Genomic DNA, 115,343 nt, shown 5'->3' on the forward strand with positions numbered 1-115,343 from the left:
GTTTTCCGGAAAGGCCGGAGGAAAGGCTGGACTTACCTCGGGACGGCCCTCGGCACCCGCCCGAATGCCGTACCTTTCCCCGCCGGGTCCCCACCCGAGCCGTCGGCGCCGTCGGGACGACGCCGGCCTCAGGCGGGCTCAGGGGTGGAGAACGACCAGATCGTCCCGGTGCACGACCTCGCGCTCGTACTCGGGCCCGAGCTCCCGGGCCAGGTCCCGGGTGGAGCGGCCGAGCAGCCGCGGGATCTCCCCCGCGTCGTAGGTCACCAGCCCGCGGGCCACCGCGCGGCCCGCGCCGTCCCGCAGCTCGACCGGGTCGCCCGCGCTGAACTCGCCCTCGACGGCCGCGATGCCCGCCGGCAGCAGCGAACCGGTGCCCTGGACCACCGCGCGCACCGCGCCGTCGTCCAGGGTGAGCGCGCCGCGCGGGGTGGAGGCGTGCGCCAGCCACAGCAGACGGTCGGCGGAGCGGCGGCCGGTGCGGTGGAAGAGGGTGCCGGTGGGGCGGCCGAGGAGGGCGTCGGCGGCGCGGCTGGCGGAGGTGAGGACGACCGGGATGCCCGCGGCGGCGGCGATCCGGGCGGCCTCGACCTTGGTCACCATGCCGCCGGTGCCGACACCGGCCTTGCCGGCGCTGCCGATGGAGACGCCTTCCAGGTCGGCGGGTCCCGTGACCTCGGCGATCCGCGAGGTGCCCGGGGTGCTGGGGTCGCCGTCGTAGAGGCCGTCCACGTCGGAGAGGAGGACGAGCAGGTCGGCGCGGACGAGGTGGGCGACGAGGGCGGCGAGCCGGTCGTTGTCGCCGAACCGGATCTCGTCCGTGGCCACCGTGTCGTTCTCGTTGACGACCGGGACCGCGCCCATGGCCAGCAGCTGGTCCAGGGTGCGCCGGGCGTTCCGGTAGTGCGCGCGGCGGCTGGTGTCGTCGGTGGTCAGCAGCACCTGCCCGACCCGGCGGCCGTAGCGGGCGAAGGACGCGGTGTAGCGGGCGACCAGGAGCCCCTGGCCGACGCTGGCGGCGGCCTGCTGGCGGGCGAGGTCCTTCGGCCGCCGGTCGAGGCCGAGCGGCGCGAGACCGGCGGCGATGGCGCCGGACGAGACGAGGACGATCTCCTTCGCGGCCGCGGAATCGTCCAGCACCCGGGCCAGGACGTCGACGAGCGCGTCAACCCGGTCGGCGTCCAGTCCCCCGCCCGCGGTGGTGAGAGAGGACGAGCCCACCTTGACCACGATCCTGCGGGCGCCGGTGACCTCCGGCCGGATCCCTCCGTCCACTCCGGTCACCGTTTCCTCCGACGTCCCTGCCCGCACCGTGCTCCGCACCTCTGCTCTCGCCCGCCGACGCCGTGCCGGCGCGGCCCGTCTCCCACTGGGAGCGGCCAATCTACCGTCTGGCGATTGTGGTCGTTCGACCCTATTTTGTGACGGTTGCCGTGACCGAAGATTGCTCCTGGCCCAGCGGCCGTCATACGGTCGGTTGCGGCCGTTGTCCCGACCGTTGTCCCATGACGTGTCCGACCCGGTCCATCCCGATCCTTCAGTTCTCCTGCCAGGAGCCCGCCCAGTGCCTGCCGGAACAGTCCCCCGCCGAGCCGTACAGGCCGCGGCGCTACTCACGATGCTGGTGTCGTTCGTACTCCAGCTCGTGGGCGCGCTGCTGCCCAACGTGCCGCTCTTGATCGCCACCTCGGCGGCGGGCCTCGCGCTCGATCTCTATCTGCAGCACCGCGACCCCGGTCTGCTCGCCCTGCTCGGCAAGGTCCGGTTCGACGTCATGGTGCGGCAGCTGCTGCGCGACATGGTGATCATGCTGGGGCTGCTGCGGCTGCACGACGACGGCTCGCTGCGCGACTACGCGCCGGTCTTCGTCGGCGTCGTCCTCTTCTACGCGGCCCACCTCGGCTGCCAGGCCGTCGCGATCCTGGTCCGCCGCTCGCGCACCCTGCCGTTCGTGACGCGCAACATCGACGCGTCCGGTCTGCACCTGACCGCCGCCCCGCCGCGCATCCTGGCCCGCCAGCACGGCCGCCGCCTGGTCCGCTTCGCCGTCCCGGCGACGCTCGGCCTGCTGGTCACCGTGGGCACCGGCAAGGCCGCCGGTGCCATGGCCGGCGTCGGCCTGGCCCTGGTCCTGGCCGCCGGCGGGCTGCTGTACCTGGCGAGCTGGCTGCGTCCGGCCAAGCGGATCGCCACCGACGAGCAGGCCATAGAGTGGCTCGACCGCTGGCTGGCCGAGTACCGGCCGACCGTCGGCATGTACTTCTCCGGCGGCACCAGCTCCGCCTACCAGGCGAACATGTGGCTCTCCACGCTCGCCCAGCTCGACGGCAAGCCGATCATCGTGCTGCGCGAGCGCTTCATGGTGAAGAAGATCGACGCGACCGACATCCCGATCGTCTGCATCCCCAAGGTCCACCACCTGATGGCCCTGGAGCAGTCGACCCTGAAGGTGCTGCTGCACCCGTCGAACTCCGGCAAGACCTCGCAGGTCCTGCGGATGCCGTCGATCAAGCACGCGTTCATCAACCACGGCGAGAGCGACAAGCTCTCCAGCTGCAACCCGTACTCCAAGGCGTACGACGAGATCTGGGTCGCCGGCCCGGCCGCGCGCGAGCGCTACCAGCTCGCCGACATCGGCGTCGACGACCGGGACGTCGTCGAGGTCGGCCGCCCGCAGCTCGCCCCGATCCAGCCGTACGCGGGCGCCCCGACGCGCCCGTTCACCACCGTGCTGTACGCCCCCACCTGGGAGGGCTGGGACGGCAACCCGGGCAACACCTCGGTCATGCTGGCCGGCGAGAACATCGTCCGCGAGCTGCTCGCCGACCCCGCCGTCCGGCTGCTCTACAAGCCGCACCCGATGACCGGCTCCGTCGACCCCCGCGCGGGCGAGGCGAACCGCCGCATCAAGGACATGATCCGCGAGGCCAACGAGCGGCGTCAGGGCCCGCGCCCCGGCCCGGAGGCCGCCGCCGAGCTGGAGCGGCTCACCGCCGAACTCCAGGCGCTCACCACCAGCACCTTCCGCCCCAGCGTGGACGAGGCCGAGCGGATGCTCGTCCAGACCGCCCCCGAGCCGGGCCGGTCCGCGGCGGTCGAGGCCGCCACGGCCGCCTGGGAGGCGGCGTACTGGGCCTCGCTGCCCGAGTGGGAGCACCAGATCGTCACCGGCCCGCGGCCGGCGCTGTACAGCTGCTTCAACCAGGCCGACGTGCTGATCAGCGACGTCTCCAGCGTCGTCTCCGACTACCTGATCAGCGAGAAGCCGTACGCGGTGGCCAACACCAGCGGCATGAGCGAGGAGGAGTTCCTCGCGAACTTCCCGACCGTCACCGCGGCCACCATCCTGACGCCCGACGCGTCCGGGGTCCGCGCGCTGCTCGCCGCGGTCCGCGACCCGCGCCTGGACCGCCTCGCCGAGGCCCGCGCCCAGCTCAAGGTCCAGCTCCTGGGCCCGTCCGACCCGCCGTCCCTGGTCCGCTTCAACCAGGCGGCCCTGGACCTGGCCCGCGCGGCGGACGAGCGCGCCGCGCGGGTCGCCGCTCGGGCGGCGGCGTCGGAGATCCCGGGCCAGCGGGAGGCGGCAGGCGCCGCTCTGCCGGACGACGGCGCGGCCCCCGCCGCTCCGGGTGGGGGCGACTGGTTCAGTCCCGCACAGGGGCGCTGACGCGGTTTCCGCGCGAAGCGCGGAGGGCGGGTTCGGGGTTTGTGCCCCGGGCCCGCCCTTTCGCCGTTTCTGCGGGGAGTGCCCCGCGCCCCCGAAACCACGCTCCGCGCGGTTGTCCTCAAACTCCCCCAGAGGGGGCACCCCCAACGGGCTGAATTCAGCCCGTTGGGGGTGCCCCCTCTGGGGGAGTTTGAGGACGAGCGGCGAAGCCGCGACAGCGGGGTCTGGGGCGGCAGCCCCAGGAAACGGCGAAGGGGCGGGACCGGGGCACCACACCCCAGTCCCGCCCCCGCGCAGGGCGCCCCTACGCGAACGGGTCGAACCCCCGATACTCCTGCTCCGCCTCGTCCCGCTCGGCCTGCCGGTCCCGCCGCCGCTGCGCCGCCGGCCGCGGCGCCTCCATCCGGTGGTCCTCGCCACGCCGACCGAGCATCTCCGCACCGGCCGCCATCGTCGGCTCCCAGTCGAAGACGACCGCGTCGTCCTCGGAGCCGATGGCGACGCCGTCGCCCGCGCGGGCACCGGCCTTCATCAGCTCCTCCTCGACGCCGAGGCGGTTGAGGCGATCGGCCAGGTAGCCGACGGCCTCGTCGTTGTTGAAGTCGGTCTGCCGCACCCAGCGCTCCGGCTTCTCGCCGCGCACCCGGTAGATGCCGTCGTCCTCCAGCGTGACGGTGAAGCCCGCGTCGTCCACGGCCTTGGGCCGGATGACGATGCGCGTCGCCTCCTCCTTCGGCTTGGCGGCGCGCGCCTCGGCGACGATGCCGGCGAGCGCGAAGGACAGCTCCTTCAGGCCCTGCCGGGAGACGGCCGACACCTCGAAGACGCGCAGGCCGCGGGCCTCCAGGTCGGGGCGGATCATGTCGGCGAGGTCCTGGCCGTCGGGGATGTCGACCTTGTTGAGGACGACGATCCGCGGCCGGTTCTCCAGACCGCCGTACTCCTTGAGCTCCGCCTCGATGACGTCGAGGTCGCTCAGCGGGTCGCGCTCGGACTCCAGCGTCGCCGTGTCCAGCACATGCACAAGCACCGAGCAGCGCTCGACGTGCCGCAGGAACTCCAGGCCCAGCCCCTTGCCCTGGCTGGCGCCGGGGATGAGACCGGGGACGTCGGCGATGGTGTAGACGGTCGAGCCGGCCGTCACGACGCCGAGGTTGGGGACGAGCGTGGTGAACGGGTAGTCGGCGATCTTGGGCTTCGCGGCGGAGAGCACCGAGATCAGCGAGGACTTGCCGGCGCTCGGGTAGCCGACGAGGGCCACGTCGGCGACGGTCTTCAGCTCCAGGACGATGTCCTGCGCGTCACCGGGCTCGCCGAGCAGCGCGAAGCCGGGCGCCTTGCGGCGGGCCGAGGCGAGCGCCGCGTTGCCGAGGCCGCCGCGGCCGCCCTGGGCGGCGATGAAGGTGGTGCCCTGGCCGACGAGGTCCGCGAGCACGTTCCCGCGCTTGTCGAGCACGACGGTGCCGTCCGGCACCGCCAGGACCAGGTCCTGGCCGTCCTTGCCGGAGCGGTTGCCGCCCTCGCCGGGCTTGCCGTTGGTGGCCTTGCGGTGCGGGCTGTGGTGGTAGTCCAGCAGCGTGGTGACGGACTGGTCGACGACCAGGATCACGTCGCCGCCGCGACCGCCGTTGCCGCCGTCCGGGCCGCCGAGCGGCTTGAACTTCTCACGGTGCACGGAGGCGCAGCCATGGCCTCCGTTACCCGCGGCGACATGCAGCTCGACGCGGTCCACGAAGGTGGTCATAGCGGGGTGCCTCCGATACGTAGGTGGGGATTTGTCTGTTGTAACGCAGCGAGGGCGGACCCGCTTCCCCGCAGGGGAAGGGAGGTCCGCCCTCGCTGTATCGCTCTACGGAAACCGTGATCGGAAGATCAGGCGACCGGAACGATGTTGACGACCTTGCGGCCACGGTGCGTGCCGAACTGCACCGCACCGGCGTTCAGCGCGAACAGGGTGTCGTCGCCACCGCGACCGACACCGGCACCCGGGTGGAAGTGGGTGCCGCGCTGGCGGACCAGGATCTCACCGGCGCTGACGACCTGACCGCCGAAGCGCTTCACGCCGAGCCGCTGAGCGTTGGAGTCGCGACCGTTCCGGGTGGACGATGCGCCCTTCTTGTGTGCCATGTCTCCTCAGTCCCTTACTTCGCGGCCGTCGGGATGCCGGTGATCTTCAGCGCGGTGTACTGCTGGCGGTGACCAATCCGCTTGCGGTAACCGGTCTTGTTCTTGTACTTCAGGATGTCGATCTTGGCACCCTTGTGGTGGTCCACGATCTCGGCCTGAACCTTGATGCCCGCCAGGACCCACGGGTCGCTGGTGACGGACTCGCCGTCGACGACGAGCAGCGTCGAGAGCTCGACCTGGTCGCCCACCTTGCCGTCGGAAATCTTGTCAACCTCGACGATGTCGCCGACAGCAACCTTGTGCTGACGACCACCGCTACGCACGACTGCGTACACGCGGATCTCACTCTCGCTAGTAATCGGGACCTCTGATGCCAGCCGCTCAGACGGGCGGAGCCCGTGCTGTCCGAGTGGACGAGCGGCCTCTCCCGGCGGACCGGGAGGGATTTGCTCAGGGGTAGGCGTACAGACGCCGAATGGCAAGGTTACGGGCCCCCGGGCAAGGGGTCAAACCGGGCCCCACTCAGCCGGTTCGGCGCTTGAGGACAACCGCGCGGAGCGCGGTTTCGGGGGCGCGGGGGCAGAGCCCCTGCGAGAAACGGCGAAAGGGCGGGACAGGGGCAACCCCCATCCCGCCCTTCCAGGGCGAACCCTTACTCCTCCGAAGCCTCCGAGGCCGCGGCCTTCTTGGCCGGCGCCTTCTTCGCGGCGGTCTTCTTCGTGGCCGCCTTCTTCGTCGTAGCCGCCTTCTTCGCGGTAGTCGACTTGGCAGCAGTCTTCTTGGCCACAGCCTTCTTGGCAGTGGTCGTCTTCTTCGCGGCGGCCGCCTTCTTGGTGGTGGCCTTCTTGGCGGCCGTCTTACGGGCCGTCTTCTTGACCGGAGCCGCCTCGGGCTCCTCCACCACCGTCTCGTCGGCCGCCTCCGGCGTCTCCGGCGTCACCAGAGCCTCGGCGGTCTCGGCCACCGCGGACGGCTGGACGGCCTCCGGAGCGGTCTCGACCGCCGCGGGGGCGGTGACGACGACCACGGCCGCCTCCTCGGCACCCGCGGGCGGCCCCGCCGGAGCGGTGACCTTCCGGGTGGCACGACGGCGCGGACGGGCCGGAGCGGGCTCCGGCTCGACGACGGGCTCGACGACGGGCTCGACGACGGGCTCGGCGACCGGCTCCGCCACCGGCTCGGCGGCGACCTCAGCGACCGGCTCGGCAGCGGCCTCCGCCACCGGCTCCACGACCGGCTCGGCGACCGGCTCCACGACGACCTCCGCCTCGGCCCGCTCGGCCTCCGCGGCCCGCTCCGCACGCGCGGCCCGCTTCGGCGCTCCCGCCGGCGCGGACGCCTTGCGGGTCGCCCGGCGACGGCCACGGCCGCCTCGGGACGCCGCCGCGGCCTCCGCCTCGGCCGGGCTGGAGAACCACTCGTCCTCGCCGCCGCCGACCGACGGCACCAGCTCCGCCTCGGTCACCGGGGCCGGCTCCAGCTCGGGCGCGGAAGGCGCCTCAAGCGTCTCCTCGGCGGACTCGGCGGGCTCAATGGGCTCAGCGGACTCGGCGGTCTCCACCGACTCCACGGCCTCCGGAGCCCCAGCGCCCTTGCCGCCGCCCCGCTTCTTGCCGCGCTTGCCGCCGCCCCCGCCGCCGACCGACGTCGGCTGGTCCATGTGGACGATCACGCCACGGCCGTTGCAGTGGACACACGACTCGGAGAAGGACTCCAGCAGCCCCTGCCCGACCCGCTTGCGGGTCATCTGCACCAGGCCCAGCGAGGTCACCTCGGCGACCTGGTGCTTCGTCCGGTCCCGGCCCAGGCACTCCAGCAGGCGCCGCAGCACCAGGTCCCGGTTGGACTCCAGCACCATGTCGATGAAGTCGATCACGATGATGCCGCCGAGGTCGCGCAGCCGCAGCTGGCGCACGATCTCCTCGGCCGCCTCCAGGTTGTTCCTGGTGACCGTCTCCTCCAGGTTGCCGCCCTGGCCGGTGAACTTGCCGGTGTTGACGTCGACGACGACCATCGCCTCGGTCCGGTCGATGACGAGCGAACCGCCGCTCGGCAGCCACACCTTGCGGTCCAGCGCCTTCATCAGCTGCTCGTCGATCCGGTACGTGGCGAAGACGTCGACGTCCGACGTCCACTTCTGCAGCCGGTCCACCAGGTCGGGCGCGACGTGCGAGACGTACCCGTGGATGGTCTCCCAGGCGCCCTCGCCGCTGACGATGACCTTGGAGAAGTCCTCGTTGAAGATGTCGCGGACCACCCGGACGGTCATGTCCGGCTCGCCGTACAGCAGGCTCGGCGAGCTGGTGGAGATCATCTTGGACTTCTTCTGGATGTCCTCCCACTGCGCCTGCAGCCGCTCGACGTCCCGGCGCAGCTCGTCCTCGCTCGCGCCCTCGGCCGCGGTGCGCACGATGACGCCGGCGTCCTCGGGGACGATCTTCTTGAGGATCTGCTTCAGGCGCGCCCGCTCGGTGTCGGGCAGCTTCCGGCTGATGCCGGTCATCGAGCCCTCGGGCACGTACACCAGGTAGCGGCCGGGCAGCGAGACCTGGCTGGTCAGGCGGGCGCCCTTGTGGCCGATCGGGTCCTTGGTGACCTGGACGAGCACGGACTGGCCGGACTTCAGCGCGGACTCGATGCGGCGCGGGCCGTTGCCCATGCCGAGCGCGTCGAAGTTGACCTCGCCCGCGTAGAGCACGGCGTTGCGGCCCTTGCCGATGTCGACGAACGCGGCCTCCATCGACGGCAGCACGTTCTGGACCTTGCCCAGGTAGACGTTGCCGACGTAGCTGGTGGCCTGCTCCTTGTTGACGAAGTGCTCGACGAGGACGTTGTCCTCCAGCACGCCGATCTGCGTCCGATCGCCGTTCTGGCGGACGACCATGACGCGCTCGACGGCCTCGCGGCGCGCCAGGAACTCGGCCTCGGTGATGATCGGCACCCGGCGGCGGCCCTGCTCGCGGCCCTCGCGGCGGCGCTGCTTCTTGGCCTCCATACGGGTCGAGCCCTTGATGGACTGGACCTCGTCGAAGCCGGTGCCGCCCTCCTTGAGGCGGTCGCGCGGCTCACGGACCTTGACGACGGTGCGCTCCGGGTCGTCGGTGCCGTTCGCCTCCTCCATCGCCTCGCCGGACCGGCGGCGGCGACGGCGGCGACGCCGGCTGCCCGCGGTCGCGGAACCGCCGGGCTCGGCACCGGACTCCTCGGCCTCGGCGCCCTCGTCGTCGGCCTGCTCGGCCCCCTCGGCCTCCTCGGCCTCTTCCGGCTCCTCGCCCTCGGTCTCGACGTCCGCGGCCTCGCCGCGGCGACGGCGACGGCCGCCCCGGCGACGACGGCGCGAGGGACGCTCGCCCTGCTCCTCGTCCTCGGCAGCGCCCTCGGCGGCCTCGATCTCCTCGGCCTCCGTGGCCTCGGGCTCACCGGCGGTCACGACGGCCTGGGCGACCTCGGGGGCCTCGGCGGGCTCGCCCCGACGGCGCCGGCGGCGACGGCCGGACGTCGCGGGCTCCGCCTGCTCCGTCTCCTCCGCCGCGGGCTCCTCGACGGTCCGCTCCTCGGCCGCGTACGCGGCGGCGGCGGACTCCGGCGTCTGGAACATCGGCTCGGTGAAGACCGGGGCCTGGAACACGGCGGTCGGCGGACGCACCGCGCGGCGCCGCGTACGGCCCGGGGCGGCCTCCTCGACCGGCGCGGCGGCCTCGGCGGCGGCCTGCTGCTCGGTCTCGGCGCTCACGGCACGGCGGCGCGTACGGCGGGCCCGCGGCTCCTCCTCGGCGGCGGCCGACTCGACGGCGGGCGCCTCCGCGCCCTCGACGGCACCGGCCCGACGGCGGGAGCGGCGGGCCCGCGGCTCCTCGGCCACGGGCTCGGCGGCCTCGGCGACCGGCTCCGGCGCGGCCTCGGCGGCGGCGCTGCCGGCCGCACGGGTCACCCGGCGACGGGACCGCGCCGGACGCGCCGGCTCGACGGGCGCCTCGACGGCCTCCGCCGGCTCCTCGGCCTCGACTGCTTCTTCGGCCTCTTCCGGCTCTTCCAGCTCTTCCGACTCCTCGACCTCGTCCTCGACCGGGGCGGCGGGCGCGGCGACCGGACGGACCGCGCGGCGGCGCGCACGCGGCGGCGCGGCGGGCGCGGCCTCCTCAACGGACCCGACGGACTCGACGGCCTCGGCGGCGGGCGCGGCGGCCGGGTCGGCGATCACGCCGGCCTCGGCCGCGGCACGCGGCGGACCCGCCGGAGCGCCGGCCCGACGGACCGCGCGACGACGCGGACGCGCCGGGGCCTCCGCCTCGGCGGCGGGCGCGGGCGCTGCCTCGGGCTCGGCGGTCGGCTCGGCCGCCGTGGACGCCTCGCCCGTGCTCACGACGGGGCTGGTGGCCTTGCGGACGGCACGCCGGCGCGGACGCGCGGGAGCGGCGGGCGCCTCGGCGGCGGTCTCGGCGGGGGTACCCGCGTCGGCACTCGCTTCGGCGGCGGGCTGCTGGGCGGCGCCCTCGGCCGGGCCCCCGGACTTGCGGACGGCACGGCGGCGCGGGCGCGCCGGAGTGGCGGGCGCCTCGGTGGGAGCGGTGGTCTCGGCCGCCGCCTCGGCGGGCGGCGTGGAGGTGGCGCGGGCCGCGCGGCGGCGGGAGCGCGCCGGAGCGGCCGCCTCAGGGGCCTCGGGCGCGTCATGCGCCTCGGACGCCGGGGAGGCGTCGGCGGTGGCCCCGGTCACCGGCGGGCCGGCCGGGCGGGAGGCCACCCGGCGACGGCGGCGCGGCGGCAGCGTGTCGCTGGGGCTCCCGGTCGCGCCGGCGGCGGCCGGCGCGGGGGTGGTGTCGTTCCCGGGCGCGTCGTGCGCGTTCCCGGATTCCATGGGCTCAGTGGGTTCGAGCATGCGGGCGGTTCTCCCGTCACGCTCCCGGGCGCCGCGCCGGATTCCGGCCCGCCGGCCCGCGTGATGTGCGCGGTACCGCCGTCCGGGGCGCGGTCGCCGCACGGGAGCTGTCGTCTCGCTCGCCGGGTCCGATCTGCGGCACCGGCGAAAGTCTCCTGGTCAATGCGCCGTACCGGACCGGGGAGGCTCCCTGGTGCACCGGCGGCGCGCGACGCGTCCTTACGCTGGTCCGCCCGCCGCCGTCGCCGCGCCGGCGGCCGGTGATGAAACGGCCGTGGCAGCGTCGCGATCGGGCGCGAGCGGATCGGTCACCGTTCCGGTCTCATCGTCGAGCGGCCCCTGCGCCAGCCTGGTCACCGCAGCGGGGACCGGCGGCGCCAGGTCGGCCGTGGCGCGGAGCCCGGACAGGACGTCGTCGGGTCGAACGGCGGGTGTCGAATGCCGAACAACCAGCCGCAGTATCGCACAGGCACCGGTACCGGGCCTATCGGCCGGAGCGGCCACGGCCTCGAGTCGGCACACGGCACCCCGCGCGTCGAAGGTGCGCATCCCGTTCTTGGTGCGGCGCGCGACCTCCACGGTCTCCGCCGCGAGGAACGCCGCCACGGCCCGTTCGGCGTCGGCGACCTCCACCCCGTCCAGCCGCAGCTCCCAGAGGGAGCCCTCCAGCCGGTCGGCGAAGGAGGACGTCCGTGCCTCCACCGCGTCGACGATGTCGAGCCCGGCGGGCAGCGACTCGTCGAGCAGCTCCCTCAGCAGCGCGGGGTCGCGCGCCTCGGCGAGCTGGATCTCCAGGTACTCGGCCTCACTGCCCGTGCCGGTGGGTGCGGCATTGGCGTACGACACCTTGGGGTGCGGCGTGAAGCCGGCCGAATACGCCATGGGCACCTCGGCCCGGCGCAGCGCCCGCTCGAAGGCGCGCTGGAAGTCACGGTGGCTGGTGAACCGGAGGCGGCCGCGCTTGGTGTAGCGGAGGCGGATGCGCTGCACCGCGGGTGCGGGCGGCGGGCCTTCGGGCTGTCGCTTGCCCAGTGGTCTGTCCTTCGTGAGAGCGGTCGTACTGCTACCTAGAGTACGTGCTACAGGGGCCCCGCAAACCCGCCAGGGCCCCTTCTCGTACTCACGTCCTATTTCAGCGACGCTCAAACGAGACGTCTTCCCCGAACTCGCCCGTTGACGCCGTCGGCCCCGTCCGAGCTGGACGGGGCCGACGGGGCGAGAAGCACTACCGAGGGAAGTCCTACTGATTGACGACCGAGAGCGGCAGCAGCTTCTTGCCCGTCGGACCGATCTGAATGCTGGTGTCCATCTGCGGGCACACGCCGCAGTCGAAGCACGGCGTCCAGCGGCAGTCGTCGACCTCGGTCTCGTCGAGGGCGTCCTGCCAGTCCTCCCAGAGCCAGTCCTTGTCGAGGCCGGAGTCCAGGTGGTCCCAGGGCAGGACCTCCTCGTAGGTGCGCTCGCGGGTGGTGTACCAGTCGACGTCGACGCCCTGCGGGGGCAGGGTCTCCTCGGCGCACTTCATCCACTGGTCGTAGCTGAAGTGCTCGCGCCAGCCGTCGAAGCGGCCGCCGGACTCGTAGACCGCGCGGATGACCGCGCCGACGCGGCGGTCGCCGCGCGAGAGCAGGCCCTCGACGATGCCGGGCTTGCCGTCGTGGTAGCGGAAACCGATCGAGCGGCCGTACTTCTTGTCACCGCGGATCTTGTCGCGCAGCTTCTCCAGGCGGGCGTCGGTCTCCTCGGCGGAGAGCTGCGGCGCCCACTGGAACGGGGTGTGCGGCTTGGGCACGAAGCCGCCGATGGACACCGTGCAGCGGATGTCGTTGGAGCCGGAGACCTCGCGGCCCTTGGCGATGACGTTGACCGCCATGTCGCCGATCTGCAGGACGTCCTCGTCGGTCTCCGTCGGCAGGCCGCACATGAAGTACAGCTTCACCTGGCGCCAGCCGTTGCCGTACGCGGTGGCGACGGTCCGGATCAGGTCCTCTTCCGAGACCATCTTGTTGATGACCTTGCGCATGCGCTCGGAGCCGCCCTCGGGGGCGAAGGTCAGACCGGAGCGGCGGCCGTTGCGGGTCAGCTCGTTGGCGAGGTCGACGTTGAACGCGTCCACGCGGGTCGACGGCAGCGAGAGGCCGATCTTGTCCTCTTCGTAGCGGTCGGCGAGGCCCTTGGCGATGTCGCCGATCTCCGTGTGGTCGGCGGAGGACAGCGACAGCAGGCCGACCTCCTCGAAGCCGGTCGCCTTCAGACCCTTGTCGACCATCTCGCCGATGCCCGTGATCGAGCGCTCCCGCACCGGGCGGGTGATCATGCCCGCCTGGCAGAAGCGGCAGCCGCGGGTGCAGCCGCGGAAGATCTCGACGGACATCCGCTCGTGCACCGTCTCCGCCAGCGGGACCAGCGGCTGCTTGGGGTACGGCCACTCGTCGAGGTCCATGACGGTGTGCTTGGACACGCGCCACGGCACGCCGGAGCGGTTGGGGACGACGCGGGCGATCCGGCCGTCGGGCAGGTACTCGACGTCGTAGAACCGCGGAACGTAGACGCCGCCGGTCTTCGCCAGGCGGAACAGCACCTCGTCGCGTCCGCCCGGCCGGCCCTCCGCCTTCCAGGCCCGGACGATCTCCGTCATCTCCAGGACGGCCTGCTCGCCGTCGCCGATGACCGCGCAGTCGATGAAGTCGGCGATCGGCTCCGGGTTGAACGCCGCGTGCCCGCCCGCGACGACGATCGGGTCGTCCAGCGTGCGCTCGCTCGCGTCCAGCGGGATGCCCGCCAGGTCCAGCGCGGTGAGCATGTTGGTGTAGCCGAGCTCGGTGGAGAAGCTGAGGCCGAAGAGGTCGAACTCCTTGACCGGCCGGTGGGCGTCCACCGTGAACTGCGGCACGCCGTGCTCGCGCATCAGCGCTTCCAGGTCGGGCCAGACGCTGTAGGTGCGCTCGGCGAGGACGCCCTCGCGCTCGTTGAGGACCTCGTACAGGATCATGACGCCCTGGTTGGGCAGCCCGACCTCGTAGGCGTCGGGGTACATGAGCGCCCAGCGGACGTCACACTCGTCCCAGTTCTTGACGGTGGAGTTGAGCTCTCCGCCGACGTACTGGATGGGCTTCTGGACGTGCGGGAGAAGCGCTTCCAGGCGCGGGAAGACCGACTCGACAGGCATCACGATGTCTCTCATGAGCGGGCAGGGGTGACCCTCAAGAGTAACGTGCCCGGCGGGACCGCGGCCCGGACCGGCCGTCACGCTCCGTGGCCGGGGCTACGGCGTCGCCTTCGCGGCCTCCTCCCACACCCCTGCCAGCTGCCGCTCCCCCTCCGCCGCCCGTGCCTCCTCGCGCCCGTACAGCAGCCCGTAGGTGAAGGTCGCCTCCCCCGCCACCGCGGCCTGGGTGCTGATCTGACGCAGGACGTTCCGGGTGAGGACGCTGTCCTGGTGGTCGCCGAGGACGGTCTGGACGGCCTTGAGCCGTTTGGCGAGGCGCTTGGCGTCCTTGCCGAGTGCCGGAGCCGCCGCCTCCGCCGCGTAGCGGGCCCGCTTGGCGGCCTTGCGGGCCTCGTGGAGGGCCGCGTCGCGGGCCGGGCCCGGGTCGGTGGCGAGGGCGTGCGCGATCCGCGCCGCGAGCCGCTCGTGGTCCCGGCGCACCGCCTTGACCAGGGCCTTCTCCGAGGCTTCGGCGGCGCCCTGGCGCAGCGGCGGGTCGGTGACGAGGGCGTCGAGCCGGCCCAGCAGGGCCAGGTGGCGCTCGCTGTCGAGGGCGTCGGTGACCCGGCGGCGGGTCTCGGCGCGGCTGCGGTTCGACCAGATGCGCAGGCGGGCGCGGACCGGGCCGCGGACGAGGGGGCGCGGGAGGTCGTCCAGGTGGTGCCGGAGGCGTTCCACGACCACCTCGCGGTCGCGGTCCGCCCCCAACTCGACGGCGAGCCAGCGGAGTTCGGTTCCCAGTGGGCCGGTGACGCGGGGGTCGAGGAGTCTGCCGTAGGTGCGGAGGGCGCTGCGCAGCCGCCGGGTGGCGACGCGCATCTGGTGGACGGCGTCCTCGGTGCCGAGCCGGGCGCCGGGATCGAGGGCGACGACGGCCTCGGCCTGCTCGCGGAGGTGGGCGAGGACGACGCGGGCGGCGTCGCCCGCGGCGGGTGCCTCCCCGCCTTCTTCGGCGGGGTCATCTCCGCCGAGCTGGTCTCCGGCGAGGGCCCGCGCGAGTTTGCTGCCGGAGCGCGACGGGCGCAACCCGGCCTCGCGCAGGCGCGGTTCGAGGACGTCGAAGAGGCCGGGGTCGGCGCCGGGGCCGAGTTCCACCTCGATCTCGGTCCAGGCGGCCATCGCCCCGGGGTCCTCCCCCGCCGGCCGTCCGGCGCTGACGGAGTCGGTGCTGACCTCGGCGAGGAGGCTGCCGCGCGCGTCGAGGAGGTGCCGGACGTCGCGGCGGGAGACGACGCGCGCCAGCGGGGCGAGCGGGGCGCCCCGGGTGCGGGCTCGGACGAGGGCGGCGAGCCGGCGCGGGATGACGTCCGTGAGCGGGGCGCGCACCTCGTCGCGCACCCCGGGGGCGACGGGCAGCTTGAGGTGCCATCCGGCGTCGCCCCCGGTACGGCGGCGCAGGGTGATGCCGGCGGCGAGGAGGCGGCGGTCGGCGGTGTCGTAGTAGACGGCGTCGAGGACGTCCGTCCCCCGGTCGACGACGCGGGCGACGGGTCCGGCCCCGCCGAGGTCGGGCAGCCGTACCGGGGACGTTCCGTCGTCGGCCTCGTACTTCCGCTCGATCTCCCGCGCTGTCGCGCTCCGGACCCGGTCCATGCCGTCGAATCTAGTCGCCGGACGCGCCCGGCGGCAGGCCGATCTCGGACACCGCGGGGCCAGGGCCCCGGACCCGGCACGGCCGCCGCCCCGCCGGGCACCCCCGGCCTAGGCCGACGCCAACGGCCGCTGCACCTTGATCGACTGGAGGAGACCGACGGCGATCCAGGCGGCGAACATCGACGAGCCGCCGTACGAGACGAACGGCAGCGGCAGCCCGGTCACGGGCATGATCCCCAGGGTCATGCCGATGTTCTCGAAGGACTGGAAGGCGAACCAGGCGATGATCCCCGCGGCCACGACCGTCCCGTACAGCTCGGTCGTCTCACGGGCGATGCGGCAGGCGCGCCAGAGGATGACGCCGATCAGGAAGATGATCGTGCCCGCCCCGACGAAGCCCAGCTCCTCGCCCGCGACGGTGAAGATGAAGTCCGTCTGCTGCTCGGGAACGAACTGCCCGGTGGTCTGGGAGCCGTGGAAGAGGCCGGAACCGGTGAGGCCGCCGGAACCGATGGCGATCCGGGCCTGCTTGGTGTTGTAGCCGACGCCGGCCGGGTCGAAGGCGGGGTTGGCGAACGCGGCGAAGCGGTTGATCTGGTACTCGTCCAGTATCCCGAGCTGCCAGATCAGTACGCAGCCGAGCACGCCCGCCCCCAGCAGCCCGGCGATCCACCGGTTGGACGCGCCGGAGGCCAGCAGCACGGCGAGCACGATGACGACGAGGACCATCACCGAGCCCAGGTCGGGCATCAGCAGGATGACGAGGATGGGCACGGCGGCGATGCCGAGCGCCTGCAGGACGGTGCGGTGGTCGGGGTGCGGCCGGTCGCCGGCGTCCACGGCCTGGGCCAGCAGCATGGCCATGCCCAGGGTGATGGTGATCTTCGTGAACTCGGAGGGCTGGATGGAGAACCCGCCGCCGAGCTGGATCCACGACCGGGCGCCGTTGATCGTCGCGCCCAGCGGGGTGAGCACGGAGAGGCAGCCGAGCACGGAGACCACGTAGAGCACGGGGACCGCGCCGCGCAGCGTCCGGTGGCCGGCCCAGACGGCGCCGGCGGCGAGGGCGAGCCCTATGCCGATGTTGAGGAGGTTGCGCAGCAGGAAGTAGTAGGGGTCGCCGTGGGTCAGCTCGGTGCGGCCGCGGGTGGCGGAGTAGACGAGCAGGGTGCTGAAGCCGGACAGGACGAGCGCGGCGAGGAGCATCACCCAGTCGAGGCGGCGGACCACGGAGTCGCGGTCGGTGAGCCGGGCCCAGGCTGAGCGCTGCGGGGCGAAGCGGCGGATGCGGAAGCCGTCGGCGCTCATACCGCTCATGTCGTACCGCTCATGTCGCTCACTCTTCCTGCTTCTCTTCCTTGCGGGCGGGCTCGGACGGCGGCGGGTCGATGTGCGCGGCGACGATGCTGCCGTCCTTGTCGATCTTCGGCAGACCGGCCTCGGGCCGGGGCAGCAGCGCCTTCTTGGCGTCGATCTTCCCCTGTTCGTCCACCCCGTACAGGGCGTTGTAGATCTTCCGGACGGCCGGTCCCGAGGCGCCGGAGCCGGTGCCGCCCTGGGAGATCGTCATGACGATGGTGAAGTCCTTGGTGTACGTGGCGAACCAGGACGTCGTCTGCTTGCCGGCGACCTCGGCGGTGCCGGTCTTGGCGTGCATCGGGATCTCCTTCTGCGGCCAGCCCTGGAAGCGCCAGGCGGCGCTGCCCTGGGTGGCGACGCCGGCCAGCGCGGCGTCGAGCTGGTCGCGGGTCTTCCCGTCGAAGGGCAGCTTCCCGTGCGCCTTCGGCCGGATCTCGCGGATCCGCTTGCCGTCGGGGCTGATGATCGCCTTGCCGACGGTGGGGTCGTGGAGGGTGCCGCCGTTGCTGATGGCCGCGTAGATGGTGGCCATCTGGATGGGGGTGACGAGGGTGTCGCCCTGTCCGATGGAGTAGTTGACGGAGTCGCCGGCGCGCATGCGGGCGAACGACTCGCAGTTCTCCTTGGCGATCTCGGCCGCGTAGTCGCCCTTCCCGGCCCCCCGGCCCTGCTTGCACCAGGCGTCCTTGTTGGCCTCCCAGTACCGCTTCTTCCAGTCGCGGTCCGGGACCCGGCCGCGGACCTCGTTGGGCAGGTCGATGCCGGTGGGCTTGCCGAGGCCGAACTCGTGGGCGGTCCGGTAGAACCAGTCCTTGGGGTGCTTGGGGTTGTTGCCGCCGTCCTTCTGCCACTGCCGGTAGGCCAGGTCGTAGAAGACGGTGTCGCAGGAGACCTCCAGCGCCCGGCCGAGGTCGATCGGGCCGTACCCCTTGGACTCGAAGTTCTTGAAGACCTGGTGACCGATGTTGTACGAGCTCGAGCAGTTGTATTTGTCGGTGAACGGATAGCCCGCGTTGACGGCCGCCGTGGCGGAGATGACCTTGAACACCGAGCCGGGCGCGGACTGGCCCTGGATGGCCCGGTTGAGCAGCGGGTAGTCGGAGTCCTTGCCGGTCAGGGCCTGGTAGTCCTTGGCGGAGATGCCGCCCACCCAGGCGTTGGGGTCGTAGGTGGGGTTGGAGGCCATGGCCACCACCCGGCCGGTCTTGGACTCCATGACGACGACGGCGCCCGCGTCGGCCTTGTAGGTGGTGCCGGTGTTGCGGTCCATCTCCTGCCGGGCGTCCTTCATCGCCTGGTCGAGCTCGCGTTCCGCTATGGCCTGCACGCGTGCGTCGATGCTGGTGACGACGTTGGAGCCGGGCTCGGCCCGGTCGCTTCTGGCCTTGCCGATGACGCGGCCGAGGTTGTCGACCTCGTACCGGGTGACGCCGGCCCGGCCGCGCAGCTCCGCGTCGTACTGCCGCTCCAGCCCGTTGCGGCCGATCTCGTCGGAGCGCATCAGCGGGGTGCGGGAGTCCTTCGCCTGGGTGATCTCGTCGTCGGTCACCGGCGACAGATAACCCAGCACCTGCGCGGTGTTGGAGCCGCCGGGGCCGGGGTAGCGGCGGACGGCCATCGGCTCGGCGGTGATGCCGGGGAAGTCCTCGGCGCGCTCGCGGATCTGCAGGGCCTGCTGGGTGGTGGCCTCGTCGGTGATCGGGATCGGCTGGTAGGGCGAGCCGGCCCAGCAGGGCTTGGGCGTCTTGGCGTCGCACAGCCGCACCTTGGCCGCCACGTCCTCCGGCTTCAGGCCGAGCACCCCGGCGAGCCGGGTGAGGACGCCCTTGCCCTTGTCCCGCATCTTCATCAGGTCGGTGCGGTCGGCCGAGACGACCAGCCGCGTCTGGTTGTCGGCGAGCGGGATGCCGCGCGCGTCCAGGATCGAGCCGCGGGTCGCGGGCACGATGACCTGCTGGATGTGGTTGCTGGCCGCCTCGGCGGTGTACTCGTCGCCGTTGCGGATCTGCAGGTACCAGAGGCGTCCGCCCAGCGTGAGCAGGAGCGAGACGACGAGGATCTGGATGACCACCAGCCGGATGGTGATCCGGGAGGTCCGGCCGGTCTCGGGGATGTTGCTCACCGGGCGGCTCCCGGGACCGAGGGGCGCGCGATCGGTTGGACTGTCACAGGTGCTTGCCGCCCTTCCACTTGCTCCGCGTCCCCCGGGTCCCCCGTGACAGCCGCGTTCTGCGGACCTGCAGGCCGCCGAGCCCCTTGCCGCGCCCGCGCCCGCCGAGACCGGACAGCCGGCCGTACGCGCCCTCGCCGGCCGCGACGGCGGTGGCGCCCTCGGCGGTGAGCGGGTCGTTCTCGGCCCGCCTCGCCAGCGCCATGATCAGCGGCACGGTGAACGGCGCCAGCAGCAGGTCGTAGAGGGCGGCGGTGAGCAGCAGCCCGGTGAGGCCGACGTGCCGGGCGGCGGTGTCCCCGACCAGGGCGCCCACCCCCGCGTACAGCAGGGTGGAGACGACGGCCGCGCCGAGGACGACGAGCAGCGGCACGGTGGCCGAGCGCAGCCGCCCGGTCTCCGGCCGGGCGAGCCCGACCAGGTAGCCGACGACGCACAGCACCAGCGCGTAGCGGCCGGTCGCGTGGTCGGCGGGCGGGGCGAGGTCGGCGAGCAGGCCCGCGCCGAAGCCGACCAGGGCGCCGCCGGTGTGCCCGTAGACCAGGCCGAGGGCGACGACGACGAGGAGCAGCAGGTCGGGGACGGCGCCGGGCAGGTGGAGCCGGGCGAAGACGCTCACCTGGAGGACGAGGGCCACCACCACCAGCGCGGTCGAGAGCAGGATCCGGTTCAGGCGCATGGGCATGGGGTCAGTCCCTGGGTTCGGCGCTCGGCGTCGGGGTGGCCGTGACGGTCACCGTGGGCGTGGGCTTGGGGGCCTCGGGCTTGGGCGGCAGCACGCTGTCGCGCGGGTCGGCCTTGGGCGGTTCGACGACGACGCCGACCAGGTCGAGCTTGCTGAAGCCGACGAAGGGCCGCACCTGGAGGGTGCGGGTGAGCCGGCCGCCGGAGGGCTCGACGCGGACGACCTCGCCGACCGGGACGCCGGGGACGAAGGGCTTGTCCTTGCTGGAGCCGAAGGTGACCAGGCGGTCGCCGGGCCGGACGGCGGCCTTGCCGTTGAGCAGCTCCACGCGCAGGCTGCTGTCCCCCTGCCCGCCCGCGAAACCGATCTCGCCGCTCTTCTCCAGCCGGGTGCCGACGGTGAACTTGGGGTCGGTGACCAGGAGGACGGTCGAGGTGGACGGGCCGACGGTGGTGACGCGGCCGACGAGCCCGTCCCCGTTGAGGACGGTCATGTCGCGCTTGACGCCGTCGTTGCTGCCGAGGTCGATGGTGACGGTCCAGGAGAAGCCCTGGGCCGCTCCTATGGCGATGACCTGGGCGCCCTTGATGCCGTACTGGCCGCGTCCGGCGGTGCCGAGCATCTTGTCGAGCTCGCGGACCCGGGCGTTGTTGCGGTCGTCGCTGCCGAGCCGCTGCTTGAGGGCGGTGTTCTCGCGCTCCAGCCGGGTGATCCGGTCGCTGCGGTCGCCCGAGTCGCGGACGGCGGCGACCGCGTCGGCGACCGGGTCGACGATCCCCGCGACGCCCTTCTCCACCGGCCCGAAGGCGGTGGCGGCGGCGCGCCGGGCGCCGTCGAGCGGGGACCGGTCGCCGCCCCGGATATCGACCGTGATCAGCGCGAACGCGACGGCGATCAGCAGCACCAACAGCAGCCGGCTCTCTCGTGTGTCCCTCACGTGCGGCGGCATGCCCTTCTCGTCGGGTCTCCTCTGACCGGCGGGCCGGGTGGACGCCGGTCACCGGCAGCAGCGTTCTGCCTGTATATCAGGTTGTTTCCGCCGGGCGGCGGTGCCGGTGGCGGGTCACCTGCGGGGCTGCGCGTCCAGCACCTGCTGGAGGGCCTCGAACTCCTCCACGCACTTGCCGGAGCCGAGGGCGACGGAGTCCAGCGGGTCCTCGGCGATGTGGATCGGCATGCCGGTCTCGCGGCGCAGCCGCTCGTCGAGGCCGCGCAGCAGGGCGCCGCCGCCGGTGAGCACGATGCCGCGGTCCATGACGTCGCCGGAGAGCTCGGGCGGGCACTTGTCGAGGGTCGTCTTGACCGCGTCGACGATGGAGTTGACCGGCTCCTCGATGGCCTTGCGGACCTCGGCGGCGGAGATCACGACCGTCTTGGGCAGCCCGCTGACCAGGTCCCGGCCGCGGATCTCGGTGTGCTCGTCCTGCTCCAGGTCGTAGGCCGACCCGATGGTGATCTTGATCTGTTCTGCGGTGCGCTCGCCCAGCAGGAGGCTGTACTCCTTCTTGATGTGCTGGATGATCGCGTTGTCCAGCTCGTCGCCCGCGACGCGGATGGACTGGGCGGTGACGATGCCGCCGAGGGAGATCACGGCGACCTCGGTGGTGCCGCCGCCGATGTCGACGACCATGTTGCCGGTGGCCTCGTGGACCGGGAGGCCCGAGCCGATCGCGGCGGCCATGGGCTCCTCGATGATGTGCACCTGGCGGGCGCCGGCCTGGGTGCTGGCCTCGATCACCGCGCGCCGCTCGACACCGGTGATGCCGGAGGGGACGCAGACGACCACGCGGGGGCGGGCCATCCAGCGGCGCTTGTGGATTTTGAGGATGAAGTAGCGGAGCATCCGCTCGGTGATCTCGAAGTCGGCGATGACGCCGTCCTTCAGGGGGCGGACCGCCACGATGTTGCCGGGCGTCCGCCCGATCATCTTCTTCGCCTCGGCGCCGACCGCGAGGATGCCGCCCGTGTTCGTATTGATGGCGACGACGGACGGTTCGTTGAGGACGATCCCGCGGCCTCTGACGTACACCAGCGTGTTGGCGGTCCCGAGGTCGACAGCCATGTCACGGCCGATGAACGACATGTTGTTCCCCATGAGGATACGTCTGGCCTTCCCAGCTGGAGCGATTGCTTACTTGAGGTCGGCAGGTGGTGCGCTGCGGGGCGCGGAAGCTCTCATCGTAGTCTCGCCGACGGAAAGCGACGCGACAGCTGCTCCGCCATTGTCGGCGGAACGCGAGCCCGCCCCGGTAATGGTGACGTCGTGTCGGAGTGAGAGGTTCCCCCGATCGCCACGCATATGTCAGAGGGCGACCGAAAAGAAATCGGTCGCCCCTGATCAGAATGGGAGCCGGCCTGATCCGGTATCAGCCGTGGTCGGGAAAGAAAATCTTGATTTCCCGCTCCGCGGACTCCACCGAGTCCGAGGCATGGATGAGGTTCTCGCGCGTGATGGTGCCGAAGTCACCACGGATGGAACCCGGGGCGGCCGAAATCGGGTCGGTCGGGCCCGCCAGCGCCCGGACGCCCTCGATCACGCGCTCGCCCTCGACGACCATGGCGACGACCGGACCGGACGACATGAACGCCATCAGCGGCTCGTAGAAGTCGCGGCCGACGTGCTCGGCGTAGTGCTGTTCGAGGACGGCACGGTCCAGGGTGCGCAGCTCCAGCGCGCTGATCGTCCAGTTCGCCTTCCGCTCGATGCGGGCGATGATCTCGCCCACGAGCTTGCGGGCGACCGCGTCGGGCTTGAGGAGGACGAGGGTGCGCTGGCTCATACTGCGGCTCCTTGCGGATGATCGTGTGTGTGGGGCCAGAGGGTACAGGGGCGCCGGGGGCCGGCCGTCACCCGGTACGGGCCGGGCGCCCCGCGCGGGCGCGCGCCGCTACGACGCCTCGGCCTCCGCCGCGAACCGCGCCTTCGCCGCGTCGATCTTCCGGCCGAAGTGCACCGACGCCCACCACAGGGCGCCGAAGATCACTCCCAGGGCGAACATCAGCGGCACCACGAAACCACTCGCGACCAGCCCGATCTGGAGCAGCCAGCCGAGCTGCACCCCGCCGGGACGGGTGATCATCCCGCACAGCACCACGCTGAGCAGCATCGCCGTCCCACTGACCGCCCAGACCGTCCCGGTGGACAGATCCTCGTCCTTCATGGCCACCAGCCCGGCGAAGCCGATGATGAAGAATTCACCGATCAGGGTGCTCGCGCACAGCGTCCGCATGGTCAGTCCCTTCCGCGCAGCAGCAGGCGGGCGTCGCCCACCGTGAAGACCGAGCCGGTCACCAGGACGCCGGCGCCGGCGTACTCGCCCTCCTCCTCGGCGAGGGTGATCGCCGCCTCCAGGGCGTCGTCCAGCCGCGGCTCCACCTGGACCCGCTCCTCGCCGAAGACCTCGACGGCGAGCGCGGCCAGCTCGTCGACGTCCATCGTGCGGTCGGTGGAGTTGCGGGTGACGACGATCTCGGCGAAGACCGGCTCGAACGCCTCCAGCACCCCGCGCACGTCCTTGTCCGCGCTGGTGGCCACGACGCCGACCAGCCGGCTGAAGCCGAACGCCTCGGTGACCGCCTCGGCCGCCGCCCGGGCGCCCGCCGGGTTGTGGGCGGCGTCCAGGACGACCGTGGGGCTGCGGCGGACGACCTCCAGCCGGCCCGGCGAGGTGACGGAGGCGAAGGCGCGGCGGACCACGTCGAGGTCCAGGGTGCGGGCGTGCTGCGAGCCGATGCCGAAGAACGCCTCGACCGCCGCCAGCGCCACGGCGGCGTTGTGCGCCTGGTGGGCGCCGTACAGCGGGAGGAAGACCTCGGGGTACTCGCCGCCGAGGCCGCGCAGGGTGAGGAGCTGGCCGCCGACCGCGACCTCGCGGGCGACGACGCCGAACTCCATGCCCTCGCGGGCGACCGTGGCGTCCACCTCGACGGCGCGCTTGAGCAGCGCCTGCGCGGCGTCCACCGGCTGCTGGGCGAGGACGACGGTGGCGTCCTGCTTGATGATCCCGGCCTTCTCCAGGGCGATCTCCCCGGGCGTCGAGCCGAGCCGGTCGGTGTGGTCGAGGCTTATCGGCGTGACCACGGCGACCGTGCCGTCCACGACGTTGGTCGCGTCCCAGGTACCGCCCATGCCGACCTCGACCACCGCGACGTCCACCGGGGCGTCGGCGAAGGCGGCGAAGGCCATGCCGGTGAGTACCTCGAAGAACGAGAGGCGGAATTCCTCGCGCTCGTCGACCATCCGCACATAGGGCTCGATGTCCCGGTACGTCTCGACGAACCGCTCGGCGCTGATCGGCGCGCCGTCCAGGCTGATCCGCTCCAGGTACGTCTGCACGTGCGGGCTGGTGTAACGGCCGGTGCGCAGGTCGAAGGCGCTCAGCAGGGCCTCGATCATGCGGGCGGTGCTGGTCTTGCCGTTGGTGCCGGTGATGTGGATGGACGGGTACGCGTGCTGGGGCTGGCCCAGGACGTCCATCAGCTTCCGGATGCGCTCCAGCGACGGGTCGAGCTTGGTCTCCCCCCAGCGGCCCGCCAGCTCGGCCTCCACCTCGCGCAGCGCCCGCTCGACCTCGGGGTCAACGGGGCGGGCGGGGATGCCGTCGCCCTGCGGCGGTCCGGCCTGGGCGCGCAGGGTGCGGCTGCCGGCCTCGATCACCGCCAGGTCGGGGTCACGGGTGGTCTCGGTGTCGACGATCTCGTCGAAACGGTCGGCACCGTCGGGGCCGCCGGATCTCTTGTCGCCGAGGTCGTCGTGGTCGTCGTTCTGGGGGCGCTCGCTCACGCCGCCCAGTCTACGGAGCCGGGGCGGCGCTCCGGGGCAGGGGCCGGGGGGCGGGTGGCGCTGCGGGAGCGTTATGTTCCGCTTTGCCCTACGGTTTTAGTGCGGATTTCGTTTGATTGCGGAGGGATTCGCCGGAGACGTCCGTGGGAGCGGGTGAGAGAGATGGCCTCCGAGGACCGCGACGAGGACCGCGACCTGCTCCAGGCCGTCCTGGAGGCCCTGCCCGCCGGCGCCCTGCTGCAGAGCCCCGCCGACGAGATCCTGGCCGTCAACCGCCGCTTCGCCCGCATGTTCGACCTGGAAGGGCGGGTGGACCTCTCCCGCGGCGCCCCGATGCGCCCGGTCGTCCCCCTCGTCCGTGCCCGTTTCGCCCCCGGCTACACCGCCCCCGGCAGCCCCGGCGAGATCCTGGCCCGCCGGCCCGTCCACCGGGAGGCCGAGATCCCGCTCGCCGACGGGCGCGTCGTCCGCCGCGAGGTGGAACCCCTGCGCCACGGCGGCACCTACCTCGGCGCCCTGTGGTTCTTCACCGACATCACCGACCGCAAACGCCGCGAGCACGACCTGGAACGGGACAACGTCGCCCTCACCGAGCTGGCCCGGCAGCGCAACGCCTTCACCGCCGCCGCCTCCCACGAGCTGCGCACCCCGCTCACCACCGTCATCAGCTTCGGCGAACTCCTCGTCGACCCGGCGTTCGGCACCCTCACCGACCAGCAGCGGGCCTTCGTGGACGCCATCCGCCGCAACGGCGAGCGGATGCAGCGCGTCATCGCCGACCTGCTGTTCACCACCCGGATGCGGGCCACCGGACCCGAGCTGGAGTTCGGCCGGGTGGACGTGCCGGACATGCTGCGCGACGCCGTCCTGGAGTCCCTCTGCGTCCCGGCCGGCGCCCCCGGCCCGGTCTTCACCGTCCTGCGCTGCTCCCCGGGGCCGCCCCTGCGCGGCGACCGCCACCGGCTCCAGCACGTCCTGGGGAACCTGCTGGAGAACGCCGCCAAGTTCACCCCGCCCGACGGCCGGATCACCGTCACCGCCGCCCCGCGCGGCGAGCACTGGGAGATCGAGGTCGCCGACACCGGCATCGGCATACCCGAGGCCGCCCGCGAGGAGATCTTCACCGGCTTCGTCCGCGCCGCCAACGCCCGCTCCGGCGGCTACCCCGGCACCGGCCTCGGCCTGGCCATCGGCCGCACCCTCGTCGAACTGCACGGCGGCACGCTGACCGCGGGCGGTACGGAGGGCGAGGGCGCGGTCTTCCGCGTCCTGCTGCCGGTGGCAGGCCCCCCGGGGGCGGCCGAGGAGGACGTCCCATGACCCGCATCCTCGTCGTCGAGGACGACGCCGACCTGGCCCTCGCCCTGCGCGTCCTGCTGGAACGCGCCGGTCACACCGTGATCCCCGCCGACGACGGCCGCGAGGCGCTGCGGCTCCTCTTCGCCGAGCGCCCCGCCCTGGTGATCCTCGACATCGGGCTCCCCGAGCTCGACGGCTGGGAGGTCCTGGAACGCACCCGCGACCTCAGCGACCTCCCCGTCCTCCTGCTCACCGCACGCGGCGCCGAGACCGACCGCGTACGCGGCCTGCGCTCCGGCGCCGACGACTACCTGCCCAAGCCCTTCGGCAACGAGGAGCTCCTCGCCCGCGTCGAGGCCCTGCTCCGCCGCGCCGCCCCCGCCCGCTGGGCCGGCGAGTCCTTCGACGACGGCCTCCGCCTCGTCCCCGAGCGCCGCTCCGCCGTCTGGCAGGGCCAGGAGGCCCGCCTCAGCGACATCGAGTACCGACTCCTCCAGATCCTCGTCCGCAACCGCGGCCGCGTCATCACCACCGAGCAGCTCCTCGACCGCGTCTGGGACGACCACGCCGCCACCGGCCGCGAACGCGTCAAATTCGCCGTCCTCCGCCTGCGCCGCAAGCTGCGGCAGGCGGCGGGGGACGAGGCGGCGGATCCGGTGGAGGCGGTACGGGGGCTGGGGTACCGGTACCGGACGTAGTCCGGGGGGTGTGCCCCGGTCCCGCCCCTTCGCCGCTTCCTGGGGCTGCGCCCCAGACCCCGTGATCGCGGCTTCGCCGCTCGTCCTCAAACGCCGGACAGGCTGAAAATCAGCCTGTCCGACGTTTGAGGACAGCGCGCGCAGCGCACTTCGGGGGTGCGGGGGCTCGCCCCCGCAAGAAACTGGGGGCACCTCCCAGCGGTAGCTGGGGGAGAAAGGGCGGGACCGGGGCACACCCCCACCCGGGACGAAAGTCCCGATCCGAACCCGCAACCGTCGAGCAACCGGCGCTCATCCGGGGCAGCAACCCAAGACCCGCAACCTCGTCGCTGTCCGCACCCCAGACAGCGACAGGAAGCCCCGTGACCATGACCCTGCCCACCCGCAGCATCGCCATAGTCCTCGGCACCCGCCCCGAACTCGTCAAGCTCACGGACCTCGTCCGCCTCCTCGGCCCCGCCGCCCACCTGATCCACACCGGTCAGCACTACGACGAGGACCTTTCGGGCCGCTTCCTGACGGAACTGGGCCTCCCGGAGCCCACCCTCCTCACCGGCGTCGGCGGCAAGCCCCGCGCCGTGCAGATCTCCGCCGCCCTGGAGCAGCTCGACGAGCTGTTCACCGCCGAGCCGCCGCTCGCCGTCGTCGTCCAGGGCGACACCAACGCCGCCCTGGCCGGCGCGCTGGCCGCCAACGCCCGGGGCATCCCGCTGGTGCACGTCGAGGCCGGCCTGCGCAGCCACGACCGGAACATGCCCGAGGAGCACAACCGCGTCCTCATCGACCGCGTCGCTGACGTGCTCTGCGCGGCCACCGAGGACAACCGCGCCAACCTCCTCGCCGAGGGCCTGGAGGACGCCCGGATCGCCGTCACCGGCAACACCGTCGTCGAGGCCGTCCGCAACCAGCTCCCCTCCGCCGCCGAGCGCGCCGCGCTGCTGGACGCGCGAGGGCTGACCGCCGACGGCTACGTCCTCGCCACCGCGCACCGCCCGGAGAACACCGACGACCCGGCCGCCCTGCGCGCGATCCTCACCGAGCTCGCCGCGCTGGTCGCCGACGACCGCCCGGTCCTGCTGCCGCTGCACCCCCGTACCCGCGCCCGGATCGAGGCGGCCGGCCTCGCCGCCCTCCTCGCGCCGCTGACGGTGACCGCGCCGCTCGGCTACTCCGAGTTCCTGGCCCTGGCCCGGCACGCGGCCCTGCTCGTGTCCGACTCCGGCGGCATCCAGGAGGAGTGCACGGTCCTCGGCCGTCCGCTGGTGGTCGTCCGGCGCTCCACGGAGCGGCCGGAGGCGATGACCGACTTCGCGGAGCTCGTCGCCCCGGGCCCGGCGATCGGCGCCGCCGCGCGCCGGCGGCTCGCCGAGGGCCCGGAGGGCCTGGCCCGCCTGGCCGCGCTGCCCAGCCCGTTCGGCGACGGCCTCGCCTCGGAGCGGATCACGGCCCTGCTGGCCGGCATCGCCACACCGGTGCGCCTGGCGGCGTAAGGGCGGCAGCCCCAGCCCGGACCGACCGCCCGCTCCCCCGCCCCACCAGGACTCCTCGTGTTCCAGAGCCCCTTCTTCCTCATATTCCCCTTCTTCCTCCTCGCCTGCTTCCTCCTCTACTGGGCCGGCGCCCGCCACGCCTACACGCGGCGCCCGATCGCCGAGCACGGCGACCCCGCCGCCTTCGACTGGCACTTCTTCGTCCCCTGCCGGGACGAGGAGGCCGTCGTCGCGACGACCGTCGGCCGGCTGCGCGCCGACCACCCCCGCGCGCACGTCTGGGTCATCGACGACGACAGCGACGACCGCACCGGCGCGATCGTCGCCGAACTCGCCGAGCGCGACCGCCGCGTCCACCTGGTGCGCCGGCACCGCCCGGAGGCCCGGCAGGGCAAGGGCGCGGCGCTCAACGCCGCGTACGACGAGCTGAACCAGTTCCTCTCCCGGGACACCGACCGCGAGCGGGTCGTCGTCTGCGTCGTCGACGCCGACGGGCAGCTGGACCCCAACGCGCTGAACGTCGTCAGCGGCCCGCAGGGCTTCGGCGACCCGGAGACCGGCGGCGTCCAGGTCAGCGTCCGGATGCGGAACACCGGGGACGAGCGCCCGCTGCCCGACCGCGGCCGGGCGCGGAACGCCTTCGCGCGGCTGCTGGTGCGCATGCAGGACATGGAGTTCTCCGTCTCCAACGCCGGCATGCAGCTGCTCCGGGCCCGCACCGGCTCCGTCGGCCTGGGCGGCAACGGGCAGTTCACCCGCCTCGCCTCGCTCGACCGGATAGCCGCGGCCGAGCGGCGGCCCTGGAAGCGCGGCGCCCTGCTGGAGGACTACGAGCTGGGCCTGCACATGATCCTCACCGGTGACCGGATCAACCACATCACCGACACCTGGGTCTCCCAGGAGGGGCTGCCGCACGGCCGCCGGTTCCTCACCCAGCGCACCCGCTGGGCGCAGGGCAACCTCCAGTGCGTCCGCTACGCGCCGCGCATCATCTCCTCGCGCCACTACGGCGGCCGGGGCGTCCTGGAGACCCTCTACACCTTCCTCCAGCCCGTCGCCCACCTGGTGACGCTCGCGCTGTGCGCCGTCATGTTCGCGCTGCTGGGCCTGACCGCCGCCGAGGACGGCGCCGGGGCGGCGTTCGGCGGCATGCTGGCGCTGTGGCCGCTGGTCCTCGCGCTGGCCGTCGTCTCGGTGCTGCCGTTCGTGCTGTGGGGCCCGGTCTACCGCCGCGACCGCGCCGACGACCGCTCGCTGCTCACCGCCCTGCTGTGGGGCCTGGCCCTGTGGCTGTACGCCTACCACCTCTTCCCGGCGTCGGCCCGCGGCTTCCTGCGGATGCTGCGCGGCCGCAACGGCTGGGCCAAGACCCGCCGCAACGCCGAGGCTACGGACTCCGGCCCGGTCGCCATCGAGGTCTGAGTCGGGACCACGCTCGGAACAAAGTGTTCCGCTGCTCACATCCGCCGCCCGGAGAGCAACCTCCGGGCGGCTTCCGCCATCTGACCGCCGGTGACAGTTGTGCCCGGACCCGACGGTGGCCGGGTGGCGGAACGGGAGCGTTGTGCGGATACCGGAACTCAGCACGCGGATGCACTTGCTGCTGCTCACCGCGTGGGCCGCGCTCTGGTTCGTGGTCGTGGAACCGAGCGGCGGCTTCTCCTGGCACTACCTGCGCACGGGCGGCGAGCTGATCTACCACGGCTCGTCGGGCGACGGCGGCCTCAACCTCTACGCCCGCCACCCCGAACTCCAGATGGGGCCCATCAGCTTCCTGGTGGCCGGGCTGTTCAACCCCTTCCCCGCCGAGGTCGGGCAGGTGCTCGCCGAGGCGTTCATGTCGGTGCTCGGCCTGGTGGTCCTGGTGCTCACCGGGCGCAGCGCCGCCCGGCACTTCCTGGGCACCGGCACCAACCACCAGCGGCTGCGGCGGCGCGTCCTCATCGCCGGACTGGCCTTCATCCCGATGTGGATCGAGGTCTCGGTCCGCTTCGCCCATCTCGACGACGTGCTGGCGCTGTTCTTCACCGCCCTGGCCGTCCGCTCCATGACGCGCTGCGACGCGGCGGCCACCGGCATCTGGATGGCCCTCGCCCTGGACTCCAAGCCCACCGCGCTGGCCTTCCTCCCGCTGCTGCTGGCGCTGCCGAAGGAACGCTGGCTGCGGGCCGGGCTCTGGTGCGCCGGTCTCGTCGCCGTCGCCTGGGTGCCGTTCTTCCTCGTCGACACGCACTCCTTCGCCGCCGCCGAGTTCACCATCCCCAACAACCCGGCGTCCGCGCTGCGCTGGCTGGGCGCCAACGACCCCGAGACCCCGAGCTGGGCCCGCCCGGCCCAGGCCGCCCTCGGCCTCTTCCTCGGCACGGTCGCCGTCTGGCGCGGCCGCTGGGCGGCGGTCGTCCTGCTGGGCGCCAACGCGCGCATCGTCCTCGACCCGAGCGTCTACACGTACTACACGGCGTCCGTGCTGCTCGGCACGCTCCTGTGGGACGTGTGCGGGCAGCGGCGGCTGGTGCCGCTGTGGAGCTGGCTGGCGCTGGTCGCCTTGTACGGGAGCGTGTTCGTCGTCCACGACGATGCGGCGCGGGGCTTGATCCGGTTGGCGTTCGTCGTCGTCTCGACGGCGTACGTCCTGTTCGCACCGGTGCGCGACCGGCGCCAGCGGGTCCGTGACCGCGCGGAGTTGCACGACGAGCCCGTCGACGGGCCGTGGGGGCCGATGTGGGACCCGGGACGCTCGCGACCGTGGTCGCGGTGAGGGTGCCCCGGTCCCGCCCTTTCTCCGTTTCTTGCAGGGGCTGCGCCCCCGCACCCCCGAAGCGCCCTTCGGGCGCTGTCCTCAAACTCCCCCAGAGGGGGCACCCCCAACGGGCTGATTTCAGCCCGTCCGGCGCTTGAGGACGAGCGGCGAAGCCGCGAAAAGGGGGGTCTGGGGGCACAGCCCCCAGGAAACGGCGAAGGGGCGGGACAGGGGCAACCCCCACCCCGCCCCCAGCCAGGGGCGAGCCCTAACGCCTACGCACCCGGCAGCGCTGCCAACTGAGCACTGATCCGCTCGATGTCGGCCTCAGCCTTCGCGAGCCGCGTACGAATCTTCTCGACGGCCGCCTCGGCCGCCTTCGCCAGGAACGCCTCGTTCCCCAGCTTGGCCGTCGCCTGGGACTTCTCCTTCTCCGCCGCCGCCAACGCCTTGGCAAGCCGCTTCCGCTCCGCCTCGACGTCGATCGTCCCGGACAGGTCCAGGGCGACCGTCGCCCCACCGATGGTGAGGTTCGCCGTCGCCTGGAACCCCTCGCCCTCCGGCTGGAGCCGCAGCAGCTGCCGGATCGCACCCTCGTGCGCGGCGAGGGCGGTACCGGACAGTCCGAGCCGCGCCGGCACCCGCTGCCCCGGCTGGAGCCCTTGGTCCGCGCGGAACCGCCGGACCTCGGTGATCACCTGCTGGAGGTTCTCGATCTCCGCCTCGGCCGCCGCGTCGCGGAACCCACTGTCGGCCGGCCAGTCGGCGACGACGAGCGACTCCTTGCCGGTGAGCGTCGTCCACAGCGCCTCGGTGACGAAGGGGACGATCGGGTGGAGCAGCTTGAGGGTGACGTCCAGGACCTCGCCGAGGACGCGCGCCGACACCTTCGCCTGCTCGCCGCCGCCCATGAACGTGGTCTTGGACAGCTCGACGTACCAGTCGAAGACCTCGTCCCACGCGAAGTGGTAGAGGGCGTCCGAGAGCTTGGCGAACTGGTAGTCCTCGTAGTACGCGTCCACCTCGGCGACGGTCGCGTTCAGCCGGGAGAGGATCCACCGGTCGGTGGCCGAGAGCTTCTCGGCCGCCGGGAGTTCGCCCTCCACGGTCGCGCCGTTCATCAGCGCGAACCGCGTCGCGTTCCAGATCTTGTTGGCAAAGTTGCGGGACGCCTGGACCCAGTCCTCGCCGATCGGCACGTCCGTACCGGGATTGGCGCCCTTGGCCAGGGTGAAGCGGACGGCGTCGGAGCCGTACGCGTCCATCCAGTCCAGCGGATCGACCACGTTCCCGAAGGACTTGGACATCTTCTTGCCGCGCTCGTCGCGCACCAGGCCGGTGAGGGCGATGGTGTGGAACGGCGCGACGCCGTCCATCGCGTAGAGGCCGAACATCATCATCCGGGCGACCCAGAAGAAGATGATGTCGTGGCCGGTGAGCAGGACGTCGGTGGCGTAGAACTTCGCCAGGTCCGGCGTCTTCTCCGGCCAGCCGAGCGTGGAGAACGGCCACAGGCCGGAGGAGAACCAGGTGTCGAGGACGTCGGTGTCCTGGTGCCAGCCCTCGCCGGACGGCGGCTCCTCGTCCGGGCCGACGCAGACGACCTGGCCCTCGGGGCCGTACCAGACCGGGATGCGGTGGCCCCACCACAGCTGGCGCGAGATGCACCAGTCGTGCATGTTGTCGACCCAGTCGAAGTAGCGCTTCGACATGTCCTCCGGGTGGATCTTCACCCGGCCGTCGCGGACCGCGTCGCCGGCGGCCTGCGCCAGCGGGCCGACCTTGACCCACCACTGCATGGACAGCCGCGGCTCGACGGTCGTGCTGCAACGCGAGCAGTGGCCGACGGAGTGGACGTACGGGCGCTTCTCGGCGACGATCCGGCCCTGCTCGCGCAGCGCGGCGACGATCGCCGAGCGCGCCTCGAAGCGGTCCAGGCCGAGGAACGGGCCGTGCACGGTGATGACGCCGTGCTCGTCCATGACCGTCATCGACGGCAGGCCGTGGCGCTGGCCGATGGCGAAGTCGTTGGGGTCGTGCGCCGGGGTCACCTTGACGGCGCCGGTGCCGAACTCCGGGTCGACGTGCGTGTCGGCGACGACGGGGATCGTGCGGTCCGTCAGCGGCAGCTTGATCTGCTTGCCGACGAGGTGCGCGTACCGCTCGTCCTCCGGGTGGACGGCGACGGCCGTGTCACCCAGCATCGTCTCGGCGCGGGTGGTGGCGACGACCAGCGAGTCCTCGCCCTCCCCGTACCGGATGGAGACCAGCTCGCCGGCGTCCTCCTGGTACTCCACCTCGATGTCAGAGATGGCCGTGAGGCAGCGGGGGCACCAGTTGATGATGCGCTCGGCCCGGTAGATCAGCTCGTCGTCGTAGAGCTTCTTGAAGATCGTCTGGACGGCCTTGGACAGGCCCTCGTCCATGGTGAAGCGCTCGCGCGACCAGTCGACGCCGTCGCCGAGCCGGCGCATCTGGCCGAGGATCTTCCCGCCGTACTCCTCCTTCCACTGCCAGACGCGGTCGACGAACGCCTCCCGGCCGAGGTCGTGGCGGGACTTGCCCTCCTCGGCGAGCTGCTGCTCGACCTTGTTCTGCGTGGCGATGCCGGCGTGGTCCATGCCCGGCAGCCACAGCGCCTCGTAACCCTGCATCCGCTTGCGGCGGGTCAGGGCGTCCATCAGCGTGTGCTGGAAGGCGTGGCCCAGGTGGAGCGAGCCGGTGACATTGGGCGGGGGGATGACGATCGTGTACGGCTTCTTGTCGCTCGTCGCGTCGGCCGTGAAGTAGCCCCGCTCTACCCAGCGCTCGTACAGCGGCCCCTCTACTTCGGCCGGCGCGTACTGGGTCGGCAGTTCGGGGACGCTGTCGTGTTGCTGCTGAGTGTTCTCGGTCACGGGGGAAATTCTACGGGGCCCGGGCGGCCCGCCACGAACCCGTTTGCCCCTGACATGACCCGGAACCGAACCCTGAGGTGACGGCCCTCGACGGCCTGCCGCCCGACGGCCGGGACGCCCGGGGCGCCACCGGCGAGGTGACGTCGGCCGAGGAGCTGTCCGAGGCGACGGCTAAGGTGCGGGACGACGCGCGCAGCGAGAAGTAGCGACCGCGGGGAGCGGTCGTGACGGGGGGAGAGAACGCGATGAGTCGCATCCGGTTGCCCGGATCCGGGCGCCCGCACCGGTGTGCCGCGGCCGGCTCGCACCCTCGGCCGACGCTCCCGGCTGTGCCGAAACCGTTGCCGACCCGAGGTAAAGCCGGGATAAGGCATCGGAAAGGATGACGCGGAACGCCGCCCCTGTCCCCCCACACGTCAAGAGAGAACACCCACACACCATGAGCTTCAACCAGCCGGGCCCCTACGGCCAGCCGCCCCAGCCGCCCCAGCCTCATCAGGGCCCCAACCCCTACGGCCAGGGCGGCGCGCCCGGCCAGCCCGGTTACGGCTACCCCCCGCCGCCGCAGCAGCCCGGCCCGTACGGCGCTCCCCCGCCCCAGCCGGGCCCCTACGGCCAGCCCCCACAGCACCCGTACGGCCAGCAGCCGGGCATGCCGGGCCCGTACCCGCCGCCGATCCCCCCGCAGGGCGGCGGCAAGGGCAAGACGATCGCCATCGTCCTCGGCATCGTCCTGGTGATCGGCGCCCTCGCGGGCGGCGGCTACATGCTCCTGGGCAAGGGCGGCGACGGCGGCGACGTGAAGCCGTACACGATCGTCCTGCCGGAGAAACTGCTGGACGGCAAGTTCACGAAGAACACGACGACGGGCACCGAGAAGTCCGAGGACCTCGCCAACGACGCCGAGACCAAGAAGCAGGGCATCGAAAACGGCAAGGGCGTACGAGCGCTGTACGACAACCCGGAGAAGCAGAAACTCTCCGTTGTCGGCGTCTCCGGCAACCTCGCCAGCCCCGGCCGGACGGTCGACGCCGTGGTCGCGGACATGGAAGAGAAGCAGAAGAAGAACCAGGACAACCCCCTCGCCCGGCAGGCGAAGGTGGAAACGGTCACGCCGTGGACCGACTTCAGCCCGAGCGGGTTCGACGGCAAGGTCATGAAGTGCCGGCAGCAGAAGGCGACCGTCACCATGAGCACCGTCACCAGTGAGAACAACGTGAGCACCTGCATCTGGGGGGACTCAAGCGCCGTTGGCATCGTGCAGCACAGCGTCGCCACGAGTAGTTCGTCGTTCGCGACGTCCAACGCCACCGGCACGGTGATGCCCGCCAAGGAACTGGCCGAGGCCACCGCGAAGATCCGCAACGAGGTCCGCAAGGACAAGTAACAAGCGCCGTAAGGCGATCCGTCCCGAAGGGAAAGCCATGAGCACAGACCAGCCCAACCCGTACGGCCAGCAGCCCCCGCCCGACCCCTACGGGCAGGGCGCCGGTGTGCCAGGCGGGCAGCCGGGCTACGGCTACCCTCCGGGACAACCGCCTTACCAGCAGCCGAACCCGTACGGGCAGCCGCCGCAGCAGCCCCCGGTGAACCCGTACGGGCAGCCTCCGCAGGCCGGGGCGCCGTACGGGCCGTACGGGCAGCAGCCCGGCATGCCCGGCCCGTACGGGCCGTACCCGCCGCCCATACCCCCGCAGCGCTCCGGCAAGGGCAAGGCGATCGGGATCACCGTCGGTGTGCTGGCCGTCGTGGGCGCGCTCGTCGGCGGTCTGATGCTCTTCAGCAAGGGCAGCGGCGGCGGTTCCGTGCCCGACGACGGGAAGCGGTACAAGCTGACGGCACCGGCCACGGTGCTCGGGGACTTCAAGAAGGACCCCAGCGAGACCACCAAGGGCTTCGGGCCCGACGGCAAGGAGAAGGCCGCGGCGTTGGGCGTCGCCGACGCGGAGAAGACGGGCGCCGGCTACGAGTCCGGCGAGGGCTTCTCCCAGAAGTACCTCTTCTTCAACGGCGTCTACGGGAAGATCAAGAACCCGGAGAAGACCCTCGACCACCTCTTCGGCCTGATGGGCGAATCGCTCGAGAAGAACTCCGAGGGCGACAAGGGCGACAAGGGCGAGCTCGTGGGCAGCCCGGAGAAGGTCACCCCGCAGGGGCTCGGCAACGCCGTGATGAAGTGCCAGTACGTGAAGACCGCCGGTACCGGCGACTCCTCCGGCGGGGCCCCCGCGAACTTCAAGGCCCCCCTCTGCGCCTGGGCCGACCACAGCACCACCGCCGTCGTCATGCACGTCGACGTCGCGTCCGCCATGGGCGGCGGCAGCGTGACGCTCCAGCAGGCGGCCGAGCAGGCCGTGAGGTTCCGTGACGAGGTCCGCGTCGAGGCGGGTGTCTGACGCGGGCGGGTAGCGTGGCCGGTGATCCACGAGCACTTCCAAGGAGCCCCCATGCCGGCCCCCGCCCCGTCGTCCCCCCGCCCCCGCGTCCTCTACGTCACCGACCTCGCCTACGAGGCCAGGGGGCGCCGGTACTGCGACGAGGACGTCTTCCTCACCTCCCGGCTCCGCGCGTGGTTCGACATCGCGCTCTGCCACCCGCTGGACGCCGTCGCGCTGATGGACGGCTTCGACCTCGTCGTCGTCCGCAACAGCGGCCCGGTGCTCAACTACCAGGCCGCGTACGACTGTTTCCGCGCCGAGGCCGTCCGCCGGGGCACCCGTGTGCACAACAGGCTCACCGGCAAGGGCGACATGGCGGGCAAGCAGTACCTCCTCGACCTCACCGCCGCCGGCTACCCGGTCATCCCGACCGTGGACCGGGCGGCGGACGTCGGCCGGCTCCCGGCCGTCGACGAGTACGCGGTCAAGCCCAAGCTGGGCGCCGACTCGATAGGTCTGGAGTTCGTGGACCGCGAGCGGCTCGCGGGGATCGCGGACGGCGAGGTCCTCGTCCAGCCGCGGATCCACTTCGCGTACGAGGTGTCCTTCTACTTCGTCGACGACGCCTTCCAGTACGCGCTGTACGCCCCCGACCCGGCCCGCCGCTGGGACCTGGAGCCCTACGAGGCCACCGCCGCCGACCTCGCGTTCGCCCGGCGCTTCGTCGAGTGGAACGGCACCGACCACGGCATCCAGCGCGTCGACGCCTGCCGCACGCCGGAGGGCGGGCTGCTCCTCGTCGAGCTGGAGGACCTCAACCCGTACCTCTCCCTGGACCTGCTGCCGGCCGCCACTCGCGACGCGTTCGTCGACGCCTTGGCCGCTTCCCTCCGCAGGGCGCTCTGAGGGCATAAGACAAGGCGCCCGGCCGCCGGTTCGAGGAACCGGCGGCCGGGCGCCCGCGAGAAAGCTACGCGCTCTTCTCGTGCCGCTCCCCCGAGCCCGGCTCGCTGCCCCGAGTGCGCGGCACCAGGGTGGGGTTGACGTTCGACTGCACGACGTCCGCCGTGATGACGACCCGTGCGACGTCCTTCCGGGACGGCACCTCGTACATCACCGACTGGAGGACCTCCTCCATGATGGCGCGCAGGCCCCGCGCGCCGGTGCCGCGCAGGATCGCCTGGTCGGCGATGGCCTCCAGCGCCGGGCGGTCGAAGTCCAGCTCCACGCCGTCGAGTTCGAAGAGGCGCTGGTACTGCTTGACCAGGGCGTTGCGCGGCTCGACGAGGATCTTCAGCAGGGCCGCGCGGTCCAGGTTGTGGACGCTGGTGATCACCGGCAGCCGGCCGATGAACTCGGGGATCATGCCGAACTTGACCAGGTCCTCCGGCATGACCTCCTGGAACTGGTCGCTCGCCTCGATCTCCCGCTTGGAGCGGATCGTCGCACCGAAGCCGATGCCCTTGGCGCCCGCCCGCGACTCGATGATCTTCTCCAGGCCGGAGAACGCGCCGCCCACGATGAACAGCACGTTCGTCGTGTCGATCTGGATGAACTCCTGGTGCGGGTGCTTCCGGCCGCCCTGCGGGGGGACCGAGGCCGTGGTGCCCTCCAGGATCTTCAGCAGGGCCTGCTGCACACCCTCGCCGGAGACGTCCCGAGTGATCGACGGATTTTCGCTCTTTCGGGCGACCTTGTCGATCTCGTCGATGTAGATGATGCCGGTCTCGGCCTTCTTGACGTCGTAGTCGGCGGCCTGGATCAGCTTCAGCAGGATGTTCTCGACGTCCTCGCCGACGTAGCCCGCCTCGGTCAGCGCCGTGGCGTCAGCGATGGCGAACGGGACGTTCAGCATGCGGGCGAGCGTCTGCGCCAGCAGCGTCTTGCCGGACCCGGTGGGGCCGAGCAGCAGGATGTTGGACTTGGACAGCTCGATGGCGTCATCACGGTCGCGCCCGCCGGCCTCGCCGGCCTGGACGCGCTTGTAGTGGTTGTAGACGGCCACCGAGAGGGCCTTCTTGGCGGCCTCCTGGCCGACGACGTACCCCTCGAGGAACTCGTAGATCTCCCGGGGCTTGGGCAGTTCCTCCCAGCGCACCTCGGAGGTCTCCGCGAGCTCTTCCTCGATGATCTCGTTGCAGAGGTCGATGCACTCGTCGCAGATGTACACACCAGGACCCGCGATGAGCTTCTTCACCTGCTTCTGGCTCTTCCCGCAGAACGAGCACTTGAGCAGGTCGCCGCCGTCACCGATGCGTGCCACGAGGTGCTTCCCCTTCGCCTGGGATCCGCCTTGCTCTGCGAACCCGAGTGCTTGCCTATCGACGGTACCTTGCCGGGCCCCCCGTGCGGGCCCCCCTCGCACCTACTCGGCCAAGGGGGGTACCGGCGGCACGGCGTCCGGGAGGTCCGGGAGCCCGCTCCCGGCCGGTTCCCGGACCGTCACGTCAGAACGTCAGACCGCGACGGACGACTTGCGCGTCGAGACGATCTGGTCCACGAGACCGTACGCCAGCGCGTCCTCGGCCGTGAGGATCTTGTCGCGCTCGATGTCGTCGCGGATCTTCTCGATCGGCGTGGTGGAGTGCTTGGCCAGCATCTCCTCCAGCTGCGTCCGCATCCGCATGATCTCGTTCGCCGCGATCTCCAGGTCGGAGAGCTGCTCTCGGCCCGTCTGGCTGGACGGCTGGTGGATCAGGACACGGGCGTTGGGGAGCGCCATGCGCTTGCCCGGGGTGCCGGCGGCCAGCAGGATCGCCGCGGCGGAGGCGGCCTGGCCCATGCAGACCGTCTGGATGTCCGGCTTCACGAACTGCATCGTGTCGTAGATGGCGGTCAGCGCGGTGAACGAGCCGCCGGGCGAGTTGATGTAGATCGAGATGTCCCGGTCGGGGTCCATCGACTCCAGGCACAGCAGCTGTGCCATCACGTCGTTGGCGGAGGCGTCGTCGATTTGCACGCCGAGGAAGATCACGCGCTCCTCGAAGAGCTTCGCGTACGGGTCGTACTCGCGGACGCCCTGGGAGGTGCGCTCGACGAAGCGGGGGACGACGTAACGACTCTCGGCGGGCAGGCCGGAGAACTGTGCCTGCGGGCCCGTGTAGAGGCCGCTGCCGGGGAAGTTGTTCATGCGGGTGTTCACCATCCTGATGGCGGTCGTTGGCTGGGAATCGACGGTCGGGCGGTACTCCCGGGGGCCGGCCCCGGGGCTCCGGGGAGCAGACCCCGGACTCCGGGGCTCAGGCCCCGGTGCCGCCGCCGCCCGGAACGCCGGAGGCGTGCGTGATGATCTCGTCGATGATCCCGTACGCCTTCGCCTCCTCCGCGCTGAACCAGCGGTCGCGGTCGCCGTCGCGGATGATCGTCTCGACGGTCTGGCCGGTGTGGTGGGCGGTGATCTCCGCCATCCGCTTCTTGGTGCGGAGCAGCTGCTCGGCCTGGATCTTGATGTCCGATGCGGTACCGCCGAGACCCGCGGAGCCCTGGTGCATCAGGATGTCGGTGTTGGGCAGCGCGAAGCGCTTGCCCGGGGTGCCACCGGTCAGCAGGAACTGGCCCATCGAGGCCGCGAGGCCCATGCCGATGGTGACCACGTCGTTCGGGATGTACTGCATGGTGTCGTAGACCGCCATGCCGGCCGTCACCGAGCCACCGGGGCTGTTGATGTAGAGGTAGATGTCCTTGTCGGGGTCGGCGGCAAGGAGCAGCAGCTGAGCCGTGATCTTGTTGGCGATGTCGTCGTCGACCTGCTGGCCCAGGAAGATGATCCGCTCGTCGAGCAGTCGGCTGTAGACCTGGTCGCCGAGGCCACCACCGATGGAAGGACCGCCGGCGGCGGAAGGCATCAGATTCGTCACGTGATCCACCTGCTCGTCTCTGACGGCAACGGGCCGTCTCCGCGTCTTCTCTCGGGGCCGGGGGGCTTCGGGCCGGTACGGTCCGGCGCGCTCAAAGTCTCCCCTGCCCTCGTATCTACGGACCCTAACGCGCTGGTCGGCGGGCGCCATCCCGCATGAGGAACTGTTCGCTCTGAGCGCATGTTCCGGCCGGTACGCCCCTGTGGGGCCACCGCCCACGGCGCCCGGAACGCCGGGCGCGCCCCCGGCGCGCACCGGTCGTCGGGTCAGGGCGCCCGGAGCCAGGACGGGCCCGGACACGGCCCGCGCCGGCCGGCGGCGGGGTCATGTCCGGGCCCGTCCCGGAAGGCCGTCCCCGCGACCGCCGCACCCGGGGGCACGGCGGTCGCGGAGCGCGGCCGGTGGGCGTTCGGGGGCTCAGCCCTCGTTCTTCGCCTCGGCGGCCTCGGCGGTCTCAGTGGCCTCGGTGGCCTCCGCCTCGTCCTCGCCGTCCTCCAGGTCGACGACCTCGCCGTTGGAGTCCTTGACCGTGGCGGCCTCGACGACGGTCGCGAGGGCCTTGCCGCGGGCGACCTCACCGACGAGCATCGGGACCTGGCCCTGCTCGACGACGGCCTGGGCGAACTGGTCGGGGCTCATGCCGGAGGACTGGGCACGGCGCATCAGGTGCTCGGTGAGCTCGTCCTGGCCGACCGACAGCTTCTCCTTGTTGACGATCTCGTCGAGGACGAACTGGGTACGGATGCCCTTCTCGGCCTGCTCCTTGAGCTCGGCGTCGAACTCCTCGGCGGTCTTGCCCTGGATCTCCAGGTACTTCGCCAGGGTGAGGCCCATCTGGCCGAGCTGGTGGTGCTCCAGGTTGTGCTTCCGGGTGTTGATCTCGTCCTCGAGCAGCTTCTCCGGCATCGGGACCTCGACCAGCTTCAGGAGCTCCTCGAGCACCTTCTCCTGGGCCTGGGTGGCCTGGTCGAACTTCTTCATCCGGGCGAGGCGCTCACGGCTGTCGGCCTTGAGCTCCTCCAGCGTGTCGAACTCGCTCGCGAGCTGGGCGAACTCGTCGTCCAGGGCGGGCAGTTCGCGCGACTTCACCGCGGTGACGTCGACCTTGACCTCGGCCTCCTTGCCCTCGGCGCTGCCACCCTTGAGCTCGGAGGTGAAGGTGGCGGTGCCGCCGGCCTCCAGGCCGGTGACGGCCTCGTCGATGCCGTCGAGCAGCTGGCCGGAGCCGATGGTGTAGTCGACGCCCTTGGCGACGCCGTCCTCCAGCACCTCGCCGTCGACCTTGGCCTCCAGGTCCAGGGTGACGATGTCGCCCTCGGCGGCGGCGCGCTCGACCGGGGAGGTGGTGGCGAAGCGCTCGCGGAGCTGCTCGACCGACTTCTCCACGTCCTCGTCGGTGACCTCGACGGCGTCGACGGTGACCTCGATGCCGGAGTAGTCCGGGATCTCCAGGGCGGGACGGATGTCGACCTCGGCGGTGAAGGTCAGCAGCTCGCCGTCCTTCAGCTCCGTGATGTCCACCTCGGGCTGGCCCAGCGGGTTCAGCTCACCCTCGTTGACGGCCTCGGTGTAGAACTTCGGGAGGGCGTCGTTGACGGCCTCCTCCAGCACCGCACCGCGGCCGAAGCGCTGGTCGATGACCCGGGCCGGGATCTTGCCCTTCCGGAAGCCAGGCACCGAGACCTGCTGGTTGATCTTCTTGTACGCCGCGTCGAGGCTGGGCTTGAGCTCCTCGAAGGGCACCTCGACAGTGAGCCGAACCCGGGTCGGGTTCAGGGTCTCCACGGCGCTCTTCACGGTTCGGTCTCCTTGGGGCTGACTTCGGGTTTTTCTGCCGAGGTTCTGCTGAGCCTCAGCCGATCGCGCCCGGTAGTAGAGACACAGACGCGCAACCTGCATAGTAACCGCACGCTGGATGAGCCCCACAAGGCGATCTTGCTGGTCGGGGTGGCCGGATTCGAACCGACGACCTTCCGCTCCCAAAGCGGACGCGCTACCAAGCTGCGCCACACCCCGTCGGTGCGACACGTAGGGTACATGCCCACGAGAGCGGCGGCCGACCTTTGACCGCGCCGTGACCGTGCGGATGCCTGGCCATGACCATGGCGGTGACCACGAGGGTTGCCCGAGGGGCAAACGAGTCGGAGGGGGCGGAGACGTACGTCCGCGGGCCCCGCGAGGCGGGACGGGCACCGGGGTGTGCGGCGAGGGGGCCGGACCCGCTACGATGCACGTCAGTGCCGCACCCCCGGTGGGGTGGCAGCGGCACGCGCGGGCGTAGCTCAATGGTAGAGCCCCAGTCTTCCAAACTGGCTACGCGGGTTCGATTCCCGTCGCCCGCTCGGACGACGCCCCCGGCCACCGGCCGGGGGCGTTTCTCGTGCGCGCCGCGTCGCCCTTCGGGGAATCCGCTCCGGAGGGCGACGGGGTCAGAGCTTGATGTTGCTGATCGTCTGGGCGAGCGAGTTGAGGAACCGGTGGATCGACGGGGCCATGCCCGACGACGCCAGGAAGAACCCGAACAGGGCCGCGACGGTGGCCGCCCCGGCTTTGATCTTCCCGCTGCGGATCATCATCACCAGGATGATCGCCAAGAGCAGCACCGCAGACACCGATATGGCCACAACAGATCACACCCTCGGTCGAAGAACCTGGCCCGGCCCCCGGAGCACCACCTCGTCGGGCTCCACCGCACCATCGTGCCATCAACTTGCGCTCCGTGGAGGTGATGTGACGATTCATCGACGATTTGACCGGCTCCGTCAGGGGTCGCTTTCCGGCCGCGGTGGCCGGTCACCGGATGACGCGGCCGTCGGAGCGCCTCCGGGAGCCGAACGGAAGGATTGCCACCGCTTTGCCGGACCCCGCTAGTCTGCGTCGAATGTCCCGCACCGCCACGTCCCCGGCGCGTACCGCGGCCCCCGCTCCCGGCCCGCCCCCGGCCGGTTCCGCCGCCGTACCGCGCGACCCGTTCTTCGACAACGCGAAGTACCTGGCCATCGTGCTCGTCGTGCTCGGCCACGCCTGGGAGCCGCTCACCCACAGCAGCCGGGCCGCGACGGCGCTGTACCTGACCGTCTACACGTTCCACATGCCGGCGTTCATCCTGATCTCCGGCTACTTCTCACGGGGCTTCGACCTGAGCCCGCCGAAGGTCAAGCGCCTGATCACCAGCGTCCTGGTGCCGTACCTGATCTTCCAGCTGGCCTTCGTGGAGTTCCAGCACCTGGCCGAGGACGGCGCCGACCCGGAGCCGTTCACCCTGCTGGAACCGTGGTACCTCAACTGGTTCCTGGCCGCCCTCTTCCTGTGGCGGCTGACGACGCCGGTGTGGCGGGCGGTGCGCTGGCCCGTCCCGCTGTCCTTCGCCGTCGCGATCACGGCGATGCTCTCCCCGGAGGTGGGGAGCGAGTTCGATGTGATGCGGGTGATGCAGTTCCTGCCGTTCTTCGTGATCGGCCTGCATCTGAAGCCCGCCCACTTCGAGCTGGTGCGGCGGCGCTGGGTGCGGATCGCGGCGGTGCCGCTGTTCGCCTGCGCGGTGGTCACCGCGTACCTGCTGGCCCCGCGGCTGGACACCGGCTGGTTCTACCGCAACTCCACCATCCGGGACCTGCGCGAACCCGCCTGGACGGCGCCCGTGATGACCTTCGCCCTGTTCCTGTGCGCCGCCGCGCTGACGGTGGGCTTCCTGGCCTGGGTACCGCGCCGGCGGACCTGGTTCACGGCGCTCGGGACGGGGACGATGTACGGCTTCCTGCTGCACGGCTTCGTGATCAAGCTGTCGCGTTGGTGGGAGTGGTACGACCTGTACGAGTGGATCCGGCGGCCGGCGGGCGAGGTCCTGGTGTCGGTCCTCGCCGTCGCCCTGGTCACCGTGTTGTGCACGGCTCCCGTGCGGCGGGTGTTCCGCCCGGTGGTCGAACCGCGGATGGACTGGGCCTTCCGCGTGCCGCCCCGGCCCGCCGCGGGCGCGGCGGCCGGTACGGCAGCGGGTCCGGTCGCGGCAGCGGGTCCGGTCGCGGATGCGGGTCCGGTCACGGATGCGGGTCCGGTCACGGATGCGGCTGCAGATGCGGGTGCGGCTACAGGTGCAGCACAATCTGCGCCGCCAGCACCACCCACCATCCCACCGGCCCGATCAGACCGATCGCTCCAGGGCGGCTGAACAGCGGCGCCCCCGGGTCGGGCTGCGGCCCGTGGCTTCCGGGGGCCGGGGGCGTCAGCTTCTTGAGCTTCGCGTGCACGCTCAGGTTCCAGAGCAGGGTCAGCGGCGTGAAGATGATCAGCGAGAACGGGCTCCACCACTGCCAGCAGGTCTTCGCGGTCATCTCGCGGAGCAGCGCGGTGCCGCAGGTCCGGCAGAACCGGCCCTTCTGGGAGTAGAACCGCATCAGGAAGACGAGGCCCTGATGGCGGCGGATGGTCGTCTGGACGGCCGGGAAGCCGCCGCATATCTGGCAGCCGCCGTGTGCGCCGGGCTGCGGATGGGGCTGCTGGTGCGGCGCGGCGCCGTAGGGGCCGGGCTGTTGCGGAACGCCGGCGTACGGGCCGCCGGGGCCGGGCTGCTGCGGCGGGGCCGCGTAGGGGCCGGGGGCGCCGTACGGGTTCCCCTGCGGGGCGGCGGTCCCGTACGGATGGGCCTGCGGGGCGGCGGTCCCGTAGGGGTTCGACTGCGGCGGGGCGCCGTACGGATTCCCTTGCGGCGGGGCGCCGTACGGATTCCCCTGGGGCGCGGCGGGCGGAGCCTGGTACGGGCCCTGGTACGGGCCGGGCTGCTGCGGATATCCGTAGGGCGCCTGGGGCTGTTGAGGTGGCTGAGGCGTGGTCATGAGAATCCCCCGTGGAAAGTCGTGAACGCGATGAGCACGATGCACGTGATGCGCCTGACGCGCCGCCGACGCGGCGGGACAGCATGACGCGGCGGAAATGCCGGCGGCCCCAGGGCGGCATACACATCCGCCGCCGTGCGCGGCGGACGGACATGTCTATCAACGCGCCTGCGAAAACCGCAACGCGGTGACGGCGCAATGCCGCGGCGCTCGTATGACGTCAAAGCGGACACCGCGCGATCGAACGCGGGAAATCACGGGGTCGGAAATGCGGTCGCACGCGAGCCGGAACGAAGGCGCGCGCTCCCGGAATTCACCGCGCCCGTCCCGGGCGCGTCGCTCAGTCGCGCCGGTCGCGGCAGATCAGCAGCAGCGCCCGGTCGTCGTTGACGTCTTTGGCCACGGCTTCGATCAAGTGCCAGGCGGCGCCCGCGAATCCGGTGGTGACGTACCGGTCGGCCTCGCCGGTCAGCCGGTCCATGCCCTCGGTCAGCTCGCGTTCGGAGGTCTCCACCAGGCCGTCGGTGAACAGCATCAGGACGTCGCCGGGGCGCAGCCGCCCCTTGACGGAGTCGAACTCGGCGCCGTCGTAGACGCCGAGCAGCGGCCCCTCCGCGGCCTTCTCCTCCCAGCGGCCGGACCCGGCGCTGAGCTGGAGCGCGGGCACATGCCCGGCGGAGAAGAGCTCGTAGTCGCCGCTGTCCAGGTCCAGGACGAGGTGCACCGAGGTGGCGAAGCCCTCGTCCCAGTCCTGCCGGAGGAGGTAGCCGTTGGCGGCGGGGAGGAAGGCGTGCGGCGGCAGCGAGCCGAGCAGTCCGCCGAAGGCGCCGGAGAGCAGCAGCGCGCGGGAGGCGGCGTCCATGCCCTTGCCGGAGACGTCGGTGAGGACGACCTCGAGCGTCCGGCCGCCGTTGGTGCGGGCGGCGACGACGAAGTCGCCGGAGAACGACTGCCCGCCGGCGGGCCGCAGGGCCATCTCGCGGTGCCAGCCGCGGGGCAGCGCGGGCAGCTTGCTCTGGACCCGGATGCGTTCGCGCAGGTCGAAGAGCATCGTTCCGCCGCGCCGCCAGGGGACACCGACGCGGCTGCGGAACTGGGCGATGAGCAGGCCGAGGAAGCCGACGGCGGCGACGACGAGGATGGTGCCGGGGGTGACGCGGTCGGCGCCGTACGCGGCGGGGTCGAGGACCGCCGACTCGACGATAAGGGCGGTCGCGGCCGCCGCGTAGAGGCCGAGGAGGCTGGCGGGGCGGAGCAGCAGTCCGCCGGCGACGATGGGCAGCACCAGCGCGGCGGGGGCGCACCACTCGGGCTGGGCGATGGTGCCGATGGCGAGGGCGGGGACGGAGAAGAGGAGCGCGCTGAGGGCGAGCCAGTCGGAGCCGTCGCCGCGGAAGTAGTCGACCCCGGCCTTGCGCACGCTCGTACGGGCCCGGTGCAGTGCTTTGCGCATCCGGGCCGTCGGGGTCTCCGCACCGCCAGTCATTGCTTCGGGACCTTATCCACCCATTCGGCGGCGCGTCGATTCACGCCGCGCCGACACGGCTGCCCGCGGGGCACCTGGGGTGCAACCCTATGCGAAAGACGCTCACCTGAGCGGTTATACGGGTCCTCGCATGGCTGTACAGCGGGGAATCCGGTCGTACGACCGGAGCGCGCCGGCCGGGCCGCGCTCCCCTCTCGTTCTCGGTTCGTTCTCGGTTCGTTCTCAGTTCCGCTGGCAGCCCGGGCACCAGAAGAGGTTGCGGGCGGCGAGCCCGGCCGTACGGACCTCGTCGCCGCAGACGTGGCACGGCTGTCCGGCGCGCCGGTAGACGTAGACCTCGCCGCCGTGGTCGTCCACCCGCGGCGGCCGGCCCATGGCCTCGGGGGTGTGGTCGGGCCGTACCGTGTCGATTCTGTTGTTGCGCACGCCCTCGCGCATCAGCGCCACCAGGTCGTGCCAGATGGCGTCCCATTCGGAACGGGTGAGGTCACGGCCCGTCCGGTAGGGGTCGATTCCATGGCGGAAGAGGACCTCCGCCCGGTAGACGTTGCCCACCCCGGCGACCACCTTCTGGTCCATCAGCAGGGCGGCGATACTCGTCCTGCTGCGCGATATCCGCCGCCAGGCCGGCTCGGGGTCCTCGTCCGCGCGGAGCGGATCGGGTCCCAGCCGGTCGTGTATCGCCTGCTTCTCACCGTCCGTCAGCAGCGCGCAGGCGGTCGGACCGCGCAGGTCGGCGTACGCGTCCGGGGTGGCCAGCCGCAGCCGGACGGTGTCCGTGGGCGGGGGCGTGGGGGCGGTGCCGAGCGTGTACTTGCCGAAGAGGCCGAGGTGGACGTGGATCCAGCCGGTGGGCCCGAAGCCGAGGAAGAGGTGCTTGCCGTGCGCCTCCGCCTCCTCCAGCACCCGGCCGTCCACGAGCGCGGCGCCGTCCGAGAACTTGCCCTGCGGGCTCGTCGCCCGGACCGGGCGGCCCGCGAACAGGGCGCGGTGGTCCGCCGCCAGGCGGTGGATCGTGTGCCCCTCGGGCATGGCGTGCGTCCTCCCGGACGGTGTGGGCGGTCGGCGGAACGGCGGCGCCGGGCGGGCGCGTACCTCTGAGCACGGGCGGGCGCGCACTCCCGAGCACCGGCGCCTCGAGCACCGGCGCGGAACGGCGCCGGACGTCCGCGCTCCGGAACGGCGGCGCGCAACGGCGAGGGGCCCGCCGCGCGGTGCGGCGGGCCCGGGGGCGTCCGTGGGGCCCGTCGTACGACCGGGCCCCGGTGGTCCGTCCGGCTGGATGCTCCTATGGATGTCAAGCGGCTTCAGTGAGGTCGCCTTGAGTCGTTTGTCGGCTGGTGGATCGGTGGTCGAGGGATCGCATGAGGACGCGGTAGACCTCGCGTGCGACGTGGCGTTTGAGGCAGCGCATGATGTCCTTCTTCGACAGGCCCTGCTGGGTGCGCCGTTCCATGTAGATGCGGGTGCGTTCGTCCCAGCGCAGGCGGCAGAGCACGATGGTGTGCAGGGCGTGGTTGGCGGCCCGGTCTCCGCCGCGGTTGAGCCGGTGGCGGTCCCGGCGGCCCGAGGAGGCCGGTATGGGAGCGACGCCGCACAGGTGGGCGAAGGCTGCTTCGGAGTGCAGCCGGTCGGGGTTGTCACCGGCGGTGGCCAGCAGCTGCCCGGCCACGTCCGCGCCGACTCCTTGCAGGGCCAGGAGCTCGGGGGCGGCCTGGGCGGTGAGCGTCTTCAGCTCCGCCTCCAGCTCGTCGATCTCCTCGGTCAGGGCCAGGATCCGCCGGCCCAGCCGGCGCAGGGCCGCCTTGGCCGCGTGCAGCGGGTCGGCGAGATCGTCACCCGGCCGCAGCCGCGCGCACGCCTTCGCCAGCCGGGCGGCGGTCAGCCCGCGCAGCGGGGCGCGCAGGCTCTCGGGCGCGGTGACCAGCAGTTGCCGTGCCTGGTTGACTGCCTGGGTACGGGACTTGACCGCCGAACGGCGCGGCACCCGCAGAGCCCGCACGGCTTCCACGACACCGGTGCGGGTCTTGGGGGTCCCGCTCGCCCTGCCGGAGGCCACCGCCACGGCGGCGGCGTAGGCGTCGATCGGGTCGGACTTGCCCTTCAGCCTGCGGGTTTTGCGGTCCGGCCGGTCGACCTCGACGACCTTCAGTCCCGCTTCGCGCAGAACGCGGGCGAGTTCGGCGCCGTAGGCGCCGGTGCCTTCCACGCCGACGGCCGTCACGGTGCCCTGGGCGAGCAGCCAGGCCAGGAGCTTGCGATATCCGGGGCCGGTGGCCTCGAACTCCTGGTCGGCCAGGTGGCGGCCGAGGCGGTCGACCACGGCGGCGTGGTGGGTCTCGCCGTGGGTGTCGATGCCGCCTGTGACTTCCAGGGCCTGGTCCGTCATGCTGGTCACTGCCGTCCTCTCGCTGATCCCGGTAGGGCGGCACGCGCCGGCCGGGCGGGCGGACAAGACAGTGGCGGGGCTTCTTGACCAAGCTCCTATAAGGTCACGGTCGCCCGTCCGGTCGCGTGCGAGGCGGCTCCTCCGAGCGGATCGACAAATCCCAAACAAGACAGTCGAGACGTCGGTCAGTCCGTGAGTCAGACCCGTCGGAGAAGCCACGTCACATCCTCACTGTCAGTCCTGCTGCGGGTGGTGCGCCGGGATGGCGGGCAGCTCGCCCGTCGTCTCGTAGCGGCTGAGCATCTCGATGCGGCGAGTGTGACGCTCCTCACCCGAGTACGGCGTGGCAAGGAACACCTCGACGAACTTCGTCGCCTCGTCCTCGGAGTGCATCCGGGCGCCCACCGCGATCACGTTCGCGTTGTTGTGCTCGCGGCCCAGCGCGGCCGTCTGCTCGCTCCAGGCGAGCGCCGCGCGGACGCCCTTGACCTTGTTCGCGGCGATCTGCTCGCCGTTGCCGGAGCCGCCGATCACGATGCCGAGGCTGCCCTCGTCCGCGGCGGTCCGCTCGGCGGCCCGCAGGCAGAACGGGGGGTAGTCGTCCTGGGCGTCGTAGAGGTGCGGGCCGCAGTCGACGGGCTCGTGGCCGTGGGCCTTGAGCCACTCGACGAGGTGGGTCTTGAGTTCGTAACCGGCATGGTCGGAGCCGAGGTACACGCGCATGCGTCCGAGTGTGGCACGTCCCGGCGCGTGGCCGCGCCAGTGGCCCTGATCGGTACACCGGGTGAACACAACGATACGGATTCGGGTCTTCCGAAATACACCTTCGAAAAGTTCTAATGCGGGGGCTCGCAACCCGAGAACCAAAGGAAACTGCCCATGAGCGCGATACCGCCGACCATGACGAAGGCGTCGTCCGGCGATCCCGCGGACGCCGCGCCGGCGACGGGGGACGGCCTCAAGGCCGGCCTCAAGAACCGCCACCTTTCCATGATCGCCATTGGTGGGGTCATCGGCGCCGGACTCTTCGTGGGTTCCGGATCCGGTATCGCCGCCGCCGGTCCCGGCATTCTGATCTCGTACGCCCTCGTGGGCACGATGGTCGTCCTCGTCATGCGGATGCTCGGCGAAATGGCCGCCGCGAATCCGACCTCCGGCTCGTTCTCCGCCTACGCGGACCGCGGCCTGGGCCGCTGGGCCGGTTTCACCATCGGCTGGCTCTACTGGTTCTTCTGGGTCGTCGTGCTGGCGGTCGAGGCCACGGCGGGCGCCGCGATCCTCAACAGCTGGGTGCCGGACGTGCCCAAGTGGGCCTGGGCGCTGATCGTCATGGTCGTGCTCACCGCCACCAACCTGGCCTCGGTCAGCTCGTACGGTGAGTTCGAGTTCTGGTTCGCGGGCATCAAGGTCGTCGCCATCGCCGCGTTCGTCGTCATCGGCGGGCTCGCGGTCTTCGGCGTGCTGCCCGGTTCGAAGAACGAGGGCGCGGGCCTGGCCCACCTCACCGACGCGGGCGGCTTCCTGCCCCACGGTCCCGGCGCGATCCTCACCGGCGTGCTGATGGTCGTCTTCTCCTTCATGGGCAGCGAGATCGTCACCCTCGCCGCCGGCGAGTCCGAGAACCCGCAGAAGGCCGTCCGGCAGGCGACCAACAGCGTCATCTGGCGCATCGCCGTCTTCTACCTCGGTTCGATCTTCGTCGTCGTCACCCTGCTGCCCTGGAACTCCAAGGCGATCCTCAAGGACGGCAGTTACGTCGCGGCGCTGAACTCGATCGGCATCCCGCACGCCGGCCAGGTCATGAACGTCATCGTCCTGACCGCCGTCCTCTCCTGCCTCAACTCGGGCCTGTACACCGCCTCCCGCATGGCCTTCTCGCTCGGCCAGCGCGGCGACGCGCCGAAGGCGTTCGCCCGCGTCAACAAGCGGGGCGTGCCGCAGGCGGCGATCCTGGGTTCGGTCGTCTTCGGCTTCCTGTCGGTCTTCTTCAACTACATGTGGCCCGACACGGTCTTCAAGTTCCTGCTCAACTCGTCGGGCGCGGTCGCCCTGTTCGTGTGGCTGGTCATCTGCTTCACGCAGCTGAAGATGCGCGGCATCATCCTGCGCGAGATGCCGGAGAAGCTGGTCGTGCGGATGTGGCTGTTCCCGTACCTGACCTGGGCCACGATCGGCATGATCCTCTTCGTGCTCGGCTACATGGTCTACGACGGCGGCGACAACCGCGAGCAGGTCGCCCTCTCGGTCCTGGTGGCCGTGGTCGTCCTGGCCATCGGCCTGGTCCTGGACCGACGCCGGCGGGCGGTGAAGTAGCCTCCGGCGGACCTCGGCGTCTGACGGCGGTGGGCCCCACCCTTGGGAGGGTGCGGGCCCACCGCCGTTCCCGTTCACCCGACGGTCGGTTCGTGGCATCCGGCATCCGAGATCGGTCACGCCGAGTCCGGTCACGGACTTCCCGGCCGGAAGGGCGGACGCCGCCCTACCGTGGGGCCCGGATCCGTACGGGAAAGGGTGCACAGATGGCCGTCGGCGAGCACGTCCGGGACGACCGCCCCCGGCAGAGCTCCGGCCGGCACCGGCCGCAGGTCCCGGGCGTGCCCGGGAAGCTGAGGGACGTCGCGGCGTTCATCCGGGAGAAGACCGGCCTCCGAGTGGAGGTCGTCCGCGGCAACGTGCTGGCCACGACGCCTCGTTCCCGGGCGGATGCCCTGCTCATGAGCGAGCTGCACGAGGCCCTGAACCGGTGCCGCTCCGACGGGGTGGGGTCCTTCCAGAGCGCGTCGATCGGCCTCGCCGGCGACCCCGACGACTTCGTCACGCCCCTCATGGTGGTCTGCGACCTGTCGGTGATGGATTCCGACGAGTGGCTGCTGTCCGGTGAAGAAGTGGAGCTGGCCATCGAGGTGGCGTCCTCACCCCGCGACCCGAGGGTCGGAGTCGCGGACAGGATCGCCTGGTACGCCGAGGCCAAGGTGCCCTTGGTGCTCTGTCTGCGGCCGGTGGAGCAGGAGTGGGAGCTGCACGCCCGTCCCTCGGCCGAGGGATACCGCGCCCTCACCCAGGGGCGCTACGGCGAGCCCGTCCCCCTCCCCGAGCGCCTGGGCGGCGACCTGCTGACAGAGCACCTGCCGCGTTACACGCGCTAGAAGCGATACGGGCGCGGGCCCGCACCCCCTACGAACGGGGTGCGGGCCCGCGCCCGTACGGAAAGAAGGAGCCTCAGCCCCGCCGACCCAGCAGCTTCCACGCCGTGGGCAGCGCCCCCATCGCCAGCGCCGCCTTGAGCGCGTCGCCGATGAGGAACGGGGTCAAACCCGCCGCCACGGCGTCGCCGAGCGGCATGTGGAGGGCGAGGGCCAGGTACGGGACGCCGACGGCGTAGATGATCGCGGTGCCGAGGGCCATGGTGCCCGCGGTGCGCAGGACCGAGCGGTCGGCGCCGCGGCGGGCCAGGGCGCCGACGACGGTGGCGGCGAGCAGCATGCCGAGGACGTAGCCGAAGGAGGGGAAGGCGGCGCCGGACTTGCCGTCGGCGAACCAGGGCAGGCCGGCGATGCCGGCGAGCGCGTAGAGAGCCAGCGAGAGGAAGCCGCGGCGGGCGCCGAGGGACGTACCGACGAGGAGCGCCGCGAAGGTCTGGCCGGAGACCGGGACGGGCGAGCCCGGGACCGGCACGGTGAGCTGGGCGGCGAGGCCGGTGAGGGCGGCGCCGCCGACGACGAGGGCGACGTCCCGGGCCCGGGAGGAGGACGCGGGCAGGAGATCGGCGAGGACCGTACCGGTCCGGGGGACTGAAACTGCGGCGCTGGCCATCGGTACTCCGCTGGAGGAAGGGTCGGATACGGGGCTCGGGACTCGTACGAGAACCGAGGACTTACGGGGCTCATACACAGAACACCGCGACGTTAGCCCAGCTCACTCGAATCGGCATGAGGCAGCCGTCACAAAGGCCCCCCACCCGCTTTGGAAGGTTCCCGAAGGCGGCGACGGACCGAGTGATGCTCGTCACCGAAAGGGCCGCTCGGCTTGGTTCACGCCGCCGTACCGGGAGAATGGTGAGACTTGCGCGCACTTTTCACGTGTCGCATGCTTTGCGCCCACCGCCGACCCGTGGAGGGCGCGGGCACCGCCGAGACGTCGCGCCACCGCATCCCGTGCGCCCCCGGCGCGCGCCGCACGAACCGAGAGTACGAGCCCCATGCACGACGCACCCCCCACCGCCGAGCCGCTCGCCGGTGAGAGAGAGCCGCTGTCCGCGGGGCTCAAGCAGCGGCACCTGACGATGCTGGGGCTGGGCGGCGTGATCGGCGCCGGCCTGTTCGTCGGCTCGGGCGCCGGGATCTCCGTCGCGGGTCCCGGGATCATCATTTCCTACCTGCTGGCGGGCGCCCTCGCCATGCTGGTGATGCGGATGCTGGGCGAGCTGTCGTCGGCGATGCCCGCGTCCGGTTCGTTCTCGGTGCACGCGGAGCGGGCGCTCGGCCGCTGGGCCGGGTTCACGGTGGGCTGGCTCTACTGGTTCCTGCTGGTCATCGTGCTCGCCGTGGAGGCGACGGCCGCCGCGCAGATCGCGCACGGCTGGGTGCCGGGGATGCCGCAGTGGGCCTGGGTGCTGGTGTTCATGGTGGTGTTCACCACCGCCAATCTCACCGCCGTGAAGAACTTCGGCGAGTTCGAGTTCTGGTTCGCCGCCCTGAAGATCGGCGCGATCCTCCTCTTCCTCGCCCTCAGCCTGCTGGCGATCTTCGGGCTGCTCCCGGACACCGACCCCGTGGGCCTCACCAACCTCACCGGCCAGGGCGGCTTCCTGCCCAACGGCTGGAGCGGCGTGATCTCCGGCGTGCTCGCGGTGGCCTTCGCCTTCGGCGGCCTGGAGGTCGTCACGATCGCCGCCGCCGAGTCCGAGGACCCGGAGCGCGCGGTGGGCCGCGCGGTGCGCAGCGCCGTGTGGCGCATCCTCTTCTTCTACGTGGGTTCGATGCTCGTCATCGTCACCCTTCTCCCCTGGTCGTCGCTGAAGCCCGGGCAGAGCCCCTACGTGGCGGTGCTGGACCGCATCGGGGTGCCGGCGTCCGGCCAGATCATGCAGATCGTGATCTTTGTGGCGCTGCTGTCGGCGCTCAACGCCAACCTCTACGGCTCGTCCCGCATGGTCTTCTCGCTCGCCGAGCGCGGCGAGGCCCCGCGGTCGCTGCTGACGGTCTCGCGCGGCGGGGTGCCGCGCCGCGCGGTGTTCGCCTCCGTGGCGTTCGGCTTCGCGTCCGTCGTCCTCAATCTCGAGTGGCCGGATTCGATCTTCCGCTATCTGCTCAACTCGGTCGGCGCGGTACTCCTCTTCGTCTGGGGCCTGATCGCCGCCTCCCAGCTGCGGCTGCGCCGCCGCATCGAACGGGAGATGCCCGAGCGGCTGACGTTGCGGATGTGGTGCTTCCCGTATCTGACCTGGGCCGCCCTGACCGGGATGGCGGCGGTGCTGGTGCTGATGCTCACCGACGAGGCCGCCCGCCCGCAGCTGCTGTGGTCGGCGGCGGCCACCGGCGCGGTGCTCGCGGTCGCGGGGATCCGGGAGTTCCGGATCCGCCGTCGTGACCGTGCTTAGCGCGTAAAGACATTGATTCTGGCGATATATCAGGTGCGGAGAGTAATCCTCGCGTCTAAATATCGGACATCCGTGTGACAAGTGTTGTCCTGAGCGAACATCACCCCCACACTGAGGCAACTTTTCCGGGTTGTTGCCGGTTGTAACAACCCTTTCATCACTCATTCCACGGGGACAGACACGACCATGACTCGGACAGATGCGACCCCCGCGCCCGAGCGCGAGGTCACCGATGCGGCGCCGGGCCACGGCGCCGCCCTGTCGCACGGCCTCAAGCAGCGCCATCTCTCGATGATCGCCCTGGGCGGCGTGATCGGCGCCGGCCTCTTCGTCGGCTCGGGCACCGGCATCGCCGCCGCGGGCCCCGGAATCGTCCTCGCCTATGCGGTGTCCGGGCTCCTGGTGATGCTCGTGATGCGCATGCTGGGCGAGATGGCCGCGGCCAACCCCGCGTCCGGCACCTTCTCGGTGCACGCGGAGAAGGCCATCGGCCCCTGGGCCGGCTTCACCGCCGGCTGGATGTTCTGGATCGAGCTCTGCGTGGGCATCGCCGTCGAGGCGATCGGCGCCGCCGCGATCATGGTGAAGTGGTTCCCGTCCACGGACTCCTGGATGTGGGTCCTGCTGTTCATGGCCGTCTTCTGCGGGACGAACCTGGCGGCCGTCGGGAACTTCGGCGAGTTCGAGTTCTGGTTCGCCACCCTGAAGGTGGCGGCGATCGGCGTCTTCCTGGTCCTGGGCGTGCTGGCGATATGCGGCATGCTGCCGGGCACGGACGCTCCGGGCACCGACAACCTCACCGGCCACGGCGGCTTCCTCCCCAACGGCACCGACGGCCTCGTCGCCGGTCTGCTCGCCTCCGTCTTCGCGTACGGCGGCCTGGAGACGGTGACCATCGCCGCGGCCGAGTCCGAGCAGCCGGTCAAGGGCGTCGCCAAGGCGGTGCGCACCGCGATGTGGCGGATCGCCCTCTTCTACGTGGGCTCGATGCTCGTCGTCGTCACCCTGATCCCGTGGACCGACAAGTCCGTCCTGCAGGGCCCCTACGTGGCGGTCCTGAAGTACCTGGACGTCCCGGCCGCCGGCGAGATCATGAACGTGATCGTGCTGATCGCGCTGCTCTCCGCCATGAACGCCAACATCTACGGCGCGTCCCGGATGGCGCACTCGCTCGTCGAGCGCGGCGAGGGCCCCCGCTTCCTGGGCAAGGTCTCCTCCGGCGTCCCCCGGCGGACCGTGGTCGCCTCCTCCGCCTTCGGCTTCTTCGCGGTGCTGCTGAGCTACTGGTGGCCGGACACCGTCTTCAAGTGGCTGCTCTACATGACGGGCGCCGCCGTCCTCGTGGTGTGGGGCTTCATCGCCGTCACCCAGCTGATGATGCGGCACCGGATGGAGCAGGAGCAGCCGGGGCGGCTCGTGGTGCGGATGTGGTGGTTCCCGTACCTGACCGTCGCCGCGCTCCTCGGCATCCTCTGCACCCTCGGCCTGATGCTCCGCGAGAAGGACACCGCCCAGCAGCTCTACGCCACGGCCGGTCTCACCGTCGCCCTCGCCCTCGTCGGCTACCTGCGGCAGCGCGCCACCGCGCGCGGGCGGAACTGACGCCCCGACACCCTTCCACCTCCGAGGCGGGGTCGGTCCTGAGCTCCAGGACCGACCCCGCCTCGGTCTTTTGACGGAGAAGGCCCCTTGGCCCCCGGTCCGAAGGGAAACAAGGCGCACTTGCTGATAGCGTCTACTTGCAAGTTAATTGCAATAAGCAGTCGGAGGGCTCGGCATGGCCATCTACACACTTCCTGAACTTCCGTACGACTACGCGGCGCTCCAGCCGGTGATCGACGCGAAGATCATCGAGCTGCACCACGACAAACACCACGCGGCGTACGTCAAGGGTGCCAACGACACGCTGGAGCAGCTCGCCGAGGCCCGGGACAAGGACCAGTGGGGCGCGGTCAACGGCCTGGAGAAGAACCTCGCGTTCCACCTCTCCGGCCACATCCTGCACAGCATCTACTGGCAGAACATGACCGGCGACGGCGGCGGCGAGCCCCTGGAGAAGGACGGCGTCGGCGAGCTGGCCGACGCCATCGCCGAGTCCTTCGGCTCCTTCGCCAAGTTCAAGGCGCAGCTGTCCAAGGCGTCGGCCACCACGCAGGGCTCCGGCTGGGGCGTCCTGGCCTACGAGCCGCTCAGCGGCAAGCTGATCGTCGAGCAGGTCTACGACCACCAGGGCAACGTGGGCCAGGGCTCCACCCCGATCCTGGTCTTCGACGCCTGGGAGCACGCCTTCTACCTGCAGTACAAGAACCAGAAGGTGGACTTCATCGAGGCCATGTGGCAGGTCGTCAACTGGCAGGACGTGGCGAAGCGTTACGCCGCCGCCAAGGAGCGCACCAACGCGCTGCTGCTCGCCCCCTGAGCCCGGCTCCCTCCCAGAGGGACGCCTGTGAACGGCCTGCTCGTGATCGTCTTCTCACCCGTGTCACGCGGCAGGCACGGGAAGGCCCCGCGCGGTCGATGCGCGCGGGGCCTTCCGCCATGCGCTCGTCCCTGAGCGTCCCCCGGGGCCCGCGCGGAGTCAGCCGTGCCCGAACGCCTCGCCCGTCACCGTGAACTCCCGGGCGAGACCCGTCTCGTGGAGGCGGGCGAACGGCGCGAACGGAACGCCGAGTTCCGACTTTCCCCGGTCGAAGTTCCACGCCTTGTGCACCGCGAAGCGGTAGTCCACGGCCGTCCTCCCGGCCGCGTCCACCCGTACCGTGCCCGTCAGCCGGAACTCCACGCAGCGCAGGGCGAGCCACCAGTCGGGGTGCACCCGCCGGGTGATCAGCAGGTCGCGCCAGCCGCTGTCGGCGGGGTACGCGGCGGGGGTCCGCTCGTCCATCGGCCACCGCTCCTCCGCCGGCCACCGGCCCTCCCCCGACCACCGTTCACCGCCGGCCCACCGGTCGAGCGCCTCCGCGCGCCAGCGGTCGAGCTGCTCGTCGACCACGGCCCGGACGGGCGGCAGGGCCAGCAGCTCGTCCGCGTCGACCCGGCGGTTGCCGCCGGTGCCCCGCAGGTAGTGCCGCAGCATGCCCGCCGCCCGGCGCAGCCGCAGCGCGGACCACAGGGCCGCCAGGACCCGGCAGGCGCCCAGCGTGAGCAGGTCGTACGGGCGTACGGGCAGCTCGGCGAAGGCGGCGTTGCGGCAGGGCGGCTCGGCTTCGGCCCAGCCGCCGTCGCGGCCCAGCGGCCGGGAGAGGTCGGTCTGGCCCATGGTTCGGACCCTAAGGGAGGGGAGGGGCGGGCGCGCGCCGACCGGGTTCGGTCGGGGGACCGCCCCCGGCTCCCGTCACGGCCGGTCAGTCGAAGATCGGGCCGACCGTCCGGGTCCGCTTGATCTCGAAGAAGCCCGGCGTCGAGGCCACCAGCAGGGTGCCGTCCCAGAGCCGCGCCGCCGCCTCGCCCTTGGGGGCGGGGGTGACGACCGGGCCGAAGAAGGCCACCTCCGAGCCGTCCGGGCCGGGCACGGCGATCACCGGGGTGCCGACGTCCTCGCCGACCTTCTCGATGCCGGTCCGGTGCGAGGCGCGCAGCTCGTCGTCGTACGCGTCCGTGTCGGCGGCGTCCGCCAGCGAGGCGGGCAGCCCGGCCTCCTCCAGCGCGGCGACGAGCGTCCCGCGCTCCTGCGGGAGCGCCTGGTTGTGGAAGCGGGTGCCGATCGCGGTGTAGAGGCGGCCGAGCACCTCCTCACCGTGCTCCTTGGCGGCGGCGACGCAGACCCGCACCGGGCCCCAGGCCCGGGTCATCAGCTCGCGGTACTTCTCGTCCACCTCGTCGAGCCGGTGCTCGTTGAGCACGGCGAGGCTCATCACGTGCCAGCGCACCTCGACGGGTCTGACCTTCTCGACCTCCAGCATCCAGCGGGACGTCATCCAGGCCCAGGGGCAGAGCGGGTCGAACCAGAAGTCGGCGGTGACCTTCTCGGCCTTGGTCTCGGGCTCGGTCATGCGGGTCTCCTCGGGTCTCCACGGGAAGCAGGGCGGTCACGGTTGCAACCACGCCGTGCGTGCCATGATTCCTGATGTTCGAAACACATCGGAGAACGGCTTCGAACGGTTTCGCACGCCGTGTACGCGGAAGTCACCGACCACGCCGTACACGCAGTAGACACAGACACAGCCGCAGAAGACACAGACGCCGCAGACGAGACGAGGGAGCCCCGCCGTGCCCGGTGAGAACCTGACCCGTGAGGAGGCCCGGCGACGGGCCGCGCTGCTGACCGTGGACGCCTACGAGGTGGCGCTGGACCTGCGGTCCGCGGTGGGTCCGGAGAACCCGGCGGACGGCGGCCCGCGCACCTTCCGGTCGGTCTCCACCATCCGCTTCCGCTGCGCCGAGCCGGGCGCTTCCTCCTTCGCGGACCTCGTCGCCCCCTCCGTCGCCGCCGTGACGCTCAACGGCCGCGCGCTGGACCCCGCCGAGGTCTTCGACGGCACCCGGATCGCCCTGGACGACCTGGCGGCCGAGAACGTCCTGACCGTCGACGCGCACTGCGCCTACAACCGGACGGGCGAGGGGCTGCACCGCTTCGTCGACCCCGAGGACGGCGAGATCTACCTCTACACGCACTACGAACCGGCCGACGCCCGCCGGGTGTTCGCCAACTTCGAGCAGCCCGACCTCAAGGCCCCCTACACCTTCACCGTGACGGCCCCCGCCGAGTGGACGGTGATCAGCAACGGCGCCCAGGACGGTCCCGTGGAACCGGCCGACGACACGGCGGCGACCTGGCGCTTCGTCCCCACGAAGCCGATCGGCACGTACATCACGGCGGTCGTCGCGGGCCCGTACCACGTCGTCCGCGACCACTACAGCCGCAAGCTCCCCGACGGGACCACACTGGAGATCCCGCTCTCCGCGCTCTGCCGCAAGGGGCTGGCCCCGCACTTCGACGCGGACGAGATCCTCACCGTCACCAAGCAGGGCCTGGACTTCTTCCACGAGCACTTCGACTTCCCGTACCCCTTCGGCAAGTACGACCAGGCGTTCGTCCCGGAGTACAACATCGGCGCGATGGAGAACCCGGGCTGCGTCACCTTCCGCGAGGAGTTCGTCTACCGCGGCAAGGTGACCCAGGCGGCGTACGAGCGCCGGGCCAATGTGATCCTGCACGAGATGGCGCACATGTGGTTCGGCGACCTGGTGACCATGGAGTGGTGGGACGACCTGTGGCTCAAGGAGTCGTTCGCCGACTTCATGGGCTCGTTCTCGCAGGTCGAGGCCACCCGCTACACCAGCGCCTGGGTCACCTTCGCCAACCAGCGCAAGGCGTGGGCGTACCGGGCCGACCAGCTGCCCTCCACCCACCCGGTCACGGCGGACATCCACGACCTGGAGGACGCCAAGCTCAACTTCGACGGCATCACGTACGCCAAGGGCGCGTCGGTGCTGAAGCAGCTGGTGGCCTACGCCGGTCGGGACGCCTTCCTGGAGGGCGCGCGCCGCTACTTCAAGCGCCACGCGTACGGCAACACGCGCCTGACCGACCTGCTGTCCGTCCTGGAGGAGACCTCCGGGCGCGACATGGCCGCCTGGTCGCGGTCCTGGCTGCAGACCGCGGGCGTCAACTCGCTGACGCCGCAGCTCACCTACGACGCCGCCGACCGCGTCACCGAGCTGGCCGTCCTCCAGGAGGCCCCGGCCGACCACCCCGAGCTGCGTCCGCACCGGGTGGCCGTCGGCCTCTACCGCCGGCACGCCGGCGAGCTGGTCCGGTACGCGCGCGTCGAGGTGGACGTCACCGGGCCGCGCACGGTCGTCCCGGAGCTGCGGGGCGCGGAGCGGCCGGACCTGGTCCTCGTCAACGACGACGACCTGACGTACTGCAAGATGCGCTTCGACGAGCAGTCGCTCGCCACCCTCCGCGGCCACCTTGGCGAACTCACCGACCCGCTGGCCCGGGCGCTGTGCTGGTCCGCGCTGTGGAACCTCACCCGCGACGGGCTGATGCCCGCCCGCGACTACCTGGAGCTGGTGCTGCGCTTCGCGGGTGCCGAGACCGACATCGGCGTCCTCCAGATGCTCCACCTCTGCGCCCGTACCGCGCTCGTCCTCTACTCGGCGCCGGAGCGGCGCGAGCGGGGCGCCGCCGAGCTGGCCCGCGGCGCGCTCAGCGAGCTGCGGCTGGCCGAGCCGGGCAGCGGCCACCAGCTGACCTGGGCCCGCTTCCTCGCCCAGACCGCCACCGCCGAGGCCGACCTCCAGCTGCTGCGCGGGCTGCTCGACGGCACCGCCCGGATCGACGGCCTGGACGTCGACCAGGAGCTGCGCTGGACCTTCCTGGCCGCCCTGGCCTCGGCGGGCGCGGCCGACAAGGCGCTGATCAACGCCGAACTCACCCGCGACGACACCGCGTCCGGCCGCCGCCACCACGTCCGCTGCCTGGCCTCGCGCCCGGACCCGGAGGTCAAGGCGGAGGCGTGGAAGACCGTCGTCGAGTCCGACACCCTCTCCAACGCGCTCACCGAGGCCACCCTCGCGGGCTTCGACCAGCCGGGGCAGCGGAAGCTGTTCGCGCCGTACGTGGAGCCGTACTTCGCGGCGCTGGAACGCGTCTGGCGGGAGCGGTCGATCGAGATCGGCATGGCGATCGTGCGCGGCCTGTTCCCGCTGCTCCAGGGCGACCGGCGGACCCTGGACCTCACCGACGCCTGGCTCGCGGAGCACGTCGGCGCCGCTCCGGCCCTGCGCCGGCTGGTACTGGAGGCGCGCGACGACCTGGCGCGCGCCCTGCGGGCACAGGAGTGCGACGCGGCGGCGTGATCCGCCCTGCCGGTCCATCGAACTCCCGTGCATCTGCCCGGACTTGTCCCCACTTGTCGACGAGCCTGTAACAGGGGTTAAGGAGCGGGCGCGGCGCGGGAATGGGCGGGTCATGAGCTACGAGACCCCCCTCTCCCCGCGCCCGCTCCACCACCTCTCCGACGTCCGCCACCGCGTGCTCAGCTCACAGCAGCTGCGCGAGCACGGCGTCCCCTCCTCCACGGTCAACGAGCGCTGCCGCCCCGGCGGCCCCTGGCAGCTGCTGCTGCCCGGTGTCTACCTGCTCCACACCGGGCCCGCCACCAGCGAGGAACGGCTGCACGCCGCCCTGATGTACACCCGGGCCCGCACCCAGGGCATCCCGGCCCAGGAGCCGCGCGGCACCCAGGCCGGCGCCCCCTACGGGGAAGCGATGATCACCGGCCTGGCGGCCCTGGCCCTCTACCGCTTCACCAGCGCTCCCCCGCTGCTGCGCATCGACCACATCGACGTCCTGGTCCCCGGCACCCGGCGGCTCCGCGAGACCGGTTTCGTCCGTCCCGTGCGCACCCACGCGGTCCCCCGGCCCCGGCTGGTGACCGGCGTCCCGGTGGCCCCGGTCGCCCGCGCGGTCACGGACGCCGTCACCCGCCTCACCGACCCCGAGCAGATCCGCCGACTCCTCACCGAGGCGGTCCGCGGCGGCCACTGCGAGGCGGCCCGGCTGGTCCGCGAACTCTCCCGGGCCCGGCTGCTGAACCGCCCGCACATCGTGGACGCCGTCGACGTCCTGCTCGCCGAGGGCCGCTCGCTGGCCGAGGACCGCCTCTACGCCCTGGTCACCGACCACGCCCTCCCGGCCCCCCTCTGGAACGTCGAACTCCGCCTCCCCGGCGGCCCGTCCCTCGGCCCGGTCGACGCCTACTGGCCCGACCACGGCGTCGTCGTCGACATCGACGCCCGCACCCCCCGCCAGGAACCCGACGCCACCTGGACCCGCCAGGCCCAGAAGCGCCACCACCTCGAACACCTCGGCCTCACCGTCGTCCACCTCACCCCCCGCAAACTCCGCGAATCCCCCGACCAGCAGGCCGCCGTCATCCGCACGGCCCTGGCGACGTCGGTGGAACGGGGGGCACGGGGGTACGTGGTGGTACTGCCGCGGTGACGGCTCGTGGCCGAATGTGATCGGACCCAACTCATCCGAAGCGCAATCCCTTTGGCCGCCCGATCGAGCGCCTGATAGAGCTGGTCGAGACACCGCGTGCCACACGAGGGTGATGGGGGTGGGTTCGTGAAGTTCGACATGGGACAGGCGACACTGTCCGGCCTGGTCTCGCGGACACATGGTTCGCACGGCGACCTGGCGCAGCTGATCCAACAGTTGATCGTGGCGGCTCAGCCGCTGGAAGGGAAGTTCAACGGCGCCGGGCGAGCGGCGTTCGATCAGTTCAAGTCACATTCCGAACAGGTCGCCGCGGAGCTGAACGGCGCGCTCAGCGCCATCCTGGGCGGCCAGGCCGGCATGGACACCTCGTTCGGCGAGGGTGACCAGGAGCACGCGGACAACGCGCGCCGGCAGATGGCCGCCGCGAACTTCGACGCGGCGCGGTTCGCGGGCCGCCAGGGAGGCTGACGATGGCGACGACGGACCGTCGGAGTTACGACCTGGGCGCCTCCACGCAGGTGCAGACGACGCTGCACGGGATCATCTCCCGGCTGGAGGCCGTGCTGAACGAGCGGGACGCCGCGGTGAAGTCGGCCATGGCCGACTTCCAGGCCGACGGCGTCTCCGAGCAGTACCACGAGAAGGAACTGCGCTGGCAGCGCGCCGCCACCGAGGTGCGGCAGATCATCACGCTGCTGCGCTCCACGATGGAGCAGAACGACGCCACGGCGCGGTCCACGCTGGCGCGGGCGAAGGCCGCGGTGGACGGGATCGGGTGAGCCCGGCCGGGGGGGAGGTGAACAACCGTGTCCGGTTGGGACATCGACGTGAACGGCGTGGACGGCACCCTGCGGAACACGCGTGAGGCGGCGGCCGCGCTGAAGGACGAACTGGCCGACTACCTCGCCGACATCCAGCATGCGGGGACCAGCGCCGGAACGATCGCCTTCGCCGGTACGCCGGAGAAGGGCGGCAACGGCGGTGCCGGGGGCAGTGCCACGGGGATCATCGCCGGGGCGCTCGGGTACTTCGCCCAGCACACCGAGGAAGAGCTGCTCTTCGTCGCGGCCCGCGCCGGCCAGTCGATCAACGGCGCCTACCAGGCGACCTCGGAGTACATCAAGGGCGACCTGACGATGGCCGCCCGGGCCCAGCACGACGCACTCCGGGCCCCGGACCTCAAGGCGCTCACCGCCCGGGCCCGGAAGGGCGGATGACCGTGAAACTGCTCGATCCGGCCAACATCCCCGTCTTCACCGGCAACCTGGAACTTCTCGAAAGCTACATCGGCGCGCTGCGGAAGGACGCCGCGCGACTGCGGACCACCGGCTCGGACATCCACTCACGCTTCCAGGGCCTGGCGGCCCACTACCGGGCGCCGGAGGCGGAGCAGTTGTTCGCCACGACCCTGCCGGTACGGGAGCGCGCGCACGCCTTCGCCGCGAAGCTGGACAAGGTCGCGGGCGCGCTCTCCGACTACGCGGCGGAGGCGCGTCCGCTCGCCCACAAGCTGGCCGCCCTTGCCCTGGAGGCCGAGACGTTCCTGATGTCGATCGAGGGCGACGACCGCTGGAAGCACGACAGCAAGAAGACCGACCACCACAACCGCATCCGGGACGACATCACGGCCGCCCAGGCGGCCTTCCAGGACGCCGAACGCCGCTGCGCCAGCAGGATCACGGCCCTGGTGGGCGGCCCCCGCTTCGTCACCGACGACGGCACCCACAAGCCGAACATGTACGGCTACGACGCCGAGACGCTCGAACACGCCAAGCTGCCGTGGGGCGACCCGGTGGAACGCGAGTACGACTGGTACGAGCCGCACTCGCTCAAGAGCTTCGCCTGGGACGGCGTGGTCGTCGACGGCATCGGGGGCACCTTCAAGGGCCTCGGGACCCTCATCGGCGTGGACGGCTGGGACCGGATGGGACAGGCGTGGGCCGGCCTGGGAAAGACCGCCGTCGGCGCGTTCATCTACGGCTCGGGAGCGTTCGCGATCCCCGACGACTACCTCCCCAGCTTCTTCGAGGACTCCAAAAAGGCCGCCCGGGACACGGCCAAGGCGCTCGTCGCCTACGACGAGTGGGGCAAGGACCCCGCCCGAGCCGCGGGCGCCGCCGGCTTCAACATCCTGACGACCGCCACCGGCACGGGCGCCGTGGCGAAGGGGGGCGCCGCCGCGAAGGTCGTGAACGCCGTCGGCAAGGCCGGCAGACTCATCGACCCGATGACCTACGCGGGCAAGGGCGCCGGCTTCGTCCTGAACAAGTCCGTCGCCAAGCTCTCCTCGACCCTCCCGAAGGTGGGCGACCTGGTCAACAACCTCCGCGACCGCTTCCCCGGCATGGAACGCCTCCCCGACGGCTCGGTGCGTCTCCCGAACGCGAGCGTCCTCCCGGGCAGAGCCCGCTACCTCCGGCCGGACTACACCTTGGTGGACATCCGGGGGCGGGGGGTGCGGGGGCATGCGCCGATAACCCGTGAGTTGCCCGCGGGAGCGGATTCGCCACACGGTTCGCCACACACGAGTGCCCACAATGCGCACGAGCGCGAACCCGTCATGGCAGGAGCGGATAGACGGAACACCGTTCCAATGCATGTGGGCGACTCCAGCGGGCCCTCAAGTCACCACTCGAACAACAGTTCCCAAGCCGCCGGTCACATCGATCCGCAACGGTCAGGGCACGGCGCGGATCACACCGGCAGCACCGGCGACCATTCGTCCCACGGCGGTCCACACACCGCAGGTGACCAGATGCCGGATGCACATGGGCACCACGGCCAGAACGGTCCAAGTGCCAGTATGGGCAGCGGTACCGGACACCAACCTTCCAGTCAGGCCACGGCGCCACAACACGGGCCGTGGCCGGTGAAGGACAGCGTGCCGGGCCCGGCCGCGGGCGAAGAGCTGAAGCGGCCGCACTCACGACACTCGCCGAACGGAGCGGCCAGGGGTGAGATTAAGGAGAAAAACAGCGTCATCCTGCAGGGTTTCGCAGACGACGTGGACAAGGATATTGCCGCCATCGCCGAAGGACGTGCAAAACTCACCGCAGACGGAAATCGCTACGAAATCAATGGCCGCACCTACGGCGTCGAACCGGGAGGAAGGGTTTACCCGGACTCCGGCCCTGGCATCGCCATCCTCGACAGGAACGAATATGCCGCGCTTCAGCAAGTAGCCAAAGCCAAAGGCGACATCTCAGCAGCCCCACAGCTCACGAAGAACCCGCGTTTTGTGAACAACCCACAGGCAGTCCAGAAAGCGCTGGCCATTTACCACGGGACCTATCCATGACCTACAATTTCCTCACGGCCGACCGCTTGAGCCCCGAAGTCATCCGGAAGGCACTTTCTGAGTGTCTTGCCGTGGAAACGAATAATGTCGATGTCGCAGACGCAGAGGGCGAGCAAGACGGGCGCAACTGGGATGCGTTGATCCTCTGCGACTATTCCTCGATCCGCGGACAACTTTCACTATCCCTGGACATTTACGTCCAGGACTCGGTTGTCGGTCGGCCGACCGAGTCGGAACTCGCCCTTGAGTTCGCTGCGGCGACACAGACAACGGTGCTGTACCCGGCAGACGAAGACATCCCGAGCGCCTACTGGGCCGCCGTCCCGAACCTGAAAACCACGAGAGTCAGACTCACGGCGACGGATGACGAACGCCCCACATACTCCATCGACGCAGCAGAGTCCGAGATCCCACAGTTTCCGGACGTTCAGGTGTCCCTACTCCCGGAAGTCATCCGCGAACATCCGATGACGACCCCTGTGACGGATTCCTTCCTTACCAAAGCGGAGTCAATCCGCTCGTTCGAGAACCAGGACAAACAGCCACTGGAAAGTGATGTTGCTGACGACCATTTGGACCGCGCCCGCTGCTCACTGGCGTCATGGGAAAGAATGATCCGGCGCATGGCGGCAGGTTGGCCTCCTTCCGGGGAGTACCCACTCGACATGTACGTGAACGACCTAAGAGCGCGGGACGATCTGGCGACCCTTCTATCAACGTGCCCAGATCCCTGCCGCCATTTTTTGCGTGAATCCGTGGACCTTATCGACGCCGAGTTCAAGAGGCTGACAGAACCCGACCTTGACCGGCTCATCACACTGTCAGCAGGGGAATCACAGGATGACTCGGTCGAGTCGAGCTGGTGGTGGCACCAGAAGCCTCCCACCCTGCCGTGGTCGCGGTTCTGAGAATTACGGTCGGCCGCAGCCCGGGCGGACACTCCTCTGTCTCAATTTGCCGACTCTTACGAACCGATGCGCAAACTGTTCGAGCGAGGGGGCCAGTACAGCGTCGCCAACGGCTGCGCGGAAATCCGCCCGTACGTTGTGGCCCTCGGGCCACGGAATGAGTATCTTCGACAGTTTCCCTTTGCCGCCCTCGACAACGCCATGCTTGGTGCCCTTGACACAGAGGGGTGGCGCTGAACTCACCGCGGCCAGCGGTGGCACGTTCTGCGTGTGTGATCGTCTGGGGCGTACAACTCACCCGCTGCGAAGGAGGCGGTGTCAGTGAAGGACTACGACAGTCAACTGCTCGAGTCCGTCTCCGTGCGGCGGCGACGGTTGCGGGATGCGTTGTTGTTCGGGGCTCAGCGGGTGCGGCGGACCGCCGATGAGAAGTTCGGGCGGGTGTTCGCCGGGGTCGCGTTGGCCGCTGTGGTGTGTGCGGGGTGTGTGGGGTGGGGGTTTGTGCAGCATGTAATCGCCAAGCAGCGGGAGCAGCAGAAGCAACAGCAGCAGCAACAGAGGGAGCGGGAGCGACCCTTGCCGACGGCGCCTCCCGCGCCTGTCGTACCGGCCGTGCCCGCCACGCCCACGGCGCCCGGCGCGGCGCCGAGTTCGGCGCCCTCGGTGTCCGCCGTGCCGTCGCGCAGTCCGGATCCGGTGGTCTCGCCGAAGCCGTCGGTGACGCCGAAGCCGACGCCTACGGCCAAGCCGACACGTCGCCCCTCGACGTCACCCACCCCCAGTCGCAAGGCGGCGCACCCCTCGGCCAAGCCCGTTGTCACAGCCCGGTGATAGGTTCAGGCGAGTGGCGAACGTAGGGGCGAAAACGAAACTGCGGGCCGCGCCGGGGCGGTTGAGCAGGGTGACGCTCGTCGCCGAGCACCGGCGGGTCGATGTCGTTCTGCCTGCCGATGAGCCGATCGGGCGTCTCTTACCTGACGTTTTGCGCCTGTTGGGAGATCGGGTCACCGGACCGCCCGCCGCGCGGCACTTGATGACCGTGGACGGGACGCTGCTGCCGCGGGAAGGTTCCCTCGCCGAGGCGGACGTCGTCGACGGGGCGATCCTGCGGTTGGTGCGGATCGAGGACGCGCCGTCGGCGCCCGTCGTGCACGACGTCACGGATGAAGTCGCGGACGACCTCGGGGTACGGGCCTGGCGCTGGGGGCCGGTCGCCCGCCAGTGGACGGCCGGGGTGGCGGCCGGGCTGCTGGCCGCCGTGGCGGCGCTGTTCGCCTGGAGCTGGAGTGGGGCCACTGCCGTCGCGGCTCCCCTCGCGGGCATCGCCGTGCTCGCCGCGTTGCTCGGAGCCGCGGCCGCCGCGCGGGGCGGCCGTCCGCTCGGCACCGCGCTGGTCCTGGTCGCCGGTGAGGTCGGCACGCTGGCCGTGTGGGCCGCCGCCGACGGGCGCGGGTGGTCCTGGGAGGTGAGACTCGTCGCCTTCGCCGCCGTCTGGGCGTGGGCCCTCGTGCTTCTCGGCCTGCCGAGGGGCCCGCTGGGCCGCGGCGGGCTGATCGGCGCCGGTGCCGTCGTCGTCATCACGGCGGTTTGGGAAGGCGTCGCCTTGCTGCAGCAGGACGTGGCCCGCGTGGGGTGCGTCCTCGTCGTCGTCTCCGCCGTCGCACTCGGCGCGCTGCCCCGGGCCGCCCTGATGGCGGCCGGGTTGACCGCGCTGGACGACCGTCGCGCCGGCGGCGCCTCGGTGAGCCGGTACGAGGTGCGGACCGCGCTGGCCGCAGCGCATCGGGGTCTGGTCCTCGCGACGGCGGTCGTCGCCGTTTCCGTCACCGCAGGTGGTCTGACTGCGGTGACCGGCCGTTTCTCCCCGTGGAGCGTAGCGCTCACCGCCGTGGCCGCCCTCGTCCTGGTCTCCCGGTCCCGGGCCTTCCCGTTGGTGCCCGAGGTCGTGGTGCTGCGGGCCGGGGCCGGCGTGCTGCTGGTGCGGCTGGTGCTGTTGTGGCACAAGGAGGGGGGTGGTCCGACGTACGGACCCATGGCCGCTCTGGCGGTGCTCGCCCTGATACCGCTCGGGGTACTGGCCGTCCAGCCGCCGGAGCATGTACGCGTGCGGTTCCGCCGGGCGGCGGATCTGGTCGAGACGCTGGGGCTGGTCGCGTTGTTCCCGCTCGCTGTGGGCGAGTTCGGGGTGTTCGAGCGTCTGCTCCACCAGTTCTAGGAGGCTGTGGATGCCGGCACAGGATTGGCAGAGCGACGTGCTGCGTGACCTCGGCCGCGCGGTACCGGGCCGGGAACCCGGCGGCCCCGCGTCCGTAGGGCCCGCTTCCCCGGACCCCTCGCCCGTGGGATCCGCATCCCCAGGCCCCACCTCCGCGGGACCCGTCTCCCCGACCTCCGCGCCCGTAGGACCAGCCCCCGCGGCTCCAGCCCCCGCGGCTCCAGCCCCCGCGGCACCCGCGCCCACACACCCACGTGTCCCCGGCCCCGCGCCCACGGCACCGCCGGTCGCGAGCCCGTCGGCCGCAACCCCCGTCGCCGCGGTGTCCGTTCCACCCGTCACCCACCCCGCCGGACCACCGCAGCACGCGAAAAGGCCGCCCCTCACCGCCACCCCACCGACACCCGCCATACCTGCCACACCCGGCGCACCCGGCGCACCCGCCACCCCCAGTACGCACAGTGCCCCCGCCACCCCCGCCACGCACCGTGCCCCCGCCACGCCCACCACCCCCACCCCGTCCCCGGCCGTCCTGCTCAAGTCCCGCGCCCGGCACGGCGATCCGGCCGCCCGCCGCGTCGCCCGTGCCCTTCGGCGGCTGACCGGCGGCTCCGTCGCCCGGGAGGTGGAGCACACGGCACGGATCGCCGAGACGCTCCAGCAACCGGTCACCACCGGACGGCAGATCGCGGTGACGGGCATCCGGGGCGGGGCCGGCAAGACCACGGTCACGGCCCTCCTCGGCCGGACCTACGCGCACTTCCGGCAGGATCCCGTGCTGATGCTGGAGGCGGACGCCGCGCTCGGCACCCTGCCCGCCCGACTCGGCGCGCCCGACGCGCGGTGGACCTGCGGCGACCTCGCGCGGATCATCACGCCGTCCATGCAGCTCACCGACGTCATCGGGTACCTGGTGCAGTCGCCCGGCGGCGGCTGGCTGCTGCCCGGCAGCCAGGGCCGGGTCGGCGCCCGGCTGGAACTGGCCGAGTACCGGGCCGTCATGCTCGCCCTGCGCCGGTACTTCGGGATCACCGTCGTCGACTGCGACTCGCTGCCGAGCGAACTGTCCCGTACCGCGCTGGTGGCCGCGCAGGCCCGGGTTCTCGTCACGCCCGCCACCGTCGAGGGCGTGGTGGCTACCCGTGCCGTCCTCGACTGGATGGCGACGTTGCGACGCGGCGGGCTGCTGCGGCGGACGGTGGTGGTCGTGACGGAAGGGGCGCCGCATACCGCGATCGACCTCTCCGCCGCCCGCGAGGCGCTGGGCGTCGACGGGGTGTCGGTGCGCGCGCTCCGCTACGACCGCCACCTCGCGGCGGGCGGCGCCGTCAGGACGGAGTTGCTCGCCCGGCGCACCCATGACGAGGTCACGGAGCTCGCCGCGGACGTCTTGGACCGGTCCCTCGGGCGGGGCGACCGAGGTGGGCGCCCGTCATGACCACCAGGATCGTGCACCGTCCCGCCCGTACGACCCGGCCGCCGGCGCCGTTTCCGGAACGGGTCGTGGAGCCGCCGCCGAACCTCCCGGAGGGCAGGGTCGGCGGGGCGCTGCACTCGTTGATGCCGGTGGCGGGCGTCATGAGTTCGGTCGTCATGATGACGGTGGTCCGCAACAGCCAGTTCGCGGCGATCGGCGCGCTCGTCCTCGCCGTCACGGTCATCGGTTCGGTGGGGCTGCTGCTGTCGCAGCGAGGGAAGGCGCAGCGCACACGGAGGCGCCAGCGGGAGCGGTATCTGGAGTATCTGGAGGGGCTCCGGGAGGAGCTCACCGCGGAGGAGCGGGCCCACCGGGCCGCCGCCCGGCTGCTCGACCCGGCTCCGGCCGCCCTGCACGACCTGGTGCGCGACCCGGCACGGCTGTGGGAGCGGCGGCGTACGGATCCGGACTTCCTCAGGGTGCGCATGGGGACCGGGCGGATGCCGGTGCGCACGCTCGTGATCGGCGCTTCGGGAGGCGGCGTGCTGACGCCCCCGGACCCGTTCATGCTCAACGAGGCCGGTGCGCTCGCCCATCGGTTCGGGATCGCCGCGGACCTCCCGCTCACCGTGCCCCTGGACCGGGCCGGCAACGTCAGCGTCGTCGGGGAGCGCCGCGACGTCCTGCGCGTCGCCCGCGCGTTGCTCGTCCAGACGGCCGCGGCGCACGCTCCGGACGACGTCGCCCTGGCGCTGGCCTGCCCCCCGGACCGGCTGCCCGACTGGGAATGGCTCAAATGGCTGCCGCACGTCCTCGATCCGGGGAGGCGCGACGGCCCGGTACCCGCCCGCCGGATCGGCTCCGGGCCCACCGAACTGGCCCTGCTGCTCCGGGACGAGCTGCGCGACCGCACGGCGTACGCCGCCGAGGCCCGGCGCGGCCTCGCGGGCGCGGACGCCCGTAACCTGCTCGGCCGGATGCTCGTCGTCAGCGACGGGCACGGCGCGGACGCCGTGGAACTCCCCCGGCCCGACGAGACGGTGCCCCTCGGGGAGCTGGGCGTCACCGTCCTGCATCTGGTGGCCGAGCGCGTACAGGAACCGGGGGAGGTCGCCCTGCGCATCACCGTAAACGGCGACCGCGTGCGGGTGGAGGATCTCCGGTCGCCGGGCGCGCCCGCCGGCACCGGCGACGTCGATCCCGTGTCCGCCGCGGAGGCCGAAGGGCTCGCCCGGGCGCTGGCCCCGGTCCGGCTGTCCGCCGAGTCCGTCGTCGACGCGCCGCTCGCCGGACCCGTCGACTTCACCGGCCTGCTGGGCCTCGACGATCCGGCCGTCCCCGACCCGCGTGCCCTGTGGCGGCCCCGGGGTGAACGGGCCTTCCTGCGCGTGCCCATCGGGGTGGACGACGCGGGCGAACCCGTGCTGCTCGATCTCAAGGAGTCGTCGGAGTTCGGCATGGGTCCGCACGGGCTCTGCGTGGGGGCGACCGGGTCGGGCAAGAGCGAGCTGCTGCGCACGCTGGTGCTCGGGCTCGTCTCCTCCCATGCTCCGGAGGACCTGGCCCTGGTCCTCGTCGACTACAAGGGCGGCGCCACCTTCGCCCCGTTCGCCGACCTGCCACACGTCGCCGGCGTCATCACCAATCTGGAGCACCGCGCGGGGCTGGTGGAGCGGGTGCACACCTCGCTCGCCGGGGAGGTGCGCCGCCGCCAGCAGGCGCTGCGGGAGGCGGGCAATCTGGCCGATATCGGGCAGTACCGGGCGGCTCGGGCCTCGCGCCCCGAGCTGGAGCCGATGCCGCATCTCTTCGTGGTCATCGACGAGTTCGGGGAACTGCTCACCGAACGCCCGGACTTCGGCGACCTCTTCCTGTCGATCGGCCGCATCGGCCGGTCCATCGGCGTCCACTTGCTGCTCGCCAGCCAGCGCATCGAGAGCGGGAAGCTGAAGGGGCTGGAGACCTACCTCTCCTACCGGCTCGGCCTCCGCACGTTCTCCGCCGAGGAGAGCCGGACGGTGCTGGACACCCCCGACGCGTTCCGGCTGCCTCCCCTGCCCGGATTCGGCTACCTCAAGGTCGACACGAGCGTGTACCGGCGGTTCAAGGCGGGCTTCGTCTCGGGGCCGTACCGGGGCCCGGCCGTCCTGGACGCGGACGAGGCCGGTCCGGTCGTCCGCCCCTACCCCGCCGTCAGCGCGCCGGAAGAGCCGCCGGCCGCGCCGGGTGAGCCTTCCGAGCGACACCGCGCGCCCGGCCCCACGCTGATGTCGGTGCTGGTGGACCGCCTGTGCGACGCCGCGCCGCCCACCCGCGCGGTCTGGCTGCCGCCCCTGCCGCGTACCGTGCCGCTCGACGCCTGCGCCCCGCCGCCCGCCGACGGCCGCCGCCGTGCCGACCTCGACGGTCCGATGAGGCTGCCGCTCGGACTACTCGACGATCCGGCCCGGCAGTGGCAGGGCCGCTGGGTCTTCGACCTGACGGTCTCCGGTGGGCACGCCGCCGTCATCGGCGGCCCGCAGACCGGCAAGACGACGCTGCTGCGCTCCTTGGTGCTGTCGCTGGCTCTGACACACGCCCCGCGCGACGTCGCCGTGTACGCGCTCGACCTGGCGGGGGGAGGGTTGGCACCGCTCGCCGGGCTTCCCCACGTGGGCGGTGTGGCGGGGCGCGCGGACACCGAACGCGTCACCCGTACCGTCGAGGAGGTGCGCCTGATGCTCGACGAACGGGCGGAGCTCTTCCGCGAGCACGGCATCGACTCCGTGGAGCACCTGCGCGAACTCCGGGCCCGCGGCGGGGTGCCCGAGCTGTCCTCCACCGAGGTCGTGCTGGTCGTCGACGGCTTCGGCGCCCTGCGCGACGGCTTCGGCGGTCCGTTCGACGCGCTGGAGGACGCCGTGACCGACATCCTCAAACGCGGCGGCGGCTACGGCGTGCACGTCGTCGCGTCGATGCTCCGCTGGAACGACGTCCGCATCGCCACCCAGGCGGCCTTCGGCACCCGCGTCGAGCTGCGGCTGAACGATCCGGGCGACAGCGGCATCGACCGGAAGCTCGCCGCCTCCCTGACCCCTGACGAGCCGGGCCGGGTGCTCACCGACGGCAGACTGTTCGCCCAGACCGCGCTGCCCCGTCTCGACGCGCGGCCCACGACGGCCGGGCTGGCGGCCGCGGTCGAGGAGGCGGTGGCGGCGATCCGGGCGGCGTGGCCCGGCGAGGGCGTACGACGGGTGCGCGTCCTGCCCACCCGCCTCCCCTCGGCGGAGCTCCCCTCCCCGGCGGAGGAGCCGTTCCGTGTCCCCATCGGCGTCGACCAGGCGGCGCTGCGCCCGGTCTCCCTCGACCTGTTCGGGGCCGACCAGCACCTGCTCGTCCTCGGCGACGGCGAGTGCGGGAAGACGAACCTGCTGCGGCTGGTCGCCCAGGGGCTGATGGCACGCCGGAGCGACGAGGAGATCGTCTTCGCGGTGATGGATCCGCGCCGAGGCCTGCACGCCGTCGTCCCGGAGCCCTACCGCGGTGGATACGCGACGAACTCCCGGGTCTGCGAAGGGCTGTCGTCCGTCATCGCCACCGAGCTGGACAAGCGGATGCCCGACGGGACCCAGCCGTCCGGGCCCACCGACCGGCATCCCGGGCCGAAGATCGTCGTGCTCGTGGACGACTACGACGCCCTCGCGGCGGCGGGGCAGCAGCCGCTGGCGCCGTTCCTGCCGTTCGTCCCGGCGGCGGTGGACATCGGGCTGCACTTCGTCGTGGCCCGGCGGGTGGCCGGGGCCTCCCGAGCGCTGTACGAACCGTTCCTGATGGCCCTCCGGGAGAGCGGCGCCACCGCCCTGGTGATGGCGGGCGACCGGCAGGAGGGACAGCTGTTCCCCGGGGTCCATGCCGCGCCGCAGCCGCCGGGGCGCGGATTCCTCGTGCGCCGGGGCGCGGCGGCGCGGTTGGTCCAGACGGCCCTGGCGGACGGAGAACCCGCGTGACGAAGGACGTGATCGCCCTCACCGAGGGGGTGCCGGACCCGTGGAGCGTGGCGGCGGCCCTGCTGGCGGGCGGCCCGGAGCCCGGGGTGCGGACGACCGGGCGGGGGGCGGTGCTCCAGCTCTGCGACCGGGACGGCGTCCCGCTGGTCTCGGTGGAGTCACCTCTGGAGGTGCGTGTGCCGGGCGAGGCCGAGCGGCTGCTCGGGGTTCCCCTGGGGGACGGCATCGGCTGGTGGACCGAGATCCGGGCCGCCACGGGCGTCCCCGGGGCGGAACGGCTGGCGGGCGCGGTGGCGACCCGGCTCACCGGGCTGCTGGGCGGCGCCGTGTGGCCGCCGGACGTTTCCACGGAGGACGGCCTCGTCGACGTCTCGGACGTCACCGCCACCGAACCGCCGGAGCTCCCGGCCGTGGACGTGGTCACCGAGCGGGCCGCCGTGATCCTCCAGGACCGCCCACTGGTCGCCATGACGAGCCGGCTGTCCGAAGCCCTGCGCACCTCGGCGGACACCGACCGGGGCCTTCAGATCGTCACCCCGGGCGGCAGCCGGCTCTCGCTGCCCACCCGCACGCTCCTCACCGGGCCGCCGACCCGCTGGGTGGTGCGGGACGAGCGGTGCGGCTACTACGACGGGCTGTCCGGGGCGGTGCTCCACTGGCGGGACGGCAGCTTCGCCCCCGCCGCGGACGCCCGCGGCGAAACCCTGGTGGCCGATGCGTTCCGGGAGGTCGGCCACACCGGTGAGCGGCAGCTCGTGGTCGCGTTCCGCACCGCCCTCCCCGCCACCGAGGACCTCGTTCTCGGCGGCGGTGTGGAGGCCGCCTGGCGGGCGCTCACCGGCGGGCCCCCGGCGGGCTGGGGCGCCGCCGAGCCGGCCGGCCTCCCGTGGTCCCGCGAGGAGCTGACGTCGCTGGCGCGCCGCCGCAGCCCGCGCCCCACCTGGCTCGTCGTGGTGGGCGCGGCGGACCGCCCGGGCATCGCCACGCTGCGCGTGGACCGTGCGCCGGAGGGCGTCGCCGAGGAGGTGACCCTGGCCCTTGGGTACGGACCGGGCGAACGGCCGCCGGTGGACGCGCTGCCGGAACTGGCCGACGCCCTGGCGTCCCGGTCGGGATTGCGCTCCCTCCTCTGCCAACTGCGGCCGGCCCGCAGCGACCTGAGCGTGCCGCCGTGGTACGAGGCGCCGCCCGTGCCCCTCGCCTTCGCGCTCGGCCCTGAGGGCGTCCGGGACATCGGGCTCGCGCGCGCCGCCCGTCCGCCGCTGGCCGGCTCCCCGCTCCGCGTCGGCCCGGGCGGGCGGCCCGGTCTGTACTACCCGTTGGGCGACGGCTCGTCGCACGGGGACGGGTGGAGCGCCCTGGACCGGCTGACGCGGCACCTGCGGGGAGCCGCGCCCGTCACCGCTTGAGCAGCAGCTCCGTGTTCCGGTCCGTCGCCTCGCCCACCAGGGTGGGGTCGTTGCCCGGGGCGTTGAAGGCGAGTTCGCGGTAGAGGGCGGCGAGGCCCGTCTGGGAGAGGTCGTGGTAGTCGGTGCGGTGGGGGGCCGCGGATTCGATGAGGGTGGTGTAGAGGGAGATCGTGCCGTCGCGGTTGTCGGTGATCTCGATGACCCGGGCGAGCTGCGGGTAGTCGACGTGGGAGGCGGTGGCGATCTCCCAGAAGGTGCCGCGCGGGCGGATGCGGTTGCGGTGGCTGTGGCCGTTGATCCAGGCGAGGACGTTCTTGTGGCGCTGGAGGAGGGCGATCATCTCGTCGCCGCCGTGCCGCTGCTCGTTGGGGCGGCTCGGGTCGGGGACGGTGTTGTTCATGCTCCAGCTGGGGTGGTGGCTGAAGACCAGGGCGTACTCGTCGCGGTGGGCCTTGAGGGTGCGGTCCAGCCAGTCGAGCTGGGCCGTGCCGATGGAGCCCTGGTAGTGGCCGCCGGGGTCGGTGGAGTCGAGGCTGATGCCGACGACCCGGTCGGAGACGCGGAAGCTGTAGTAGAGGTTGCCGGAGTCGAGGTTGTCCTTGGTGTAGCCGTGGCCGACCGGGCCGCGGCCGGTGTACTTGCGGTCCAGGTGCAGGCCGACGTACTGGCGCTGCGTCAGGGGCACCCGCCGGGCGTCCGGGGTGACGCTGCGGAGCTCCTTCTTGTGCTTGCGCAGCAGTTCCTCTATGCGCTTGCCCTTGGGGTCGACGCCGTGCAACTCCCCGTCCATCAGCCACTTCGCCTCGTCGGCGGAGATGGTGTACAGCTTCTTGCCGCCCACGGCGACGTCGGTGATGAACGAGCCCGCGGCCGGGTAGCAACCGCCGGAGAGCAGGTCGTGGTTGCCGAAGGTGGAGTACCAGGGGATGGTGAGGCCGGGGCTGTTGACGCTCCGCATGGCCGCGTTGAGGTAGCCGGGGATGCGCGGGTAGCCGACGGCCTTGTCCTGGTCGCGGAGGGAGCTCTCGGGGTGCCAGTAGAGCTTGAGGCCGCTGTTCTGGACGCCCTCGTAGCGGCGCGGGTCGCCGGTGTTGGGGTTCATCCGGCCGCCGCTGAGGGCGGTGAGGAACCACTCGGCCTCGATCTTGGCGTTCTCGTCGCCGTTGTCGCCGGTGGTGATGACGAAGCGGAGCGGGGTGCCGGTGGCCGGGCCGCGGCGCAGCTTGTTGACGCGCTCGACGAGGGAGACCACACCGGGGAGGGTCAGCGCCTCGTGCGGGCGCCAGGCGCCCTCGCCGCCGGCGCGGAAGAACTCGTAGCGCAGCGGGTGTTGGACGTCCGTCAGGTGCAGGTCGGTGAACTGCACGAACGACGCGAGCGTGGTGCGCCGCCGGGTGCGGTCGGCGCGCGCGGGGGCCAGCTCCGTACGGACGACGCGGGGCCAGCCGGGGCCGTCGCCCAGCCGCTTGTACGTGCCGGTGCCGCGCGGGGTGGCGACGGAGGCGAGCGTGGTGCCGGCGCCCGTGGGGGCGGCCGCGGTCTCGGTGCCGGCCGCGCCGCCGTCGGGGAGCGCGCCCGGGGTGTGCGGTACGGGCTCGTCGGCGGCGGCCGAGCCGGCGGCGCCCAGGGCGAGGCCGGTGCCGACGGCGCCCGCTGCGGCCAGGAACCCGCGGCGGTCGATGTGCGAGGCTGATCTGCCGGATCTGCTGTGCATGGCGGTCTCCCCGAGTGCGAACGCGAATGCGAGCGGAGGTGCAGGCGGTCTGCGGCTGCTGTCACCGAGGATCGTTGGCAGCGCGCATGACCTTGGCGTGAACAGGACGGCAACGGTCGCCGCCGATCACCTCACATCGATCTTGGCTACTGCAAGCGACATAGAGGACTCGTCCCCTGGAACGCCGGACCTCACTCAGCGTTCACCCGACGGGGAAAGCATCCCCGAAAACCCTATGGCCCCGCCGGTCCCGCTGTACTCCGTTTGCCCTGAATGGCTGAACCGTGGACCCCCGTCCCTCGTCTCCCAGGGGAACCCCCGGCGAGCCCCCTGTGAACGGTTCACGGCGTCCGTCCCGCTTCCTCCCACTGTGCGTGCTGGCGGGTTTACGCCATCTTTATTTTCCCTCCCTGGCAACTCTCCCCAAAAGCCCGTCACTTCCATAAAAGTGAGCCCCCATCCGGTTCCGATATCCGGACCTGCCGTCGGCAGCCGTTCACTCACCAGCCAGGGATGTCCATGAACACCCCCACATCTCGCCACGCGTCCCGCGGCGGCGCGAGACGCGCGTCCCGAATAGCCGTCGCCGCCGCCGCGGCGGTGGCACTCGCCGCCACGGGCGCGGCCCCCGCCTTCGCCGACGGGCCGCGGCCCCCGGCCGCGACGCCGGCCCCCGGACCGGTCAAGCCGGCCGACCCCGCGAAGGACAAGCTCGGTTCGCACGGTGCGGACCTGCTCGCCAAGGCCAAGTCCGCGGGCGACCGGACCGTCACCATGATGATCGCCACCGCTCCGGGCCAGACGGGGCAGATCGCCGGGAAGCTCGACTCCGTCCAGGGCGCCTCGGTGGGCAAGGAGTACGACAAGCTCGGCTACGTCCGGGCCACCGTCCCCACCGCCAAGGCCGACGCCGTGATCGCCGAGGCGCAGAAGCTGTCGTCGGTGCACGGCATCGACCTCAAGCAGGAGATCAAGCTTCCCGACCCGACGCCGCGCGGTGACGCGGTGGCGGGCGCCAAGGGGCCCAAGAGCCGCTCCTACCCGGCGCCCGGAAAGCGGACCCCGGCCAAGAACCCGTACCAGCCGGCCTTCGAGACCGGCGCCGTGGACTTCGTCGAGGACCACCCCAAGGCCGACGGCCGGGGCGTCACCATCGGCGTCCTGGACTCCGGCGTGGACCTGGCCCACCCGGCGCTGCAGAAGACCACCACCGGCGAGCGCAAGATCGTCGACTGGGTGACGTCCACCGACCCGCTGGCGGACGACGACGGCACCTGGCTGCCGATGACGCAGGACGTCTCGGGCTCGTCCTTCTCCTTCAACGGCCGCACCTACACCGCCCCCACGGGCTCCTACCAGGTGGCCCTGTTCCGGGAGAGCGTGACCGCCGGCGGCGACATGAAGGGCGACCTCAACCGGGACGGCGACACCACCGACTCCTGGGCCGTCCTCTACGACAAGGCCAAGGGCACCGTCCGCGTCGACCTCGACGACGACGGCGACTTCCGGAACGACGCCGAGATGAAGCCGTACAAGGACGGCTACCAGGTCGGCTACTTCGGCAAGGACGACCCGAAGACCGCCATCGCCGAGCGCATCCCGTTCGTCGTGCAGGTCCGCAAGGACGTCCCGATGGACCCCAAGGGCGGGAGCCGGGTCGGCAAGAAGGCCGACTTCGTCAACATCGGCGTCATCGAGTCGGAGCACGGCACGCACGTCGCGGGCATCACCGCGGCCAACGGCCTGTTCGGCGGGAAGATGAACGGCGCCGCCCCCGGCGCGAAGATCGTCTCCTCGCGCGCCTGCACCTGGAGCGGCGGCTGCACCAACGTCGCGCTCACCGAGGGCATGATCGACCTGGTCGTCAACCACGGCGTCGACATCGTCAACATGTCGATCGGCGGCCTGCCGGCCCTCAACGACGGCAACAACGCCCGCTCCGAGCTCTACACGCGCCTCATCGACACCTACGGCGTGCAGCTCGTCATCTCGGCGGGCAACAGCGGCCCCGGCGCCAACACCATCGGCGACCCCGGCCTGGCCGACAAGGTCATCAGCGTCGGCGCCTCCGTCTCCAAGGAGACCTGGGCCGCCAACTACGGGTCCGAGGTGCGGACCAAGTACGCGATGATGCCGTTCTCCTCCCGCGGCCCGCGCGAGGACGGCGGCTTCGCGCCGATCATCACCGCCCCGGGCGCCTCGGTCAACACCACGCCGACCTGGGAGCCGGGCGCGCCCGTCGCCGAGTCGGGCTACGACCTGCCCCCGGGCTACGGCATGCTCCAGGGCACCTCGATGGCCTCCCCGCAGGCCGCGGGCGCCTCGGCGCTGCTGATCTCGGCCGCCAAGCAGAAGGGGATGAAGCTCGCCCCCGCCGACCTGCGCACGGCCCTCACCAGCACCGCCAAGAAGATCAAGGGCTTCCAGGCGTACGAGCAGGGCTCCGGCCTGATCGACATCAACGAGGCGTGGGGCGCGCTGCGCCACAAGGCGACCGCGCACGAGTACACGGTCAAGGCCCCCGTCTCCACCGCCCTTTCGGGCTCCCTGAAGACGCCCGGCTTCGGCACCGGCATCTACGACCGCGAGGGCGGCCTCAAGGCGGGCGAGTCGAAGACGTACGACGTCACCGTCACCCGCACCTCCGGCCCGGACAAGGACGTCTGGCACGAGCTGAAGTGGCGGAACAACGACGGAACGTTCAAGCTGGCGAGCCGTGACGAGGTCCGGCTGCCGCTGAACAAGCCCGTCACCGTCAAGGTCACGGCGAAGCCGAAGTCGGCGGGCATCCACAGCGCGATCCTCACCGTGGACGACGACCGCACCGAGGGCATCGACAAGCAGATCATGACGACGGTCGTGGTCGCGGAGCCGCTGGCCGCCCCGGCCTACCGGGTCGCGAAGAGCGGTACGGCCCAGCGCAACGCCACCACCTCGTACTTCGTGACCGTCCCCAAGGGCGCGAAGACGCTGGAGGTCGCGATGAGCGGCCTGGCGAAGGACAGCCAGACCCGGTTCATCGCCATCAACTCCTACGGCGTCCCGGTCGACCCGACCTCCACGATCAACTGCTACCCGAACTACGCCAACCCGGCCAACACCTGCCGCCCGGACGTGCGCTCGTACGCCAACCCGCTGCCGGGCGTCTGGGAGATCGAGGTCGAGTCGCGGCGCACCTCGCCGCTGCTGGACAACCCCTACACGGTGACCGCCACCGTGCTGGGCGCCTCCTTCGACCCGGCCGTGCAGAAGGTGAAGGAGGCGAAGGTCGGCACCCCGGCCACCGTCACCTGGACGGCGAAGAACGACTTCGCGCAGCTCGACGGCAAGCTCCAGGGCGGCCGCCTCGGCTCGTCCAAGGTCGCCCGCCAGGAGATCGCCAAGGGGCAGAAGCAGACGTCCAAGGTCACCATCGGTGAGGGCGTCACCCGCTTCGAGGCCGCCATCGGCGGCGCCGCCGACCCCAAGGCCGACCTCGACCTCACCGTCTACAGGGACGGCAAGCCGGTCGGCTCCTCCACCAGCGGCGGCTCCGACGAGCTGGTCGTCCTGACCAAGCCCGCCCCGGGCGAGTACACGGTCGAGGTCACCGGCTACGAGGTGCCCTCCGGCACCACCGCCTACGACTACCGGGACGTCTACTTCGCCCCCTCCCTGGGCGAGGTCAAGGTCCCGGCCGGCCAGTCCGTCAAGCTCGGCAACGGCCAGTCCGCCCAGGTCACGGCCGACGTCGTGGTCGCCGGCGCGGCCCCCGAGGGCCGGACGTTCTCCGGCGAGGTCCAGCTCGTCAACGAGCGCGGGACGGTCGCGGGGACCGGAAGCGTGACGATCGAGAAGGTCGTTTCCTGACCGGTCTCCCCTGACCGCGAAGAGGCGGGCGCCCGGATTCCGGGCGCCCGCCTCTGTCGGATATCCGGACGCCCGGATCGAAGCCGCAGCGCGCTGTCAGGCCACTTTGACGGACACGTCACCCCTCTGAACGATGACCGACACCTCACCACCGAGCACGGCCGCATAGGCCCGCAGCGTGTCGAGGCTGTCCACCTGACCGTGCTCGATCTGTGAGACGCGCGCTTGGCTGACACCCAGCACCGCCGCCACCTCGGCCTGGGTGAAACCGGCCGTACGGCGCAGGCCGGCCAGCTCATGCCCGCGGATCCGGGCTGTACTCGCCGCCCGTTCCTCGGCGCGCTGAGCCACGGCCTCGTCCGACTCCAGCCACGGGTGCAGTTCCACCGCCTCGGCCCGCACCTCGCGCCACGATCGCTCCCTCACTTCGCACCTCCCGTTCGCTTGCGCGCCACGTATTCGGCGTACCGGCTCTCCGCGACGGGGACATGCTCCCGGTACCACCGATTCCACTCCCCTGCCTTGTCCCCCGCCACCAGCATGACCGCCTCCCGGTCGGCATCGAAGACGAACAGCATCCTGACCTCCGACCTGCCGCCTGAGGCGGGCCTCAGCTCCTTGAGGTTATGCAGAACGCTCCCGTGGACTCGGTCCGCCATCGGCCGACCGAGGCTCGGCCCCACCAAGGCGAGGTGGTCGAGTGCTTCGACGACGCTGTTGGCCGACCGGGGGTCCTCCTTGCAGAGACGAAGGAACCAGTCCTCCACTGGTTGCAACAAGATGATCTCCCACACAGCCTCGAACTTAAGGCTAGCCTTATATTCGCGGTGCGGAAACGGCGAACCCTTCACCCACCGGTGTGACAACTCGGCCGTTCTTGAACCCGCCGCCCTCGTCCCACCCTCCGGACAATGGATTGGACTTCCGGGCCCCCCACTCCCGCATGATGGAACCGCGCCTACCGGTCCCACCGTCATCCGGCAGTGACGCATGTGTCCTATATGAGCAATGGGAGCCCCCTGTGAGAGTCGGAATCGTCGGAGCCACCGGACAGGTCGGCGGAGTCATGCGCAAGATCCTCGCGGAGCGCGACTTCCCGGTGACGGAGCTGCGCCTGTTCGCGTCGGCGCGTTCCGCCGGATCCACGCTCCCGTGGCAGGGCACCGAGATCACCGTCGAGGACGCGGCCACGGCCGACTACACCGGGCTGGACATCGTCCTCTTCTCGGCCGGCGGCGCCACCTCCAAGGCGCTCGCGGAGAAGGTCGCCGGACAGGGCGCCGTCGTGATCGACAACTCGTCCGCCTGGCGCCGCGACCCCGACGTGCCGCTCGTCGTCTCCGAGGTCAACCCGCACGCCGTCGCCGACCGCCCCAAGGGCATCATCGCCAACCCCAACTGCACCACCATGGCGGCCATGCCGGCCCTGAAGGTGCTGCACCGCGAGGCCGGGCTGCGCAGCCTCGTCGCCACCACCTACCAGGCTGTCTCCGGCTCCGGCCTGGCCGGCGTCGCCGAGCTCGACGGGCAGCTGCGCAAGGTCGCCGACCACGCGACCGAGCTGACGCACGACGGCGAGGCCGTCGAGTTCCCCGAGCCCGGCGTCTACAAGCGGCCCATCGCCTTCAACGTGCTGCCGATGGCCGGCTCGATTGTGGACGACGGGCTGTTCGAGACCGACGAGGAGCAGAAGCTCCGCCACGAGTCCCGCAAGATCCTGGAGATCCCCGACCTCAAGGTCTCCGGCACCTGTGTCCGCGTCCCCGTCTTCACCGGCCACTCGGTGCAGGTCAACGCCTCCTTCGCCGGTCCGCTGAGCGTCGAGCGCGCCTACGAGCTGCTGAAGGACGCCCCGGGCGTCGAGCTGTCCGAGATCCCGACGCCGCTTCAGGCGGCCGGCAAGGACGTCACCTACGTCGGCCGCGTGCGCGTCGACGAGACGGTCGAGCACGGCCTGGCGTTCTTCGTCGTCGGCGACAACCTGCGCAAGGGCGCGGCCCTGAACGCGGTGCAGATCGCGGAGCTGGTGGCCGCGGAGCTGCGCGGCTGAGCCGGGTCGTACGGGTCGGGCGGGGTCCTCCGGGGCCCCGCCCTTCGCCGTTCCAGGGCTCGTGGGCGGGCCCGGCGGGCTTATTCGGGCCGGGATGTCCGACCCCCGTGGGAGAGTTCCGTTCATGAACCGGATAGCCAGAGGCGAACATCTGACCGTCCCGGCCGAGCCGTTGCACGCCGCGGTCACCTGGACCGCCGTGCCCGCACTCCCCGACGCCGGGGCCCTCACCGTCGCCGCCCTGCTCCTCGACGCGCGCGGAACGCTCCGCGCCGACGCCGACCTCGTCTCCTCCCAGCACGCCGCACACCCCTCCGGGGCCGTGCACCACCTGGGCACCTCGGAGGGTGAGGCGGGCCTGGTGGCCGAGTGGCTGGTGATCGACCCCGCGCTGATCGAGCCGGACGTGACACGGATCGTCGTGGCCGCCGCCACGAAGGGCCGTGCCCTCGGCCGCGTCCCCGGCCTCGGGATGGCCGTCACGACGGCCACGGGCGCGCCGGTCGCCCACGTCGCCGTCGAGGACGGGGTGCGGTTCGACGACGCGGCCGGGCCGGGCGGCATCGGCGCCTCCGACGAGCTCGGTGCCCTCGGCGGGCGGGACGGCCGGGCCGACGCGGACGCGGGGGCGGCTGCCGTGGCGACCGCCACCGCGGCCGTCCTCGGCGAGTTCCGCCGCTACGACGACGGTGGCGGCGACGGCTGGCGGTTCGCGGCCGTCCTCCGGGGCTACGCCTCCGGCCTCGGCGGCGTGGTCGAGGCGCACCGCGCGGGGGCGGGGGGCGATGGGGCGTACGGGAACGGCGCCGGTCTCGGGGACGGCTTCGCGGACGGCCTGGGTGACGGCCTCGGAGGCGCTCCCGGGGCCGCCGCGGCGTACGCGGGGACGTACGTACCCGGGCCGGGCGGTTCGCCGTCCGACGCCGGATCCGGTGCCGGCGCAGGCGTGCCGGGAGGCGGGGCACCGGGAGCCGAACCGTCGTACGGGCCGGACGCGGGGGCCCATGCGCCGGCGGCGGTTGATCACCTGGCCGCTGCCCGGACCGGATCCCTGGCGGTGGAAGCCGGCGGGCCGGACGCGCCCGGGTACGAAGGGCGTGGCGACGGTGTTTCCGTTCCCGTCGCTCCGGCGCGCGTGCCGGAGATGCCCGCCTACCCGCCGGACGTGCCCGGCCCGGGGGTTCCCGGGGGAGCCGCGGCCGGTCAGGAGGGGCCCGTGCCGAGCGTCCTCGGTGACGCCGTCCTCGGTGCTCCCGTGTATGAGCCGGGCGGGATGGTTCCGCCCGAGCCTGTCCTCAGACCGCCCGTCCCCGGGCCCGCGGCCGAGTCGCCGTTCGCCGGCGCGCCCGCTCCGGAAGCCGGGCGGCTCGTCGCCGACGCGCCGACCGTCGGCCTCGCGGTCGTCGGTCCGCCCGCGCGGGAGGCGGCCGAGGCGGCGACGCCGCGGGAGGAGCGAGGAGCGGCGGAGCCGGCCGGGGAACGGGCCGTGCTGGGACGGATCACCAACCGCCCGGCCCCGCCGGAGCAGGGCGCCGAGGGGTCGGCGGCGGACGCGTCGGCGCAGGCCCCGGTGCGGGAACAGGTACCGGAGCAGGTACCGGGACAAGCCCCGGCGGGGGCGCGGGAACAGGCCCCGGCACAGACGCGTACGAACGCCGCTCCCGCCTCGCAAGCCATCCTCATCACGGACGCCGCTCCCGCCTCAGAAGCCGTCCCCCTCACGGACATCCCCCCGACCTCAGAAGCCGTCCCCCTCACAGACATCACCCCGTCCCCCGAGCCCACCCCCCACACAGATCTCACCCCCACCTTCACCCCCTGGGAGCGGACCGGCACCGGCGACGAGGATGTCGTCCCCGAAGGGCCGCTGCCCGACGGGCCGGTGCTGGTCGAGTTCGCCAGTCCCGGTGGTCCGGCGGCGGTGGAGGTCGTGGAGTCGGTGGAGACGGCCGAGGGGGAGCAGCGGACGGCGAGTCCGCTGCTGTCCGGGACGGGCCGGTTCCGCGGGCGGGCGGTGTTCACGCCGCGGGCCGGCCGGCCGCCGAGGCTGCGGGTGGCCGCGCGACGGCAGTGGAGCCTGACGTTCCTGCCGCTCTCCGAGGCCCGGGTCCTGGAGCCGGACGGCGCGCTCCAGGGCACCGGCCCCGATGTGCTGCGCTACTCCGGTCCCGCCGCCGACCTGCGCGTCAACCACACGGGTGGCCGGGCCGACCGCGGCAGTCTCACGCTCCGCGCGGTCTACCCCGGGGGCGACCCGGCCGACCGCGACGGCGCCGACGTGCTCGCCCAGGGCCGGGGCGCGCTGATCGACGTGACGCCCGTCGCCGGCCCCTGCCTGCTCCTCGTCGACGCCGACGGCCCCTGGTCGCTCGCCGCCCTGCCGTCCGCCGCGCCCGAGCCGGAGCCCGCCGACGGGGTGCTCGCCGAGTACGCGGGCCAGGGGCGGAACCTGGAGGTCGTCGAGATCGCCCACCCGTGCCCTGGTTCGCCGGTGATCCTGGAGTACGACCTGGAGGGCTCCGACTTCTTCGCGGTCACCGAGATCGACCCGTACGGCGACACGCGCGAGCTGATCTCGAAGGACGAGGGGTTCCAGGGCCGCCGCCTCCTCTTCACCGGGCTCACGGAGGGCGAGACGGCCACCCGGCTGGAGCTCGGCGCCCTCACCCGCTGGCGCTTCCGCCTCCTCCCGCTCTCCGCCGCCCGCCCGCTGACCGGCGAGGCGCCGGCGGACGGGGTCACGGGCACCGGCTGCGACGTCCTCGTCCACTCCGGCGCGCCCGCGGCGCTCACCCTCACCTCGGCGGAAGCGGGACCCGTGCACGTCACCAGCCTGGAGGCGGGCGGGCTCGCCCGCGTCCGGGTGACCCGCGCGCACACCCCGCGCCCGGCGCACGGCCCACTGCGCGCGCGGCCCGGCGCGCCCACGTACGTCCTCGTCACGGCGGCGGGCGACCAGTCCTGGAAGCTGACGCTCCGCCCATCGGAGGAGATACGGTCGTTCACCACCGCGATCGACGGCCACGGCCACGACGTCGTCCGCTGGACCGGCGCGCCCGGGCCCGTCCGGTTCGACTACGACTTCGACGACGGCGAGCCGCTGCTCGACGAGATCCCCCGGCCGGAGCTGTGGGCGCTCGATGAGCACCTGTCGCCGCTGTACCGGGTGGCCGCCGGGATCGGCGTCCACCACGTCCCGGCCGGCTGCCTCCAGGTCCGCGCGCACCGGGCGTGGCGGCTCACAGTGGACGGCGCACGGCAGGCGCCTGACGCCGCCTCCGTGGAAGGATGGCCGGGAACGTCATGAACACGCGTGATGCGAAGGAGATGGCCAGGTGCCAGGCACGAATCTGACCCGCGAAGAGGCCGAGCGGCGGGCCACGCTGCTGACGGTGGAGGCGTACGAGATCGACCTCGACCTCTCCGGCGCGCAGGAGGGCGGGACGTTCCGCTCGGAGACGGTCGTGCGGTTCGACTCCGCCGAGGCCGGCGCCGAGACGTTCATCGACCTGGTGGCCCCGACCGTGCACGAGGTCGTGCTCAACGGTGAGGCGCTCGACCCGGCCGTGGTCTTCGCGGACAGCCGGATCGCGCTGCCGTCGCTGCACGGCGGTCAGAACGAGCTGCGCGTCGTCGCCGACTGCGCGTACACCAACACCGGTGAGGGTCTGCACCGGTTCGTGGACCCGGTGGACGACCAGGCGTACCTGTACACGCAGTTCGAGGTGCCGGACGCTCGCCGCGTCTTCGCGTCGTTCGAACAGCCGGACCTGAAGGCGACGTTCCGGTTCACCGTGAAGGCCCCCGAGGGCTGGACGGTCATCTCCAACTCGCCCACGCCGGAGGTCCCGGCGGACCGGATCTGGCGCTTCGAGCCGACCCCGCGCATCTCCACGTACATCACCGCGCTGATCGCCGGCCCGTACCACAGCGTGCACAGCACCTACGAGAAGGACGGCCGGACGGTCCCGCTGGGCATCTACTGCCGGCCGTCGCTCGCCGAGTACCTGGACGCGGACGCGATCTTCGAGGTCACGCGGCAGGGCTTCGACTGGTTCCAGGAGAAGTTCGACTACCACTACCCCTTCGCCAAGTACGACCAGCTGTTCGTGCCGGAGTTCAACGCGGGCGCGATGGAGAACGCGGGCGCGGTCACCATCCGCGACCAGTACGTCTTCCGGTCGAAGGTGACGGACGCGGCGTACGAGGTGCGGGCCGAGACGATCCTGCACGAGCTGGCCCACATGTGGTTCGGCGACCTCGTCACCATGAAGTGGTGGAACGACCTGTGGCTGAACGAGTCGTTCGCCACCTACACGTCGGTCGCCTGCCAGGCCGCCGCCCCCGGCTCCAAGTGGCCCCACTCCTGGACCACCTTCGCCAACTCCATGAAGACCTGGGCCTACCGGCAGGACCAGCTGCCCTCGACCCACCCGATCATGGCCGAGATCCGCGACCTGGACGACGTCCTCGTCAACTTCGACGGCATCACCTACGCCAAGGGCGCCTCGGTGCTCAAGCAGCTGGTGGCGTACGTCGGCGAGGACAAGTTCTTCCAGGGCGTGCAGGCGTACTTCAAGACCCACGCCTACGGCAACACCCGCCTGTCCGACCTGCTCGGCGCCCTGGAGCTGATGAGCGGCCGCGACCTGAAGACCTGGTCGAAGGCGTGGCTGGAGACGGCCGGCATCAACGTCCTCCGCCCCGAGATCACCACGGACGACGACGGCGTCATCACCTCCTTCGCCGTCCGCCAGGAGGCCACCCCGCTGCCCGAGGGCGCGAAGGGCGAGCCGACGCTGCGTCCGCACCGGATCGCGATCGGCGCGTACGACCTGAAGGACGGCAAGCTGGTCCGCACCGAGCGGATCGAGCTGGACGTGGACGGCGCGCTCACCGCGGTCCCGGCCCTCGTCGGGCAGCGGCGCCCGGCCGTCGTCCTGCTCAACGACGACGACCTGTCGTACGCCAAGGTGCGCCTCGACGAGGAGTCGCTGCGTACCGTCACCGCCCACCTCGGCGACTTCGCCGAGTCGCTGCCGCGCGCCCTGTGCTGGGCCTCCGCCTGGGACATGACCCGCGACGGCGAGATGGCCACCCGCGACTACCTGGAGCTGGTGCTCTCGGGCATCGCCAAGGAGTCGGACATCGGCGTCGTCCAGTCGCTCCAGCGGCAGGTCAAGCTGGCCCTCGACCTGTACGCGGCGCCGGACTGGCGCGAGACCGGCCTGCGGAAGTGGACGGACGCGGCGCTCGAACGGCTCCGCGCGGCCGAGCCCGGCGGCGACCACCAGCTCGCCTGGGCCCGCGCCTTCGCCGCCACCGCCCGCACCGACGAGCACCTGGACTTCCTCGCCGGCCTCCTGGAGGGCACCGAGCTCGTCGCCGGTCTCGCCGTCGACACCGACCTGCGCTGGGACCTGCTCACCCGGCTCGCCGCCACCGGCCGCGCGGACGAGAAGGCCATCGCCGCCGAGTTCGACCGCGACCGCACCTCGGCCGGCGAGCAGCACGCGGCCGCGGCCCGCTCGGCCCGCCCGACCGCCGAGGCCAAGGCGGAGGCGTGGGCGTCGGTCGTCGAGTCCGACAAGCTCACCAACGCCGTCCAGGAAGCCGTGATCAGCGGCTTCGTCGTCGCCGACCAGCGCGAACTGCTGGCGCCCTACGCGGAGAAGTACTTCTCCGTCGTCAAGGGCATCTGGGAGACCCGCAGCCACGAGGTCGCCCAGCAGATCGCCGTCGGCCTCTACCCCGCGCTCCAGATCTCCCAGGAGACCCTGGACGCGACGGACGCCTGGCTCGCCTCCGCGAACCCGAGCGCGGGCCTGCGCCGGCTGGTCCTGGAGTCCCGCGCGGGCGTCGAGCGGGCCCTGAAGGCCCAGGCGGCGGACGCGGCGGCGGCCGCCTGACCGACGCGGCTTAGGGTGCTCGGATGTCCGACGAAACGGCGACGACCGAGCACCCCAGGGCCGCCCTCCCCACAAGAGGCACCACGGCCCTGCTGTACGACACCGCCCTCGTGCTCGTCCGGACGCGGACGCGCCGCCGGATCCCGTTCGAGGCCGTCGAGCGCGTCGACGGGCCGGGGGCGGACGGCCGCACCCTGCGGATCGAACTGACCTCGCCGCACGGCCCGGGCGAGGCCCTCACGCTGCGGGGTGCCGACCCGGAGGCCCTGGCGGCCTTCACCGCCGCCCTCACGTCGTCCCTGCCGCCCCGGGCCCCGCACCAGGCGCGGCGGGACGGCCGGCGGCTGACGAGCACCGAACGGATCGCCTTCGCGCCGGCGCGGGAACTCCAGGCGGCCGGAGGCAGCCCGACGATCCGGACCCTGGTGGTCCTCTATCTGCTCGCCCTTCCCGTCGTCGTCCTGGCCACGGAAGACCTCGGCCGCTCCACCGCCGCCTTCGACGCCCTCGGCGACTGGCTCCGCGCGGGCCTGTTCCTGCTGCCGGGCGCGGCCCTCGCCCGCGTGACGGCCTCCACCGTCCGCACCGCCTGCCTCCTGCGCCTCCGGGGTGTCACCGTCACCGGCAGACTCACCGGCGTCCGCCGAGGCGCCGCGGGCGAACCGGCCGTGTACCACTACACGTTCACGGACCGGGACGGAACCGACCACCCCCACGAGACCCAGGGCTGGCCCCTGTCCACCGACGGCCGGACGACGCCGATCCGCTACGCCCCCCGCACACCGGAGCGCGGCTACGCCCCCGCCGACCGGATGGGCTTCCCGGCCCACGCCGCCCTCGGGGCCATCGGCCTGGTCCTGCTCTGGCTCGGCCTGGACTCCGCCGTACCCACCGCGCTGGAGGCGGTGCGGGTGCTGCGGGAGGGCTGACGAGACGCGGCCGACAGGCGGAAGATCACACAGGGTGACGCGCCCCCTGGTCAGCGGGCTCCACGACCTCGTCGGCCGGGAGAACGGGTACGCCGAACGCCGGGCGGGCAAACTGGGCCCGTCCGGCGTTCGTACCGTTGGCTGAAGGCGCGCGAAGCACGCCGCAGGCGCGCCCTCACCAGGCGCGCCCCCGCAGGGGACTAGCGCGACGTCCGCGGGTAGTGCGTGTCGTGCGTGCGCACGTTGTCCGAGTTGCGCGCCAGCACCATCGTCAGGCCGGCGATCACGAGGAAGAGCACGATCGGCGCGGCGACGTAGAGGCCGAGCGTGTTGATCACGCTGAGGCCGGGGCCCGGGTCGTCGCCGTCGTCGCGGGTGAGCGCGAACGCGGGGGACGACATCAGCAGCATCAGCAGCGTGCCGGCGGACACGACCCCGGCGCGCTTGGCGTTCATCTTCTTATTGCTCACGGGCTCAAAGTATCGGACCCCTGCCGAGGGCGCGCGCCCGGGGTGTCCCTCCGGGCCGTCAGGGCGCGGATCTCGTCCATCAGGGCGTGCAGCCGGGGCGAGGAGGCCAGTTCCTCCAGGGAGAGCGGCCGGCCGGCGGGGTCGGCGACGGGCAGGCGCCAGTTCGGGTACTCGTCCGAGGTGCCGGGGAGGTTCTGCGGGCGGCGGTCGCCGACCGTGTCGGGCAGCCAGACGCCGACCATCCGCGCGGGGGTGCGCAGCAGGAAGCGGTGGACGGCGCGGACGGCCGCCTCCTCGTCGTCCGGCCCCTCGGGCAGCAGCCCGAGCCGCCCGAAGAGGGCCAGCCACTCGGCGACGCCCTTGGCGTCCTCGCGCTGCTCGACGGCGAGCGGGCGGCGCAGCAGGCCCAGGCGGTGGCGGAGGGCGACGTGGTCGCCGGTGAGGCGGGCGGCCGTGCTGGGCAGGTCGTGGGTGGTGGCGGTGGCGAGGCAGCCCTCGCGCCAGCGCTCGGGCGGCAGCGGCCCGGCCCGCCGGGCGCCGCGCGACCAGTCGCGTTCGAACCAGAGGACGGACGTGCCGAGCACGCCCCGCTCGGCGAGCGCCTCGCGGACGCCCGGCTCGACGGTCCCCAGGTCCTCACCGATCACGGCGGCCCCCGCGCGGTGCGCCTCCACGGCGAGGACGCCGAGCATCGCGTCGGCGTCGTACCGGACGTACGTTCCCTGCCCCGGCTCGCGGCCCTCGGGCACCCACCACAGCCGGAACAGCCCCATCACATGGTCGATCCGCAGCGCGCCCGCGTGCCGGAGCAGGCCGCGCAGCAGGTCGCGGTAGGGGGCGTAGCCGGTGGCGCGCAGGGCGTCGGGGCGCCAGGGCGGCAGTCCCCAGTCCTGGCCGCGGGAGTTGAACGCGTCGGGGGGCGCGCCGACGGACATCCCGGCGGCGAGCGACTCCTGCTGCGCCCACGCGTCGGAGCCGCCGGGGTGCACGCCCACCGCCAGGTCGTGGACGAGCCCGACGCGCATCCCGGCGTCCCGCGCGGCCCTTTGCGCGGTGGCGAGCTGGCGGTCGGTGAGCCAGGCGAGCCAGCAGTGGAAGTCGACGCGGTCGAGGAGTTCGCCGCGGGCGCGGGCCGTGCGGGCGGAACGGGGGTTCCTGAGGCCGGCGGGCCAGGAGTGCCAGTCGGGGCCGTGTACCTCGGCGAGGGCGCACCAGGTGGCGTGGTCGTCGAGCGCCTGCCCCTGCTCGGCGAGGAACTCGCAGTAGGAGGCGCGCCGTCCGGGCCCGAGCGGCACCGCGCGGACGAGTTCGAGGGCGCGCAGCTTCAGGGCGCGGACGGCGTCGTGGTCGATGGGCTCGCCCCGGCGGAGGACGGCCGCGTTCAGCTCCGCCGCCGCCGCGAGCAGCCGCTGGGCCTCCTCGCGGGCGGGCCCGGCGAGCCGGCCGAACTCGGTGACCTCCTCGACGCGCAGGTGCACCGGGTCGGGGAAGCGGCGGGAGGACGGCCGGTACGGGGACGGGTCACAGGGCCGCCCGGGCGCGCCGGGGACGGCCGCGTGCAACGGGTTGACCTGGAGGAAGTCGGTGCCGAAGGCCCGGCCCGACCAGGCGGCGAGCTCGGCCAGGTCGCCGAGGTCGCCCATGCCCCAGGAGCGGGCGGACAGCAGGGAGTAGAGCTGGACGAGGAAGCCGTGGCAGCGCTCGGGCGGCTGCGGCACCCGCTCGGGGGCGACGATCAGCGGGGCGGCGGCCGACCGGCCGTCGGGCGTCCGGGCCCGCAGCAGGTGGGTGCCGAGCGGCAGTGGATCGTCCCAGGTCAGGGACTGCCCATCGGACGTCTCGACGTGGAGGGCGGCGTCGTCGGGCAGGTCCGGCGGCCGGTGCCGGGCGGGGCCGCGCAGGACGACGGCCCGGGGCAGCAGCCGGTTGCGTTCGGTGCGGGCGTGGGCGTCCAGGGCGTCGCGGACGGCCCGCGGGGTGGAGGCGTCGACGCCGAGCGCGGCGAGGACGGCGACGACCGTGTCGTCGGGGACGGGGACGCTCTGGCCGGGGGCGGGTTCGTAGGACGTGGCCACACCGTGCAGCGCGGCGAGGCGCGCACGGTCCGCGCCCGCCTCGGTACGGCCCTCGTTTCGGCTGCCGGAACGGCCCTCGGTCTGGCCCTCCACGCGGTCCATGCCTGCCTCCAGAGGACGGCGGGGACGGCGCCGCACCGGCCGGCGCGGGGTCGCTCGGCGGCCGGCACGGTGCTCCCCGGTGACGGCCGGGACGGTGTCAGCTTACTGACGGCGACGGCACGCTGACGGGGCTTTGGCTCATTCCGGCCACCGGCCGTCAGCAGCACGTCCGCACCGCCACCGCAACCCCCGGGCCGGGCAATACCGGCAGTTCGGTCACCCGCGTTGACACGTTCCGCCCCTGGTGATGGGCTCATCGCTCACATCACCACCACGACGTACGGCAGCGGGGCGAGGAGAAGCGTGCGGTTCCAGGGCGACGACCCCTCGTACGGCGATCGGGGCTCCGAGCGCCACGTCCGGGCGGCCTCTGACCGGCCCTTTGACCGGCCCGCGGGACGGCCCGGCCGGGCGCTCGGCACCGGCCGGTTCGGTGGCCCGTACGCCGTCCGGCCGCGCCGCGCCGGGGTGACCGTCCTGGCCGTCGCGCTCCTCGGCGGACTGCTCGGCACCGCCCCCGTGGTCGCCGCGCCCGCGGAACCCGCCGCTCCGGCGGCGGGCAGCCCCGACACCGCCGACCCGGAGGCGACCGACGCGCTGCCACCGGTCTGGCCGCGCCCACAGGCGGCCCGCGCCCAGGGCGCGCCGGTGCCGGTGGGCACCGAGGTCACCCTGATGGCCGAACCGGGCGCGGACCCGTACGCCCTGACGGCGCTGCGGGAGATCCTGCGCGGCGCGGGGGCCCGGACGGTCGTGGACGCGCAGCCCGGCGGCACTCCGCCGCCGCGCGGACTCATCGTGTACGCGGGCGGCCGGCAGGCCGAGGAGGCGCTGCGCACGCTCGGCGCCCCGGCCGCCGGCGACCTGCCCAAGGGCGGCTACCGGCTGGCGTCCGGGCAGCTCGACGGCCGGCCGGCGGTGGCGCTGGCGGGAGTCGACGACGACGGCCTGTTCCACGCGGCGCAGACGCTGCGCCAGCTGGTGGTGCGGCGGGACGGCGGGACGGCCTTCGCCGGGGCCGTGGTCCGCGACTGGCCGGTGACGGCGGTGCGCGGGATCACCGAGGGGTTCTACGGGCAGCCGTGGTCGACGCCGCAGCGCCTCGCCCAACTGGACTTCATGGGCCGGACGAAGCTGAACCGGTACCTGTACGCGCCGGGCGACGACCCGTACCGCCAGGCGAAGTGGCGCGATCCGTACCCCGCCGACCGGCGTGAGGAGTTCCGCGCGCTGGCGGACCGGGCCCGGCGCAACCATGTGACGCTGGGCTGGGCGGTGGCGCCCGGGCAGGCCATGTGCTTCTCGTCGGAGGAGGACCTGCGGGCGCTGAAGCGCAAGGTGGACGCGATGTGGGCGCTGGGCGTCCGGGCGTTCCAGCTCCAGTTCCAGGACGTCAGCTACAGCGAGTGGCACTGCGGGGCCGACCGGGACGCCTTCGGTTCGGGGCCGAAGGCCGCGGCGGAGGCGCAGGCGAAGGTGGCGGGGGCGCTGTCCCGGCACCTGGCGGCGAAGGGCGGGGCGGCGGCGCCGCTGTCCCTGCTGCCCACCGAGTACTTCCAGGACGGCCGGACGGCCTTCCGGCGGGCGCTCGCCGACCGGCTCGACCCGCGCGTCGAGGTGGCCTGGACGGGCGTGGGCGTGGTCCCGCGGACCATCACCGGCGCCGAACTGTCCGCCGCCCGCGCGGCGTTCGGCCACCAGCTCGTCACCATGGACAACTATCCGGTGAACGACTTCGCGCAGGACCGTATCTTCCTCGGCCCCTACACCGGGCGGGAGCCGGCCGTCGCCGTCGGCTCGGCCGCCCTGCTCGCCAACGCGTCGGCACAGCCCACCGCGTCGCGCATCCCCCTGTTCACCACCGCCGACTACGCCTGGAACCCGCGCGGCTACCGCCCCGAGGAGTCCTGGAAGGCCGCGGTCGACGACCTCGCGGGCGCCGATCCGAAGGCCCGCGAGGCGCTGCGGGCGCTGGCCGGGAACGACGCGTCGTCCGTCCTCGGCGGCGAGGAGTCGGCCTATCTGCGCCCCCTGATGGACGACTTCTGGACGGCGCTCTCCGGCACGGACGCCGACCGGCTGAAGACGGCGGCGGACAGGCTGCGCGCCGCCTTCCGCACCATGGCGGACGCGCCCGGCCTGCTGACGGACGCCCTGGGCACCGAGGTACGGCCGTGGGTGCGGCAGTTGGCCCGGCACGGCGAGGCCGGGCTGCGGGCCGTCGACATGCTCACCGCGCAGGCGCGCGGCGACGGCGCGGACGCCTGGCGCGCGGAGCTCGACGTGCTGCGGCTGCGCGACCGGATCACCTCCGAACGGGTGACCGTGGGCGCCGGCGTGCTGACGCCCTTCCTCCAGCAGGCCCTCGCCCGCGCCAACGGCTGGCTCGGCGTCGACCGTCCGCTGCGCACGTCCGGCGCGGCCACCGACGGCGACCCGGCGACGACCGTCCCGGCGCCGGCGGACGGCCCGCTGACCGTGCGGCTGCGCGAGCCCCACCCGATGACCGCCGTCACCGTGCTCACCGCCGCCGCTCCCGGCGCACGCGGCACGGTCGAGGCGCACACCCCCGACAAGGGCTGGCAGCCGCTGGGCCCCCTCTCGGCCGGCGGCTGGACGCAGCTGCCCGGCAAGGGCGTCCGGGCCGACGCCCTGCGGCTGGTCTGGTCGGGTCCCGCCCGCCCGGCCGCGGTCCACGAGATCACCCCGTGGTTCGCGGACACCGCCGCCACCCACTTCGAGCTCACCCACGCGGAGGCGACGGCCGAGGCGGGCGGGGCGCCCGCGGTCGTCGAGGCCCGTGTGATCAACCAACGGCCGGGAACGGTCAAGCAGAAGCTGACCGTCCGCGCGCCCAAGGGCGTCACCGTCAAGGCCCCCGACGAGGTGACGGCCGTCCGCGGCGGCGTGACCACCCTGCGCGTCGAACTCTCCGTCCCGGCCGACGCGCCCTCCCGCGCCTTCACCGTCCCGATCCGCCTCGGCGACCAGGAGCGCACGGTGACCGTGCGCGCGTACCCCGCCGCCGGCGGCCCCGACCTGGCCCGCACCGGCGAGGCCGCCTCCTCCGGCGACGAGGCGTCCGACTACCCGCCCTTCGCCGCCCTGGACGGCAACCCCAAGACCCGCTGGTCCTCCCCGCCCGCCGACGACGCCTGGTGGCAACTCCGCCTCCCCCGCCCCACCCGTCTCGGCCGCCTCGTCCTCCACTGGCAGGAGGAACTCCACGCCACCCGCTACCGCGTCCAGGTCTCCCCCGACGGCCGCACCTGGCGTGACGCCGCCACGATCACGGACGGCAAGGGCGGCACCGAAACGGTGCGCTTCGACGCCCCGGGCACGCGCTTCGTCCGCGTCCAGGGGGTGAAGCGGGCGGCGGAGTCGGCGGGGTACTCGCTGGTGGACGTGGAGGCTTACGCGGTGCGGAAGGGGTAGGGCACGGGCGCGGAACCGTCCGATCCCGCGGCACGCATCGTTTCACGTGTGAAATGAAACGTCTCACGAAAGAAACGAGCGCCCTACCCTGGACCCATGACGACACGGGAAGAGCTGCACGACTTGATCGACCGCATCGATCCGGACGAGCTGGCCGCGGTCGCCGCCCTCCTGCACTCTTACGCCCGGCGTGACACCGCACGGGGAGCGGCAGAGCCGCCGTATCCACGTTCTGTCGGCATCCTTTCCGAGGCGCCGCCGGATCTGTCGGCGCGTGTGGACGACTACCTCTCGGACGGCTTCGGGCGCTGACACAATTCCCCTGTGATCGTTGTGGACACGGGCCCGTTGGTGGCCCTCGCCAGCCCCTCCGACGCCGCGCACGACCGCTGCCGGAACTGGCTCGATTCCCTGCCCACCCGACGCGACCTGCTGGTCCCGGCCACAGTGATCGCCGAGACCTGTTACCTCATCGAACGCTACGGCGGCCCGCGAGCCGAGGCCGTCTTCCTGGACGACCTGGCGCTGGGCGCGTACGGGACGGTCACCGGCCTCATGCCGGAGGACCTGGAGCGCATGGCCGACCTCGTCCGCACCTACGCAGACCTTCCCCTGGGCGGAACAGACGCCTCCGTGATCGCCGTGGCCGAGCGCGTCAAGACGGCGAACGTCGCCACGCTCGACCGCCGGCACTTCACCGTGGTCCGCCCCGCGCACACGAACGCACTCCGCCTCCACCCGTCGTAAGGGGGACCGCGCGTACGGCCGCCGCCTCACCCCACCCGCGCGCCGGGCCTTCCCGCCTGTTCCCTGCTCGGGCGGCGGTAGCCGCAGTTGCAGACCCAGTCGTCGTAGCGCGAGATGGTGCCGTCGTGACCCATGTGAATCTCGCGCACCATGGTGCGGTCCATGCAGCGGGTGCACCGCACTCCCTCGCACATGGTCCTGGGGAACCTCTCCTGCTGCGCGGCTTTCTGGTTCATGTCCGCGATGATGCGCCCAAGTTGGACCGATGGCACCGGCATGTGCGACAGCCTCCCCCTAAGTGCGTACTCCCGAACTTCCTTGTCGGCAGGGACCGTCAGTGATCACGGTGGACGGATGCCGGACCGGCGGGCGGCCTGTCGGAAGGTGAGCCAGGGGTGGGCGCACCCGAATGGAGGCGTCCCGACAGACGTTCCGAACAGCTGGGCGATCGGGTGGCCTGCTAGGACACTCGGACGCGTGACGTCCGTGATGCGGCGGACGGCGGGCAGCGGGTGCCGCTATCGTGGAAGTGCTCAGCGGTTGGTCGCCGGGGCCTACTGGATATAGGCCCCGTAGGTCAGGCGCCAGAGGAAAGTCCGCCACGGGGGACTGCTCCCCGTGACGGACAGGCTGACGGATGGATCGCCGGGGCCTAATGGTCTTAGGCCCCGTCGATCACCCCTTGCCGATCACCACCAGGATCAGCGTGGTCACGGCGACGAACAGTTCCACCCACGGTGTCACCGCCTTCGCCCCACTCCGCACCCGGCGCCAGTCGATCGCGCGTCTCAGCCTCCTATGACGGGCCATGCAGTCCCTTCCCCTTGGATCGGAACCCCGCCGACTGCGAGGCTCCACGAGGGGACCTCGGACAGAACGGCACATGGGCCGACCCCGCCCGAGACCCCTGGGTGGGGCCCCGAACGCGGCGAGCGAGCCGACCCGGAGGAAGGCTCACGAATGGCACGTCAACGCGGCTGAGCCTAGCGCCAACCAAGCGTCGCTCCGGACGAGTTGGGGCGACGGGTGCACATTCACCCTTTCGTGGCGGGTGCGAACATTCACGTGAACGGCAGGCGAAGCGTCACCCCCGCCCGAAGCTCGACGCTCGAACCCCGGGCCCGGCCACCCCGACTCGCCCTGCGCCGCCCACCTGCGACGATCCGCACACCGCACCCCCGAAGCCCGAGACCCGAGCTTCGGGCCTCGGAACCCGAGCCCTCTTTCCAGGGAATGGGTGGTGTGGATTTGAACCCACCCACCCTCCCAACCCCCGCCCGCACACACGCGATTCACTTTCCGCGACCACGTCGCGACGCAGCGCCGCGACCGTGTACCGTGCCCCGCAGACAACGAAACGGCCCCCGCCGATGCCGCAAACACCGAGCGAGGGCCTGACCATCCAGATCGACCAACCAGAAATGCGATCCCATGGCTGTCGTCAATCCTAGCTCCGAAGCGCGCCCGTACACCCCACCCCCACCCCTCCCGCCCCAGCAGCCCCCCATGGCCAGGCCCGGCTACGGCAAGCGCTCCGCCCCCGGCCAAGCCCCGCGCACCGCACGCGACTTCGGGCATCTACCCGCCCGCGAGGCGTACATCGCCGCGTACCTCGACCGCCTGCCGGACGGCGCGGCGATGGACCACAAGACGCTCGCCAAGGAACTCCCTTACGGCCAGCAGGCCGTGCGCACGGCGCTGCGCCTCCTCTCCGAGGCGGGTCACCTGCGCGTCTGCCGGGAACGGGTCAGTGCGGAGCGGACGCAGTGGGTCTCGCGGACGTACTTCTCCCGCACGGCGCGGGACGACGCCTGGTGGTCGGCGTTCCTGCGGGGCGACGCGCCGCAGGCCACGGACGCGGGTGAGCCCCCGCGCGCGACACCTCCGGCGGACGGGCGCGCAGCCCCCTCCCACCGCTCCCCCGCCCACGACGTCCTCGCCTCTGTCGGCCACGCCGACCCCCGCATGGCCCTGTCGGCCCACGAGTGCGCGGCGCTGGAACCGCTGGCGGCGGAGTGGCTGGCGCGCGGCGCGAGCCCGGCGGCGATCAGACACGCGCTGGTCAACGCGCTGCCGGACGTCATCGCCGCCCCGGGTGCGTTCGCCCGCAGACGGCTGACCGACCGGATGCCCCCGGAGGGCGCCGCGCCCCGCCCGGAGGGGCCCTCACCCCGCCGGATCGCGGAGTGCACGAACTGCCACGTCCCCGGCCCGCCGGAAGCCCTGCCGGGCGGCCTGTGCCGCGTCTGCCACGGGACGGCCCCGGGCACGGACCCGTCCCCCGAGGCCGAGGACGCCGTCCGCCGCCGGGTGGACGAGCTCCGCGCCGTCGTCCGCGACCGCCCCAGAACCCCGGCCCGCCCGCCGAAGCCCCGCAGGGGCCGAGGGTGACGCCCCGGCCCGCCGCCCGAGCGCCGGGCCGGGAACGGAAATGGCCCGGTCCTCTCAGGCGGAAATGCCGTCGATCCGGGCCATCGCGTCCTCCGCGCCGTATGCCTCCAGGTAAGGCAGCCAGCGCGGATCCCTATGCCCCGTGCCGATGATCCGCCAGGCGAGGCCGGACGGCGGGGCCGGTTGGTGCCGCAGCCGCCAGCCCAGCTCGGAGACGTGCCGGTCGGCCTTGACATGGTTGCAGCGGCGGCAGGCGGCCACCACGTTCTCCCAGGCGTGCTGCCCGCCGCGGCTGCGTGGGACGACGTGGTCGACGCTGGTTGCGACGCCACCGCAGTAGGCGCAGCGCCCGCCGTCACGGGCGAAGAGGGCCCGGCGGGTGAGCGGGACGGGGCCCCGAAAGGGGACCCGCACGAAGCGCTTGAGCCTGACGACGCTGGGTGCGGGGATGGTACAGCTGGCGCTGTGCAGGTAGGCGCCCGTGTCCTCGAGGCTGATGGCCTTCTCGTTGAGGACGAGTATGAGCGCGCGGCGGAGCGGTACGACGCCGAGCGGCTCGTACGACGCATTGAGGACCAGGACATGCGGCACGGGTGCCTCCTTGTACGCCGGCGGCGCGTGGCTCGCGCCGGGACGATCTCCTGCAAGTGTCCCCTGGCCCCTGGCCGGTGCGCCACCATCGGCGGGTAACGGGTCACAGGTGTTTTGGAACACACCTCGGTCAACTGCGCGCAGGACCCGTCCCTTCTCGAACACAACAACGGAAGACCCGCTCTGCCCCGTTAGTGTGGTGATTCTGCCCCTGCCGATGTTCGGCGCCGGGCATGTCCATTACGAAGGGTTCCCGCTGTGTTCTGGTCCGCTGCCCTCGTCGCCGCTGACTCGACGCCCCGTCCCTCGTCCCTCGACGAGGCACAGAAGACCGCCAACGACGCCGCCGGCTGGCTGGAGGCGAACTGGTCCGTCTGGATCAGCAACGGTCTGCGCATCGTCCTGATCCTCACCATCGCGATCGTGCTGCGCTCGCTCGTCCGCCGGGGGATCACCAAGCTCATAGCCCGGATGAACCGCACGGCCCAGGCCGTGGACAACGCCCTGGGCGGCATCCTCGTCAACGCCGAGCGCCGCCGCCAGCGCTCCGAGGCCATCGGCTCGGTGCTGCGCAGCGTCGCCTCGTTCCTGATCATGGGAACGGCGGCGCTGACAGTGCTGTCCGTCCTGAAGATCAACCTGGCACCGTTGCTGGCCAGCGCCGGTGTGGCCGGTGTGGCCATCGGTTTCGGCGCCCGCAACCTGGTCACGGACTTCCTGTCCGGTGTCTTCATGATCCTCGAGGACCAGTACGGCGTGGGCGACGAGATCGACGCGGGCGTGGCGACGGGCACGGTCGTCGAGGTCGGACTGCGCGTGACCAAGCTCCGGGGCGCGAACGGCGCCATCTGGTACGTCCGCAACGGCGAGGTCAAGCGGATCGGCAACCTGAGCCAGGGCTGGGCCATGGCCGAGGTGGACGTCACCCTGCGTTACGACGAGGACCTGGACCGCGCCCGCCAGGTGATAGGGGAGGTGGGCGAGGAGATGTCCAAGACCGCCCCCTGGGACGAGAAGCTCTGGGAGCCCGTCGAGGTCATGGGACTGGACTCGGTCTCCCTCGACTCCGTCGTGGTCCGGGTGCAGGCCAAGGCCGCGCCGGGCGAGGCGGCGGCCGTCGCGCGGGAGCTGCGCTGGCGGATCAAGCGGGCGCTGGACGCGGCGGGCATCCGGATGGGGCCGCCGCCGGCCGCGGCGGACGCGGCGGCGGACGCGGCCGATCCGACCGCCGTCGTGGCGCCGCCGTCCGTGCTCGCCAATCCGACGTCGCCGCAGGCGTTGGCCACGGCGCCGATACCGCCAGGGGCGACGCTGGGGAAGTGAGCCCTGGTCCCGCCCCCCTCAAACGCCGGACGGGCTGGCTGATCAGCCCGTCCGGCGTTTGAGGACGAGCGGCGAAGCCGCGACAAGCGGGGTCCGGGGCGCGGCCCCGGAAGAAACGGTGAGAGGGCGGGACCGGGGCACAGCCCGCCGCAGGCGCCCCCTACTCGCCGCTCAGCCCGCCCCCCACCTGAGCCGCCACCAACCCCCCGTCGATCACCAGATCCTGCCCGTTGACGTACGAAGCCTCCCCCGACGCCAGGAAGGCGACCGCGTCAGCGACATCCGACGCCGTCCCGACCCGCCCCGCCACAACCCGATCGACGACAGCCGCCTCCTCGGCGGAGGAGACAGCCGCCCGGTACATGTCCGTATCGATGTAACCGGGGCTCACCGAGTTGACGCGGATGCGACGCGGAGCGAGATCCGCCGCGAACGTCCGCGTCAGACTGTGCACGGCCGCCTTAGTGGCGGAGTACAGGGACGCGGAGGGCAACCCCCGGTGCGCCGTCCAGGAAGCGTTGATGACGACAGAACCCCCATCAGCCAGCAGCGGCAGCACCCGCTGCACCGTGAAGTAGACGCCCTTCAGGTTGATGCCGACGACCCGGTCGAACTCCTCCTCGCTCACCTCGCCGAAGGGCGCGAACGACGCGACGCCGGCATTGGCGAAGACGACGTCCAGCCGCCCGTACCGCTCGCGGACAGCCGAGGCCAGAGCGTCCGCGTCGGCGACGCGCGAGACGTCACCCCGCACCGCGTGGACGCGCTCCGGGCCGCCGAGTTCCCCGACCGCGGCGTCGAGCCGCTCGCCGTCACGGCCGGTGATGACCACCTGGGCGCCCTCGGACAGCAGCCGGCGGGCGACGGCGAGGCCCATGCCGCGGGCGCCACCGGTGATGAGGGCGATCTTGTTCTCGAAACGGAAAGGGCTGTGGGAAGCGCTGCTGGTCATGGGCCCCAGCCTGCTGCCCGGCGATCACCTCCGACAGTGCTCGTTCAACATGGGTCCACCACCACCAGGCCGGCGCCCGCCGGGGTACGGAACCCGGCCGCCGCCAGCCGCTCCAGCCGCTCCGCCGTCCCGCTCCCGGGCCGGGGGTTCTGGAGCTCGACGTGCAGCCCGGGCTGGTCCGGCAGCACCAGCGTCGTGGTGTCGAAGACCAGCTCCCCCACCTCCGGATGCCGCACCGCCTTCACCGCCTGCGCCGTCGCCCCGACGTCGTGCCGCGCCCACAGCGCGTCGAACTCCGGGCTCGCCGCGCACAGCCCGTCGGCTATCCGGTCGAACCCGGGATCGTCGGGTTGCCGTGCCGCGGCGGCGCGGAAGGCGGCAACCACGCCGGGCGCGACGGCCTCCCAGTGGGTGTGCAGCGCCCGGTAGCGGGCGTTGGTGAAGAACGCGACCAGGCAGTTGCGGTCGGTGGCGGTGTAGCCGAAGACCGCACGGGCGGCGTCGTTGACGGCCACGAAGTTCTCGTAGCGGTCCAGCAGCACGGCCGGGCGCGGCGACCACGCCTCGATGAGCCGCCGCAGCTCGGGGGTGGCCTCGGGGCGGGCGGCCCCGGTCTGCGGCGGCGGGTTGAGCCCGGTCAGCAGGTACAGGTGCTCGCGCTCCGGCTCGTCCAGCCGCAGCGCGCGGGCTATCGCGTCCAGGACGTCGGCGGAGACGTTGATGGGCCGCCCCTGTTCGAGCCACGTGTACCAGGAGACGCCCACTCCCGCCAGCAGCGCGACCTCCTCGCGCCGCAGGCCGGGCGTACGGCGCCGGGCCGCCGGGGGCAGCCCCACGTCCTCGGGGGCGAGGCGGGCCCGGCGGCTGCGCAGGAAGCCGCGCAGGCGCTCGCGGCGACCGGTGGCGGAAGGCGTGTCGGTGGCCATGCGAGCACCGTAACCGAAGGGTCCGACAACGCCCTTCGGGGCGGCGCCCGTTCCTCAGGCCCTCAGGCCGCGCCGACCTTCCGCAGGAACTCGTCCACGTTCCCGAGCATCCGCGCCACCTGCTCGTCCACGCTCAGCGACTCCTTGTACCGGGGTCCGCTGAACTCCGGCACCTTCTTGCCGCGCACATAGAGCGGGCACGCAAGGTCGGCGCACATGTAGGCGCCCACCGTGTTGCCGTCGCGGCCGGAGGCGCCGACCTTGCGGGCGGCGAGCAGCGAGACGCCGGATCCGGGGTGGCCGGTCAGGCAGAACGAGCAGATGGTCGTCTTGGCGAGGCTGCGCGGGCCGCCCTGGGGAACCCTCAGGGTGATTCCCTGCGGCTTGCCGTCACGGACGACGACCAGGTAGCCGCGGTCGGGGGCGCCGGGATCGCGCCACCCGAGGAAGTCGAGGTCGGCCCAGGGGAGTTCGGCCAGTCCCCGGGGCAGGCTGATCCTGCGTGCCTCGCCTTTCGAGCAATTGATGAAAGAGGCTCGTATCTCGTTCTCGCCGAGTGGTTCCATGGGGCGAGAAATTAACAGTGTGCCCGTTGTGACGTCATGCGAATTTCGTTCACCCCGTTCCGCTTCCTGTCCGCTCCCGTTCCCATGGCTCGAAGAGGTCTGATCCCGTGAAACTCGCAGTGGTCGGCGGAGGCTCGACCTACACTCCCGAACTCGTCGACGGCTTCGCCCGGTTGCGGGCGGCCCTGCCCGTCGACGAACTCGTCCTGATCGATCCCGCGGCCGACCGCCTGGAGCCGGTCGGCGGCCTGGCCCGCCGGATCTTCGCCCGTCAGGGACATCCCGGCCGGGTGACCTGGACCACCGACCTGGACGCGGGCGTGGACGGCGCCGCGGCCGTCCTCCTGCAACTGCGGGTGGGCGGGCAGGCGGCCAGGGCGCAGGATGAGACCTGGCCGCTGGAGTGCGGCTGCGTCGGCCAGGAGACCACCGGTGCCGGGGGCCTGGCCAAGGCGCTGCGTACGGTCCCGGTCGTGCTGGACATCGCCGAACGGGTCCGACGGCGCAGCCCGGACGCCTGGATCGTGGACTTCACCAACCCCGTCGGCATCGTGACCCGGGCCCTGCTCACCGCGGGCCACCGGGCCGTCGGGCTGTGCAATGTGGCCATCGGCTTCCAGCGGAAGTTCGCGGCCCTGCTCGGCGTCACCCCGCCGGAGGTCACCCTCGGCCACGTGGGCCTCAACCACCTCACCTGGGAGCGCGAGGTGCGCGTCGGGGGCGTGAACGTCCTGCCCAAGCTGCTGGCGGAGCACGGGGACGCCATCGCGGCGGACCTGCGCCTGCCGCGCGACCTGCCCGCCCGGCTGGGCGCCGTCCCCTCCTACTACCTGCGCTATTTCTACCGGCACGACGAGGTCGTGGAGGAGCTGCGCACCAAGCCGTCGCGCGCGGAGGAAGTGGCCGCGATGGAACGCGAGTTGCTGGAGATGTACCGGGACCCGACGCTCGACGAGAAGCCGGCGCTGCTGGCGAAGCGCGGGGGCGCCTACTACTCGGAGGCGGCCGTCGCCCTCACCTCGGCGCTGCTCGGGGACACCGGGGAAGTACAGGTGGTCAACACGCTGAACAACGGCACCCTGCCGTTCCTGCCGGACGACGCGGTGATCGAGGTCCCGGCGGCGGTCGACGCGCGCGGCGCGCACCCGCTCCCCGTGCGGCCGTTGGAGCCCCTCTTCTCCGGCCTGGTCGCGAGCGTCACGGCGTACGAGCACCTGGCCCTGCGCGCGGCTCTGGAGGGCGGCCGGGACCGGGTGTTCCAGGCCCTGCTGGCCCACCCGCTGATCGGCCAGGACGCGACGGCCGACCGGTTGACGGACACACTCATCGCGCACAACCGCAGGCACCTGGCGTGGGCGTGACGGCGGGGCGCGGGGTGGGCGCGGGAGGCGGTACGGGCGTGGGAGGCGGTAGGGACGCGGGAGGCGATACGTACGCGGGAGCCGTGGGCGCGGAGGGCGGTTCGGGCGCGGGAGGCGGTACGTACGCGGGAAGCGCGGGCGCGGAGGGCGGTTCGGGCGCGGGAGGCGGTTCGGGCGCGGGAGCCGTGGGCGCGGAGGGCGGCTTGGGCGCAAGAGGAGCCACAGAGGCGGGAGTCGGTACGGGCACCGGAAGCGGCACGGGCGCGGGACCCGGCGCCCGCGCGGGAGGAGGCGCGCGGCCCGATACGACCGTGGGCGCGCGCAGCACCTCGGGCGCCGCCCCGCGCCCCCGAACGGCACTGGCGGTGGACGCGGGAAACAGCAAGACGGACGTGGCGCTGGTGGACACCACCGGCCGGATCCTGGGCACGGCCCGCGGCGGCGGTTTCCGGCCGCACGCCGACGGCGTGGACGCGGCCGTGGGCGAACTCGCCCGCCTCGTCGCCGCGGCGGGGGCGGGCCCGGGCGCCGCGCCTGTGGACCACGTCCAGGCGTGCCTCGCCAACGCGGACCTCCCGGTGGAGGAGGAACGGCTGACGGCGGCGATCGAGCGGTGCGGCTGGGGCCGGAGCGTCACCGTCGTCAACGACACCTTCGCCCTGCTGCGGGCCGGGCTGCCGGACGGTTCCGCGCCCCGGGGCGTGGCCGTGGTGTGCGGCGCGGGCATCAACTGCGCCGGTCTGACGCCCGACGGCCGTACCGCCCGGTTCGCGTCCCTCGGCCGGATCTCCGGCGACTGGGGCGGCGGCGTCCACCTCGCGGACGAGGCCCTGTGGTGGGCCGCCCGGGCCGCGGACGGCCGGGGCGAGCCCAGCGCCCTCGCGACCGCCCTGCCCGCCCACTTCGGGCTGGCGGGCATGCCGGAGCTGATCGAGGCGCTGCACCTGGGTGCCGTCGCGCGGGCGCGGACGCACGAGCTGGCCCCGGTCCTCTTCGCCGTCGCGGCGGCTGGTGACGCCGTCGCCCGGGCGATCGTGGCGCGGCAGGCCGAGGAGGTCGTGGTCATGGCGCGTACCGCGCTGGCCAGGCTGGACCTGCTGGGCGAGCGGGTGCCCGTGGTGCTCGGCGGCGGCGTCCTGGCGGCCCGTCACCCGCTCCTCCACGACGACGTGCTCAAAGGGCTGGCCGCCCACGCCCCCAGGGCCGAGCCGGTGGTGGTCACGGCCCCGCCCGTCCTCGGCGCGGCCCTGCTCGCCCTGGACCTGCTGGGGGCGGAGGCGGACGGATACGCGGCGCTGCGGGCGCGGTGGGCCTGAGACGCGGGGCCGGCGGCGGGCGGAGGACCGGTGGCTGCCGTCCCGACGCCGGCCGGCGCCCCCATCCGTCCGCGGGGAACCGCCCGGCACCCGCGTCGCGTGAACACCTGCACGGAGACCGGCCGACCGCGCCCCGCCCGGATCGCGATCCGAACAAGATCGCGAAGTACGTGGTGTCTTTGTCAGTCCCTGCCGCCATACTTCTGGCCAGGTGCCCGTTCCGCCCCGCGCCGGGCGGTGGCGACGCACCGGCGACCAAGGGGGAGGTCTCGTGTCACACCAGCTGAGGACGGCCGCGCCACCGGGACCGAAGTCGGGCCCGGGGCAAGGCCAGGGGCAAGGCCCGGGACAAGGTCACGGACCGGGGCCGGGACCGGGAGCGGGGCCGACGGGGGTTCCGGCCCGCGGGTCGGAGCGCGCCGCCTGGCGCGCGCAGTTCACCCGGCTGCGGACGGCCGCGACGAGAACGGAGCCGGGCAGGCTCCGGGTGATCGGCGCCGCCCTGGCCGCGCTGCTGATCGCCTTCGGCGCGGTCACCGCCTGGCAGGTCACGGACCGGTCCCGGGCGGCCGACGCCGTCGTGGAGCGCAGCGAGCCCCTGAGCGCCGCCGCGGCGGACATCTACGCCTCGCTGGCGGACGCGGACACCACCGCCGCCACCGGCTTCCTCGCGGGTTCCAAGGAGACCCGCGCGGTCCGGCAGCGCTACGAGAAGGACATCGCCACCGCGTCCGAGCTGCTGGTCAAGGCGGCGGCCAACACCGGCGGTTCCCCGGCCGAGCGCGCGCAGATAGCGACGCTGAACGAGCGGCTGCCCGTCTACACGGGCCTGGTCGAGCAGGCCCGGGCCGACAACCGGCAGGGCCTCCCGCTGGGCGGCGCCTACCTGCGCTACGCGAGCGACCGCATGCGCCAGGACCTGCTGCCCGCCGCCCGCCGGCTCTACGAGGCGGAAAGGGACCGGCTGGAGGCCGACTACGCGGACGCCGAGGGGCTGCCCTGGGCGGCGATAGCCGTGGGCCTCCTCGCGCTCGGCGCGCTCGCCTGGGTCCAGCGCCGCGCCTACCTGCGCACCAACCGGGTGTTCGACCGCGGCCTGCTCGCCGCGACGGCGACCACGCTGGTGGTCCTGGTGTGGCTGGGGGTGGGCCACGGCCTGGCCCGCGCGGAGTTGGAGGACTCCTACGACCACGGCGCCAAGCCCCTCCAGGTGATCGGCATGGCCCGGATCAGCGCGCTCCAGGCGCACGGCGCCGAGAGCCTGTCCCTGGTGGCGCGCGGCGCCGTCCTCACCGACGACGGCAAGGACGCCTACGAGGAGGGCTACGGGCAGGAGATGCGCGACCTCTTCGGCGGCACGGGTGACGCGCCGTCCGGCGGAAGCCTGCTGGGCAGGGCGGCGTCCCTCGCCGACGGCGCGGACGGCCGCGCCCCGGTGACGGAGGCGATCGACGGGGTACGGGACTGGAAGCGGCGGCACGACGCGGCCCGCGCGGCGGACGTCGCCGGCGACTACGACCGCGCCCTGCCGCAGGTGATCGGTGAACGGAACAGCACGGGCGAGTCGTTCGACCGCGTGGACACCGCGCTGCGGAAGGCCCTGGACCGCGAGAAGGACGACTTCCGGCAGGCCGCCGACGACGGGCGCGATGCCCTGACCGGGCTCGCGGTGGGCGCGGGGGTCCTCGCCGTGCTGGGTGCCGGCGCCGTGGTGACGGGCATCGGCCGCAGGCTCTCGGAGTACCGGTGAGCGGGCCGGCACGGAAGAACGGAATCGCGCGGCGGAAGAGCGCCATCGCCCAGCGGAACGGCGTCACGCGAACGGACGGGGGAGGGACCATGCGCGGAAACGGAAGAGCGGCCCCGGCCAAGGGGACGGGGGCGGTGGCAGCGGTACGGCGGCGCCGGACCGCCCGGACGGTGGTCGGCGCCACCGTCGCCATGCTGGTGACCTGCGCTCTCGCCGCGGTCACGGCCCTGCTCCTCCCCGGTGGCGGCGCGCCGGGGCGGAACGGCGGCCCGGTGACGGCGGCGCGCCCGGCGGCCGTGGCGGCGCCCGCCGCCGACTGCACGGACCCGGAGGCCAGCCTGCGCCCGTCCACGGCCGACGGCCCGGCCGTCCGCCGGATCAAGGAACGCGGCCGGCTGATCGCGGGCGTCGACCAGAACAGCTACCGCTGGGGCTACCGCGACCCGGCCACGGGCAAGCTGGACGGCTTCGACATCACCCTGGTCCGGGCCATCGCCAAGGCCCTCCTGGGCGATCCGGACAAGGTGACGTTCCTGACCATCCCCACCAATCAGCGCATTGCCGCCCTCAAGTCGGGCAAGGTGGATATCGTCGCCCGTACGATGAGCATCAGCTGCGACAGGATCAAGGAAGTCGCCTTCTCCACGGCCTATTTCCAGGCCGGTCAGCAACTGCTGGCGCCCAAGGGGTCGGCGGTCACCGGCATCGACGACGGCTCCCTGGCCGGGCGGAGGGTCTGCGCCGCCGCGGGTTCCACGGCCGAGGCCGAGCTGGCCAAGCGGGCGGCGTCCGCGAAGGTGACCACGGTCCCCAACCAACTCGACTGCCTGGTACGGCTCCAGCTGGGCCAGGTCGACGCGATCCTCACCGACAACGCCCTGGGCGCCGGGCAGGCGGCGCAGGACCCGTCCGTGGTACTCGTCGGCAAACCGTTCACCACCGAGTACTACGGCGTGGCGATGAACCGCGGGGCGGAGGACCTGGTACGCCGGGTCAACGCGGTGCTGGACGACTACCGCGCCGGCGGCGCTTCGAGCCCCTGGATGCAGGCGTACCGCCAGTGGCTGGCCCGCGCCGACCTCGGCATCACGGCGCCTCCGGAGCCCAAGTACCGGGACTGACGGGCGAGAACGCGCCCACCGGGCCCGGCCCCCGGGCACCCGCGCACCCCGCGGGCGGCCCGCCGGCACGCATCGGGCGGGCACCGGCGAGGAAGGCGAGCACAGAAGCGAGGAGCAGGACCCGAGAAGCGGGAGAACGGAGCGGGGGACCGGCCGGCGGCCCCCCGGAGACAGCACCGGTACGAAGCGGCGCGGGCCGCGGACAGGAGAGGGGACCGATGGCGGTCGCGGGGCCCACCGGGCCGGTCTTGAGCCGCGAGGAGGTCGACCGCGCGCTGGCGCGGCTCGGCGCGGAGCACGAGGCCGTCGAGTCCTCCCTGCTCGCCCTGCAGGACCACGCGGGCCGCCGGCTGCTGGAGGGCGCCGACCTGTCCGGCGTCACCAGAGCCCGGTGGGCCGTCGCCGAGCAGCTCATCAACCGGCTCTGGACGTACTTCGACGCCTACACCGACGCCCTCACCCGGGCCCGCGAGCTGCGCTCCCGCCGCCGCTGGCCGCACCAGAGCGAGCTGTCGGAACTCACCGACCTGCTGCGCGGCGCCCGCGTCACCCTGCCGGGCGGCGACCCGTCCGCCGGACTGACGACGCTCGGCGGCGCGGCCAGGCTCAGCGAGCGGCTGACCCTCGAAGAGCTCGTCGACCGGATGAACGGCTGGTACGCGCAGGCCCTGGACGTGGTCGTGGTCGCCGACGCCGTCTGGTCCGCGCTGCCCGCCCGTATCGACCTGCTCGCCGCCGAGCTGCGGCGCACCCGCTCGCTGGCCCACTCCGTCGGCGTCCGCCCCGGCGAACACCCGTCCGGGGACGACCTGGAGGAGATCACCCGCGAGCTGTCCGCCCTGCGGGCCGAGGTGATATCCGACCCACTGGCCTTCTGGACGGGCGCCTCCCCCAGCTCCGCGCCGGGGGGCGGCCGCACCGACACCACGCGCTACGACCGCGCCGCCCGCGCCCTGGAGGACGTCCGGCGGGAGATCGAGGCGGTGCTGACGGTTCGGCAGGACGCCGAGCAGCGGCTGATGCGGGTGCGTGACGTCCTCTCCCGTGCGGACCGCACTCTGGAGGAGGCCCGGCAGGCCCGCGCGGAGGTCCTGTCCAAGATCGCCGCCTCCGAGGTCCCGGCCGTCTCCGGCCCGCCGACCGCCCTCTACGAGCAGTTGTCCGCCGCCGCCGAGCACCGCAGACGCGCCCGCTGGCACCGGCTCTCACCGCTGCTGGAGAGCCTGGAGCAGCGCGCCGAGGAGGAGTTGCTGCGGGCCCGCGCCTCGCTGACCGCGGTCACCGCGCCCCTGGCCGTCCGGGCCGAGCTGCGCGGCCGGCTGGACGCGTACCGGGCGAAGGCGGGCCGGCTCGGCCTGGCGGAGGACCCGTTCCTCGGCGAGCGGTACGACGCCGCCCGCCGCATGCTCTGGAGCGCTCCCTGCGATCTGACGGCCGCCGAGCAGGCCGTCCTGCGCTACCAGCAGGCGGTCTCCGGGGCCCTGGCCCCGCCGGGCAACGGAAGCCCGGGCCACAGCGTCCATGACCACAGGGGGGAAAGATGAGCGGAGAGAACGGCACCACGGCCTGCCAGCGGCCGGGCTGCGCGGGCGCCTACGAGGACGTCGGCGGCGGCGAGACGTACTGCGACACCTGTGGCCTCGCGCCGGTCGTCTCGCCCGCGGGGACGCTCTCCTCGCCGGCCACCGGCATCGTCGCGGGCGGGACCGGCGGGCGGGCCTCCGAGAGATCGCCGGGCTCGACGGGATCCGCTCCTTCGTCCCGTTCCTCCCGTTCTGCCCCCTCCCGCCGCTCGGTGTCGGGCCGCCTGTCGCGCTCCACCCTCGGCAACGGAAGCACGCCCTCCCGCTCGGTGTCCGTCCGCAGTTCGCGCTCCGGAACCGCCGCCTCCGCCCGGAACAAGCTCGGCGCCGGCCTGGTCAGCATGCCGGGGGTACCGCGCCCCGATCCCCGCGCGGCGGTCCTGGCCAACCCCGAGGTGCCCGAGCGCAAGCGTTTCTGCAGCAAGAGCGACTGCGGCGAGCCGGTGGGCCGCTCGCGCGGCGACCGCCCCGGCCGCACCGAGGGCTTCTGCACCAAGTGCGGCCACCCCTACTCGTTCGTCCCCAAGCTGCGCGCCGGCGACGTCGTGCACGGGCAGTACGAGGTGGCGGGCTGCCTGGCCCACGGCGGCCTGGGCTGGATCTACCTGGCCATGGACCGCGCGGTCTCCGACCGCTGGGTCGTCCTCAAGGGCCTGCTGGACACCGGCGACGAGGACGCCCTCGCCGTCGCCCTGGCCGAGCGCCGCTTCCTGGCCGAGATCGAGCACGCCAACATCGTCCGCATCTACAACTTCGTCGAGCACCTCGACCAGCGCACCGGCAGCCTCGACGGCTACATCGTCATGGAGTACGTCGGCGGCAAGTCCCTCAAGGACATCGCCAACGAACGGCGGCTGCCGGACGGGCGGCGCGACCCGCTGCCCGTCGAACAGGCTTGCGCCTACGGCATCGAGGCCCTGGAGGCGCTCGGCCACCTGCACAGCCGCAACCTGCTCTACTGCGACTTCAAGGTCGACAACGCGATACAGCAGCAGGACCAGCTCAAGCTGATCGACATGGGCGCGGTCCGGCGGATGGACGACGACGAGAGCGCCATCTACGGCACGGTCGGCTACCAGGCGCCCGAGGTCGCGGAGGTCGGCCCGTCCGTCGCCTCGGACCTGTACACGGTGGCCCGCACCCTCGCCGTCCTCACCTTCGACTTCCAGGGCTACACCAGCGTCTTCGTCGACAGCCTGCCCGACCCGGACAACATCGAGGTCTTCAGCCGCTACGAGTCGTTCTACCGGCTGCTGGTCCGCGCCACGGACCCCGACCCGGCCCGCCGCTTCTCCTCCGCCGCGGAGATGGCCGACCAGCTCACCGGCGTCCTGCGGGAGGTCGTGTCGCTCCAGACGGGCACCCCGCGGCCCGCCCTGTCCACGCTGTTCGGGCCCGAACCGCGGGTGGTGGACACCGTCCTGTTCGCGGACGAGGACGGGGATCCGTCGGCGCTCGGCGGCCGCCCGTCCCGTTCCGTGCTGTCGCGGGCGCCCCGGCAGCCCCGGCAGCCCGTCACCGCCGCGCCCCCGGCCGAGCCGCCCGCCCTGGCGCCGCTCGACGTCCCCGGCGCCGCCTTCGCGCTGCCCGTCCCGATGGCCGACCCGTCCGACCCGAACGCCGGCTTCCTCGCCGGTCTCCTCTCCGCGCGCCCGGCGGAGACATACGCGGCCCTCCAGGCGGCCCCCGTCAACTCGCTGGAGCTGCGGCTGCGCCGCTTCCGTGCCCAACTGGAGCTCGGCGAGCTCATGCACGCCGGGAAGGCGATGGCCTCCCTGGAGGCCGAGTACCCCGACGACTGGCGGATCGTCTGGTACCGCGGCCTGCACGCGCTGGTGACCGGCGACAACGAGACCGCCGCGCTCTCTTTCGACGCCGTCTACGACGCGTTCCCCGGCGAGCCGGCCCCCAAGCTCGCCCTCGGCGTCTGCGCGGAGGTCCTGGGCCAGCTCGACAACGCCGCCGAGTACTACCGCCTGGTGTGGAGCACCGACCCCGGCTTCGTCAGCGCCGCCTTCGGGCTGGCCCGGGTGCGGCTGGCGGCCGGGGACCGCACGGGCGCGGTGGAGGTGCTGGAGTCCGTACCGGAGGCGTCCATCCACTTCACCGCGGCCCGGGTCGCGGCGGTCCGCGCCCGGCTGCGCCGCCGGTCGCCGCACGAGCACCTGCTCGACGACCTGACGGCCGCCGCCGGGCAGGTCGAGCGGCTCTCCGAGGTCGGCCTGGACCAGGAGCGCCGCGAGCGGCTGGCCACGGAAGTGCTGGGCACCGCCCTGGACTGGGTGCTGTCCGGGCGCCCGGGCGCGCCGGTCGCCGACGGCCGGCGGGCCGCCCTCCTCGGCGCCGGCACGGACGAACGCAGCCTGCGCTTCGGGCTGGAACGCTCGTACCGCGTGCTCGCACGCCTCGCCCGGGACGGCGGGGAACGGATCGAACTGGTGGAACGGGCCAACCGCTTCCGCCCCAGGACATGGGTGTGATCGATGACGCGACTGCCGCAATCCGCACAGCTGACGGCCTGTCCCGTCTGCCATGAGCCGCTGGACCCGGCCGACAACTTCTGCGGCGGCTGCGGCGCGGACCTTTCGGCGGCGGCCTCCGCGGCGGTCTCCCCCGGCGGGATGGCCGGGGACCCCCGGCGGGCCGTCCGCCACCCGGAACCGGACGGCCACCGGCCGGCCCCGCCGGGGACCCCGTCCGTCCCCGGCCAGACCGCGCCCCCGCCGACCGTCGCGTCCGGCATGCCCGACACTCCCGGTGCGTCCGGCGCTTCCGGCGCGACGGGCACGGCCGGTCCGACAGGCCCGGCGGGCCGTCGGCGCGTCTGCGGGGCCTGCCGGTCCGGCATGATCGACGACGACGGGTACTGCGAGCACTGCGGGCATGCACAGCCGCGCGAACGGGATCACATGGAGCACGAGACGCCGGGCGTCGCCGCGGTCAGCGACCGCGGCCTGCGCCACCACCGCAACGAGGACGCCTTCGCGGTGTCCACCACGACCCAGCCGGACGGCGGCCCCGCCGTGCTCGCCGTCGTCTGCGACGGCGTGTCCTCCGCCGCCCGGTCCGACGAGGCGTCGACCGCCGCCAGCGCCGGCGCCCTGGCCTCCCTGGAGGCCGCCCTCGCGGCCGGCACCCCGCCGCGGGAGGCCACCCACCGGGCGATCCTGGACGCCGCGCGGGCGGTCGACGCCCTGGCCCCCTCCGGCCACCACGCCCGCGAGCACCGCCACCACCAGCAGGAGAACGCCCCCGCCTGCACCATCGTCAGCGCCGTCATCACCGGCGAGCTGCTGACCGTCGGCTGGGTCGGCGACAGCCGCGCCTACTGGGTCCCCGACGACCGCGCCGCCCAGCCGGCCCGGCTCACCGAGGACGACTCCTGGGCCGCCCAGATGGTGGCGGCCGGCCTGCTGTCGGAGGCGGAGGCGTACGCGGACGAGCGCGCCCACGCCATCACCGGCTGGCTGGGCGCGGACGCCTACGAGGTGGAGCCGCACACCGCGGCGTTCCAGCCGGACCGCCCCGGCGTCGTCATCGTCTGCACCGACGGCCTGTGGAACTACGCCGAGACCGCCGAGCGGATGGCCGCCGTCGTCCCCTCGGACGCCCGTCTGCGCCCCCTGGAGACCGCGCGCCGGCTGGTCGGTTACGCCCTTGACGGCGGGGGGCACGACAACGTAACCGTTGCGGTACTGCCGTTCCCCGCCCGCTCCGCGGAGCCGGGGGCGGCCTGACGCCCGAGCGTCAACGGGGGGATCCGCACGCCGGTGCCGGGGGAGGCGCCGCGCGCGTCCGTCCGTCCGTCGGTCGCCATATGACCAGGTGAGTGCGAAGGAGCGGATCGGATGTCGAACTTGTCCAAGCCGGACGTGCCGCGTTTCTCGGTCGACGTGTACCAGAACGAGTTCCTGCCCGAGGGCGGGCGCGAGGTGAACGCGATCGTCACCGTGACGTCCACCGGAGGCGGGACGGCCGTCGGCGCGTCCGCCGCGTCGGCGCCCGACACCGCCGTGGTGATCATGGTGGACTGCTCCGGCTCGATGGACTACCCGCCGGCCAAGATGCGCAACGCCCGGCAGGCCACGGCCGCGGCGATAGACGTGCTCCGCGAGGGCGTCTCCTTCGCGGTGGTGGCCGGCACCCACCAGGCCAAGGAGGTCTACCCCGGGCAGGGCCGGCTGGCGGTCGCCGACGCCACCACCCGCGCCCAGGCGAAGGAGGCGCTGCGCAAGCTGACGCCCGGCGGCGGCACGGCCATCGGCACCTGGCTCCGGCTCGCCGACCGGCTGCTGGCCTCGTCCGACGCCTCCATACGCCACGGCATCCTGCTCACCGACGGCCGCAACGAACACGAGGAACCGGACGCCCTGCGGGCCTCCCTGGACGCATGTGCCGGGCGGTTCACCTGTGACGCGCGGGGCGTGGGAACGGACTGGGAGGTCAAGGAGGTCACCGGCATAGCCTCCGCCCTGCTGGGCAGCGCCGACATCGTCGCCGACCCCTCGGGCCTGGCGGCCGACTTCACCGGGATGATGGAGAACGTCATGGGCAAGGAGCTCGCCGACGTCGCCCTCCGGTTGTGGACGCCACAGGGCGCCGAGGTGCAGTTCGTCAAGCAGGTCGCGCCCACCGTGCGGGACCTGACGGGCCGTCGGACGGAGGCCGGCCCTCGCGCGGGCGACTACCCCACCGGTTCCTGGGGCGACGAGTCCCGCGACTACCACGTGTGCGTCCGGGTGCCCGACGCCGGCGTGGGCCGGGAGATGCTGGCCGCCCGGGCCTCCCTGGTACGGCCCACGCGCGACGGCTCGGCGGAGGTCCTCGCCCAGGGTCTGATCCGGGCCGTGTGGACGGACGACC

General features: G+C 72.5%; 87 protein-coding genes and 2 tRNA genes (1 of these 89 cut by a window edge). 47 read left to right on the forward strand and 42 right to left on the reverse strand.

Annotated elements, in window-relative coordinates:
• Positions 1-138: 138 nt before the first annotated feature.
• The gene (gene proB / locus J7W19_RS10510; protein WP_004944466.1) at positions 139-1,275 is read right to left on the reverse strand and encodes a glutamate 5-kinase; all 1,137 of its coding nucleotides are present in this window, start codon (positions 1,273-1,275) and stop codon (positions 139-141) included.
• Between the two features lie 343 nt (positions 1,276-1,618).
• Here proB and J7W19_RS10515 point away from each other — a divergent pair, with 343 nt between their 5' ends.
• Complete coding sequence (locus J7W19_RS10515) at positions 1,619-3,667, forward strand: hypothetical protein (protein WP_004944469.1); 2,049 nt, start codon at positions 1,619-1,621, stop codon at positions 3,665-3,667.
• 304 nt (positions 3,668-3,971) lie between these two features.
• On the opposite strand, the gene obgE is transcribed toward J7W19_RS10515, so the two are convergent.
• The 15 genes from obgE to folC all read right to left on the reverse strand — a co-directional run bounded on the left by obgE (position 3,972) and on the right by folC (position 24,468).
• Positions 3,972-5,411, reverse strand: a complete 1,440-nt coding sequence (gene obgE, locus J7W19_RS10520) for a GTPase ObgE (protein ID WP_004950925.1) — start codon at positions 5,409-5,411, stop codon at positions 3,972-3,974.
• 128 nt (positions 5,412-5,539) lie between these two features.
• On the reverse strand, positions 5,540-5,794 hold the full coding sequence (rpmA, locus tag J7W19_RS10525) for a 50S ribosomal protein L27 (protein ID WP_004950923.1): 255 nt from the start codon (positions 5,792-5,794) through the stop codon (positions 5,540-5,542).
• 14 nt (positions 5,795-5,808) lie between these two features.
• Positions 5,809-6,129 carry a 50S ribosomal protein L21 gene (rplU, locus tag J7W19_RS10530; RefSeq protein ID WP_004950921.1) on the reverse strand — a complete coding sequence of 107 codons (321 nt, stop codon included), beginning with the start codon at positions 6,127-6,129 and terminating at the stop codon, positions 5,809-5,811.
• Positions 6,130-6,446: 317 nt separating this feature from the next.
• On the reverse strand, positions 6,447-10,670 hold the full coding sequence (locus J7W19_RS10535; protein ID WP_004950918.1) for an Rne/Rng family ribonuclease: 4,224 nt from the start codon (positions 10,668-10,670) through the stop codon (positions 6,447-6,449).
• 219 nt (positions 10,671-10,889) lie between these two features.
• The gene (locus J7W19_RS10540; protein ID WP_004950916.1) at positions 10,890-11,660 is read right to left on the reverse strand and encodes a TIGR03936 family radical SAM-associated protein; all 771 of its coding nucleotides are present in this window, start codon (positions 11,658-11,660) and stop codon (positions 10,890-10,892) included.
• Positions 11,661-11,910: 250 nt separating this feature from the next.
• On the reverse strand, positions 11,911-13,839 hold the full coding sequence (locus tag J7W19_RS10545) for a TIGR03960 family B12-binding radical SAM protein (RefSeq protein WP_004950914.1): 1,929 nt from the start codon (positions 13,837-13,839) through the stop codon (positions 11,911-11,913).
• Between the two features lie 96 nt (positions 13,840-13,935).
• Entirely contained in the window at positions 13,936-15,471 is a 1,536-nt protein-coding gene (locus J7W19_RS10550) for a CYTH and CHAD domain-containing protein (RefSeq protein WP_004950912.1), read from the reverse strand.
• Between the two features lie 108 nt (positions 15,472-15,579).
• On the reverse strand, positions 15,580-16,779 hold the full coding sequence (gene rodA / locus J7W19_RS10555; protein WP_004950910.1) for a rod shape-determining protein RodA: 1,200 nt from the start codon (positions 16,777-16,779) through the stop codon (positions 15,580-15,582).
• A 28-nt stretch (positions 16,780-16,807) separates the two neighbouring features.
• On the reverse strand, positions 16,808-18,952 hold the full coding sequence (mrdA, locus tag J7W19_RS10560) for a penicillin-binding protein 2 (RefSeq protein ID WP_004950908.1): 2,145 nt from the start codon (positions 18,950-18,952) through the stop codon (positions 16,808-16,810).
• A 43-nt stretch (positions 18,953-18,995) separates the two neighbouring features.
• The gene (mreD, locus tag J7W19_RS10565; protein WP_040891624.1) at positions 18,996-19,679 is read right to left on the reverse strand and encodes a rod shape-determining protein MreD; all 684 of its coding nucleotides are present in this window, start codon (positions 19,677-19,679) and stop codon (positions 18,996-18,998) included.
• A 10-nt stretch (positions 19,680-19,689) separates the two neighbouring features.
• Entirely contained in the window at positions 19,690-20,622 is a 933-nt protein-coding gene (gene mreC / locus J7W19_RS10570; RefSeq protein ID WP_040891622.1) for a rod shape-determining protein MreC, read from the reverse strand.
• A gap of 126 nt (positions 20,623-20,748) precedes the next feature.
• Positions 20,749-21,768 carry a rod shape-determining protein gene (locus J7W19_RS10575; protein ID WP_004950903.1) on the reverse strand — a complete coding sequence of 340 codons (1,020 nt, stop codon included), beginning with the start codon at positions 21,766-21,768 and terminating at the stop codon, positions 20,749-20,751.
• A 283-nt stretch (positions 21,769-22,051) separates the two neighbouring features.
• Positions 22,052-22,465 (reverse strand): nucleoside-diphosphate kinase, encoded by a 414-nt coding sequence (gene ndk / locus J7W19_RS10580; protein WP_004950901.1) that lies wholly within the window; start codon positions 22,463-22,465, stop codon positions 22,052-22,054.
• A gap of 108 nt (positions 22,466-22,573) precedes the next feature.
• Positions 22,574-22,915, reverse strand: coding sequence for a DUF4233 domain-containing protein (locus J7W19_RS10585; RefSeq protein WP_004950899.1), 342 nt, complete (start codon positions 22,913-22,915; stop codon positions 22,574-22,576).
• A gap of 2 nt (positions 22,916-22,917) precedes the next feature.
• A complete protein-coding gene (gene folC / locus J7W19_RS10590; protein WP_004950897.1) occupies positions 22,918-24,468 on the reverse strand; it encodes a bifunctional tetrahydrofolate synthase/dihydrofolate synthase in 1,551 nt (516 codons plus the stop codon).
• A 162-nt stretch (positions 24,469-24,630) separates the two neighbouring features.
• Here folC and J7W19_RS10595 point away from each other — a divergent pair, with 162 nt between their 5' ends.
• The 5 genes from J7W19_RS10595 (at position 24,631) to J7W19_RS10615 (ending at position 30,713) form a co-directional block, all read left to right on the forward strand.
• Positions 24,631-25,788, forward strand: a complete 1,158-nt coding sequence (locus tag J7W19_RS10595) for a PAS domain-containing sensor histidine kinase (protein ID WP_004950895.1) — start codon at positions 24,631-24,633, stop codon at positions 25,786-25,788.
• Positions 25,785-26,465 carry a response regulator transcription factor gene (locus J7W19_RS10600; protein WP_004950894.1) on the forward strand — a complete coding sequence of 227 codons (681 nt, stop codon included), beginning with the start codon at positions 25,785-25,787 and terminating at the stop codon, positions 26,463-26,465. Before J7W19_RS10595 ends, J7W19_RS10600 begins: the two co-directional genes overlap by 4 nt.
• A 368-nt stretch (positions 26,466-26,833) precedes the next feature.
• Complete coding sequence (gene wecB / locus J7W19_RS10605; RefSeq protein WP_004950892.1) at positions 26,834-27,955, forward strand: non-hydrolyzing UDP-N-acetylglucosamine 2-epimerase; 1,122 nt, start codon at positions 26,834-26,836, stop codon at positions 27,953-27,955.
• A 57-nt stretch (positions 27,956-28,012) separates the two neighbouring features.
• Positions 28,013-29,377, forward strand: coding sequence for a glycosyltransferase family 2 protein (locus J7W19_RS10610; RefSeq protein ID WP_004950891.1), 1,365 nt, complete (start codon positions 28,013-28,015; stop codon positions 29,375-29,377).
• A gap of 169 nt (positions 29,378-29,546) precedes the next feature.
• Positions 29,547-30,713 (forward strand): hypothetical protein, encoded by a 1,167-nt coding sequence (locus J7W19_RS10615; RefSeq protein WP_040891620.1) that lies wholly within the window; start codon positions 29,547-29,549, stop codon positions 30,711-30,713.
• Positions 30,714-30,970: 257 nt separating this feature from the next.
• Here the strand turns inward: J7W19_RS10615 and J7W19_RS10620 are convergent, their stop codons facing one another.
• Positions 30,971-33,592, reverse strand: a complete 2,622-nt coding sequence (locus J7W19_RS10620; RefSeq protein ID WP_004953032.1) for a valine--tRNA ligase — start codon at positions 33,590-33,592, stop codon at positions 30,971-30,973.
• Positions 33,593-33,669: 77 nt separating this feature from the next.
• On the opposite strand from J7W19_RS10620, the gene J7W19_RS33455 reads away from it, so the two are divergent.
• From J7W19_RS33455 to J7W19_RS10635, 4 genes are all read left to right on the forward strand, one after another.
• Positions 33,670-33,798: a hypothetical protein gene (locus tag J7W19_RS33455; protein WP_267939130.1), complete on the forward strand. Its 129-nt coding sequence runs from the start codon at positions 33,670-33,672 to the stop codon at positions 33,796-33,798.
• A gap of 233 nt (positions 33,799-34,031) precedes the next feature.
• Entirely contained in the window at positions 34,032-34,979 is a 948-nt protein-coding gene (locus tag J7W19_RS10625; protein ID WP_004953029.1) for a hypothetical protein, read from the forward strand.
• A gap of 37 nt (positions 34,980-35,016) precedes the next feature.
• Positions 35,017-35,988, forward strand: coding sequence for a hypothetical protein (locus J7W19_RS10630; protein ID WP_040892184.1), 972 nt, complete (start codon positions 35,017-35,019; stop codon positions 35,986-35,988).
• Positions 35,989-36,039: 51 nt separating this feature from the next.
• Positions 36,040-36,876, forward strand: coding sequence for an ATP-grasp domain-containing protein (locus tag J7W19_RS10635; protein ID WP_004953023.1), 837 nt, complete (start codon positions 36,040-36,042; stop codon positions 36,874-36,876).
• A gap of 64 nt (positions 36,877-36,940) precedes the next feature.
• Here J7W19_RS10635 and clpX read toward each other — a convergent pair whose 3' ends face one another.
• The 5 genes from clpX to J7W19_RS10660 all read right to left on the reverse strand — a co-directional run bounded on the left by clpX (position 36,941) and on the right by J7W19_RS10660 (position 41,843).
• Positions 36,941-38,233, reverse strand: a complete 1,293-nt coding sequence (gene clpX / locus J7W19_RS10640; protein ID WP_004953021.1) for an ATP-dependent Clp protease ATP-binding subunit ClpX — start codon at positions 38,231-38,233, stop codon at positions 36,941-36,943.
• 192 nt (positions 38,234-38,425) lie between these two features.
• Entirely contained in the window at positions 38,426-39,115 is a 690-nt protein-coding gene (locus J7W19_RS10645) for an ATP-dependent Clp protease proteolytic subunit (protein WP_004953018.1), read from the reverse strand.
• A 94-nt stretch (positions 39,116-39,209) separates the two neighbouring features.
• Positions 39,210-39,815, reverse strand: coding sequence for an ATP-dependent Clp protease proteolytic subunit (locus J7W19_RS10650; protein ID WP_051072744.1), 606 nt, complete (start codon positions 39,813-39,815; stop codon positions 39,210-39,212).
• A gap of 429 nt (positions 39,816-40,244) precedes the next feature.
• The gene (gene tig / locus J7W19_RS10655) at positions 40,245-41,624 is read right to left on the reverse strand and encodes a trigger factor (RefSeq protein WP_004953011.1); all 1,380 of its coding nucleotides are present in this window, start codon (positions 41,622-41,624) and stop codon (positions 40,245-40,247) included.
• Positions 41,625-41,766: 142 nt separating this feature from the next.
• Positions 41,767-41,843: transfer RNA gene (locus tag J7W19_RS10660), tRNA-Pro, on the reverse strand.
• A 255-nt stretch (positions 41,844-42,098) separates the two neighbouring features.
• Between J7W19_RS10660 and J7W19_RS10665 the strand changes: the two genes are divergently transcribed.
• Positions 42,099-42,169: transfer RNA gene (locus tag J7W19_RS10665), tRNA-Gly, on the forward strand.
• Between the two features lie 87 nt (positions 42,170-42,256).
• Here J7W19_RS10665 and J7W19_RS10670 read toward each other — a convergent pair.
• Positions 42,257-42,451 (reverse strand): hypothetical protein, encoded by a 195-nt coding sequence (locus tag J7W19_RS10670; protein ID WP_004953008.1) that lies wholly within the window; start codon positions 42,449-42,451, stop codon positions 42,257-42,259.
• 257 nt (positions 42,452-42,708) lie between these two features.
• Here J7W19_RS10670 and J7W19_RS10675 point away from each other — a divergent pair, with 257 nt between their 5' ends.
• The gene (locus J7W19_RS10675) at positions 42,709-43,995 is read left to right on the forward strand and encodes an acyltransferase family protein (protein ID WP_004953005.1); all 1,287 of its coding nucleotides are present in this window, start codon (positions 42,709-42,711) and stop codon (positions 43,993-43,995) included.
• Here J7W19_RS10675 and J7W19_RS10680 read toward each other — a convergent pair.
• The 5 genes from J7W19_RS10680 to J7W19_RS10700 all read right to left on the reverse strand — a co-directional run bounded on the left by J7W19_RS10680 (position 43,913) and on the right by J7W19_RS10700 (position 49,257).
• Complete coding sequence (locus J7W19_RS10680; RefSeq protein ID WP_004953002.1) at positions 43,913-44,659, reverse strand: hypothetical protein; 747 nt, start codon at positions 44,657-44,659, stop codon at positions 43,913-43,915. The genes J7W19_RS10675 and J7W19_RS10680 overlap by 83 nt on opposite strands.
• A gap of 340 nt (positions 44,660-44,999) precedes the next feature.
• Positions 45,000-46,145, reverse strand: coding sequence for a PP2C family protein-serine/threonine phosphatase (locus J7W19_RS10685; RefSeq protein WP_004952998.1), 1,146 nt, complete (start codon positions 46,143-46,145; stop codon positions 45,000-45,002).
• Positions 46,146-46,367: 222 nt separating this feature from the next.
• Positions 46,368-47,177: an Fpg/Nei family DNA glycosylase gene (locus J7W19_RS10690; RefSeq protein WP_004952995.1), complete on the reverse strand. Its 810-nt coding sequence runs from the start codon at positions 47,175-47,177 to the stop codon at positions 46,368-46,370.
• Between the two features lie 265 nt (positions 47,178-47,442).
• Positions 47,443-48,534: an IS110 family RNA-guided transposase gene (locus J7W19_RS10695; protein WP_040892933.1), complete on the reverse strand. Its 1,092-nt coding sequence runs from the start codon at positions 48,532-48,534 to the stop codon at positions 47,443-47,445.
• Between the two features lie 234 nt (positions 48,535-48,768).
• Positions 48,769-49,257, reverse strand: coding sequence for a ribose-5-phosphate isomerase (locus tag J7W19_RS10700; protein ID WP_004956294.1), 489 nt, complete (start codon positions 49,255-49,257; stop codon positions 48,769-48,771).
• Positions 49,258-49,434: 177 nt separating this feature from the next.
• On the opposite strand from J7W19_RS10700, the gene J7W19_RS10705 reads away from it, so the two are divergent.
• Both J7W19_RS10705 and J7W19_RS10710 read left to right on the forward strand, forming a co-directional pair.
• The gene (locus J7W19_RS10705) at positions 49,435-50,847 is read left to right on the forward strand and encodes an amino acid permease (RefSeq protein WP_233478255.1); all 1,413 of its coding nucleotides are present in this window, start codon (positions 49,435-49,437) and stop codon (positions 50,845-50,847) included.
• A 206-nt stretch (positions 50,848-51,053) separates the two neighbouring features.
• Positions 51,054-51,680 (forward strand): Uma2 family endonuclease, encoded by a 627-nt coding sequence (locus J7W19_RS10710; protein ID WP_004956300.1) that lies wholly within the window; start codon positions 51,054-51,056, stop codon positions 51,678-51,680.
• Positions 51,681-51,753: 73 nt separating this feature from the next.
• Here J7W19_RS10710 and J7W19_RS10715 read toward each other — a convergent pair whose 3' ends face one another.
• Positions 51,754-52,347, reverse strand: coding sequence for a biotin transporter BioY (locus J7W19_RS10715; RefSeq protein ID WP_004956160.1), 594 nt, complete (start codon positions 52,345-52,347; stop codon positions 51,754-51,756).
• Between the two features lie 385 nt (positions 52,348-52,732).
• On the opposite strand from J7W19_RS10715, the gene J7W19_RS10720 reads away from it, so the two are divergent.
• The 3 genes from J7W19_RS10720 (at position 52,733) to J7W19_RS10730 (ending at position 56,552) form a co-directional block, all read left to right on the forward strand.
• Positions 52,733-54,133, forward strand: a complete 1,401-nt coding sequence (locus tag J7W19_RS10720; RefSeq protein WP_004956163.1) for an amino acid permease — start codon at positions 52,733-52,735, stop codon at positions 54,131-54,133.
• Positions 54,134-54,319: 186 nt separating this feature from the next.
• Complete coding sequence (locus J7W19_RS10725; protein ID WP_152262620.1) at positions 54,320-55,735, forward strand: amino acid permease; 1,416 nt, start codon at positions 54,320-54,322, stop codon at positions 55,733-55,735.
• A gap of 175 nt (positions 55,736-55,910) precedes the next feature.
• Complete coding sequence (locus tag J7W19_RS10730) at positions 55,911-56,552, forward strand: superoxide dismutase (protein WP_004951124.1); 642 nt, start codon at positions 55,911-55,913, stop codon at positions 56,550-56,552.
• Between the two features lie 159 nt (positions 56,553-56,711).
• On the opposite strand, the gene J7W19_RS10735 is transcribed toward J7W19_RS10730, so the two are convergent.
• Positions 56,712-57,392, reverse strand: a complete 681-nt coding sequence (locus J7W19_RS10735) for a hypothetical protein (protein ID WP_004951126.1) — start codon at positions 57,390-57,392, stop codon at positions 56,712-56,714.
• Positions 57,393-57,477: 85 nt separating this feature from the next.
• Positions 57,478-58,125 (reverse strand): mycothiol-dependent nitroreductase Rv2466c family protein, encoded by a 648-nt coding sequence (locus J7W19_RS10740; protein ID WP_004951131.1) that lies wholly within the window; start codon positions 58,123-58,125, stop codon positions 57,478-57,480.
• Between the two features lie 217 nt (positions 58,126-58,342).
• Between J7W19_RS10740 and pepN (J7W19_RS10745) the strand changes: the two genes are divergently transcribed.
• From pepN (J7W19_RS10745) to J7W19_RS10800, 12 genes are all read left to right on the forward strand, one after another.
• Positions 58,343-60,940 (forward strand): aminopeptidase N, encoded by a 2,598-nt coding sequence (gene pepN / locus J7W19_RS10745; RefSeq protein WP_004951132.1) that lies wholly within the window; start codon positions 58,343-58,345, stop codon positions 60,938-60,940.
• A gap of 112 nt (positions 60,941-61,052) precedes the next feature.
• Complete coding sequence (locus J7W19_RS10750) at positions 61,053-62,087, forward strand: hypothetical protein (RefSeq protein ID WP_004951134.1); 1,035 nt, start codon at positions 61,053-61,055, stop codon at positions 62,085-62,087.
• A gap of 126 nt (positions 62,088-62,213) precedes the next feature.
• Positions 62,214-62,555: a hypothetical protein gene (locus J7W19_RS10755; RefSeq protein WP_004951138.1), complete on the forward strand. Its 342-nt coding sequence runs from the start codon at positions 62,214-62,216 to the stop codon at positions 62,553-62,555.
• A 2-nt stretch (positions 62,556-62,557) separates the two neighbouring features.
• The gene (locus J7W19_RS10760; protein ID WP_004951141.1) at positions 62,558-62,866 is read left to right on the forward strand and encodes a pore-forming ESAT-6 family protein; all 309 of its coding nucleotides are present in this window, start codon (positions 62,558-62,560) and stop codon (positions 62,864-62,866) included.
• A 27-nt stretch (positions 62,867-62,893) separates the two neighbouring features.
• Entirely contained in the window at positions 62,894-63,304 is a 411-nt protein-coding gene (locus tag J7W19_RS10765; RefSeq protein ID WP_004951146.1) for a DUF6507 family protein, read from the forward strand.
• Positions 63,301-65,385 carry a hypothetical protein gene (locus J7W19_RS10770; protein WP_004951147.1) on the forward strand — a complete coding sequence of 695 codons (2,085 nt, stop codon included), beginning with the start codon at positions 63,301-63,303 and terminating at the stop codon, positions 65,383-65,385. Before J7W19_RS10765 ends, J7W19_RS10770 begins: the two co-directional genes overlap by 4 nt.
• Positions 65,382-66,293: a hypothetical protein gene (locus J7W19_RS10775; protein ID WP_004951150.1), complete on the forward strand. Its 912-nt coding sequence runs from the start codon at positions 65,382-65,384 to the stop codon at positions 66,291-66,293. Before J7W19_RS10770 ends, J7W19_RS10775 begins: the two co-directional genes overlap by 4 nt.
• A 321-nt stretch (positions 66,294-66,614) precedes the next feature.
• Positions 66,615-67,124, forward strand: coding sequence for a hypothetical protein (locus J7W19_RS33805; RefSeq protein ID WP_004951152.1), 510 nt, complete (start codon positions 66,615-66,617; stop codon positions 67,122-67,124).
• Between the two features lie 40 nt (positions 67,125-67,164).
• Entirely contained in the window at positions 67,165-68,508 is a 1,344-nt protein-coding gene (gene eccD, locus J7W19_RS10785; protein WP_040891703.1) for a type VII secretion integral membrane protein EccD, read from the forward strand.
• Positions 68,509-68,830: 322 nt separating this feature from the next.
• Positions 68,831-69,946 carry a MinD/ParA family ATP-binding protein gene (locus J7W19_RS10790; protein ID WP_233478088.1) on the forward strand — a complete coding sequence of 372 codons (1,116 nt, stop codon included), beginning with the start codon at positions 68,831-68,833 and terminating at the stop codon, positions 69,944-69,946.
• Positions 69,943-73,911, forward strand: a complete 3,969-nt coding sequence (locus J7W19_RS10795; protein ID WP_004951159.1) for a type VII secretion protein EccC — start codon at positions 69,943-69,945, stop codon at positions 73,909-73,911. Before J7W19_RS10790 ends, J7W19_RS10795 begins: the two co-directional genes overlap by 4 nt.
• A complete protein-coding gene (locus J7W19_RS10800; protein WP_004951162.1) occupies positions 73,908-75,320 on the forward strand; it encodes a DUF6177 family protein in 1,413 nt (470 codons plus the stop codon). Before J7W19_RS10795 ends, J7W19_RS10800 begins: the two co-directional genes overlap by 4 nt.
• On the opposite strand, the gene J7W19_RS10805 is transcribed toward J7W19_RS10800, so the two are convergent.
• Positions 75,310-77,034, reverse strand: coding sequence for a TIGR03767 family metallophosphoesterase (locus J7W19_RS10805; RefSeq protein ID WP_004951164.1), 1,725 nt, complete (start codon positions 77,032-77,034; stop codon positions 75,310-75,312). The genes J7W19_RS10800 and J7W19_RS10805 overlap by 11 nt on opposite strands.
• 519 nt (positions 77,035-77,553) lie before the next feature.
• On the opposite strand from J7W19_RS10805, the gene J7W19_RS10810 reads away from it, so the two are divergent.
• Complete coding sequence (locus J7W19_RS10810; RefSeq protein WP_411848830.1) at positions 77,554-80,883, forward strand: S8 family serine peptidase; 3,330 nt, start codon at positions 77,554-77,556, stop codon at positions 80,881-80,883.
• A 96-nt stretch (positions 80,884-80,979) separates the two neighbouring features.
• On the opposite strand, the gene J7W19_RS10815 is transcribed toward J7W19_RS10810, so the two are convergent.
• Positions 80,980-81,309 carry a helix-turn-helix domain-containing protein gene (locus tag J7W19_RS10815; protein ID WP_004952978.1) on the reverse strand — a complete coding sequence of 110 codons (330 nt, stop codon included), beginning with the start codon at positions 81,307-81,309 and terminating at the stop codon, positions 80,980-80,982.
• Positions 81,306-81,677, reverse strand: a complete 372-nt coding sequence (locus J7W19_RS10820) for a type II toxin-antitoxin system RelE/ParE family toxin (protein ID WP_004952975.1) — start codon at positions 81,675-81,677, stop codon at positions 81,306-81,308. Before J7W19_RS10820 ends, J7W19_RS10815 begins: the two co-directional genes overlap by 4 nt.
• 227 nt (positions 81,678-81,904) lie before the next feature.
• Between J7W19_RS10820 and J7W19_RS10825 the strand changes: the two genes are divergently transcribed.
• The 4 genes from J7W19_RS10825 to J7W19_RS10840 all read left to right on the forward strand — a co-directional run bounded on the left by J7W19_RS10825 (position 81,905) and on the right by J7W19_RS10840 (position 89,771).
• Positions 81,905-82,933, forward strand: coding sequence for an aspartate-semialdehyde dehydrogenase (locus tag J7W19_RS10825; RefSeq protein ID WP_004952972.1), 1,029 nt, complete (start codon positions 81,905-81,907; stop codon positions 82,931-82,933).
• 124 nt (positions 82,934-83,057) lie between these two features.
• A complete protein-coding gene (locus J7W19_RS10830; RefSeq protein ID WP_004952969.1) occupies positions 83,058-86,240 on the forward strand; it encodes a TerD family protein in 3,183 nt (1,060 codons plus the stop codon).
• A gap of 28 nt (positions 86,241-86,268) precedes the next feature.
• Positions 86,269-88,842 carry an aminopeptidase N gene (gene pepN, locus J7W19_RS10835; protein ID WP_004952966.1) on the forward strand — a complete coding sequence of 858 codons (2,574 nt, stop codon included), beginning with the start codon at positions 86,269-86,271 and terminating at the stop codon, positions 88,840-88,842.
• A gap of 23 nt (positions 88,843-88,865) precedes the next feature.
• Positions 88,866-89,771, forward strand: a complete 906-nt coding sequence (locus J7W19_RS10840; RefSeq protein ID WP_004952964.1) for a hypothetical protein — start codon at positions 88,866-88,868, stop codon at positions 89,769-89,771.
• Positions 89,772-89,971: 200 nt separating this feature from the next.
• Here J7W19_RS10840 and J7W19_RS10845 read toward each other — a convergent pair whose 3' ends face one another.
• Together J7W19_RS10845 and malQ are read right to left on the reverse strand one after the other, a co-directional pair.
• Complete coding sequence (locus J7W19_RS10845; protein WP_004952961.1) at positions 89,972-90,226, reverse strand: hypothetical protein; 255 nt, start codon at positions 90,224-90,226, stop codon at positions 89,972-89,974.
• 11 nt (positions 90,227-90,237) lie between these two features.
• A complete protein-coding gene (gene malQ, locus J7W19_RS10850) occupies positions 90,238-92,418 on the reverse strand; it encodes a 4-alpha-glucanotransferase (protein WP_004952958.1) in 2,181 nt (726 codons plus the stop codon).
• A 303-nt stretch (positions 92,419-92,721) separates the two neighbouring features.
• On the opposite strand from malQ, the gene J7W19_RS10855 reads away from it, so the two are divergent.
• The 3 genes from J7W19_RS10855 to J7W19_RS10865 all read left to right on the forward strand — a co-directional run bounded on the left by J7W19_RS10855 (position 92,722) and on the right by J7W19_RS10865 (position 96,600).
• Entirely contained in the window at positions 92,722-95,853 is a 3,132-nt protein-coding gene (locus J7W19_RS10855) for a beta-N-acetylglucosaminidase domain-containing protein (RefSeq protein ID WP_004952955.1), read from the forward strand.
• Between the two features lie 96 nt (positions 95,854-95,949).
• Entirely contained in the window at positions 95,950-96,165 is a 216-nt protein-coding gene (locus tag J7W19_RS10860; RefSeq protein ID WP_004952953.1) for a hypothetical protein, read from the forward strand.
• 12 nt (positions 96,166-96,177) lie between these two features.
• A complete protein-coding gene (locus J7W19_RS10865) occupies positions 96,178-96,600 on the forward strand; it encodes a type II toxin-antitoxin system VapC family toxin (RefSeq protein ID WP_040892177.1) in 423 nt (140 codons plus the stop codon).
• 26 nt (positions 96,601-96,626) lie between these two features.
• Here J7W19_RS10865 and J7W19_RS10870 read toward each other — a convergent pair whose 3' ends face one another.
• Positions 96,627-96,836, reverse strand: coding sequence for a hypothetical protein (locus tag J7W19_RS10870; protein WP_152262607.1), 210 nt, complete (start codon positions 96,834-96,836; stop codon positions 96,627-96,629).
• Between the two features lie 439 nt (positions 96,837-97,275).
• Positions 97,276-97,410 carry a hypothetical protein gene (locus tag J7W19_RS33460; RefSeq protein ID WP_267939132.1) on the reverse strand — a complete coding sequence of 45 codons (135 nt, stop codon included), beginning with the start codon at positions 97,408-97,410 and terminating at the stop codon, positions 97,276-97,278.
• A 696-nt stretch (positions 97,411-98,106) separates the two neighbouring features.
• On the opposite strand from J7W19_RS33460, the gene J7W19_RS10875 reads away from it, so the two are divergent.
• Positions 98,107-98,991 carry a hypothetical protein gene (locus J7W19_RS10875; RefSeq protein ID WP_004950085.1) on the forward strand — a complete coding sequence of 295 codons (885 nt, stop codon included), beginning with the start codon at positions 98,107-98,109 and terminating at the stop codon, positions 98,989-98,991.
• 54 nt (positions 98,992-99,045) lie between these two features.
• Here the strand turns inward: J7W19_RS10875 and J7W19_RS10880 are convergent, their stop codons facing one another.
• Complete coding sequence (locus J7W19_RS10880) at positions 99,046-99,582, reverse strand: HNH endonuclease (protein ID WP_004950088.1); 537 nt, start codon at positions 99,580-99,582, stop codon at positions 99,046-99,048.
• A gap of 258 nt (positions 99,583-99,840) precedes the next feature.
• On the opposite strand from J7W19_RS10880, the gene J7W19_RS10885 reads away from it, so the two are divergent.
• The gene (locus J7W19_RS10885) at positions 99,841-100,905 is read left to right on the forward strand and encodes a mechanosensitive ion channel family protein (protein ID WP_004950089.1); all 1,065 of its coding nucleotides are present in this window, start codon (positions 99,841-99,843) and stop codon (positions 100,903-100,905) included.
• A 160-nt stretch (positions 100,906-101,065) separates the two neighbouring features.
• Here J7W19_RS10885 and J7W19_RS10890 read toward each other — a convergent pair whose 3' ends face one another.
• From J7W19_RS10890 to J7W19_RS10900, 3 genes are all read right to left on the reverse strand, one after another.
• On the reverse strand, positions 101,066-101,857 hold the full coding sequence (locus J7W19_RS10890) for an SDR family NAD(P)-dependent oxidoreductase (RefSeq protein WP_004950091.1): 792 nt from the start codon (positions 101,855-101,857) through the stop codon (positions 101,066-101,068).
• 44 nt (positions 101,858-101,901) lie between these two features.
• Positions 101,902-102,783: a helix-turn-helix transcriptional regulator gene (locus J7W19_RS10895; RefSeq protein WP_004950093.1), complete on the reverse strand. Its 882-nt coding sequence runs from the start codon at positions 102,781-102,783 to the stop codon at positions 101,902-101,904.
• Between the two features lie 62 nt (positions 102,784-102,845).
• Positions 102,846-103,349, reverse strand: coding sequence for an FBP domain-containing protein (locus tag J7W19_RS10900; protein ID WP_004950095.1), 504 nt, complete (start codon positions 103,347-103,349; stop codon positions 102,846-102,848).
• A gap of 107 nt (positions 103,350-103,456) precedes the next feature.
• On the opposite strand from J7W19_RS10900, the gene J7W19_RS10905 reads away from it, so the two are divergent.
• From J7W19_RS10905 to J7W19_RS10940, 8 genes are all read left to right on the forward strand, one after another.
• Positions 103,457-104,710, forward strand: coding sequence for a 6-phospho-beta-glucosidase (locus tag J7W19_RS10905; RefSeq protein WP_004950097.1), 1,254 nt, complete (start codon positions 103,457-103,459; stop codon positions 104,708-104,710).
• A 311-nt stretch (positions 104,711-105,021) separates the two neighbouring features.
• Complete coding sequence (locus J7W19_RS10910) at positions 105,022-106,026, forward strand: N-acetylglucosamine kinase (RefSeq protein WP_004950099.1); 1,005 nt, start codon at positions 105,022-105,024, stop codon at positions 106,024-106,026.
• 271 nt (positions 106,027-106,297) lie between these two features.
• The gene (locus J7W19_RS10915; RefSeq protein ID WP_411848831.1) at positions 106,298-107,776 is read left to right on the forward strand and encodes a hypothetical protein; all 1,479 of its coding nucleotides are present in this window, start codon (positions 106,298-106,300) and stop codon (positions 107,774-107,776) included.
• An 89-nt stretch (positions 107,777-107,865) separates the two neighbouring features.
• Positions 107,866-108,897, forward strand: a complete 1,032-nt coding sequence (locus J7W19_RS10920) for a glutamate ABC transporter substrate-binding protein (RefSeq protein WP_078588171.1) — start codon at positions 107,866-107,868, stop codon at positions 108,895-108,897.
• A 218-nt stretch (positions 108,898-109,115) separates the two neighbouring features.
• Complete coding sequence (locus tag J7W19_RS10925) at positions 109,116-110,441, forward strand: hypothetical protein (RefSeq protein WP_004950105.1); 1,326 nt, start codon at positions 109,116-109,118, stop codon at positions 110,439-110,441.
• A complete protein-coding gene (locus J7W19_RS10930; protein ID WP_004950107.1) occupies positions 110,438-112,960 on the forward strand; it encodes a serine/threonine-protein kinase in 2,523 nt (840 codons plus the stop codon). Before J7W19_RS10925 ends, J7W19_RS10930 begins: the two co-directional genes overlap by 4 nt.
• Positions 112,961-112,963: 3 nt before the next feature.
• Positions 112,964-114,217, forward strand: a complete 1,254-nt coding sequence (locus tag J7W19_RS10935) for a protein phosphatase 2C domain-containing protein (RefSeq protein ID WP_004950108.1) — start codon at positions 112,964-112,966, stop codon at positions 114,215-114,217.
• Between the two features lie 111 nt (positions 114,218-114,328).
• Positions 114,329-115,343: the 5' portion of a VWA domain-containing protein gene (locus J7W19_RS10940; protein ID WP_004950111.1), read on the forward strand. Its footprint extends 308 nt past the window's final position; the window shows 1,015 of its 1,323 coding nt (coding positions 1-1,015); the start codon lies at positions 114,329-114,331; its stop codon lies beyond the right edge, outside the window.

Origin of the sequence: Streptomyces mobaraensis NBRC 13819 = DSM 40847, from assembly GCF_017916255.1 — a bacterium.
In the GTDB taxonomy this organism is placed as follows: Bacteria; Actinomycetota; Actinomycetes; order Streptomycetales; family Streptomycetaceae; genus Streptomyces; species Streptomyces mobaraensis.

Excerpts from the sequence above, each read along its gene's own strand:
- J7W19_RS10900 (WP_004950095.1), bottom strand. The coding sequence starts at position 103,349 with ATGGAACCACTCGGCGAGAACGAGATACGAGCCTCTTTCATCAATTGC.
- J7W19_RS10715 (WP_004956160.1), bottom strand. The coding sequence starts at position 52,347 with ATGGCCAGCGCCGCAGTTTCAGTCCCCCGGACCGGTACGGTCCTCGCC.
- J7W19_RS10925 (WP_004950105.1), top strand. The coding sequence starts at position 109,116 with ATGGCGGTCGCGGGGCCCACCGGGCCGGTCTTGAGCCGCGAGGAGGTC.
- J7W19_RS10645 (WP_004953018.1), bottom strand. The coding sequence starts at position 39,115 with ATGGTGAACACCCGCATGAACAACTTCCCCGGCAGCGGCCTCTACACG.
- J7W19_RS10595 (WP_004950895.1), top strand. The coding sequence starts at position 24,631 with ATGGCCTCCGAGGACCGCGACGAGGACCGCGACCTGCTCCAGGCCGTC.
- J7W19_RS10840 (WP_004952964.1), top strand. The coding sequence starts at position 88,866 with ATGTCCGACGAAACGGCGACGACCGAGCACCCCAGGGCCGCCCTCCCC.
- J7W19_RS10695 (WP_040892933.1), bottom strand. The coding sequence starts at position 48,534 with ATGACGGACCAGGCCCTGGAAGTCACAGGCGGCATCGACACCCACGGC.
- J7W19_RS10575 (WP_004950903.1), bottom strand. The coding sequence starts at position 21,768 with ATGTCGTTCATCGGCCGTGACATGGCTGTCGACCTCGGGACCGCCAAC.
- J7W19_RS10830 (WP_004952969.1), top strand. The coding sequence starts at position 83,058 with ATGAACCGGATAGCCAGAGGCGAACATCTGACCGTCCCGGCCGAGCCG.
- J7W19_RS10685 (WP_004952998.1), bottom strand. The coding sequence starts at position 46,145 with ATGACTGGCGGTGCGGAGACCCCGACGGCCCGGATGCGCAAAGCACTG.
- J7W19_RS10690 (WP_004952995.1), bottom strand. The coding sequence starts at position 47,177 with ATGCCCGAGGGGCACACGATCCACCGCCTGGCGGCGGACCACCGCGCC.
- J7W19_RS10775 (WP_004951150.1), top strand. The coding sequence starts at position 65,382 with ATGACCTACAATTTCCTCACGGCCGACCGCTTGAGCCCCGAAGTCATC.
- J7W19_RS10615 (WP_040891620.1), top strand. The coding sequence starts at position 29,547 with ATGCACTTGCTGCTGCTCACCGCGTGGGCCGCGCTCTGGTTCGTGGTC.
- rodA (WP_004950910.1), bottom strand. The coding sequence starts at position 16,779 with ATGAGCGCCGACGGCTTCCGCATCCGCCGCTTCGCCCCGCAGCGCTCA.
- J7W19_RS10845 (WP_004952961.1), bottom strand. The coding sequence starts at position 90,226 with ATGAACGCCAAGCGCGCCGGGGTCGTGTCCGCCGGCACGCTGCTGATG.
- J7W19_RS10735 (WP_004951126.1), bottom strand. The coding sequence starts at position 57,392 with ATGGGCCAGACCGACCTCTCCCGGCCGCTGGGCCGCGACGGCGGCTGG.
- J7W19_RS10750 (WP_004951134.1), top strand. The coding sequence starts at position 61,053 with ATGAGCTACGAGACCCCCCTCTCCCCGCGCCCGCTCCACCACCTCTCC.
- J7W19_RS10870 (WP_152262607.1), bottom strand. The coding sequence starts at position 96,836 with ATGAACCAGAAAGCCGCGCAGCAGGAGAGGTTCCCCAGGACCATGTGC.
- J7W19_RS33460 (WP_267939132.1), bottom strand. The coding sequence starts at position 97,410 with ATGGCCCGTCATAGGAGGCTGAGACGCGCGATCGACTGGCGCCGGGTG.
- J7W19_RS10710 (WP_004956300.1), top strand. The coding sequence starts at position 51,054 with ATGGCCGTCGGCGAGCACGTCCGGGACGACCGCCCCCGGCAGAGCTCC.
- J7W19_RS10810 (WP_411848830.1), top strand. The coding sequence starts at position 77,554 with ATGAACACCCCCACATCTCGCCACGCGTCCCGCGGCGGCGCGAGACGC.
- obgE (WP_004950925.1), bottom strand. The coding sequence starts at position 5,411 with ATGACCACCTTCGTGGACCGCGTCGAGCTGCATGTCGCCGCGGGTAAC.
- J7W19_RS10860 (WP_004952953.1), top strand. The coding sequence starts at position 95,950 with ATGACGACACGGGAAGAGCTGCACGACTTGATCGACCGCATCGATCCG.
- J7W19_RS10720 (WP_004956163.1), top strand. The coding sequence starts at position 52,733 with ATGCACGACGCACCCCCCACCGCCGAGCCGCTCGCCGGTGAGAGAGAG.
- J7W19_RS10535 (WP_004950918.1), bottom strand. The coding sequence starts at position 10,670 with ATGCTCGAACCCACTGAGCCCATGGAATCCGGGAACGCGCACGACGCG.
- J7W19_RS10930 (WP_004950107.1), top strand. The coding sequence starts at position 110,438 with ATGAGCGGAGAGAACGGCACCACGGCCTGCCAGCGGCCGGGCTGCGCG.
- J7W19_RS10515 (WP_004944469.1), top strand. The coding sequence starts at position 1,619 with ATGCTGGTGTCGTTCGTACTCCAGCTCGTGGGCGCGCTGCTGCCCAAC.
- J7W19_RS10705 (WP_233478255.1), top strand. The coding sequence starts at position 49,435 with ATGACGAAGGCGTCGTCCGGCGATCCCGCGGACGCCGCGCCGGCGACG.
- J7W19_RS10740 (WP_004951131.1), bottom strand. The coding sequence starts at position 58,125 with ATGACCGAGCCCGAGACCAAGGCCGAGAAGGTCACCGCCGACTTCTGG.
- J7W19_RS10730 (WP_004951124.1), top strand. The coding sequence starts at position 55,911 with ATGGCCATCTACACACTTCCTGAACTTCCGTACGACTACGCGGCGCTC.
- J7W19_RS10890 (WP_004950091.1), bottom strand. The coding sequence starts at position 101,857 with ATGACCAGCAGCGCTTCCCACAGCCCTTTCCGTTTCGAGAACAAGATC.
- malQ (WP_004952958.1), bottom strand. The coding sequence starts at position 92,418 with ATGGACCGCGTGGAGGGCCAGACCGAGGGCCGTTCCGGCAGCCGAAAC.
- J7W19_RS10625 (WP_004953029.1), top strand. The coding sequence starts at position 34,032 with ATGAGCTTCAACCAGCCGGGCCCCTACGGCCAGCCGCCCCAGCCGCCC.
- J7W19_RS10795 (WP_004951159.1), top strand. The coding sequence starts at position 69,943 with ATGACCACCAGGATCGTGCACCGTCCCGCCCGTACGACCCGGCCGCCG.
- J7W19_RS10600 (WP_004950894.1), top strand. The coding sequence starts at position 25,785 with ATGACCCGCATCCTCGTCGTCGAGGACGACGCCGACCTGGCCCTCGCC.
- J7W19_RS10895 (WP_004950093.1), bottom strand. The coding sequence starts at position 102,783 with ATGGCCACCGACACGCCTTCCGCCACCGGTCGCCGCGAGCGCCTGCGC.
- J7W19_RS10805 (WP_004951164.1), bottom strand. The coding sequence starts at position 77,034 with ATGCACAGCAGATCCGGCAGATCAGCCTCGCACATCGACCGCCGCGGG.
- J7W19_RS10680 (WP_004953002.1), bottom strand. The coding sequence starts at position 44,659 with ATGACCACGCCTCAGCCACCTCAACAGCCCCAGGCGCCCTACGGATAT.
- wecB (WP_004950892.1), top strand. The coding sequence starts at position 26,834 with ATGACCCTGCCCACCCGCAGCATCGCCATAGTCCTCGGCACCCGCCCC.
- J7W19_RS10675 (WP_004953005.1), top strand. The coding sequence starts at position 42,709 with ATGTCCCGCACCGCCACGTCCCCGGCGCGTACCGCGGCCCCCGCTCCC.
- J7W19_RS10585 (WP_004950899.1), bottom strand. The coding sequence starts at position 22,915 with ATGCGGACGCTGTGCGCGAGCACCCTGATCGGTGAATTCTTCATCATC.
- J7W19_RS10630 (WP_040892184.1), top strand. The coding sequence starts at position 35,017 with ATGAGCACAGACCAGCCCAACCCGTACGGCCAGCAGCCCCCGCCCGAC.
- J7W19_RS10935 (WP_004950108.1), top strand. The coding sequence starts at position 112,964 with ATGACGCGACTGCCGCAATCCGCACAGCTGACGGCCTGTCCCGTCTGC.
- J7W19_RS10635 (WP_004953023.1), top strand. The coding sequence starts at position 36,040 with ATGCCGGCCCCCGCCCCGTCGTCCCCCCGCCCCCGCGTCCTCTACGTC.
- J7W19_RS10550 (WP_004950912.1), bottom strand. The coding sequence starts at position 15,471 with ATGGACCGGGTCCGGAGCGCGACAGCGCGGGAGATCGAGCGGAAGTAC.
- J7W19_RS10920 (WP_078588171.1), top strand. The coding sequence starts at position 107,866 with ATGCGCGGAAACGGAAGAGCGGCCCCGGCCAAGGGGACGGGGGCGGTG.
- mreD (WP_040891624.1), bottom strand. The coding sequence starts at position 19,679 with ATGCGCCTGAACCGGATCCTGCTCTCGACCGCGCTGGTGGTGGTGGCC.
- J7W19_RS10650 (WP_051072744.1), bottom strand. The coding sequence starts at position 39,815 with ATGCCTTCCGCCGCCGGCGGTCCTTCCATCGGTGGTGGCCTCGGCGAC.
- J7W19_RS10875 (WP_004950085.1), top strand. The coding sequence starts at position 98,107 with ATGGCCAGGCCCGGCTACGGCAAGCGCTCCGCCCCCGGCCAAGCCCCG.
- J7W19_RS10725 (WP_152262620.1), top strand. The coding sequence starts at position 54,320 with ATGACTCGGACAGATGCGACCCCCGCGCCCGAGCGCGAGGTCACCGAT.
- J7W19_RS10545 (WP_004950914.1), bottom strand. The coding sequence starts at position 13,839 with ATGCCTGTCGAGTCGGTCTTCCCGCGCCTGGAAGCGCTTCTCCCGCAC.
- J7W19_RS10700 (WP_004956294.1), bottom strand. The coding sequence starts at position 49,257 with ATGCGCGTGTACCTCGGCTCCGACCATGCCGGTTACGAACTCAAGACC.
- J7W19_RS10760 (WP_004951141.1), top strand. The coding sequence starts at position 62,558 with ATGGCGACGACGGACCGTCGGAGTTACGACCTGGGCGCCTCCACGCAG.
- rpmA (WP_004950923.1), bottom strand. The coding sequence starts at position 5,794 with ATGGCACACAAGAAGGGCGCATCGTCCACCCGGAACGGTCGCGACTCC.
- ndk (WP_004950901.1), bottom strand. The coding sequence starts at position 22,465 with ATGAGCCAGCGCACCCTCGTCCTCCTCAAGCCCGACGCGGTCGCCCGC.
- J7W19_RS10770 (WP_004951147.1), top strand. The coding sequence starts at position 63,301 with ATGACCGTGAAACTGCTCGATCCGGCCAACATCCCCGTCTTCACCGGC.